The organism is Larkinella soli (genome assembly GCF_003703975.1).
Lineage (GTDB): Bacteria > Bacteroidota > Bacteroidia > Cytophagales > Spirosomataceae > Larkinella > Larkinella soli.
The window spans coordinates 1-113098 of record NZ_QTJY01000017.1; the positions used below are offsets into that span (position 1 = coordinate 1).

At 52.7% G+C, this 113098-nt stretch carries 110 protein-coding genes, 1 tRNA gene and 1 pseudogene (1 of these 112 cut by a window edge); 56 read left to right on the forward strand and 56 right to left on the reverse strand.

The features are described from left to right. Nucleotides 1-301: 301 nt before the first annotated feature. From DX909_RS23795 to DX909_RS29635, 3 genes are all read left to right on the forward strand, one after another. Nucleotides 302-574, forward strand: a complete 273-nt coding sequence (locus DX909_RS23795) for a helix-turn-helix domain-containing protein (protein ID WP_128547742.1) — start codon at nucleotides 302-304, stop codon at nucleotides 572-574. Nucleotides 575-624: 50 nt separating this feature from the next. Next, entirely contained in the window at nucleotides 625-1704 is a 1080-nt protein-coding gene (locus DX909_RS23800) for a hypothetical protein (RefSeq protein WP_128547743.1), read from the forward strand. Between the two features lie 677 nt (nucleotides 1705-2381). Next, nucleotides 2382-2576: a replication/maintenance protein RepL gene (locus tag DX909_RS29635; protein ID WP_164851381.1), complete on the forward strand. Its 195-nt coding sequence runs from the start codon at nucleotides 2382-2384 to the stop codon at nucleotides 2574-2576. A gap of 88 nt (nucleotides 2577-2664) precedes the next feature. Here DX909_RS29635 and DX909_RS23810 read toward each other — a convergent pair whose 3' ends face one another. Both DX909_RS23810 and DX909_RS23815 read right to left on the reverse strand, forming a co-directional pair. Then, entirely contained in the window at nucleotides 2665-3174 is a 510-nt protein-coding gene (locus DX909_RS23810; protein WP_128547745.1) for an ankyrin repeat domain-containing protein, read from the reverse strand. 586 nt (nucleotides 3175-3760) lie between these two features. Then, a complete protein-coding gene (locus DX909_RS23815; protein ID WP_128547746.1) occupies nucleotides 3761-4591 on the reverse strand; it encodes a response regulator in 831 nt (276 codons plus the stop codon). Nucleotides 4592-5063: 472 nt separating this feature from the next. Here DX909_RS23815 and DX909_RS23820 point away from each other — a divergent pair, with 472 nt between their 5' ends. Beyond that, entirely contained in the window at nucleotides 5064-5759 is a 696-nt protein-coding gene (locus DX909_RS23820; protein WP_128547747.1) for a hypothetical protein, read from the forward strand. A gap of 38 nt (nucleotides 5760-5797) precedes the next feature. Here the strand turns inward: DX909_RS23820 and DX909_RS23825 are convergent, their stop codons facing one another. Continuing rightward, the gene (locus tag DX909_RS23825) at nucleotides 5798-7165 is read right to left on the reverse strand and encodes a right-handed parallel beta-helix repeat-containing protein (protein ID WP_128547748.1); all 1368 of its coding nucleotides are present in this window, start codon (nucleotides 7163-7165) and stop codon (nucleotides 5798-5800) included. 952 nt (nucleotides 7166-8117) lie between these two features. On the opposite strand from DX909_RS23825, the gene DX909_RS23830 reads away from it, so the two are divergent. Then, nucleotides 8118-9704 carry a hypothetical protein gene (locus DX909_RS23830; protein WP_128547749.1) on the forward strand — a complete coding sequence of 529 codons (1587 nt, stop codon included), beginning with the start codon at nucleotides 8118-8120 and terminating at the stop codon, nucleotides 9702-9704. A gap of 23 nt (nucleotides 9705-9727) precedes the next feature. On the opposite strand, the gene DX909_RS23835 is transcribed toward DX909_RS23830, so the two are convergent. The 16 genes from DX909_RS23835 to DX909_RS23910 are packed head-to-tail and all read right to left on the reverse strand — an operon-like array spanning nucleotide 9728 to nucleotide 27639. Continuing rightward, the gene (locus tag DX909_RS23835) at nucleotides 9728-11191 is read right to left on the reverse strand and encodes a right-handed parallel beta-helix repeat-containing protein (protein ID WP_128547750.1); all 1464 of its coding nucleotides are present in this window, start codon (nucleotides 11189-11191) and stop codon (nucleotides 9728-9730) included. A gap of 41 nt (nucleotides 11192-11232) precedes the next feature. After that, nucleotides 11233-12714 (reverse strand): capsule assembly Wzi family protein, encoded by a 1482-nt coding sequence (locus DX909_RS23840; RefSeq protein ID WP_128547751.1) that lies wholly within the window; start codon nucleotides 12712-12714, stop codon nucleotides 11233-11235. Nucleotides 12715-12759: 45 nt separating this feature from the next. Beyond that, nucleotides 12760-13926 carry an acyltransferase family protein gene (locus tag DX909_RS23845; protein WP_128547752.1) on the reverse strand — a complete coding sequence of 389 codons (1167 nt, stop codon included), beginning with the start codon at nucleotides 13924-13926 and terminating at the stop codon, nucleotides 12760-12762. Nucleotides 13927-13940: 14 nt separating this feature from the next. Further along, nucleotides 13941-14837 carry a glycosyltransferase family protein gene (locus tag DX909_RS23850; protein ID WP_128547753.1) on the reverse strand — a complete coding sequence of 299 codons (897 nt, stop codon included), beginning with the start codon at nucleotides 14835-14837 and terminating at the stop codon, nucleotides 13941-13943. Nucleotides 14838-14839: 2 nt separating this feature from the next. Further along, nucleotides 14840-15778, reverse strand: coding sequence for a glycosyltransferase family 2 protein (locus DX909_RS23855; protein WP_128547754.1), 939 nt, complete (start codon nucleotides 15776-15778; stop codon nucleotides 14840-14842). Between the two features lie 5 nt (nucleotides 15779-15783). Beyond that, nucleotides 15784-17019, reverse strand: a complete 1236-nt coding sequence (locus tag DX909_RS23860; RefSeq protein ID WP_128547755.1) for an O-antigen ligase family protein — start codon at nucleotides 17017-17019, stop codon at nucleotides 15784-15786. Nucleotides 17020-17060: 41 nt separating this feature from the next. Beyond that, nucleotides 17061-18215 carry a glycosyltransferase family 4 protein gene (locus DX909_RS23865; RefSeq protein WP_128547756.1) on the reverse strand — a complete coding sequence of 385 codons (1155 nt, stop codon included), beginning with the start codon at nucleotides 18213-18215 and terminating at the stop codon, nucleotides 17061-17063. After that, nucleotides 18212-19345 carry a glycosyltransferase family 4 protein gene (locus tag DX909_RS23870; RefSeq protein WP_128547757.1) on the reverse strand — a complete coding sequence of 378 codons (1134 nt, stop codon included), beginning with the start codon at nucleotides 19343-19345 and terminating at the stop codon, nucleotides 18212-18214. The genes DX909_RS23865 and DX909_RS23870 overlap by 4 nt, the downstream gene beginning before the upstream one ends. Then, on the reverse strand, nucleotides 19342-20289 hold the full coding sequence (locus tag DX909_RS23875; RefSeq protein ID WP_128547758.1) for a glycosyltransferase family 2 protein: 948 nt from the start codon (nucleotides 20287-20289) through the stop codon (nucleotides 19342-19344). The genes DX909_RS23870 and DX909_RS23875 overlap by 4 nt, the downstream gene beginning before the upstream one ends. Nucleotide 20290: 1 nt before the next feature. Then, entirely contained in the window at nucleotides 20291-21649 is a 1359-nt protein-coding gene (locus DX909_RS23880) for a flippase (protein WP_128547759.1), read from the reverse strand. Nucleotides 21650-21677: 28 nt separating this feature from the next. Further along, nucleotides 21678-22022 carry a cupin domain-containing protein gene (locus DX909_RS23885; protein ID WP_128547760.1) on the reverse strand — a complete coding sequence of 115 codons (345 nt, stop codon included), beginning with the start codon at nucleotides 22020-22022 and terminating at the stop codon, nucleotides 21678-21680. Beyond that, complete coding sequence (locus tag DX909_RS23890; RefSeq protein WP_128547761.1) at nucleotides 22022-23005, reverse strand: NAD-dependent epimerase/dehydratase family protein; 984 nt, start codon at nucleotides 23003-23005, stop codon at nucleotides 22022-22024. The genes DX909_RS23885 and DX909_RS23890 overlap by 1 nt, the downstream gene beginning before the upstream one ends. Further along, a complete protein-coding gene (locus tag DX909_RS23895) occupies nucleotides 23002-23802 on the reverse strand; it encodes a WecB/TagA/CpsF family glycosyltransferase (protein ID WP_510186350.1) in 801 nt (266 codons plus the stop codon). Before DX909_RS23895 ends, DX909_RS23890 begins: the two co-directional genes overlap by 4 nt. Further along, nucleotides 23792-24460, reverse strand: a complete 669-nt coding sequence (locus tag DX909_RS23900; RefSeq protein WP_128547763.1) for a sugar transferase — start codon at nucleotides 24458-24460, stop codon at nucleotides 23792-23794. Before DX909_RS23900 ends, DX909_RS23895 begins: the two co-directional genes overlap by 11 nt. Before the next feature lie 54 nt (nucleotides 24461-24514). Continuing rightward, nucleotides 24515-26842 (reverse strand): GumC family protein, encoded by a 2328-nt coding sequence (locus tag DX909_RS23905; protein ID WP_128547764.1) that lies wholly within the window; start codon nucleotides 26840-26842, stop codon nucleotides 24515-24517. Nucleotides 26843-26856: 14 nt separating this feature from the next. Beyond that, on the reverse strand, nucleotides 26857-27639 hold the full coding sequence (locus tag DX909_RS23910) for a polysaccharide biosynthesis/export family protein (RefSeq protein ID WP_128547765.1): 783 nt from the start codon (nucleotides 27637-27639) through the stop codon (nucleotides 26857-26859). Between the two features lie 624 nt (nucleotides 27640-28263). Between DX909_RS23910 and DX909_RS23915 the strand changes: the two genes are divergently transcribed. The 10 genes from DX909_RS23915 to DX909_RS23970 all read left to right on the forward strand — a co-directional run bounded on the left by DX909_RS23915 (nucleotide 28264) and on the right by DX909_RS23970 (nucleotide 39810). Next, nucleotides 28264-29187: a glycosyltransferase family 2 protein gene (locus tag DX909_RS23915; RefSeq protein ID WP_128547766.1), complete on the forward strand. Its 924-nt coding sequence runs from the start codon at nucleotides 28264-28266 to the stop codon at nucleotides 29185-29187. A 2623-nt stretch (nucleotides 29188-31810) separates the two neighbouring features. Further along, the gene (locus DX909_RS23930) at nucleotides 31811-33073 is read left to right on the forward strand and encodes a site-specific integrase (RefSeq protein ID WP_128547768.1); all 1263 of its coding nucleotides are present in this window, start codon (nucleotides 31811-31813) and stop codon (nucleotides 33071-33073) included. A 240-nt stretch (nucleotides 33074-33313) separates the two neighbouring features. Beyond that, entirely contained in the window at nucleotides 33314-33709 is a 396-nt protein-coding gene (locus DX909_RS23935) for a helix-turn-helix domain-containing protein (RefSeq protein WP_128547769.1), read from the forward strand. Continuing rightward, nucleotides 33706-34152, forward strand: a complete 447-nt coding sequence (locus tag DX909_RS23940) for a VRR-NUC domain-containing protein (RefSeq protein WP_128547770.1) — start codon at nucleotides 33706-33708, stop codon at nucleotides 34150-34152. The genes DX909_RS23935 and DX909_RS23940 overlap by 4 nt, the downstream gene beginning before the upstream one ends. Then, the gene (locus DX909_RS23945; RefSeq protein WP_128547771.1) at nucleotides 34149-34415 is read left to right on the forward strand and encodes a hypothetical protein; all 267 of its coding nucleotides are present in this window, start codon (nucleotides 34149-34151) and stop codon (nucleotides 34413-34415) included. Before DX909_RS23940 ends, DX909_RS23945 begins: the two co-directional genes overlap by 4 nt. 51 nt (nucleotides 34416-34466) lie before the next feature. Further along, complete coding sequence (locus DX909_RS23950; protein ID WP_128547772.1) at nucleotides 34467-35708, forward strand: AAA family ATPase; 1242 nt, start codon at nucleotides 34467-34469, stop codon at nucleotides 35706-35708. A 115-nt stretch (nucleotides 35709-35823) separates the two neighbouring features. Then, the gene (locus DX909_RS23955) at nucleotides 35824-37323 is read left to right on the forward strand and encodes a DUF6965 family protein (RefSeq protein WP_128547773.1); all 1500 of its coding nucleotides are present in this window, start codon (nucleotides 35824-35826) and stop codon (nucleotides 37321-37323) included. Next, nucleotides 37320-37664, forward strand: a complete 345-nt coding sequence (locus DX909_RS23960) for a hypothetical protein (RefSeq protein WP_128547774.1) — start codon at nucleotides 37320-37322, stop codon at nucleotides 37662-37664. Before DX909_RS23955 ends, DX909_RS23960 begins: the two co-directional genes overlap by 4 nt. Before the next feature lie 66 nt (nucleotides 37665-37730). Continuing rightward, nucleotides 37731-38375, forward strand: coding sequence for a terminase small subunit (locus DX909_RS23965; protein WP_128547775.1), 645 nt, complete (start codon nucleotides 37731-37733; stop codon nucleotides 38373-38375). After that, nucleotides 38308-39810, forward strand: coding sequence for a terminase large subunit domain-containing protein (locus DX909_RS23970; protein ID WP_128547776.1), 1503 nt, complete (start codon nucleotides 38308-38310; stop codon nucleotides 39808-39810). Before DX909_RS23965 ends, DX909_RS23970 begins: the two co-directional genes overlap by 68 nt. Nucleotides 39811-39812: 2 nt before the next feature. Here DX909_RS23970 and DX909_RS23975 read toward each other — a convergent pair whose 3' ends face one another. Then, entirely contained in the window at nucleotides 39813-40268 is a 456-nt protein-coding gene (locus tag DX909_RS23975; RefSeq protein ID WP_128547777.1) for a hypothetical protein, read from the reverse strand. Between the two features lie 126 nt (nucleotides 40269-40394). Between DX909_RS23975 and DX909_RS23980 the strand changes: the two genes are divergently transcribed. The 3 genes from DX909_RS23980 to DX909_RS23990 all read left to right on the forward strand — a co-directional run bounded on the left by DX909_RS23980 (nucleotide 40395) and on the right by DX909_RS23990 (nucleotide 44662). Further along, nucleotides 40395-40619, forward strand: a complete 225-nt coding sequence (locus DX909_RS23980) for a hypothetical protein (protein ID WP_128547778.1) — start codon at nucleotides 40395-40397, stop codon at nucleotides 40617-40619. Then, nucleotides 40612-43983: a tape measure protein gene (locus DX909_RS23985; RefSeq protein ID WP_128547779.1), complete on the forward strand. Its 3372-nt coding sequence runs from the start codon at nucleotides 40612-40614 to the stop codon at nucleotides 43981-43983. The genes DX909_RS23980 and DX909_RS23985 overlap by 8 nt, the downstream gene beginning before the upstream one ends. 70 nt (nucleotides 43984-44053) lie before the next feature. Next, a complete protein-coding gene (locus tag DX909_RS23990; protein WP_128547780.1) occupies nucleotides 44054-44662 on the forward strand; it encodes a hypothetical protein in 609 nt (202 codons plus the stop codon). A gap of 173 nt (nucleotides 44663-44835) precedes the next feature. Here the strand turns inward: DX909_RS23990 and DX909_RS23995 are convergent, their stop codons facing one another. Then, entirely contained in the window at nucleotides 44836-45336 is a 501-nt protein-coding gene (locus DX909_RS23995; protein WP_206513043.1) for an SHOCT domain-containing protein, read from the reverse strand. A gap of 122 nt (nucleotides 45337-45458) precedes the next feature. On the opposite strand from DX909_RS23995, the gene DX909_RS29805 reads away from it, so the two are divergent. From DX909_RS29805 to DX909_RS24015, 5 genes are all read left to right on the forward strand, one after another. Next, nucleotides 45459-45656, forward strand: coding sequence for a hypothetical protein (locus DX909_RS29805; RefSeq protein WP_206513044.1), 198 nt, complete (start codon nucleotides 45459-45461; stop codon nucleotides 45654-45656). A 508-nt stretch (nucleotides 45657-46164) separates the two neighbouring features. Next, complete coding sequence (locus DX909_RS24000; protein ID WP_128547782.1) at nucleotides 46165-46563, forward strand: hypothetical protein; 399 nt, start codon at nucleotides 46165-46167, stop codon at nucleotides 46561-46563. A gap of 93 nt (nucleotides 46564-46656) precedes the next feature. Further along, on the forward strand, nucleotides 46657-48105 hold the full coding sequence (locus tag DX909_RS24005; protein WP_128547783.1) for a hypothetical protein: 1449 nt from the start codon (nucleotides 46657-46659) through the stop codon (nucleotides 48103-48105). 46 nt (nucleotides 48106-48151) lie between these two features. After that, nucleotides 48152-48397, forward strand: coding sequence for a hypothetical protein (locus DX909_RS24010; protein WP_206513045.1), 246 nt, complete (start codon nucleotides 48152-48154; stop codon nucleotides 48395-48397). A gap of 190 nt (nucleotides 48398-48587) precedes the next feature. Beyond that, on the forward strand, nucleotides 48588-48803 hold the full coding sequence (locus tag DX909_RS24015) for a hypothetical protein (RefSeq protein WP_128547785.1): 216 nt from the start codon (nucleotides 48588-48590) through the stop codon (nucleotides 48801-48803). A 330-nt stretch (nucleotides 48804-49133) separates the two neighbouring features. On the opposite strand, the gene DX909_RS24020 is transcribed toward DX909_RS24015, so the two are convergent. The 3 genes from DX909_RS24020 to DX909_RS24030 all read right to left on the reverse strand — a co-directional run bounded on the left by DX909_RS24020 (nucleotide 49134) and on the right by DX909_RS24030 (nucleotide 50637). Continuing rightward, nucleotides 49134-49526 (reverse strand): hypothetical protein, encoded by a 393-nt coding sequence (locus DX909_RS24020; RefSeq protein ID WP_128547786.1) that lies wholly within the window; start codon nucleotides 49524-49526, stop codon nucleotides 49134-49136. A gap of 257 nt (nucleotides 49527-49783) precedes the next feature. After that, a complete protein-coding gene (locus DX909_RS24025; RefSeq protein ID WP_310589877.1) occupies nucleotides 49784-50122 on the reverse strand; it encodes a response regulator in 339 nt (112 codons plus the stop codon). 65 nt (nucleotides 50123-50187) lie between these two features. Then, nucleotides 50188-50637 (reverse strand): response regulator, encoded by a 450-nt coding sequence (locus tag DX909_RS24030; protein ID WP_229311173.1) that lies wholly within the window; start codon nucleotides 50635-50637, stop codon nucleotides 50188-50190. 178 nt (nucleotides 50638-50815) lie between these two features. Between DX909_RS24030 and DX909_RS24035 the strand changes: the two genes are divergently transcribed. Continuing rightward, nucleotides 50816-51238: a response regulator gene (locus tag DX909_RS24035; RefSeq protein ID WP_128547789.1), complete on the forward strand. Its 423-nt coding sequence runs from the start codon at nucleotides 50816-50818 to the stop codon at nucleotides 51236-51238. Between the two features lie 67 nt (nucleotides 51239-51305). Here the strand turns inward: DX909_RS24035 and DX909_RS24040 are convergent, their stop codons facing one another. Continuing rightward, nucleotides 51306-51752 carry a response regulator gene (locus DX909_RS24040; RefSeq protein ID WP_128547790.1) on the reverse strand — a complete coding sequence of 149 codons (447 nt, stop codon included), beginning with the start codon at nucleotides 51750-51752 and terminating at the stop codon, nucleotides 51306-51308. Nucleotides 51753-52011: 259 nt separating this feature from the next. On the opposite strand from DX909_RS24040, the gene DX909_RS24045 reads away from it, so the two are divergent. Next, nucleotides 52012-52206 (forward strand): hypothetical protein, encoded by a 195-nt coding sequence (locus tag DX909_RS24045; RefSeq protein WP_128547791.1) that lies wholly within the window; start codon nucleotides 52012-52014, stop codon nucleotides 52204-52206. A gap of 247 nt (nucleotides 52207-52453) precedes the next feature. Beyond that, nucleotides 52454-52927, forward strand: a complete 474-nt coding sequence (locus tag DX909_RS24050) for a response regulator (RefSeq protein ID WP_128547792.1) — start codon at nucleotides 52454-52456, stop codon at nucleotides 52925-52927. Nucleotides 52928-53225: 298 nt separating this feature from the next. Here DX909_RS24050 and DX909_RS24055 read toward each other — a convergent pair whose 3' ends face one another. Continuing rightward, nucleotides 53226-53675, reverse strand: a complete 450-nt coding sequence (locus DX909_RS24055) for a response regulator (protein ID WP_128547793.1) — start codon at nucleotides 53673-53675, stop codon at nucleotides 53226-53228. Between the two features lie 248 nt (nucleotides 53676-53923). Here DX909_RS24055 and DX909_RS24060 point away from each other — a divergent pair, with 248 nt between their 5' ends. The 3 genes from DX909_RS24060 to DX909_RS24070 all read left to right on the forward strand — a co-directional run bounded on the left by DX909_RS24060 (nucleotide 53924) and on the right by DX909_RS24070 (nucleotide 55554). Then, nucleotides 53924-54358 (forward strand): hypothetical protein, encoded by a 435-nt coding sequence (locus tag DX909_RS24060; protein WP_128547794.1) that lies wholly within the window; start codon nucleotides 53924-53926, stop codon nucleotides 54356-54358. Between the two features lie 78 nt (nucleotides 54359-54436). Beyond that, nucleotides 54437-54910, forward strand: a complete 474-nt coding sequence (locus DX909_RS24065) for a response regulator (RefSeq protein ID WP_128547795.1) — start codon at nucleotides 54437-54439, stop codon at nucleotides 54908-54910. A 437-nt stretch (nucleotides 54911-55347) separates the two neighbouring features. Next, nucleotides 55348-55554, forward strand: coding sequence for a hypothetical protein (locus DX909_RS24070; protein WP_128547796.1), 207 nt, complete (start codon nucleotides 55348-55350; stop codon nucleotides 55552-55554). 20 nt (nucleotides 55555-55574) lie between these two features. Here DX909_RS24070 and DX909_RS24075 read toward each other — a convergent pair whose 3' ends face one another. Next, the gene (locus DX909_RS24075; RefSeq protein ID WP_128547797.1) at nucleotides 55575-55826 is read right to left on the reverse strand and encodes a hypothetical protein; all 252 of its coding nucleotides are present in this window, start codon (nucleotides 55824-55826) and stop codon (nucleotides 55575-55577) included. A 311-nt stretch (nucleotides 55827-56137) separates the two neighbouring features. Here DX909_RS24075 and DX909_RS24080 point away from each other — a divergent pair, with 311 nt between their 5' ends. Continuing rightward, on the forward strand, nucleotides 56138-56599 hold the full coding sequence (locus DX909_RS24080) for a response regulator (RefSeq protein ID WP_128547798.1): 462 nt from the start codon (nucleotides 56138-56140) through the stop codon (nucleotides 56597-56599). Between the two features lie 662 nt (nucleotides 56600-57261). Here DX909_RS24080 and DX909_RS24085 read toward each other — a convergent pair. The 3 genes from DX909_RS24085 to DX909_RS24095 form a co-directional block, all read right to left on the reverse strand. Then, entirely contained in the window at nucleotides 57262-57543 is a 282-nt protein-coding gene (locus DX909_RS24085; protein ID WP_128547799.1) for a hypothetical protein, read from the reverse strand. A 378-nt stretch (nucleotides 57544-57921) separates the two neighbouring features. Further along, nucleotides 57922-58713, reverse strand: a complete 792-nt coding sequence (locus tag DX909_RS24090; protein ID WP_128547800.1) for a class I SAM-dependent methyltransferase — start codon at nucleotides 58711-58713, stop codon at nucleotides 57922-57924. A 189-nt stretch (nucleotides 58714-58902) separates the two neighbouring features. Further along, nucleotides 58903-60111 (reverse strand): serine hydrolase domain-containing protein, encoded by a 1209-nt coding sequence (locus DX909_RS24095; protein WP_128547801.1) that lies wholly within the window; start codon nucleotides 60109-60111, stop codon nucleotides 58903-58905. A 733-nt stretch (nucleotides 60112-60844) separates the two neighbouring features. On the opposite strand from DX909_RS24095, the gene DX909_RS24100 reads away from it, so the two are divergent. The 3 genes from DX909_RS24100 (at nucleotide 60845) to DX909_RS24110 (ending at nucleotide 63865) form a co-directional block, all read left to right on the forward strand. Then, nucleotides 60845-61561: a LytR/AlgR family response regulator transcription factor gene (locus DX909_RS24100; RefSeq protein ID WP_128547802.1), complete on the forward strand. Its 717-nt coding sequence runs from the start codon at nucleotides 60845-60847 to the stop codon at nucleotides 61559-61561. A gap of 540 nt (nucleotides 61562-62101) precedes the next feature. Further along, complete coding sequence (locus DX909_RS24105; RefSeq protein ID WP_164851382.1) at nucleotides 62102-63097, forward strand: sensor histidine kinase; 996 nt, start codon at nucleotides 62102-62104, stop codon at nucleotides 63095-63097. 369 nt (nucleotides 63098-63466) lie between these two features. Then, complete coding sequence (locus DX909_RS24110; RefSeq protein WP_128547804.1) at nucleotides 63467-63865, forward strand: PDZ domain-containing protein; 399 nt, start codon at nucleotides 63467-63469, stop codon at nucleotides 63863-63865. 4 nt (nucleotides 63866-63869) lie between these two features. Here the strand turns inward: DX909_RS24110 and DX909_RS24115 are convergent, their stop codons facing one another. Continuing rightward, nucleotides 63870-65036, reverse strand: coding sequence for a helix-turn-helix transcriptional regulator (locus tag DX909_RS24115; protein ID WP_164851383.1), 1167 nt, complete (start codon nucleotides 65034-65036; stop codon nucleotides 63870-63872). Nucleotides 65037-65276: 240 nt separating this feature from the next. On the opposite strand from DX909_RS24115, the gene DX909_RS24120 reads away from it, so the two are divergent. Beyond that, a complete protein-coding gene (locus DX909_RS24120) occupies nucleotides 65277-66323 on the forward strand; it encodes an alpha/beta hydrolase (protein WP_128547806.1) in 1047 nt (348 codons plus the stop codon). Between the two features lie 192 nt (nucleotides 66324-66515). Here DX909_RS24120 and DX909_RS24125 read toward each other — a convergent pair whose 3' ends face one another. Next, nucleotides 66516-66953, reverse strand: coding sequence for a hypothetical protein (locus DX909_RS24125; protein ID WP_128547807.1), 438 nt, complete (start codon nucleotides 66951-66953; stop codon nucleotides 66516-66518). A 1078-nt stretch (nucleotides 66954-68031) separates the two neighbouring features. Here DX909_RS24125 and DX909_RS24130 point away from each other — a divergent pair. Then, nucleotides 68032-68646 (forward strand): hypothetical protein, encoded by a 615-nt coding sequence (locus DX909_RS24130; RefSeq protein WP_128547808.1) that lies wholly within the window; start codon nucleotides 68032-68034, stop codon nucleotides 68644-68646. 60 nt (nucleotides 68647-68706) lie between these two features. Further along, nucleotides 68707-69924, forward strand: a complete 1218-nt coding sequence (locus tag DX909_RS24135) for a serine hydrolase domain-containing protein (protein WP_128547809.1) — start codon at nucleotides 68707-68709, stop codon at nucleotides 69922-69924. A 411-nt stretch (nucleotides 69925-70335) separates the two neighbouring features. Here the strand turns inward: DX909_RS24135 and DX909_RS24140 are convergent, their stop codons facing one another. From DX909_RS24140 to DX909_RS24150, 3 genes are all read right to left on the reverse strand, one after another. Further along, entirely contained in the window at nucleotides 70336-71400 is a 1065-nt protein-coding gene (locus DX909_RS24140; protein WP_128547810.1) for a M23 family metallopeptidase, read from the reverse strand. 162 nt (nucleotides 71401-71562) lie between these two features. Next, on the reverse strand, nucleotides 71563-71835 hold the full coding sequence (locus tag DX909_RS24145; RefSeq protein WP_128547811.1) for a hypothetical protein: 273 nt from the start codon (nucleotides 71833-71835) through the stop codon (nucleotides 71563-71565). A 32-nt stretch (nucleotides 71836-71867) separates the two neighbouring features. Continuing rightward, on the reverse strand, nucleotides 71868-72572 hold the full coding sequence (locus DX909_RS24150) for a class I SAM-dependent methyltransferase (protein ID WP_128547812.1): 705 nt from the start codon (nucleotides 72570-72572) through the stop codon (nucleotides 71868-71870). Between the two features lie 575 nt (nucleotides 72573-73147). Here DX909_RS24150 and DX909_RS24155 point away from each other — a divergent pair. Next, nucleotides 73148-73825, forward strand: a complete 678-nt coding sequence (locus DX909_RS24155) for a hypothetical protein (RefSeq protein WP_128547813.1) — start codon at nucleotides 73148-73150, stop codon at nucleotides 73823-73825. A 342-nt stretch (nucleotides 73826-74167) separates the two neighbouring features. On the opposite strand, the gene DX909_RS24160 is transcribed toward DX909_RS24155, so the two are convergent. Then, nucleotides 74168-74689 (reverse strand): HNH endonuclease, encoded by a 522-nt coding sequence (locus DX909_RS24160; protein WP_128547814.1) that lies wholly within the window; start codon nucleotides 74687-74689, stop codon nucleotides 74168-74170. A gap of 304 nt (nucleotides 74690-74993) precedes the next feature. On the opposite strand from DX909_RS24160, the gene DX909_RS24165 reads away from it, so the two are divergent. Together DX909_RS24165 and DX909_RS24170 are read left to right on the forward strand one after the other, a co-directional pair. Then, on the forward strand, nucleotides 74994-75311 hold the full coding sequence (locus DX909_RS24165) for a hypothetical protein (protein WP_128547815.1): 318 nt from the start codon (nucleotides 74994-74996) through the stop codon (nucleotides 75309-75311). Nucleotides 75312-75437: 126 nt separating this feature from the next. Next, entirely contained in the window at nucleotides 75438-76178 is a 741-nt protein-coding gene (locus DX909_RS24170; RefSeq protein WP_128547816.1) for a hypothetical protein, read from the forward strand. A 223-nt stretch (nucleotides 76179-76401) separates the two neighbouring features. Here the strand turns inward: DX909_RS24170 and DX909_RS24175 are convergent. After that, nucleotides 76402-76474, reverse strand: a tRNA-Lys gene (locus DX909_RS24175). 232 nt (nucleotides 76475-76706) lie between these two features. Between DX909_RS24175 and DX909_RS24180 the strand changes: the two genes are divergently transcribed. Beyond that, nucleotides 76707-77843, forward strand: coding sequence for a serine hydrolase domain-containing protein (locus DX909_RS24180; RefSeq protein ID WP_128547817.1), 1137 nt, complete (start codon nucleotides 76707-76709; stop codon nucleotides 77841-77843). Nucleotides 77844-77890: 47 nt separating this feature from the next. On the opposite strand, the gene DX909_RS24185 is transcribed toward DX909_RS24180, so the two are convergent. Next, nucleotides 77891-78286: a T9SS type A sorting domain-containing protein gene (locus DX909_RS24185; protein WP_164851384.1), complete on the reverse strand. Its 396-nt coding sequence runs from the start codon at nucleotides 78284-78286 to the stop codon at nucleotides 77891-77893. Nucleotides 78287-78522: 236 nt separating this feature from the next. Between DX909_RS24185 and DX909_RS24190 the strand changes: the two genes are divergently transcribed. After that, on the forward strand, nucleotides 78523-79482 hold the full coding sequence (locus tag DX909_RS24190) for an alpha/beta fold hydrolase (RefSeq protein WP_128547819.1): 960 nt from the start codon (nucleotides 78523-78525) through the stop codon (nucleotides 79480-79482). Here DX909_RS24190 and DX909_RS24195 read toward each other — a convergent pair. Next, entirely contained in the window at nucleotides 79465-80133 is a 669-nt protein-coding gene (locus tag DX909_RS24195; RefSeq protein ID WP_128547820.1) for a phosphoribosyltransferase, read from the reverse strand. The two genes, DX909_RS24190 and DX909_RS24195, sit on opposite strands and share 18 nt — an antisense overlap. Nucleotides 80134-80225: 92 nt before the next feature. Between DX909_RS24195 and DX909_RS24200 the strand changes: the two genes are divergently transcribed. After that, a complete protein-coding gene (locus DX909_RS24200) occupies nucleotides 80226-81248 on the forward strand; it encodes an SDR family NAD(P)-dependent oxidoreductase (RefSeq protein WP_128547821.1) in 1023 nt (340 codons plus the stop codon). A gap of 41 nt (nucleotides 81249-81289) precedes the next feature. Here the strand turns inward: DX909_RS24200 and DX909_RS24205 are convergent, their stop codons facing one another. The 5 genes from DX909_RS24205 to DX909_RS24225 form a co-directional block, all read right to left on the reverse strand. Then, on the reverse strand, nucleotides 81290-81931 hold the full coding sequence (locus DX909_RS24205) for an outer membrane beta-barrel protein (RefSeq protein ID WP_128547822.1): 642 nt from the start codon (nucleotides 81929-81931) through the stop codon (nucleotides 81290-81292). 20 nt (nucleotides 81932-81951) lie between these two features. After that, on the reverse strand, nucleotides 81952-83721 hold the full coding sequence (locus tag DX909_RS24210) for a serine/threonine-protein kinase (protein ID WP_164851385.1): 1770 nt from the start codon (nucleotides 83719-83721) through the stop codon (nucleotides 81952-81954). Nucleotides 83722-83741: 20 nt separating this feature from the next. After that, on the reverse strand, nucleotides 83742-84674 hold the full coding sequence (locus tag DX909_RS24215; RefSeq protein WP_128547824.1) for a Stp1/IreP family PP2C-type Ser/Thr phosphatase: 933 nt from the start codon (nucleotides 84672-84674) through the stop codon (nucleotides 83742-83744). 23 nt (nucleotides 84675-84697) lie between these two features. Then, entirely contained in the window at nucleotides 84698-85894 is a 1197-nt protein-coding gene (locus tag DX909_RS24220) for a serine/threonine-protein kinase (RefSeq protein ID WP_128547825.1), read from the reverse strand. A 112-nt stretch (nucleotides 85895-86006) separates the two neighbouring features. Next, complete coding sequence (locus tag DX909_RS24225) at nucleotides 86007-87707, reverse strand: trypsin-like peptidase domain-containing protein (RefSeq protein ID WP_128547826.1); 1701 nt, start codon at nucleotides 87705-87707, stop codon at nucleotides 86007-86009. 212 nt (nucleotides 87708-87919) lie between these two features. Between DX909_RS24225 and DX909_RS24230 the strand changes: the two genes are divergently transcribed. Next, nucleotides 87920-89995 carry a tetratricopeptide repeat-containing sensor histidine kinase gene (locus DX909_RS24230; protein WP_128547827.1) on the forward strand — a complete coding sequence of 692 codons (2076 nt, stop codon included), beginning with the start codon at nucleotides 87920-87922 and terminating at the stop codon, nucleotides 89993-89995. Here the strand turns inward: DX909_RS24230 and DX909_RS24235 are convergent. After that, entirely contained in the window at nucleotides 89976-90626 is a 651-nt protein-coding gene (locus DX909_RS24235; RefSeq protein ID WP_128547828.1) for a response regulator, read from the reverse strand. The two genes, DX909_RS24230 and DX909_RS24235, sit on opposite strands and share 20 nt — an antisense overlap. A gap of 77 nt (nucleotides 90627-90703) precedes the next feature. Between DX909_RS24235 and DX909_RS24240 the strand changes: the two genes are divergently transcribed. Continuing rightward, nucleotides 90704-91129, forward strand: a complete 426-nt coding sequence (locus tag DX909_RS24240; RefSeq protein WP_128547829.1) for a DUF3592 domain-containing protein — start codon at nucleotides 90704-90706, stop codon at nucleotides 91127-91129. 11 nt (nucleotides 91130-91140) lie between these two features. Here the strand turns inward: DX909_RS24240 and DX909_RS24245 are convergent, their stop codons facing one another. Beyond that, nucleotides 91141-91467: a hypothetical protein gene (locus DX909_RS24245; RefSeq protein WP_128547830.1), complete on the reverse strand. Its 327-nt coding sequence runs from the start codon at nucleotides 91465-91467 to the stop codon at nucleotides 91141-91143. A gap of 56 nt (nucleotides 91468-91523) precedes the next feature. Here DX909_RS24245 and tnpA point away from each other — a divergent pair. Further along, nucleotides 91524-91988 (forward strand): annotated as a pseudogene (gene tnpA, locus DX909_RS24250) (IS200/IS605 family transposase). Nucleotides 91989-92183: 195 nt separating this feature from the next. Here tnpA and clpB read toward each other — a convergent pair. After that, complete coding sequence (clpB, locus tag DX909_RS24255) at nucleotides 92184-94814, reverse strand: ATP-dependent chaperone ClpB (RefSeq protein ID WP_128547831.1); 2631 nt, start codon at nucleotides 94812-94814, stop codon at nucleotides 92184-92186. A 284-nt stretch (nucleotides 94815-95098) separates the two neighbouring features. On the opposite strand from clpB, the gene DX909_RS24260 reads away from it, so the two are divergent. Further along, nucleotides 95099-95899 (forward strand): hypothetical protein, encoded by an 801-nt coding sequence (locus tag DX909_RS24260; protein WP_128547832.1) that lies wholly within the window; start codon nucleotides 95099-95101, stop codon nucleotides 95897-95899. 10 nt (nucleotides 95900-95909) lie between these two features. Here DX909_RS24260 and DX909_RS24265 read toward each other — a convergent pair whose 3' ends face one another. The 4 genes from DX909_RS24265 to pheS all read right to left on the reverse strand — a co-directional run bounded on the left by DX909_RS24265 (nucleotide 95910) and on the right by pheS (nucleotide 100063). Next, the gene (locus DX909_RS24265) at nucleotides 95910-96362 is read right to left on the reverse strand and encodes a hypothetical protein (protein ID WP_128547833.1); all 453 of its coding nucleotides are present in this window, start codon (nucleotides 96360-96362) and stop codon (nucleotides 95910-95912) included. Nucleotides 96363-96436: 74 nt separating this feature from the next. After that, entirely contained in the window at nucleotides 96437-97420 is a 984-nt protein-coding gene (locus DX909_RS24270) for an SDR family NAD(P)-dependent oxidoreductase (RefSeq protein ID WP_128547834.1), read from the reverse strand. 121 nt (nucleotides 97421-97541) lie between these two features. Then, a complete protein-coding gene (locus DX909_RS24275; protein WP_128547835.1) occupies nucleotides 97542-98822 on the reverse strand; it encodes a DUF937 domain-containing protein in 1281 nt (426 codons plus the stop codon). Nucleotides 98823-99025: 203 nt separating this feature from the next. Further along, nucleotides 99026-100063: a phenylalanine--tRNA ligase subunit alpha gene (gene pheS, locus DX909_RS24280; protein WP_128547836.1), complete on the reverse strand. Its 1038-nt coding sequence runs from the start codon at nucleotides 100061-100063 to the stop codon at nucleotides 99026-99028. Between the two features lie 217 nt (nucleotides 100064-100280). Here pheS and DX909_RS24285 point away from each other — a divergent pair, with 217 nt between their 5' ends. Then, complete coding sequence (locus DX909_RS24285; protein WP_128547837.1) at nucleotides 100281-100712, forward strand: LytR/AlgR family response regulator transcription factor; 432 nt, start codon at nucleotides 100281-100283, stop codon at nucleotides 100710-100712. A gap of 264 nt (nucleotides 100713-100976) precedes the next feature. Beyond that, nucleotides 100977-101390: a LytR/AlgR family response regulator transcription factor gene (locus DX909_RS24290; protein ID WP_128547838.1), complete on the forward strand. Its 414-nt coding sequence runs from the start codon at nucleotides 100977-100979 to the stop codon at nucleotides 101388-101390. A gap of 179 nt (nucleotides 101391-101569) precedes the next feature. Here the strand turns inward: DX909_RS24290 and DX909_RS24295 are convergent, their stop codons facing one another. Both DX909_RS24295 and DX909_RS24300 read right to left on the reverse strand, forming a co-directional pair. Then, on the reverse strand, nucleotides 101570-102262 hold the full coding sequence (locus tag DX909_RS24295; RefSeq protein WP_229311169.1) for an outer membrane beta-barrel protein: 693 nt from the start codon (nucleotides 102260-102262) through the stop codon (nucleotides 101570-101572). Nucleotides 102263-102468: 206 nt separating this feature from the next. Then, nucleotides 102469-103161, reverse strand: coding sequence for a porin family protein (locus DX909_RS24300; protein ID WP_128547840.1), 693 nt, complete (start codon nucleotides 103159-103161; stop codon nucleotides 102469-102471). Between the two features lie 316 nt (nucleotides 103162-103477). Here DX909_RS24300 and radA point away from each other — a divergent pair, with 316 nt between their 5' ends. Then, on the forward strand, nucleotides 103478-104851 hold the full coding sequence (gene radA, locus DX909_RS24305; protein ID WP_128547841.1) for a DNA repair protein RadA: 1374 nt from the start codon (nucleotides 103478-103480) through the stop codon (nucleotides 104849-104851). Here the strand turns inward: radA and DX909_RS24310 are convergent. Next, complete coding sequence (locus DX909_RS24310) at nucleotides 104843-105355, reverse strand: OsmC family protein (RefSeq protein WP_206513046.1); 513 nt, start codon at nucleotides 105353-105355, stop codon at nucleotides 104843-104845. The genes radA and DX909_RS24310 overlap by 9 nt on opposite strands. Nucleotides 105356-105472: 117 nt before the next feature. Here DX909_RS24310 and DX909_RS24315 point away from each other — a divergent pair, with 117 nt between their 5' ends. Genes DX909_RS24315 through DX909_RS24325 form a run of 3 tightly spaced genes read left to right on the forward strand, consistent with a single transcriptional unit; the run spans nucleotide 105473 to nucleotide 108701 of the window. Continuing rightward, nucleotides 105473-106861, forward strand: a complete 1389-nt coding sequence (locus tag DX909_RS24315; RefSeq protein ID WP_262707526.1) for a sugar porter family MFS transporter — start codon at nucleotides 105473-105475, stop codon at nucleotides 106859-106861. Further along, nucleotides 106822-107799 carry a tryptophan 2,3-dioxygenase family protein gene (locus DX909_RS24320; protein WP_229311170.1) on the forward strand — a complete coding sequence of 326 codons (978 nt, stop codon included), beginning with the start codon at nucleotides 106822-106824 and terminating at the stop codon, nucleotides 107797-107799. The genes DX909_RS24315 and DX909_RS24320 overlap by 40 nt, the downstream gene beginning before the upstream one ends. Nucleotides 107800-107849: 50 nt before the next feature. Next, a complete protein-coding gene (locus DX909_RS24325) occupies nucleotides 107850-108701 on the forward strand; it encodes a sugar phosphate isomerase/epimerase family protein (protein WP_128547843.1) in 852 nt (283 codons plus the stop codon). A gap of 70 nt (nucleotides 108702-108771) precedes the next feature. Here the strand turns inward: DX909_RS24325 and DX909_RS24330 are convergent, their stop codons facing one another. Continuing rightward, entirely contained in the window at nucleotides 108772-109158 is a 387-nt protein-coding gene (locus DX909_RS24330) for a T9SS type A sorting domain-containing protein (RefSeq protein ID WP_128547844.1), read from the reverse strand. Between the two features lie 343 nt (nucleotides 109159-109501). On the opposite strand from DX909_RS24330, the gene pgeF reads away from it, so the two are divergent. Both pgeF and DX909_RS24340 read left to right on the forward strand, forming a co-directional pair. Next, nucleotides 109502-110263, forward strand: a complete 762-nt coding sequence (gene pgeF, locus DX909_RS24335) for a peptidoglycan editing factor PgeF (RefSeq protein WP_128547845.1) — start codon at nucleotides 109502-109504, stop codon at nucleotides 110261-110263. Nucleotides 110264-110361: 98 nt separating this feature from the next. Further along, nucleotides 110362-110619, forward strand: coding sequence for a GlsB/YeaQ/YmgE family stress response membrane protein (locus DX909_RS24340; RefSeq protein ID WP_128547846.1), 258 nt, complete (start codon nucleotides 110362-110364; stop codon nucleotides 110617-110619). A 58-nt stretch (nucleotides 110620-110677) separates the two neighbouring features. Here the strand turns inward: DX909_RS24340 and DX909_RS24345 are convergent, their stop codons facing one another. Then, a complete protein-coding gene (locus DX909_RS24345; RefSeq protein WP_128547847.1) occupies nucleotides 110678-111445 on the reverse strand; it encodes a biotin--[acetyl-CoA-carboxylase] ligase in 768 nt (255 codons plus the stop codon). A gap of 103 nt (nucleotides 111446-111548) precedes the next feature. Here DX909_RS24345 and rsfS point away from each other — a divergent pair, with 103 nt between their 5' ends. Together rsfS and ftsH are read left to right on the forward strand one after the other, a co-directional pair. Then, nucleotides 111549-111932, forward strand: a complete 384-nt coding sequence (rsfS, locus tag DX909_RS24350; RefSeq protein WP_128547848.1) for a ribosome silencing factor — start codon at nucleotides 111549-111551, stop codon at nucleotides 111930-111932. Nucleotides 111933-112113: 181 nt separating this feature from the next. After that, nucleotides 112114-113098, forward strand: the 5' end (the start) of a protein-coding gene (gene ftsH, locus DX909_RS24355) for an ATP-dependent zinc metalloprotease FtsH (protein WP_128547849.1). It continues 1049 nt past the right edge of the window; 985 of the gene's 2034 nt are visible here — the first part of the coding sequence; the start codon lies at nucleotides 112114-112116; the stop codon falls past the right edge of the window.

Sequence of the window (113098 nt, forward strand, 5' to 3'; positions counted from 1 at the left end):
AAGAACTGATCACTTAGTAGGGTATAGCACATCGGCAGGCAAAGGAATCGCGCTTTATCTACAATGATCAAAGCGAAATCATCAGGTGGTTAGCTAAATGGTTCCTGATAGAAAAGGCCGGAAAAGTTGAAGCTCTTGAAGTTTCTACGCTTGAGGATTACTTCTACAAAAAGAGAAAGCCCGCAAAAAGTAAAAGAATCCCCTATAATCCATAAAAAAGTGACCCACTTATTAACCCACCTGGGTTGATAAGTGGGTTTTTTCTTTATCTGTTTTGCATCGGCTCTAAAACTATACGCCGATGCTCATTGATTTTAAACAGATCCAGGACGATTTAAATTTTATCAGAGAGACGGTCAACACGTTGACCGAACAGCTCAACCACTCTGCTCCTGCTGCTCCGGACGATAAGCCTTTGTCCGTCTCGGAAGCCGCTGACTTCTTAGGCCTGACTGAGCAAACAATTTATCAAAACGCCAAGCGTTTACCCCACCGCAAGCGTTTCGGAAGGTTGTACTTTTTCAGAAGAGAGCTGCTAGCCTTTCTGGACGGAAAGGAGGGCGATCATGCGTAACGCCGAAATACTTTCTTGGATTGGGTATTGGCCTAAACTAGTGGGGGAAGATGCCGATCTGTAACACGACGCTCACCTACTCCGGGGATCTGGCTCCAAAATTGCTGGAATCTCAATGGCTAGAGTTTGAGGAAGTAAAAGACCGCCGAAGCGACACCATCCTACGGTACCGGACCCGTCAGAAGTTCAAGGATTTTTCCTTTATGATATACCCGGGAGGTGGGAAAGTGTATATGAAAGGATCCTGGGCCAAGTTTCATAACGAGGGTCTACACAATTATAGCCGCTACACGGTGGTAGATTTCACCGAGGACATCACTAGCCTTTCCGAGGTGTTTGGTTTCGACTTCTTTCAAGGGCTGCTTCACAGCCTGGAAGCCGGGGTTAACCTGCCATTGGAGGGACTCTTACAGCCCTATTTCTCGCCGGAATATCTGTTACCCAGGATCATCTCTTATCAGGGACGCAAACTGTTTGGGCCCATGACGACGATCCGGGGCAAGGGACTAGGCATCCAGTGCGAGCTGTCTAATTATCGACTTAAAATTTATGATAAGGGACTGCAGTACCACTTACCTGAAAAACTTTTGAGAGTAGAGTATGATTGCCACTCGGTGAAAGAACTACAACCCATGGGCATTCGAACCCTGGCTGATCTGACCGATCCAGCCAAACTGCAGCAGCTTGGAAGGAAAGTTCATCGAATTCTGGCTGAGAGTATATTGATCGAGCCGGTTGATTATCCGGCCTTGTCTGCTGCCGAAAGGAAACTGTATGGAAGTGCAGAGCGTCCGCTTTTCTGGTGGGATTTAACTCCTCGGGACCGGTTTTACCATTTCGGCCGTTTCAGGTCCATGATGGAAACGTATAGCACCTACCGTTTGAAAGATACGCTCGCCGAATTGACCCGGCAGGAGTGGGATCGAATTACTCATACGGATACTTTTTTCGGAAAAGTAGCGGCCACAAGGGAAGGCGACACCCAAGCGAAGGATTGTAATAAATTCTCACTTATTAATTGTGGAAAACATTACAATTCCCTCGAGGAGAACAATCGCCTGGAAACGGTTCCTTTTCGGTCGTCGTCGTCAGTCCCTGGCAATCAAATCAGCTCGGCATTGGACAAGTAGTCCCTTTCGAGTGGCGGGCCTGGTGAGGTGTTCGGGTTACCGTAGGGAAAGCCGGCCGAAGGCCTAAAGCCCCAGCCTTATGACAGAGAGTCCGAAGAAGCGTTGCCTACCTTCCCGAACTTCAATCACCGTACCTAACCAGGAAACATAACCAGAATCATCATTTAGAGAATAATCTAATGGCACATCGATCAAAAAAAGTGAAAAGTAGCGGGCTCAGCCTCTCGGCCAAAAGGTAAAATAGGCGATCTGTAACCCTCTTCTGTCTTGAGGATGTTCATTTGACTTAGTACTTAATGAGAAACCTTGTTTTGAAAAAGTGGTTGCCGCCAGGTGACTGAAGAAAAGAATTCTTTTTCGATCTGGATTCTTCCAATGGCGGGGGGGCTATATAAAAAACGGGGCGGAGGGGGTAGGGGCATAGGCTACAGTCTCCGACGTCGCTTTTGAGCCGAATTGTTAAAGCAATTGGCAGCGTTTTTTGTTAAGTTATTGAAAGAAAGTACTTTACTTGAATCTGACTTGACCCAATGGCAGCGAACGTTCTTCAAAATCACAACCTTAACCCTTACCAAACGGCTAAAAGTGAGCAAAGAGTAGTGGTTTTCTCCCCGACGCCTTACCACTCGGGGCTACTCATGGTCATTAGCCCGATTGCCCTAAGGGTCTTGCTGGCGTTGGCGATCAATCTCAATGGGGAAGGGTATGCGATGGGTACGCTGGATGAGCTGGCCCAGTGTGTACAGACCTCCCGAAGCCACGTGAACAAGGGCCTGTTAGTCTTGGTCAAATACAACCTGATCAGCAAGAAGAAACGGGGCGAATACTGGATCAATCCCGCCTTATTCCGGCCCGCCTACATGGAAATGTAAGACCTCAACTGGGTCGACGCCAACTTCCCTCCCTTTATTGGGTCTTACGGTAAGCCTGACACTGATTGTGGAGTTAAAGATCCCGTATTTACTTTGCTCCATACTGTTTCAGTATGTGAACAATCTCCGCCATTTCTTTACCGCTATCGTCTTTCGGATGATCGGTTTCTTCTAAGAACTGGTCAAACTTGGCCCAATCAAGTAGTGATTCATGGTCTTCCTTGCTGATGCAGTTTGGGTCAGCACCAGCTTCTAATAAGAGTATGACCAGTTCGGGCCTCTGGGTCAGACCCGCATTAAAGAGGCAGTTGAAGTAGCCATTCTGCGCGTAATTGGCATTGGCTCCTAATTTCAGCAGTAGTTCAATTAAGCTTAGATCCTGCTGCGGTTGCAGGTAGGCAATGGCTTCCTGTAGGACTGAGTTGCCGGTACTACTAACGGCATTTACGTCGGCTCCCCCCTCAACCAGTCTTTGTACAGTTTGCAGGTTAGGCTGCAGAGAAGTGATCTCGTGAAATAACTTGTTGTCTAAATCAATTTTAGCTTTTTGAAAAGTCGTGGCAGGGTACAGTTCGGTTTGCCGTTGCCATCTTTTCATAGCAGTCATCTAGTGTTTAAGATACGGAAATTGTCCGACTCTTTCAAAATTTAGGACATTTATCACTATGAGACTACGCCATTAAGGACACCATTAATACGGCCTTTCGGAGAAGGGATGACCTGAATTTGATGATGAGATCTTCTCCTTTAAGTAAATGTTTGCGTACCGATTTTTGGCAAAAACGCTCCTCCCAAAAAGAAAAGATATTTGTTTTATGGGTTACATAAAACTATCATTCCCGAATATTAATTCGCCGGTGCTGACAAGCTCAAACATTAAGGGGAAGCTTCTCTAGGGAACAAGGGGTAAATGTGTTTTTCCGGCAGGATTTGACTAATCCCACAACAGCGTCAAGAACGCCGTTCAGCCAGCCCTGGAATAAACTTCAAAAACAAGGCCCGGATCAAATGGCCGGGCCTGTTGGTATTACCTCTGTCATTAATAAAATTTGCTATATCTGCTTCGGAGGAAAAAACTGGAATAGACATACTGTCCAGCCTCAATGCGGATACTGAGGTTTATAGTGAACAAGAAATAAAAGGTTAGAATCTGGATTTGAGAAATAACACAGGTCTATTATTCATCAGAAACCTTTTGCTTGTTCCGGGCATTCCCAATATTTGCTGAGTCCGTTAAATACATCTTGCCATTCCTCCCCGAAGGTAGGTTTGAACAGATAATCACTGGCTCCCCAGAAATAGGACTCTTCCACATCTTTTGGATCACGAGAATAGCTCATGATGATCAGCGGGACGTCTTTCAGGTAGGATTGAGTCTTCAGTTTACGTAGCAATTGCCAGCCGTCCTCCCGTTTAGGCAGATACAGGTCCAGAATAATCATCTGGGGAAGGGGCTTCTGGCTGATCTGGCAGTCGAGAAGATAGTTCAGCGCTTCCGTGGCCGTCACCACGGCATAGGGCCAGGACGAAAACTGTTTCTGAAGCGCATATTGCATGATGAGCTGCTGATCCGGATTATCCTCCACAAGCAGTATTTTAATCTGCTCCGCCTGAGGATCCGCCGGTTCGGTCAGTTTATCGGCCAGTTGGAGCCGGACTACCTGCCAACGACGGCGTGAGACGAAAAAAGACGCTCCGGTGGAAAGGAAAATTTTATATCCCTCCTGGAATCGTTCCACCCGTTCAATATACTGACGGTTTACGATGATGGTCCGGTTTAGCCGGACAAACTGTACGCCCGTCAGCCGGGTCTGGTGGTATTTGAGGGTCCGCGACGTCAGAGTCCGTGTGCCGTCTGCATTGTACAGCCAGCAATAACTCGCATCCGCTTCCAGGTAGATTATTGTTGGATCATTGGATGGTTGCTTTTCCTGTAATGGGTCGGAACCGGCCGGAGAGGAGGCCTGTCCTGTTTCGGCAACTATTCGATTGTGGATAGGACGTAAATAGGTCATAGCAAATATAAATTTTTTAATAAACCCTTAGATGTTAATATCATAATATTAGGTGGCTGCTTAACGTTCTGTTTATTCCTTGGCCTAATTTATCATAAAAATTATTTAAGAAATTCTCTTTTTAGCCTATAAAATTGCCCACATCGAAGAGTTTTGTGAGTGGCTTGCTCCCAAACATCCAATTAGACTATTTAATTACCAGACGAAGTTGTTGGCTTTTTTTATTGGCAGAAATAGTACTTGAGTAAGACAAAGGAAGTAAAGTCTAATTTTCCGACTGCTGACGGTGTATTGAATGCCGGAAGGACATTCGGATTCCAGAGGGCTTCGGTAAAGAAGTTATCAGAAATCGAGGCTTTCCCGGATTAAGGTGAGAATGCAAAATCCATTAACTAAATAGAGAATAAGGACTTTATGCAAATCCGAATGAAAGGCCCCTATTTTGGATAGCTTTGAATAGAAAAGTTTTATCATGGCGGCAACTTACGACCAGGCTTTCCCAGACCCGGCTTCCGGCAGTCAACGGCCGCCCAGAAGCACACGGCCGGAAAATGATCCGGCAGGGATTCAGGTAACCCCGCTCCTGTTTCTGGATGAGGTCCAGATCCGGTTCCCGGAAATTCGCTTGGGCGAAGAAGCTTTTCAGGTCGTTACCATATCGCAGATCGGCATACAGTCCGGCCTGACGCTTCGGACTGACTGGCCCGACTGCTTCCAGTTCGCCACCGATGAGCACCCCGACTTCAGCCCTTACCTGACCATTGAGCCGCCTTTTCGGCAGGTGATCGTCCATGTCCGTTTTACGCCGGGTAAAGCCGGCCGTATTCAGGGCTTTCTTACTGTTTTAACTCCCTACTGCACGAAATGTATCTCCCTGAAAGGACGGTGCCGCCTGCGGCTCTCCCAGACCTGGTGGTTTCGGGGTCTGGTGATGGTTCTGATCACCGGACTGTGCATCGCCGGTTATCTGGAGCGAAACCGGCTGATGACCTGGGCTTCGGGGAAAGAGGCCATCGTTTCGGAAACGGGCGACGAGACTGCAGCCGGACGGCCATCGCCGTCGGAGCTCACCCGGAAAAACGTTGCCCTGCGATATGAAATGTCCCGAAAGAAGCCACCTCTGCCAAAGGCAAACCGGAGCAGGAAGGGTAAAAAAACAAAAAAGTGACCGGGTTTCGATCCGGTCACTTTTGAGGGCACGGCTGCTCAGCGGGCGGTCCAAACGAGCCTTACGTTATTCGACCCGGAGGGAGGAGCCGTCGTATAGTGGACGATGATGTTGGTTTCATCGGCCGTCAGATACAGATTATCGGCGGCATCCGGACTGGTCGGGTCTACGGTGAAAACCTCCGGTTTCCGGCCCTGGCCGTGGGGGATTTCAAACTGGGTAAGGACCCCGTTCCCGCTGAATATGGCCTCCCTGCCCGCCGATTCGCCTGATATCCGGGCGGAAGCACCTCCGGTTTTTAGCGGGTTGCCGTTGCCGTCGTAATTGTCGTAGATCTTATTCGACCCTCCCGAATCCGTGTCAATATAGAAACCGGCGGAAGGAACCTTGTGGATGACATTGTTGATCCAGGTGTTGTTCTTAGCCTTGGAACCATAACTGCGGCAGACGCTCCAGTTCTGATTATTGGTGTTGACGTTGGCGAAATAGTTTCCGATAAACCGATTATTGGAGACGTTATCATTGATGACGGCCACCGGATCCTGTGATTCGATGTAATTCGATGTATAAAGTCCTCCGTTGGTACTGTGAACTAGTTCCAGCCGGCCGGTCATTCGGAAAATGTTATTCTCAAACAAGGCCTTGCCGCCGTTGGCAAGATAGATCGATCCCTTGCAGGTACCGATGGTCGTGTTGCTGGCGATGTGCATCCCGTCCGTTACGGACCCGCCGTTCATGCCGGCCCCATCGTTGTTTCCGGCGATCAACCGTTCGAAATTACCTCTGAACCGGTTTTTAGTTATGGAACAGTTCCGTATGGCTCCCGCAATTTCAATCCCGTACAACGAGCAGTTGATGAAATAGTTGTTATCGGTTTTGATTCCGTCCAGCGGCCCGGAGAAAGATACGCCGAACTGACAGTTATCAAACGTATTGTCAACTACCGATATATCCGATCCAGCATAAACTCCAAACTGGTCGTGGTTGATGATTTCAAATCCCATCCGAAAGCCTGAGGCATAATTATTCTCAATCTTAATGCCACGTGCGGTTTTACCGGCCTGGATTTTTATAAAGATAAAATTACAATAAGCCGCTGAATTCGAACTCCGGATTCCCTGGCAATTCCGGACTGTAAAGTTCTCCATCGAAGGCGCTTCACACATGATGGGTCCCCAGCTGCCGTTGTAGCTCTGGGTGGCTTTCACGTTAAAGTTAATTCCGTCGATCACCACGTTTTGCAGCGGAGTTCCCGGTTCACCGTTCCGCAGGGAAACATAACCACCCGGCAGGTTGATCGTTACCTTCCCTTTATGACCCCATACCGTGACGTTGCTCCGCATGGCGACGGAGGTAAGCTGCGTATACGTACCGTCTTCGATGAAAAGGTTATTGACCGTATTCATGGCCGTCTGAAGTTCAGGCCCGATGTCGTTATCGCCGGGACGGATATCGAACCACGAAGCCAGAGCCGGACCGGTGTATTCCCGTTCGTAGTGCGAACCGTCCGCACCGGCAAGTAAAAGGGCACCATATCCGGGTTCGGCAGAATCAATACTCCCTTTCTTTTTGACCCAGTCACTTCCATCATATCGGACCCGTGTTTCGCTAAGACTGGTAAATAAGACCGGACTGGAGACTTCCTTTACCCGGACCTCCTTCGAAAAACAGAAATTAAAATGGAGGATTGCAAGCACTATGCACGATAAACACTTCTTCATATTGAGCAGAAAAGATTAATAAAGTACAAGACTGCATTCAGTTAATAGGGAAATTAAATTGCCTTCTTTACACTTATGGAGTTGGCGTTCTTAATACTGCCTACTCAAAAATAGGGCCAGATATTGTTGATTCATTTTTGGAAATTTAGGATGCATTGGATGGTTAACAAGTGATTTGATCGAATACTTATCTGTTTTTTATGGAAGGTATTTTCCGGAGATAAGTGTTTTGTCCAGGGTAAAACGCACATAATTAAGTGGTTATAAAAAAATAAGTAATCATTTTCATAATTAACGTACCTCCAGCATAGAATCTTATCTTGCATTGAATGAAAGATATATTAAATATTTTTCCGTCATGTGTTTGGATTTACTACGTGGGTTTGTAAGAATTTATGATTGTGTTCATATGACATAAATTTTTTTAAAAATAAAATAAAGTCAACCAAAAATGGTATAGTTTTGGTGCTTAGCCATAAAATTGATTCAAAAGAAGTTCTTTAATTGATTCGTGTTTTTGAGTTTAATTGCAGAAGTCAATTTATATGTCGATTGGTATTCGGAAAAGGAGGGATGGGTAAACTGCATCGGCGGTGTTAACCTTCCTGTCTGATTAATTGTGACTTGTACGAAATTTATGAACCAACTCTTCCCCTGGCTCGGAACCAGCGGCTGTGTCGCTATTTTGCTGTGCCTTTCCATTGGCCCCCTTTGGGCCCAGAGCCTTCCTTCATACCGGCAGACTTTTGCGGGCGGCAGCCGGTACGATGAGATTCAGGCTGTTGCTTCACTTGCCTCCGGTGGTTTTATTGCCGCCGGCGGAACCTACTCCGCCGATGAATGGCTGCCCGATCATCACGGTATGGCCGACGTCTGGGTTTCGCGGTACGATGGAACCGGTAAAGTTCTCTGGCAGAAGACCTTCGGCGGAAGTGACGAAGATCGTGCCCGCGCCGTTGCCGTCACCGAAGACGGAGATTTTCTGATTGCCGGGTTCACTAGGTCCACGGACGGTCAGGTAACTCATTGCCACGGCCGGGCCGACTATTGGGTCATCCGGCTCGACGGCCGGGGCGAATTGCTTTGGCAGAAGACTTTCGGCGGAAGCGAGGATGATTTCGCCAGCAGCGTTGCCTCCACCCCCGACGGCGGTGTTCTCGTTGGCGGTTTCACGAACTCGCAGGATGGCATGGTCAAAGATTTTTACGGGCAGACGGACGGCTGGATTTTGAAACTGGATGGTTCCGGAAACCTCGTCCGGCAGTTGACGGTCGGCGGAAAAGGCAGTGAAACCCTGAATGCCTTGACCGTATTTCCCGACGGAAGCAGTCTGCTCGCGGGCAGTGCCGAATCAAAAAACGATTCGACTGGAAACCTCGACTTCTGGGTGGTCCGGCTGGACCCTGAGGGGCGGCTTCTCCGCCAGAAAAACCTGGGCGGCAATGGAGATGACGTGGTGACGGCCGTGGCGAAAGCCGCCGATGGGTCGGTTGCCCTGGCCGGCTACACCGCTTCGACGAACGGCCCGTTCGCAAGGAATCATGGAAGCCGGGATTTCTGGGTGCTGAATTTGGGCCCGGAAGATCAGGTACGCTGGCAGCAGCTTTTAGGAGGTAGGCAGGATGATCTTGCTACGGCCGTCGTCTCCGCGCCGGGGGAGGGGTTCCTCGTGTCTGGCTACACTTACTCCATTGGTGGTCAGGTGCTGAACCGGCAGGGCCGGGCCGACTCCTGGCTCGTTCACCTGGATGCTTCGGGAAAACTGGTTTCCTGCCTGACCCTGGGGGGCGTGATGGAAGACCGGACCAACGGAATGGCCCTCGCTGCGGACGGCACCTTACTTCTGGCCGGTGTCACCGAATCCGTCTCCCCTCAAACGGATGCCCGCCTGGGCCGAGGAGACGGTCTGATTCTGCAACTAAAACTGAATCAGCCGACCCCCGTCCCATCCGCGGAGACGGCCACCTCCTGGACGGCGGCACTGCTCGAAAATCCGGTGCGGAACGGAGAGGTGTCCGTGGCGGTCAGGGGCGCGGCCGGGCAACCTTTCCGGTTGCGGCTTCTGAATCTTCAGGGCCGGGTGATTTCCGACCGGCAGGTTCGGCCGGCTGGCGAAGCGGACCAATTTCGCCTTTCGGCCGGCGGACAGCCCGAGGGTGTCTTGATTCTGGAGGTGATCGGGGTGAACCGGACCCAAACCCTGAAAGTGCTGCTGCTACACTGACCGGTCCCGGCAGAAAAGGGGCGCTACCGGATCAGGTTGCCGTTTTCGTCAAAATTCATGGATGCCGTGTAGGTGCCGCCCAACAGGGCGTCGATATAAAAGCCGCCTTCGCCTTTGATCAGCGTATTGTTGGCGAAGTGGTTGTTTTTCGCCTTGCTGCCGTAGACCAGGATTGTGGTATGATGCTGGGGGTTGTTTTTGTTGGAGATAATGTTTCGGATAAAGACGTTATTTGGCGAGTTGTCGCAGACTACGGCCTTGTCGGACTGGCTTTCGATAATGTTATCGGTAAACCGGCCCCCGGCGGTGGCGTGCCCGACTTCCAGAAAGCCCGTCATGGTCAGGACGTTATTTGAGAAGGAGATGGTGCCGCCGTTAAACAGCTGTATGCCGCCCTGACAGAGGCCCAGCGTCAAGTTATAGCTGACGTCCATACCCCCGATTACCGTCCCGTTTCCTCCTCCGTCGTTTGACCCGGCAAAGATTTTTCCGAATATGCCTTCAAACCGGTTGTTGGTGATCCGGGCCTTCCGCGCGGCTCCGGCAATCTCAATGCCATATAGGCTACAGTCTTTCAGGTGGTTGTTGTCGACCAGAAGGTTTTCCAGCGTGCCGGACAGGGAAATGCCGAACTGACAGGACCGAAAGTAGTTGTCGGTGATGACGATGTTCCGGCCTGAATAGAGGCTGAAGTTGTCGTGGTTGATGATTTCGCAGCCCATTCGTTTGGCCTGGGCTGAATTATTCCTCACCGTGATATTATTGGCGGTTTTTCCGGACTGCACTTTCAGAAAAAACCAGTTGGTCGTCGCCCGGGCTGTCCGGTCGGTGCTGGAGCAATTCTGGACGGTCAGATTATCGACGCTCGGTCCGTCGATATGAATCCTGCCCTCGCCCAGTTTGTCCTCCTGATCCGAAACCGCCTGCCAGGCAAGACCATCGATCAGCACGTTCACCAGTGGGACGGCCGGGTCCCCGTTGCCGAGGGAAACGTACTCCTTCGGCAGGGAAATCAGCGCCCGGCCCGGATTGGCCCGGAGTTTCAGATGGCTCCTCAGGTTGACCCGGGTCAACTGGGTATAATGACCGTCAGGCACCATTACATCGTCGGCGGCATCTACGGCCGCCTGAAGTTCGGGGCCGATGTCGTCGTCCGATTCGTCCATGCCGAACCAGGCCGCGCTGGCCGATCCGGTGAACGCCCGCTTATACCGTTGGCCGCCGGCCGTCACCAGAATCAGGCCGAGGTTGTCGGAACTCCGGTTGTCGTTCGGGTCGAGCAGGAAAATACCGTTTTTTTTATGATCGGTGATATACACCCGGGTCGGCATCGCCGGACTCGTCAGTGCCCGGAGCTGCGCGATGCTCATCACCTGATTCACCAGTTCGGCGGGCTTGACGGCCTGTTCCTGTCGTCGTCCGCAGTGCATCGTCAGAAGCGTGACCAGGGCGGCACTCACCCAGGAGAATGGAACCGTTGTTTTCATTGGGCCGAAAAGAGAAGGTCTGGAAAATCAGAAATCCATGTTCACCATACTTTGCGGAGGCTGAGGCTTCCACCAACCCGGTCCGGGAGCCAGCCGCCCCTGTCCATCGCCAAACCGGCATTCAGATAGGTGTCTTTCAAACCCTTCAGGGGAAGAAGGACCTGAGCCAGTCCTGAAAACTGGCCGAAATCGGTCTGGGGCGCCGGTCGCATCGGCCGGCCCCGGTTCCAGCTCTGCGACAGCAGAACCCGGATTTGCCAGCCGGACCGGCCTTTTCCGGCCAGCCCGAGGTGAAGAACCCGGACGCGATTGTTGCTGATCATCATCCGGGTGAAGGCTCCCGGCATATTATACCATTCCGGCCGGGCATCCATCCAGCGCGTAAAGAACGGCGTTCCGATCACCCGCCCCCGCGTGGTCCAGCCGTCGATGTACTGGTAATTATTGAAGTACTCATCCGCGCCTTCGTATCGGGAATTGGGCCGAACAATGGTCGCCCCACTCTGGTTCAGGGTAGTCAGGAATTCGGCTGTTATTTGAGACAGCCGGAACGGTCCCGGCGTGTCGGCCGACCGATTCCGCCATCGGACGCCGTAGAGCCCATCCGGAAAGTTTTTGAACAGGACGCCGGATTTGTCCTCAAACGGGTGCTGGGTGTAAATCAGCCAGTCGGAAGAGCCGAACCGGGCTTCGAGGGCCAGATCGATCGAGCCCAGATGATTGCCGAGGTAGTTCAGGCTGTCGTGCCGGGAATGGGCGCTCGAACCAGCATCGGGCTGGCGGGCGGTAATCACGTACAGGTAATCCCGGAAGGAGCTCGGCATTCGGCCGTTGACCGCATGCGCACTGGAGACATAGCGGGAGGTTCCTGCCCACTGAACAAAATGATTGATGCCGGCAAAAACTTTCAGGGGTCCACGACCGAATCGGCCAAACACGGATTTATGGTGCAGGTAGGCACCCCGGACCGAGTCGGTTCGGGCCAACCAGCCGTGGGCGTAAACCGCATAAACGGCCATGAAACCCCGGCTGAAACCGAGCGGTACAAAACCGTTTGTACTCAGCTGGACCCTCGGGGTCGGCAGGGCATTGCCCGACCATGCGTAGGAGCCTCCCGATAGCAGCGTATCTACCAATCCGTAGATCTCCCGGCGACGCCCCCCGTAGAAGTTCAGCCACCGACCCCGGAGGGAAACGTAGGCTTCTGGTAGGATCACGCGCGAATGCCGGTTCAGATTGCCGACCACCTCCAGGCCATAGCCAATGTGAAGCGCCCGGGGTTTGTCCGGATTTGGGCGGTGGAGACGGCCCCTCATGCCGGCGCGGATGAAACCGGTCGGACTTTCCAGCGGAACGGTCCCGAACTGGTTGGCCCACAGCCAGAAAGGTGTCCGGGGACCGGAAGCGGTCAACCCGCCGACTTCCACGGAAAAGACGGTAGGCCGGTCGGGGTTCAGCGAATCGGACTGAGCCAGCGCAGTATGAAAACCACCCAGGAACAGAATCATCCATCGGACCATCATAATACGAATCGGGTTTGGTGAAAGAGAAGCCGGGAGCGTTTGGGGTCAAGCCGAAAGGTGGAACCATCGGGCCGTTCTACGGGAGAGCATGACGCTCGGTTTTTCAAAGACGTGGTACATGATCCGGCTCCAGACCAGCACCAGCAGGAAGATCCCGGCCGGGACCAGGGTCACGTTCCAGAGGGGCGTTTCGGGAATCAGGTCGGTATGACGATGGTGATACAGAAAGGTGTTGATGAGGGGATGATGCCATAAATAGAAAGAATAACTGCACAAACCCACCGGGATCAGCGCGGCCTCCCAGCGGGACAGCGGTGCTTTCCGTTGAATATACCGGTCGACCAGCAGCGCAGAAACCAGGGAGGCCAGGGAAAAGGAAAAGGCGTAGGCGGGTTTATAAAGGCTGGACAGAACAAAAAAGGCAATCAAGGCTGGCAGAAGAAACCGGGAAGCCCGGAAGGCGGGTTTTCCGTCGAAAAATCGTTCGGCCAGGAAGGCACCCAGAATCCAGTCGAACCACAGAATGCCGGGGAAGGTCCATTCGGCCGAGATGACGTAGGAACACTCCCGAAAGGCCAGCAGGGTCAACCGGCAGAACAGACTCAGGGCCAGAGCGGCCAGCAGCGAACCATTCAGCCCGATCTGACGACGCATGGACAGAAATAGGGGATAAAGGAGGTAAAACTGAACCTCCGTCGCTAAACTCCAGAAAGATCCGTTCACCCCAAAAAAGGTGTCTTCATGAAAATTGTGCAGAAAAAGCAGGTGGGTGACGAGCTGAATGGCCCCCTCCCTGCTCTGAATATCCAGCTTCGTGTACCAGCAGAAAAACAACAAGGCCGCCAGATAGGCCGGGTATATTTTCCAGAGCCTCCGCCAGTAAAATGAACGGAGCTGAAACCGTTCGGATTTCAGGAAGGAATAATGGATCACGAATCCACTGATGATGAAAAATAGGGAAACGCCCGACCAGCCCAGGGTGACGGGATACATGATGTAACTGGCCGGAGTCGGGGCGAAGGTGCGCCAGTTGCCCTGCCAGGCATACAAATGGTCCCAACCGGACAGAGAGCCCATGAAATGAAAGCCGAATACGGTGGCGATTGCCAGAGCGCGGAGCACGTCCAGGCGAGAAAATCGTTCTTTCGAAACACCAGTTTTTACTGAAGACTCCGGAGGATTTTCCATCCGGATGGGAAGCGTCGTTTCCATGGACAACGGCCGGTTTATCGCAAACCGGCATAGGTTTTTAGTTTGTTGAAAATTCGGACGGGTATGCTGTACCGCTTCAAGGTGAGGTCATGGTAATAGTCGGTGATACGGGCTTCCTCGGGCAGTTGAAAGCTTCGCCGGTACCCCTCGTCCAGGCGGGTTTTATACCGGTTATAGATGTCCGTGTGGGTGGCCTCCGACCCGAAGCCGATATTCCTTACCTTTGAGTTCGTCGGGTAAACGGTCAGGGCATTGTGTTTGAACCGGTTGTAGCAGAACCGGATGTCCCAAGCGTCCGCTTCGCCATCCATCTGCCGGCGCAGCATGCCGACTAGGTCGGAGCCGCCCCGCAGAAAGCCCCTCTGCTGATCCGGATCTTTCCGAAACTGCGCGTAATCGCTCATGCCCCAGTCCACGGTTTCCCACCGGTTCCGCCAGGTGGCCCAGCCCCACGGACTATGCCGGGGTACGAAATAGGCATCATACGGGTATGTTTCATTCCGTTTGAAGGGGAAGGTGTACCCCGCCACGGAAAAAACCTGCGGGTTCGATTCGTATTGCCGAAGGCACTGGTTCATGTAATCCAGGAAATTCGGACTGGTCACAATATCATCTTCTATAATGATGGCAGCCGGGTGTCGTTCGAAAACATAGGAGATACCACGGATGACCGAATCGGCACACCCGATATTGGTTTCGGAGTAAAATCGGTAGACCGTCCGAAAGCCGCTGACGTTATCCACTATACGGTGGACCTTTTCGACTTTGTAAGCGTCCTCCAACCGTTTGGGTCCATCGACGAAAACGTACAGTTCGCTTTGGGATGAAAGGTGGTTCTCCTGTAATGCCCGGAGGGCGGCTTCCAGTTCGGCCGGGCGTTTGTAGGCGAATAAGACGATAGGTGCTTCCATACTCAGGAGTGGTTCGACGAGGTCGCAAATCCATTTGCGTTGGTTTCAGCCGGTGAATTTTTCACGCGGTTCGTTCTAATTTTCCGGAGCAGAAACCCGGCGGAAATGCGGCCGAGGTCCAGCAGGAAATAGATCAGTTTCGTTTTGGAATGGGCAAGGGCGAAGTGATACCGGGTTTTCAGATTCGTCGGTGATTTGATCGAGGAGAAACTGCTGAAGAATTGTTTCCAGCTTACGCCCTGAGCGACGAACAGGCCTGTGGCCCGGACGTACTCATGAACTACGCTTTTTACGTTTACGATCAGAGGAAACCCCGCCTTTCGTGCCCGAACTGAAAACTCGATATCCGACATATAATGGATGAACCGTCGGGAATCATACAGACCGATGGTGTCGAAAACGTACAGCGGAATCAGGGTTCCCCGCCCGGGAAGGCTGTGGGATTCAAGGTGGACGGCCCTGCCCGCCAGATTACCGTAGTTCCGTTTGAACCGGTTTTTCAGGTCGATCTCCTTTGCGAAATAAAAATCATGGATCGTTCCGGCATATTCCAGCTTTTCCGGATCGTCGGCGTCGACACTGACCGAGCCGATCATGCAGGGCTTTTTCTGGTCGTAGGCATCCATTAGGGATTGTAGATAGTCCGACCCGACCCGGGTATCATCGTTCAGCGTCAATACGAAGTTCTGTTCTCCGTCCGTCCGGTTATTGAGGGCATACCGAACGCCCTCATTGGTGGCTTCGGTCCACCAGAGGTGACCGTTGCCTTTCCGGAGGACCACCTCCGGGAACGACTGCCTGACCATCTCCTGCGTGCCGTCGGTGGACCCGTCGTCCACGACCACGATCCGGAAGTTCCGGTAGCGCTGTTCCGCCAGACACTGAAGACACTGGCGGGTAAATTCTTTGCGGTTATGGACTGGGATTACAATGAAGATCATAGTCTTTATACTTGATTATCAGCGTATCTATGAGGAGTGGAAGCCGCCGGCTCCGTTACCACTACAGCCTCTTCAAAGACCAGTTCGTGGTTTAATCCATAGTACATTCCCATCCCGACGAAGGCCCAGTAGAATACCGGTAGCTGGTAGCTGATACCGTAGGCCAGACCGCCCGCAATGAAGGCAAAAAGGCCCACCTGCTCGCTCGACATTTTGTCGTTCCGGCGGTAGAGGGAATACAGCGCACTGAAGATGATCAGCAGGTTTAATCCCAGACCGGCTATTCCGTAATTGTAGAGCATATCGATGTACTGGGAGTGGATGTAAGTTCCTTTTTCGGCGAAGTTCTCCTCGACCATCACCTCGCCATGATCGTAGCCGACATACCGCCAGCCAAGCAGGGGTTTTTCCAGGATTTTAGCCCAGTAATAAATGGATTGTTCGTACCGCCAGCTGCCGGTATTGTCTTCTTTGGGAGAAATAATGCCGCTGATTTGACTGTAAAATTCGTCGAACCTAACATCGGCAAAAATGCTCATCGACAACGGGATAACGATCAGGAAGACAATGATGGCTGCGAAGATATTACTGGTTTTTATCCGTTCAGTTTTCCCCAGTATGGACAGAAAGAATACTGAAAGCGTGGCGACGACGGCGGTCGAAATCACCGAGCGATGCAGCAGAAAGAAGATTAAGCTCAGCGTAGCGATGGCCGCCAGCATATTCCGGGTGCTGTTTCTTTTCAGGTAAATATCCAGGAAATAAACCAGCGGCAATACCAGGTAAAGGGCCTCCGGAGCCGCCGTGGTCCGGGTTTCTGAGGTCAGTGCATAGGTCAGGATTTTACCCAGAACGACCTGGTTGAAAAAAAACAGGATGAAGATCACCCAGATGATTTTTTTCAATGAAAAATCGGTTGCCTTGCTGACGATGCAGTAGGCCACTATCGCCAGGCCGCAGTATGAAAACCGTTTAATAACGAAAGGCGAATACACTGATTGGTTATAGACGTGCAGCGCTTCCATTATCAATAAAAAAACGCCGATCAGGATCAACCAGGCGGCCAGCTTGTAGATGCCCGGAAAGTGGAAGTAAAGCAGCACCAGGCACGGGATGGTCATCAGGGCGACGCCGTTGGTAACCATTTCCAGCACCACACTGGTCTGGTCGCCCCCGTAGCTGATGCAGTTGACCCCAAACAGGACCAGCGTCATTAAAATCCGAAAAATCCAGGACATCATAGCTAATCGAATGGTTTACAGGCTTTGTCGGTATGATAGCATCAGGGGTTATTGAGCACCTTGTGATAAATCGACAGGGTAGTTTCGGTAATCCGATCCGGGTCAAACCGGCCTAAGGCTACTTCCCTCGCCTGGTGTGACAGTCTCTCCCGGAGCGAGTTGTCGGCCCAGAGGGTTTGGACGGCCCCGGCGATTTCCGCCGGTTGCAGGGAGGTGAGCAGCCCGGTGTTTCCTGAATCGATCAGGGACGACACCCCCCCGACATCGGTGGCCACCACGGGAAGGCCGGCCAGCTGCGCTTCACAGACGCTGTTGGGACTGTTGTCGATGTGGGAGGGATGAAGCAGGCAGAAGGATTCCTGAAAGGCTTTCCAAAGCTGGTCCGGTCCCAACATGCCCCGATGTTCCAGATGAATCTCCCCAATGTTTTTTAATGATAGGGAGGACGCCATCTTCAGCAGTTCCGACCGGGTTCCGAAGCCGGTCACCAGAAGTCGAACCGGAAGCCTGGGAACCAGCAGATCCATTGCCCGGAGGGCTTCGCAGATTCCTTTGATGTAATTGGTGCCGCCGATGAACAGGATATTGTTTTTTTGGGTGGAGGATGTCCGGTTGATGGGATGATGGAATTGCGGCCGGAGCATCTCCCAGTTGTGGTGGATGATGGCCCCCGGGTGCAGTTTTCTGATCACGGCCTGGTCCCAGTGCGTGCGGCAGATAAAATGCCGGATTGTCGGGATGTATTTCTTCTCGTAATACCCGGCCGCCAGCCAGGAAAGATGGCGGTAATCCGGTTTTTTAGGCAGGTGCCGGTAATACTCCGTCACGAACCCCTGCGCCGAAAGCACCCTCGGGAGGGTGATCCCGCTGGCCATCGCATGGTATTGCTGTTCTGCACCATGCACGTGCAGTAAGTCATACTGACCTGCCTCGCGGGACAGGTACTTTCTGACGATGCCGATTCGTCGGGTATAGCCTGAAAGCAGGTCCCACTTGTCGGGAGGAACCTTCAGAAAAACGTACCTTACTCCGTCCCTGTGCAGTTCCTCATCCTGACGGATATGCGAAGAATAGCTTACGACGGTGATGTTCGTTCGCCGGCCGGCCACCAGCTTTGCAGCCAGAGAAGTGACCCAGGGCACCGGGTGGTCAATCACCGTGGGGTGCGGAACGGCCGCTAACCAGAGGACATTCATTGGAAATGAATGGTTTCGTGATAAAAATCGATGAGTTTCCGGACGGCGACCTGGTGATCCAGATGGCCCCTGATGAAGTCAGTCTGGGCGGTGACCAGCTTTCTCCGTTCCTTTTCGTCGAAATATTTCTGAATCTGATCGGTCAGGGCAGGGACGGTTTCGCTAAGCAGCCATCCATAATCCCGGGGCAGGATTTCGGGGATTCCGCCCACCGGCAGGGCCAGCACCGGGGTTTTCACGGCCATCGCTTCGAGCAGGGCGTAGGGGCAATTATCGTTCAAGGCCGTATGGACGTACAGATGACTTCTGGCCACCAACTGCCACGGATCAACCTGCCGCCCCAGGAATTTGACCCGGTCGGTCAAGTGACTGGCCGCTGTCAGGGCCTCATACTCCTCCCGTTTCGGACCGTCTCCAATGATCCAGATCGTGAAGTTCTGAATGCCGCGCCGGGAAAGTTCCTTCCCGATTTGAATCAATAGTTTCTGGTTTTTCCGCTCCTCCACATAACCTACGTTGCTGATAATAAGATGATCCGGTGATAAGGGCGCTATTTTCGGATGAATCCGTTTCAGGTTGATGGTATTGTGGATAATGATTTTCTTACAATCGGACGGAAACAGGTGGCAGGATTTTTCGAAAACATAGTTGGATACAAACACATAATGCTTTACGAAAGAAAACAGATAACGGTACCAATTTTCCGTCTGTTTAAGCAGATGCCCGTTCAGACCGAACGACTCTTTTCTTTCTGTTACGGGATTGTCGTTAAAGTGGCAGGTCAGCACCACCGGAATGCTTTTTTTTAAGGCCAGAAAGGCGGCTACTCCCGTCACCACATCCTGCGCATGAATGAGATCGAAAGTTTCACGCCGGGCTCTCCTGACGGCCAGATAGATGGAAGTAAAGTGTGCGAACTCGTAATAAAGAAAAGTGGGAACTCTGCCGATACGAAGCATGATTCGGCGGAGTATTCCCAGGAAATACCGCCAGAAGCGCGGCATCGATCCGGAGCTAATGACCTCTACCCCAACCCCTTTATTTTTCAAATCTCGGGCCGTATTCCGGTAATAGGTCACCACCCCGGAAGGGTCGGTTTCAATTAAAAAACTTACCATCAGAACTCTCATAACTTCAATAGTTTTTTAGGTTTAGCATTGTCAAAATTGCCATACCAACCGTCCCGGTAAGCGTGGAAGTAAAATCGCATCCGTTTCATTTTATGGTCGTCAAACAAAATCACTTTGCACAGCTGTACTGAGAGTTCCTTGGAGAAGCTTAAAAAGAGGTTCAGCCGGTGGCGGGATTGAAGTTCTTTCCAGAGAGCTCGTTTCAGCCAGATATTATTCCGGATGCCGAAGAATCGGATCCAAAGCTTTTCGAGAGGGATCTGGTCCGGTTTTTTCTTCCCGTCTACCGGTTTACTGGCGGCCATCAAATGATCTATCCGGGCCTCATGAACCAGCCCGATCGGTCCGGCCTGCCGTTTTAACCGTAGACTGTATTCGACATCGTCATGATGGATAAAAAATTCCGGGCGTGGAAAGCCAACCTTCGTAACGGAACGATGGGGAAGCAACAGCCCGACGAAGGAAGCGTAGTCGATTTCCGAAATACGGGCCTGTTTCTCCGGCCGTTCGATCGGGACCTGAAGGATGGATAAATTCGGTTTATAAACCAGGTTTCCCCGGTGGAGCAACGGAATTTTACCCAGTTCATAAACGGTCGGCGCCAGGCCGGCATACTGCTCCTTATTTTCACTGCTCATCAGTAACTCCAGGCAGTTTTCAGCCGGGTAACAGTCGTCATCCATGAGCCAGTACCAGCCGAATTTCTGCCGGTAGGCTTCCTGAAGGGCAAAATGAAAACCGCCGGCTCCGCCGATATTCTGCTCGTATAAAATGCAGCCGATGTCCTGCTGGGAAAGCAGCCAGGAAGGAGTTCCGTCCGAACTTGCGTTGTCGAACACGATGATGTGCTTTAAAGGATACGATTGCAGCCTGAGACTCCGGATGCATTTCATCAATTCATCCAGCCGGTTATAGGTAACTATGACAGCAGCAACCGTTTCCATATCACTTCGTCAAATAGAGGGTTAATCGGATCTTGCCGTAATTGTATAACCGGAACAGGAGTGCCGGTTGGATCACCTGCACCCGCTGATAGACCAGAAAGAAATACATGGCGAGGGTGATGAAAATCTCCGACGCCACCCAGGCATAGGCCACGCCGGTATGCGTATACTCCCTGATAAGAATGACGTTCAGCACCAGCCCGATCAGGGAGCCGAAAACCGTTATTAAAAAAAAGGGTTTGTCCATTTTCAAGTTGAGCATGGTGTGAATCCCCAGGAGGTTGCTGATTCCGATGGTAACCGGCAGAATCGAGACCAGTCGAAGCACTGATTCTGCCTCCGAAAATTGCTTCCCATAGAACACGGTAATGAAATAGGGAGCGATGAACCAGAGACATAGCGAGATACAGATCAATACCAGCAGCAATGGAAAAAAAGCCGTACGGATAATTTTCAAACCCTTCTCGGGACTTTCCCCGAATGCCCGGGCCATGATTGGAAACAGTGCCTGGTTTAACGCGAGGCCGACGAAAGAGCGGGCAATGGCTTCGAGCCGGGTGCCGGCCGAAAAGATACCGACATGATAGGGCGTACTTAAAAGCCCCAGAAGGAACACATTCGAACTGGAATAAAGCGTGATGGTGATGGAAGAATAAAATAGGATGCTATCCTGGCTGAATCGGTCTCGTAACTCCTGAAACGATGGAAATTTAAACAAGAGATTAAATCGCCGGAAAGCACGGAAAAGCGCCAGGCCGCTTACGATCACATGGGCAATACTTAGGGATAAATTATAATAGATGTAGTCGTCAGGCTGTCGGATGATCAGGAAGACCGAGCAGGTGAAAAGAAGCTTTATACCCAGTTGAAAGAGAGCCACTCTGCCCAGGTCTTCCATGGCCTGATACAGCCAAATTGGAAAAAATACCGTACCGAAACAGCTGATGAAAGTACTGAGATGAAGAATAAAATAGCGGTTAAAATCCGCCCTGGATACGGAAATGAACGCGAAGATCAGACACGAAACCAGTAATAAAAGAGCCTTGCCGACCAGAATTTCGCTGAAGATCCGATTGACGAGTGCTTTATCCTCGCGGTGGGCGGCAACCTTCCGGACGCCCGCCATGTCGAATCCGAAATTGATCAGCAGGGTAAAATAGGCAATATAGGCCTGGGAAAATTGAAGGAGTCCAAGGCGTTCGGGTCCGATGATCCGGACTACAAACGGAACGGTGAGCAGGGGCAACAGATAATTGGCAATATGGACGCTGAAGAGGGAGGCCACATTGATCGCAAAGCGTCGCACCACCCGTTTTGAGAACGGAGAGCCGGCGGTCGTAGTCTGATTGATTGTAGTCATCGAATTTCGAATGCTATTTCGGAGGTGGTCACCCTATTGCAATGCCGAAGTAGATATATTCCAGCGGTTCCTCTCCAGTTGCGACCAGGCGGTGAGCGGCTCCTGCCGGTACCCGGACGAAAACCCCTTTTCCCAGGGGAATATGTTGTTCACCGATCTCGAAACGGCCATCGCCCTTCAGAAAGAAAAAACACTCCTCCATGGTCGGATGAACGTGCCGTTCGCAGTGGTCGGTCCGCATAAATACCCCGTAGGCGAACTGGGTCAGTCCGGACAGGGAGTCTCCGGGCCTTAAAAAGACCTGTTTGGTGCCTTGAGCGTGAGCCGTCAGCTCACGCTCAAGGTGCGATAGGGAGGCCGTGATCCTGTCCATCAGGCCGTTACGTGTTCCTGAATTTTCTCCTGAACCTGGCGGGTGATCCAGATGTAGGTTTTCGCTACCCCGGTCTGAAGCGGCAGGGTTGGTGCCCATCCCAGTTTATCCCGGATGAGCCGGTTGTCCGAGTTTCGTCCTCGCACCCCGACCGGCCCGGGAATGTTTCGGATGAATACTTTCTTGCCGGAAAGTTCAATGACCATCCGGGCAAAGTCGTTGATGGCGATCATTTCCTCGGAACCGATGTTGACAGGTCCCGAAAAGTCGGACTGCATCAGCCGTCTGATTCCCTCAATGCATTCGTCCACAAACAGAAACGAGCGGGTTTGCAGGCCATCCCCCCAGATTTCGATAAATCCCCCGTCTTCCGCCATCGCCACTTTCCGGCAGACGGCGGCCGGGGCCTTCTCGCGACCTCCGTCCCAAGTCCCTTCCGGTCCGAAGATGTTGTGAAACCGGGCAATCCGGACTTCCAGTCCGTAGTTTTTCTGGTAGGCCAGATAAAGCCGTTCAGAAAAAAGTTTCTCCCATCCGTATTCACTGTCAGGCGCAGCCGGATAGGCCGAGTTTTCCGAGCACTTCGGGTTGTCGGGGTCGAGCTGGTTATATTCCGGATACATACAGGCTGAAGACGAATAAAAAATCCGTTTTACGCCCTTTTTCCTGGCCTCTTCCAGGACATTGAGGTTGCAAAGGACGGAGTTATGCAGGATGTCGGCGTCGTTGTCGCCAGTAAAGACAAAACCGGCACCTCCCATGTCCGCGGCCAGTTGGTAGATTTCGTCTAAGTCGTCGGTGACGACGGCCCTGACCACTTCCGGCTGCCTGAGATCCCCCCGATAGAACTCATCGGCCCGATTGTTTCCGTATTCGTTCGTTTTGATGTCGACCCCCCGGACCCAGTAGCCTTCGGATTTGAGTCGATTGACCAAGTGCCCGCCAATAAAGCCCCCGGCTCCGCAAACAAGCGCCTTTTTCATGCTTTGTATGTGTGTTTAGTGATGGAAAAAAACTCTTTTAGGTTGAGAAGAATGAACAGCGGGACGATCTCCAGATAGCGACGGTAGAGCCGTTTCGGCTCCATCAGCAACCGGAATAGCCACTCCAGGGAGGCTGCCTGCATCCAGGCCGGAGCCTGCCGAACCCGGCCGGTATGAAAGTCGAAAGCAGCCCCGACGGTAATGAGAAAATTAACCTGCGTATACCGGGCCAGGCAATGGGCAAAACGCTCCTGTTTGGGGGTGCTGAGACCGATCCAGACGATTCTGGCCCCCGACTGGTCGATTCGCCTTCCCAGCTCCTGAAACTCCTCCTCCGACAGGTCGCGGAAGGGCGGACAGAAGGTGCCGACCACGTTGAAATTCGAATACCTCGTTCCGACAGCCGCTTTCAGGGCCTCGGCAACGCCCTCCTTGCCGCCACACAGGAAATGTCCGATGGCCTGGTTGGCGGAGGCTTCTATCACTCTCCGGAAAAAATCGGGGCCGTAGCACCGGGTCATGCGGGCAGCTCCCCTAAGTCGGCCGACCCAGACCCCGGGCATACCGTCCGGTAAATTCCAGTAGAAGGAATCCAGGACTGCTTTAAATCCGGGGTCTTTCCAGGCCGTTACAAGTCCATGCGCTCCGGTCGCGCTGATGCATTTGCTGGGTGGGCCAGCCGGATGAGTGCATTCCTCGATTAACTGATCCACGGCGGCAGGCAGGCCGGCATCAAAAAGGCTTGTTTTCAATACTTTAACCATCGGATTGTCAGGTTTTATTGAATTAGCAGGCATTATTGTTCTTCCTGAAAAGGGCGGCTATGGTCCACCAGCAGATCATCAGGTCTAGCCCCAGACTCTGCCGGCGGATATACCACTGGTCATAGCGCAGCCGCTGATGCATCTTGTACCATTCAGCGGTTTCTCCCCGCGCCCCACGGGCCTGGGCAAGTCCGGTAATGCCCGGCCGGACGCAGTACCGGTTTACATAGCCCGGAAGGGATTGCCAGTACTGGGCGTCGAGCTGGATGGGGTGAGGGCGCGGACCGATGATGCTCATATGCCCTGCCAGCACATTCAGGAACTGTGGCATTTCGTCCAGATTGGTCTTCCGGAGAAGGTGGCCCAGGCGCGTGATGCGGGGATCGTTCGGGGTGGCCTGCAAAAACTCTGCATTCCGTTTATACCGCATAGTCCGGAACTTCAGGCAACGAAAGGGGTGCCCATTACGTCCGGTGCGCATCTGGACGAACAGGATCGGTCCTGGGGATTCCAGCCGGATGGCAATGCCTATCAGAGGAATCAGCCAGAACAGGATGCCAGCAGTGACCAGGAAGGCAATCACGGAGTCGAACAGAAGTTTCCCCCAGCTCGTGTAATTACCCCCTGTTATGGGCATAAGTGATCTGGCCGGACGCTGGGCGGCCAGCGTCCGAGAAAGTTGATCAACCATGACGAATTAAAGTTTAGCCCTGTTTAGGAAGGGAGTGGACAGTATATTACCTGATCAGATGCGTTCAATCAATCTCCGAATTGCACTCTTCGGCTCCGGTGTATAATAGTTATTATTATAGTTATAGTAGCCTGCCTGGGTGGTTTGTACGTCGTTTAGGATAATGCCGAGCCGGGGAAATCGCTGGTCTTTGTTCAGACTGTCGAGCATCCGCAAGTGTACTTTCGGCGTCATGTCATGCCGGACCACATACAGTGTGCTGTCGGCAAAGGGCGCGATCAGCTGCGCATCGGTGACCAGGCCGATTGGGGAGGAGTCAACGATCGTGAAGGCGAATCGCTGCCGTAACTCCTCAAACAACGCCGACAGGCGGGGAGTGGACATCAGTTCCGTCGGATTTGGCGGCAGAGGGCCGCTCGTGATGATCCAGTAATTCGGAAAACCGGGCACCGGCTGGAGCACATCCTCCAGCCCGGCTTCGCCGATCAGGTAGTTGCTCAGACCAGCGGCATTTTTAATGCCCAGCAGGGAATGCAGCTTGGGTTTCCGCAGATCCATTTCCAGGATGACGGTCGTCTGGTTCACCAGCGCCAGGCTGGCGCCGAGGTTCAGCGATATGAACGATTTCCCTTCACCACTGATGCTCGACGTGAACAGAACGACCTGACTATCTCTGGGGTGGCTCCGCAGAAATTGAAGGTTCGTCCGTAGGGCGCGGATCTGTTCGGAGATGACCGAGCGGCTGGGCGTCTGAACCACCAGAGCCTGTCTGTTCTTGCTGTGCATGACCTCTCCCAGAATAGGTACGCTGGTGGCGCTTTCCACCTCCGACCGGCGATTCACCCGGTCATTCATCAGATCATATACCGACATGATGCCTACAGGAAAAAGTAACCCGAATACCCCGAAAAGCAGGTATATCATCCGTTTGACCGGTTTGACGGGTTCGTCACCGCTGCTGGCGGGGTCGACGATGCGGCTGTCCGAGACCGTAGATGCATAGGACAGGGCAGTTTCTTCCCGTTTTTCAAGCAGGTAGGTATACAGGTTATTTTTGATGTACTGCTGGCGCGTGATATCGACCAGCGCACGTTCTTTGTGGGGAAGCGTCCGGATCGTGCTTTCGAGCTCAAGGTTGGCCGACACCAGATGCTGGCGGGTCCCGGAAAGCATTTGCTTCATAGAAGAAAGGTTTTCCGAAATACTAGTCCGGGCGGCCTTGATCTGGCTCTCCAGGGTTTGTAGGAGGGGGTTCCGAATAGAAGTGGTCCGGCTGATCTCATCGTGCTGAGCTTCCAGTTCGGTCAGCCGGGTGAGCAGCCCCAGCAGGATCGGATCGTTCAGGCCCAGAGTGGCGGGCGTCACGGTTCGGGCTTCAATCTTGCTGTTGACGTAATTCTCGACATCCCTCAGGATGCCCAACTGTATATCCGTCTGGTTCAGCTGAGCGTCGTTCTGCTGCACTCGAAGCAGAAAACTCTGGGCCTGGGTGCCCAGGTCAGTGATGCCCTGCGCAGCCTTGTAGGACTCTACCCTTTTCTCGGCGGCAGCCAGTTCGCCTGAGATCAGACGAAGCCGGTTTTCGATGAAATGCAGAGTGGCGTAGGCAACCCGATTTTTGTCCACGACGGCGGCCTTGTTATAGGCCATGATGAGTTGGTTGATGATGGCCTCTCCTTTTTCCGGAACGGGGTCTTCCAGGGAGATCTGCAAAACCGTAGAGGCCTTGCTGGTCGGTTCCACCTTGAGCCGGTCGAGGTAGCCCGTAACGGCCAGGGACCTCGGATATACCCGGATCAGCATCGGTTTGGTATCATTTTTTAGCGGGTGCCGGGCAAACACCCGGATGCGTCCGTAGGGGGAATCTACACTCTGGTTGATGGGATAGGGGTGTTCGTTGATCTGGACGATCCCGTTTTTGGTAAACGACAGTTTCAGCTCGGTCTCGTAAAGGGCGGCTTTGGGGCGCTCCACCACTAGCCGGACCGGAGCCTGTTTGTATATTTCCCGCATACCCCAGGGGGTTTCACCAAAATACTGGACGTCGATTCCCAACTGCGACACGATATCGGTCATCAGGGTCCGCGACCGAAGGATCTCGATTTCGTTCTCGACTACCTTTTTAGGAGTGAAGATGGACAGTTCCTTGAGCACGCTTTCTTCCGAAAGTCCTTTCTTGTCGTCTTTGATCAGCAGACTTGCCTGAACCTTATATACCGGCTGCTGATAAAGGGTATAGATGGAAGCGCCGATGAGTGCAGCCCCGATGGAAAGGAGAAACCAAGGCCAATGGCTCAGATGGCGCATCAGAACTGCCTGGGCGGAGGCATTCTTAACCTCATGCACCCGATAGGTTGCATACGTGTATTCGTTCGTTGCCATACGTAAAGGGGAGGTTAATACCGACGGACAATGATTGCAATAAAGGATAGGGCGCTCAGGACAATAGGCAAAATTTGGGAGGAACGATCTACGGTGGCAACCCGGGCTTTGCTCGGTTCCACATAGACGATGTCGTTGGGCCGCAGATAATAATACGGCGACCGGAAGATGTCCCGTCGCGTTAGGTCGATCCGGGCGAACACCCGCTTTCCGTTGGCTTCCCGGCTGATTAGAATATTTTCACGCCGGCCATAGATGGTAACGTCTCCGGCCAGGCTCAGGGCCTCCGGAAGAGTGATCTGTTCATTGGGAATTGTAAATAACGAAGGTCGGACCACTTCTCCCATCACCGAAATCCTAAAATTCAGGTTCCTGACACTCACCGTCGGCTCTTTCAGGAAATCTTTCAACGATTCGGTGATCAGTTCGCCGACCTGGTCGGTGGTCAGACCTGCAACGACTATTTTCCCGACGAGCGGAAGTTGAATGGAACCGTCCCGGGCAACCAGGTAGCCCGGCGCTTGAGCCAGATGGGCGGTTTCGCTGGAAGCCTGTGTCTGGGCGGTAATAAATGAATACGGATTGAAGTAAGCGGAGGCTTTATTGTTTAAACTGGATATCTGAACCGACAGGACGTCCCCACTCTGGACGATCGGTATAAACGGCTTTGCCACGGTCAGGCTGTCTCCCTCCGCCGTTTCACTCTGGAAGTAGGTAAGTTTCCGGGTAGATCCGCATGCGGTCGCCAGATAAATTACCAGCATTAATGTGGAAATTTTCAGTAAAGTTTTTTTCATATAGCAGGTAGAAAATGATGTATTCCGCCCTAAAAAGCGTCTGCTTCCAAGACAAGTAAAAGTATGTAAAGGAATCCCTATATAACTTATAAAAAAATTAAAATATTAAACATTAATCATTTATAAAATTGAATTTTCTCAATTCACGACATGAGCGTCATGTCTATTAATGAAAGGCATGATGGAATGGGAGCAGGAAGGCGGAATGGGCGGGCCTTCCCGTTCGATCGGATTTTAAGGCTAAACCAGGCCGTTCGATTAATTAATACGGGCTTTTTGCCTACTTAAGTATTCCCTGAAGAGGAACCACTTTCTTCTGTAAGTAGATCCGACAGCCTGATTGTTGGAGGCAATGTCCGGTCAATCTAATTCGCCAGATGAACGATAGGGGTATTTCCATTCACAAAACATCCTGATTTGTTCAATGGAATCATAAAAAAGTTCAATCTTCATAGGTGATTCTACTTAAAGTCAAGCAAAGTATTTACTCGTTTGCTCGATAGAATTACTTAACTCCAAATTGGAAATTAGAAATCTTCCTGCCAATTTCAGGAAGAAGCTATTTCAGGTCCAACCATACAGTGGAGACTGAAAACAGGCCCGGATCACCAGAACTACACTCAAATGACTTCCACAGTAGCGGCCGTTGTAGTCACCTACAATCGTCTGGAATTGTTAAAAGTTTGTATCGAAGCTCTTCATCGGCAAACCCGCCTGCCGGAAGCGATCCTGGTGGTGAACAACGGGAGCACAGACGGCACGGAACAATGGCTGGAGAGGCAATCCGGACTGCTGGTCTTTCATCAGACCAATTCCGGTGGGGCAGGAGGCTTCCACCGGGGAATGATCGAAGCCTGCAAGCGGGGCTATGACTGGGTTTGGGTTATGGATGACGACGGGTTTCCTCACCCGCAGTCCCTTGCTAAATTAATGGCGTTTCCCAGGATGGGTCCTTGCATCCTTAATTCTCTGGTCGTGGCGAAAGAGAATCCAACCCGCCTGGCCTTTTCCCTGCGGTTCAATGATCACCTGATAACGACCCTGGAAGAAATTGAAGGTCTAAACGCCGTTTTCGGATCGATCAACCCGTTTAATGGGACATTGATTGCCCGGGAGGTATTCGGAAAGATCGGCTACCCCCTGAAAGAGATGTTCATCTGGGGAGATGAGACCGAGTTCTGTCTGCGGGCGCTCCATAACGGATTCCCGCTGATCACCGTGACAGACAGTCTGTTTTCCCATCCCAGTGCCAAGGAAGTAGTCAATCAGGACTGGAATCCGGAGATTATCTGGCGGAAATATTACGGGTTCCGCAACCATTCTCTCCTTTTAAGAAGCAGTCGGACCAGGCTTTATAAGCTTCAATATACAAAGTATATGATCAATGAACTGATTCAAATCTATAAATATCAGAAGTCGATGAAGCGGGTTAAATTTCTGGTAGCCCTGGAAGCGTACCTGGACGCGCTGACAAATAACTTTAATAAAAAGCCATATCACATCAGATCAATAAGCCGGATTATTTCTTCTCGTCCTAAAATAAACTAGGCAATTTTATTCTTGACTGACCCATTTCGTGGTTGTGGTGGCGAAACCGCACGATACTGGCCCTCAGGCTGCTAAAGGTGCACACTAAACGTCAGTATGTATGAGCATTTAACTCTTCGAGCGAAGACGCAACAAAGGCTTCAAGACGCCGATGAAAATCCCGGCCATGCTGCTTAACATCTTTGAGGACAATTCCGATGTTTGACAAGTCCTTTGAACATAAGAAAACCTTCCGGTTAGTTGTTCGCAACACTAAGCTCGGAAGGTTTTCGCTTTTTTGAATCACCTTAAATTTCGGGATGACTTATGTTTATAGTCGGTTTGATAGGTATACCAACTTAGTTGCCTGACTGCATTTTTCTGGCCATCAACATGCCCCGCCTGGATGGATTGCAAACGCTGGTGCGAATCCGGACTCACCCCGCCACCCAATAGATTCCCACCTTCCTGTAGACCACCTCATCGCATGCCGCGGATCAGGAGCGGGGAAGACTGCTAGGCGCGACCTCCTTTTTTACAAAATTTCATCGACTTTACGACTACCAATTGCTGGCTCTCGCCTTCAAAGAGTTGTGGGCCGACACGTTAGGCAATCCGACCAAGTAAGTGCTTCGAAAAAGGCAAGTCTGGTCTTATGGCAAGATGATATCCTGTCAGGAGCTGGGAAAATTATTCTGCCGATCACTCAATTCCTGTTCCATTTGCTCAGGAAGTGCTCCCTTTTTCTTTCCAAACGGTTAGTAAGGGAAGTTATATACGTAATTTAGTGGCCGATGGGAAAGGGGTTGAATCTGTTGTCCTTTATTCTGATCAGTTATGTGGTTAGAGACGATCTGATTACGTGGTCGTGGTGGCAACCCTTCGTGCCTGAACCCTTGGTGGAAATCCTGGCTACCGTCACCGGATTGTTAACCGGTGGCCTGGCCACAATGGGCATTTTTAGCTGGCTGGAGAGCCGGCATCCGGTCGAGGGGGTCAACCCGAAGATAATTATCCAGTCAGCAATGCCCTGGCGCAGGTCGAAGAATTGGGATAATAATTCTAAATTGTTTTAGCGATCATGAGGAGGGAAGTGGTTTTTACTCCACCTGATGAATTTAAAATGAAACAGCCCGGCCATATGGGACCGGGTTTTGTTTTACAGGAAGGCAAAGCGGTGGGAAAAGCAGGTAGATTTCCTTACCACTCAATAAAGGGAACTACCCATAGGCTCGAAGAATAGTCCGAAAGAAAAAGGGGGTAGTTACATCCCTATCATCTCCAACAAGGGTTTGAAAATTCCCGATCAACCTGAAAAGCCGGACTCAGTTGAGCCCCGGCTTTTTCTTTGAATGGACTATAGATGCAGTTTACCTAACCTTTTTTCTGGCCATGCTTTCAGATGAATAATAGGTATCTAGATTTGTGAAACTTCCTTCCATCCCCTCCTTTGTGCCTATCCGGGAGATTCTGTGGGTGGCGGGCCGGGGCAACTACTGTTGCTTTCATCTGGTGGATGGAGAGCGGGTACTTACGGCGCGTCCTTCGATGGCAGGGCCATCTGACCTCATTTGTGCGGATCAGCAAGAAAGCCTTAATTAACCCCAACCACCATTCACGGCTAGAAAGGGAAAAATGTAGAAGTAAAGTTGTCCGGAGACTTGTTGCTGGCGGTTTCCCGTCGGAGAATTCCAGCGGTCATTCTGGCCTTACAGCCCCAAAAAACAGACTCAGTAGAATAAAAACAACCCAGCCTCAGGGCAACCGGGTTGTCAGTGATCACAAAAAATAAGGTTATTATGCCTAGGAGGTTAGAGCATATCCTATGCCAATACAATAACTTGGTCCGAAACGGCCAATCTGGAATTCCTCTTTTTAACCTTGTAGGATAGACAGGTCAGGTCAATCGGGCCACGGGCTCCTCATTTCTTGACAGTCTGATCGGTTTTCCTATTTTTATATGCTTCCCAGAAATTAAGACAGTGTAGGATTAGCCTCGAAAAGGTCTAATTTTAAATGTCACAGGAAAATGAAAGCGTTCACCGAGAATCAGATTGTGGCCATCCTTAATCGGACCAATTTCTATAATCTAAACAATAGGGGGAGACAAATTTTTGTCATAATTACGGTCCTGCCGAACGCAAGCAAACATCCGTAAGACCAACTTGTTGCGAACATTATTGAGCACCAGCATGCGGTTCTTACCTTCACCTACCTTGCGCTCATAATAAGCTTTTAAGTGAGCACAGTGCTGGACAGCTGACATTGCTCAAAAGTGCAATAGGACTTGACCTTTTTGTTAGCTAAGTGAATGACCTGGGGTCGGCCTCTTTAAATAAAACCATATTAGCAAATTTTGAAATTTGTGGTGTCCCTTGTGGTGACCCTAATAAGAAAAGCCACTCAAGGTGCACCTTAAGTATTTGATTTTCAAGTGACCCCGGACAGGTTCGAACTGTCGGCCCACTGATTAAGAGTCAGTATTACATCAGTTACCACCCTTTACCTCTTTTTACTAATAATTCACCAAATAGCTAAAAATAAGAGCTTTCTATCCTTATCTTTACTTTGTCTATTACTACTGTTTGGGAGGTTTTACTAAATTCGTGTATCAAATTGTGTAGCAAGGTCTGATACACCCTGAATGAAACTACCCTCCGCCACTGCCGCCGTCGTCCTGGATACCCGCCGTGAAAAAGCCGATGGCTCCTACCCTCTCAAGCTTCGGATCACCTACCAGCGCCTGCGCAAATATTACAGTATCGGCATGGACCTAACCGAGGCTACCTGGAAAGACGTCGAGGACAAAGCCAAAACCCGCCGTGACCTTCGGGAAATCAGAGAACGCATCACCGATTTTGAAAAGCGGGCTGAAAAAGTAATCAAGGGCATGGAAGTCTTTTCTTTCGATGGCTTTGAGAGTCTATACTTTAGAAGTGAAACCGAAGACGCCAGACAGGCGGCCCTTCGCAATGACCTTGCCCATGCATTTACCACCCACATTAAGAGCCTGGACGCCGAAGGCCGGCGGGCAACGGCCGAGTCTTACGGCAATGCTCTTTCCTCGCTGACCTCCTACCGTAAGCGCCTGAAGCTTCCGGACATCACGGTCGACTTTCTGAAGGGCTACGAAAAGTACATGATTCTGGAAGGCCGGTCGGCAACCACCATCGGCATTTACCTCCGTGCTTTAAGGGCCATCATCAACCAGGCCATTGACCAAGGTGTTCTAACTCCAAAACAGTACCCTTTTGGCAAGAATAGGTACCAGATTCCCGGAGGCCGAAACATCAAAAAGGCATTAACCCTGACCGAGGTGGAGAGACTGTTCCACTACCCTGCCCTTCCCGGTAGCCCGGAAGACAAGGCCCGGGACTTCTGGGTATTTTCCTACCTGTGCAACGGCATCAACTTAAAAGACATCTGCCGGCTCAAATGGAAAGACATTGACGGGGACCGGATCGTATTTATCCGGGCCAAAACGGCTCGCAGTACCAAGGGCAAACAAAAGGCGGTAGTGGCCATTTTGACCGATCCAGCGAAAGAGATTATTGAGAAGTGGGGCAACACCGAGAAACGCCCTGAAAGCTATGTATTCCCCATCCTTTCCCCAGGAATAACCCCAAAGCGGGAAAGAGAGTTGATTCAGTACATGAATAAGTATCTGAATAAGTACATGAAGCGTATTGCCTCCTCGCTGGGCATTGAGAAGCCGGTGACGACGTATTATGCCCGGCATAGCTTCGCCACCGTCATGAAGCGTTCAGGGGCTCCTATTGAGTTCATTTCCGAGAGTCTTGGACACAATGACCTAAAGACGACTGACAACTACCTCGATAGCTTTGAGGATGATGTCAAACGGGAGTACACGAAGGCACTACTCAATTTTGGAAAAAAGGAAAAGTAAAAATTTCTTGCTTTAACTAATTAAAAATACTATTATTGCATTAGGCACATATGTGGTAGACAGACAATATAGTCTATTTAGCAGCCTGAAAGCATTAGTTATCAAACATTTCGGCTAAGGGGCAGTCGGATGGGTGATTCAACTTAGGTTGATCTCCTGTCGGCTGCTCCTTAGCTTTTTTGGCTTACAGGCAGGGTACAACCAGCTTTCCAAATCATTTTTCATTTAATCCATTCTTCAATGGAAGCTAAAACGAAAAATGGGTCGGAACAGCCGCCCGTCTCCTGGGATCTCATCCCAACCATCATTTACAAGCAGAGTCAACAAATCTCCGCTCTGACTGAAGAAATCACCTCCCTAAAAGAGCTGATTCAATCTCCCACTAAGCCCCATAAGCAGGATATAGGAGGTGTGGAGATTTTCTGCGAAGTGACCGGCCTCGCCAGGCAGACCGCCTACAATCTTACCGCAAAAGGCAGGGTTCCCCACAGTAAGGTCGCTGGTCGCCTATGGTTTTCCCGAACCGAATTGATCCAATGGCTTCAATCGGGAAAACAAAAAACTAGTGCTGAAATTGGGGACGAAGTTGACAGCTACTTAGGTTCCCGGCGCAGAGGAGGGCGCAAAGCAGCATGACCTCCCACTATTATCCTTCCCCCGAAAAACAATTGGCTGACCGGCTGTGGCAGCAAAAGCGGGAGCGATTCCCCAGCCTTCCGGATTACGGCATCCCCCGACCTATCATTAAGACCAACACCACCAATGGGCTGACCAGGGCTATCCTTCAGACCTTCGAGGCATTTGGCTTCTACGTGACACGGGTCCAATCACAGGGCCAATATGATCCCAGGACCAAACGGTTCCGGGCAGGGCAGACCAAACGGGGCACCGCAGACCTCCATGGGGTTATTAACGGCCAGCATGTCAGTATCGAGATCAAATTTGGTAAGGACCGGATGAGCGATGCCCAGCGGAAGACGCAGCAGCAGATCGAGCAATCCGGCGGGATCTATTACGTGGCTCGTGACTTCGCCAGTTTCTGGACCTGGTTTCACTCCTTATTGCCTTCCCATCCATGATCATCGACCATCCAACCCCGCAAGAAGTAGCTCTGATTCAGCAGGCGCAGCAGAGACGATGGGCGATCCTCAATGCAAAGCCCTATTGGTCCGAGGACGATTTTGAGGAAGCCCTCCACTGCCACAATACCTGGCTTCCGGAAGCAAAGTCCTGGAACTTCTCCCTTCAGACCCTGGAGATGCTGGCTTTTGACCCAAGGACCCCCGACTCGAAGGCTCACACGCTTCAGCAGCTAATCACTCAGTTTCGTCAGCCATCATGAAACAGGGCGCCATGCACCACCATGAACGCCCTGCGTTAAAATCCCGCAATAATGTCTGAATATCACAAAGATACGCAGGAACCGCCCATTTTCGGCATGTCCGACGAAGATTTAGGAGATATTCCCAACTTCGAATTCACCAGCGAGGGATGGAAACAAAACGGCAAGGAGAAAGCTGGTCAGAGTATCGACTACGAAGCTCTTAAAAAAGCGTTTCGAGTCTTACCCGACGAGGATTTGCCCCCAGATCAGGTGTGCCTCAGCATCCAGCACAACGACCAGACCAGCACCTTTGGGACATTGGGCAACTTCTCGGCCGTAATTGGAAAGCCCAAGGCAAAAAAGACATTTTCAATCACGGCGGCGGTAGCCGCTGCTCTAAGCAGTGAAAAGATCCTACGTTTCACCGGCTCTCTACCACCTGAAAAAAGGGTTGTTATTCATCTGGACATGGAACAGTCCCGCTTTCACGTTTTGCGAGTGGTTAAACGGATCTGCCGGCTGGCCGGTCAGGAAATGCCGGAAAACCTCCACGTTTATTCCCTCCGTTCGCTTAGTACCGAACAACGTCTGGCACTGACCAAATGGCTGATCTATAACACGCCTAATCTTGGCCTCGTCGTCATCGACGGCATCCGGGATCTGGTCGTCGACATCAATGATAATGCAGAATCTACCGCCCGAGTCGATGACCTGCTTCGGTGGACCTATGATCTGAACATTCATCTCATGGTCATCATTCACCAGAATAAGGGAAATGACATGATTCGGGGGGTTCTCGGAACTGAGATTCAAAACAAATCCGAAACAGTCGTGTCCGTCGCCCTCGATCCCAATGACAAATCCATTTCCATCGTGAAGCCAGAATATTGCCGGGATAAGGAATTTGAAGAGTTTGCATTTCAAATCGATGAATATGGTTTACCAAAACTGGTAAGTGATTGGGAGCCGGAACAGAAAGGTTCAGGCAAGAAAAACGGAAGAAGCGATGAGGAACCCAAAGCTCCGAGGTCCTTTGGTCCTTCCAACTTGGAGAGCCCTATTCATCAGCTGATCGTCTGGAGGGCTTTTCAAAACGTAGAACCTGGCAAACACGCAGCTACCAAGTTTCGCATCAAAGAGGCTGCGGCCTACTATGGGTATTCTTTCGGGGACAACAAGGCCGTCGAGTTTTTGACCTACTACCTCGACTGCGGGCTGATCCGTAAGGAAGGCCAGACCTACCACCTCAACCTACCTCCGCAAGGTGATCAGGTTGATCCAATTATCCCCACTGAAAGTACATTACTTTAACTGCTTTAACACCCCCCTTATAGGGGGGGGTGATTAAAGTATTAAAGTACTTTAAAGTGGGGCCGTCTAAAGTACTTTAAAGTAATTCACTTCACTTAAAGCACTTGCCAGAACTATGGAGGCTAACACCCCTCTGCTGGACCTGCCAATCAGCTTTTTCGAGTTCGACCACCAGCGCAACACCTTTGCCAATGTGCCGGCTCAGCAGACCACCCTTCGGCGGATCGTGACTACCCGCTACTACCGCTCGACCATCGAAGCCATCCGGGCGGAGGTGGACCCGGCGAGACAGGATGAGATGAAGAAGCAGCTTCCGGCCATCTCCCCGGTGGCGCTGCTGAACCACCGCAAGCGGGACACCACCTTTGCCGAGAAGATCATCCGGCAGCACCCGCTGCTAATGGGCGATATCGACGTGAAGGACAATCCGGGCGTCGACATGGCCCGGCTAAAGTACCACCTCTGCCGGCTGCCCTATCTACTTCTCTGCGCCTACTCGGTCCGCGGAGGGCTGTGGTTTGTCGTGCGGCTGCCAGAACATCAAACACCGGACACACTGGCGGCTCACTTCCGCTACTTACAGAAGCTGTTTGGGGAGCGGTTTGGCATTCACCTCGACCCGACCAAAGGTGGCAACCCGACCCACCTGCGCTTTGTCTCCTACGATGGAGAGCCGTATTGGAACGAGTGTCCGGCGGTGATGTCGGGAACCTTTACCCCTCCCCCGCCTAAGCCGGTCTATACCCGAACAGCCAGGCAAACCGACGACAGCCAGATTCTAAGCTGGGTGATCCGCCTGGTGCAGAACGCCGGACCCGGGGACCGCCATACCTCGCTGCTGAAAGCGTCTCGGCTGGCTGGAGGCTACATCGGCGCTGGCAGACTGGACGAGGAGACGGCCATCTACCGACTGGCAACCATCGCCAGCGAGTGGCCCATGTTTGCCAAGTCGCAGAAGACCATCCGTGACGGCATTCGTTTCGGCATGGCAGCGCCGATCTACGCCGAAACCTACGAGCGGCCTATTGAAGTCAAGACGAGGCCCGAACCCGTTAAGGTGGTTCGGCCCCAGGTGCAGCCGGATCATAGAGCCGCTGAGGTTGAATCTCCTTCCCCCGATGCGCAGCCTACCGAGAACCCACGAGAAGATCATTTAAAGGCCCTGGAAAACCTGAAGCAAGCCCTTGGTCTGGAAGTGATCTCGGTCAAGCCCCTTGTGGAGGAGAAGCCCCTGCAGGAAGGCGAGCTTTGGAATGTCATCGAGCTAGAGGAGTTCTTTGCCGCCACGCCCCTGCACGAAGGCCCAGTTTACCTCAACGGGCACAGTGTTATTACCGACCTTGGGCAGTTCGTCGACGCGCACCTGCGCTACGTAAGAGCCAACAACGGCCGCAAAGCCTTCCGGCCTTACTACGAACGCCTGCAGCTGGTCAAAACCATATTGGAAAAGGAGCCCAACGGCTACCCGAAGGAGTGGGATTCCCTACCGGAAGAAGCCCCCGCCCACCGGATGGTGGAGAGCCCCAGCCGCCCGACCTTCTCAACAATTCTAAACGTGCCGGCCCAGGATATTCCGCTATTCACTTTTCAACCCCACCATTCCTACATCGTATGACCACCGATATCACCATGCCCTGGCAGACCCCTTCCTACGACCTCCTCCGCCCGCTGGCCGAAGCCCTGAGCTTTAGTTGCCTACAGCGCGAACAATCCTCCTTCAACGCCCAGGTCGTGCTGTTTCGCGGCAGCGCCGAAGCAGACCACTTCATCCTGGTCACCCCTACCCGCGAAGACAGGCTGGAGGTGCTCATTTACCGCTACGACAAGCGGCTCTGCCCCCAGCCCACCAGTGAAGGACCGGACAGTCTCAAACGGCAGTGTCTATTCTATGGCAAGGTGCATTCTCACGACGAAGCGGGCATGAAAGCCATCCTGGAGGGCACAGTAGAACAATAATGTAAAGTTGCGTATTTTAACATTGATTAAGGCATTACACCAAAAGTAAAGCAAAAATTGTACACTATGGAAGAACAACGGAATGAGGAGCTGGCTGGAGAAGAGCTGGATGGGGCGGCCGGACAGTGGTCCGATCCGCTCACCGACAAGCAGCGGCGCTTCGTCGAAGAGTACTGCGTCGACTTCAACGGCACCCAGGCGGCCATCCGTGCCGGCTACAGTGATCACGAACCCTCGGCGGCCACCATCGGCTGGCGGCTGCTGAGAAACGCGATCATCAAAGCGGCCATCGAAGCCCGGCTGGCCCGGCTGACCATGTCGACCGAAGAGGCCGCCGTGCGGCTGACCCGCTACGGCCGCGGCACGCTCGAGCCCTTCCTCAACGATGCCGGGCTCATCGACCTGCGCAGCGAAGCCGCCCGCCGGGCCCGGGGGCTTCTAAAGAAGGTGAAGCAGACAGTGCGTGTGGAGCGGAACGACGGAGAAGCCGCGGCCGAGGTGATCAGCACCGAAATCGAGCTGGTCGACCCCAAGGACGCCATCGACAAGATGCTGCAGTACCACGGCAAATACATCAAGAAAGTCGAACTGGCCGGCCCCGACGGCGGGGCCATCCCCCTGGAAGACGTCACCCAACTATCCGATGAAGAACTCCGACGACGCATTGGCGAGCTGGAAGCTCGAGTTATACCGCCGGCAGCTGGCGCGTAACCACCTTCGTGACTTTATGCCTTACATCCGCCCCGGCTACCAGCCCCAGTGGTTTCACGGCGTCATCGCCGACCACCTGGAAAAGGTCTACACCCGCCAGATTCAGCGGCTGATGCTTTTTGTGCCGCCCCAGCACGGCAAGAGTGAGCTATCCACCCGCAGCTTCCCGGCCTGGGTGCTGGGGGAAGACCCCGACACCAAACTGGTAGTGTGTTCGTATTCGGCCACGCTGGCCGGCTCGTTTAACCGGGACATCCAGCGCCGCATGGATCAGCCCCGCTATCAGAACCTGTTTCCCCTCACCCGGCTGGGCGGTGGCCCGGGCAGTGCGGCCCTGCGCAACAGTGAAATCTTCGAGGTGGTGGGTCGGCAGGGCTTTGTTAAGACCGTGGGGGTGGGCGGGAGCCTGACAGGAACGCCCGTCGACATCGGCATCATTGACGATCCGATCAAGGACCGCCAGGAGGCCTACTCACTGACGGTGCGGGAGAGCGTGTGGAACTGGTATACGGACGTGTTTGAGACGCGCCTGCACAACAACTCGGCCCAGGTGCTGATTATGACCCGCTGGCACGAGGATGATCCGGGCGGCCGGCTGCTGGCCCGCGACGGGGTCTGGAGCCCCGAAAACCCCACGGGCTGGGTGGTCGTCTCCTTTCCGGCCCTGAAAACAGCGGATGAAAATGCCTTTGACCCCCGTAAGGTAGGCGAGGCCCTGTGGCCGCAGCGGCACAGCCAGGCCAAGATCGAAAAGATCCGTCAGGAGAACCCCATCACCTTCAACAGCCTCTACCAGCAGGACCCCAAGCCCTCCACCGAAGCGCTGATCTTCGGAGACTGGGTGGAAGTCGAGCAGTTTCCCTCTCACCTGGAGCAGGTGGCTTTCTTCGGTGGTGATTTCGGCTTTACTAACGACCCCACGGTATTGGTGAAGATCGCCCGGGAGGGTCGGGACCTGTACGTCGATGAGCTCTTCTACGCCCGGGGTATGACCAACCCGGATATTCTTCAGGCCTACCACGCCCTGAAGCTGCCCGCCGGAAGAGAAAGCTGGTGGGATGGGGCTGAGCCTAAAAGCATTGCGGAGCTAAGAACCGGCGCTTTGGTCGAAGGCAAGGGCGGGACTGTTCGGCTATCGGGCATCAACGCCATCGGTATCCGCAAGGGCCCGGGCAGCATCGAGGCGGGCATCAACAAGCTCAAGGAGTTCCGGGTCCACTACACCCGGCGCAGTCTGAACCTCAAACGGGAGAAGAACCACTACCAGTGGGTGATGTTCAACGGCGTGTCGACCAACGTGCCCATCGAAGGCAACGACCACGCCATGGACGCCATCCGCGGGGCGGTCTTCTCCAAGTTCGGCAGTCCTTCGGGCGGGGTGAAAAAGTCTGATCCACACTGGGTCGATCCACGGCGGCAGCGGATAGCCCGGTAGGCTCAGGCTTCTTCGGGCAGCGGCTTGAGCCGAACGGGGGTGAAAAAGCGGTCGACCTTCTCGTCATTGAGCGAAAAGGGACCCAGGTTCTCCAGGTAGAGGGGGGCGACCCACGCCTGACGGAGGTCCCACTCCATGGGCGGGGTGTCTTCAGTGAACGGGTAGCCGCACAGGCGCCGGTCGGGAATCATCTCACCGGTGCGCCCCTGGTCGGCCACCCGGATGACGGCGTACTGCCGGAGGTAGTCATTGCCGTGTACCACCGGGCGGAAGCGGATGGCAATGTCGATGAGAAAGGCCGAGCACCCGCCGGCCGCATCGTTGAAGAGCTCGACATCCTCGTAGAGGTGAATCAGCCCCTGCTCGTTGGCAAAGATGCCTCGCTGCATAATGGCTTCGGCCTCCTCGGCCGCCACCAGATAGGTAAGAAATTCGTAAGAGGGCGCTGGGGTATCCATAGGTGAAATTCGGGGATGAATTGACTCTAAAAAGATACGAAAAAAGGGCGAATAATTCGCCTAAAAAGTGGGCCGTTTCCAAGGTTAAACCATTAATAATCAGTATATTTAAATCAAAGGAATACCATGAGCGAAGAAGAAAAACTCCAGACCTTAGCGCAGCTGAATCCCGCCGATATGGAGGCCGAGCGCGCCCGGCTGATCCAAATGATTGACGATGCCCTGGGCGAGGATGCCGACATTCCACCTTCCGATGACTGGGACGGGCTGATCATCCTGGAAGATGACGTGATCAACACGGCCATTCTCAAAGCGAACCAGAACGCCACCAACGATAACCGCCATGCCTAATCCCATCCGGCCCGAAGAGGTCATTGACATTCCCGGCCTCAAGGCCGGACTTTCCGACTTGCAGCAGCAGATGGCAGGTTGGCTGACCGAATCCAAACGACTGTTTGGTGAACTGGTAGCGACCTCGAAAGACCTTCAGGGGGAGCTGGGCCGCACCCGGGTCTCGCTGGCCTCCGAGGGCGACCTTCGCAAACTGGCCGAATACGACCAGCGCGTCGACCAGCTCTCGGCCCGGTTGCGTGAAAACCAGAAAGCGGCCAAAGCCGTCGAGGCCGCCGAGCATCAGCTCCAGACCGTGCAGCAGTCGCTCACCCAGCGGACCGAGGAACTCATGAAGCGGTATGCCGAGCTGAACGGAACCTCGGCCAAAGTGGTGGCGGAGAAAAAGCGGATTGCCAAAGAACTGGTATCGCTGACGGCCAACTTCGAGCAGTTGGGCCGGGCGGTGAACACCTCGAAAGGGTCAGTCAGTGAAACGGCCAACACCTATTCGGCGCTCTCCCGAAGGCTGGCCGAGATGCGCAGCCAGCTCCGCAGTCTTGACGGGGCGTTTGATGCCAATACGGGCAAATTGAACCAGAACAACCGGGCGGCCGTCCAACTGGCCGCCAGCATTCAGCGGACCGATACGGCGCTGAAGCGCATGGACGCCACGATGGGCGTTCACGGCCGCCAGGTGGGCAGCTACCAGCAGACCATCGCCGGGGCCTACCTGGGCTTTACCCGCTTTGCCGGCAGCATCATTACGCTTCAGGCCATTCTGGGCGAGGGCAAAGCCATTGTGGGGGCGGCCATTCAGATGGAGTCGCTGAACGCGGCCCTGAAGGCGGTGCATACCTCAGCGGAGGAAGCGGCCATTTCCGAGCGGTTCATCAAGGAGGAAGCCAGCCGCCTGGGGGCGGAGTTGGGCTCAACCGCCGATGCCTTTATCACCCTGGCCGGCGCCACGCGGGGAACCACGCTGGAGGGGGCCGAGACGCGCCGGATCTGGGATTCGATCATTGTGGCCGGCCGGGGGCTGAACCGCACCAACGAGCAGATTCAGCGGGCCATCATCGCCACCGGGCAGGTCTTCAGCAAGCAGAAGGTGCAGGCTGAGGATCTGGTGGGCCAGCTGGCCGAAGCCATGCCGGGCGCCTTGCAGATTCTGGCCAAAGAGCTGGGGGTCACGGTATCGCAGATGCTGGAGATGGGCCAGAAAGGCCAGCTGCTGGCCGACGAGGTGCTGCCCAAACTGGCGGACGGTTTTCAGAAGACCTTCGGCGATAAGGTAGCCGAGAACTCGGACCGGACGGCCTCGAACCTCAATCGGATGCGAAACGCGCTGACCGAGCTGCGGGCGACGGTCTTCAACGACACCGACGCCAACAGCTGGTTCTCGCGGCTGTTGAAGGCCGAGACCGAAGAGATGAAGGACTGGATCTACATTTTCCAGAACTGGAGCAAGCTCAGCGTGCTCCGGGGGGATCTGGGGGGCGACAACGTCCGCCGGCTGCGGCAGGCCGAGGCCGCCAAACGTAAACCCATCGACGACTTCCGCAAGATGAACGCTGAGCAGCGCAACCAGGCGATCCTGAAGGCGTCAAGCAGCTCCCTGACTCTGGGCAATCAGTTCGACGCGGCATCGGGCGATCAGAAGAAGATCATTGGTCAGCGGATGGCCGACGCCCAGCGGCTGGTGGATGAGATGGTGAAGATCGACCTGAAGATGCTGGGCGAGGAAAAGGAGCGGGCGGAGGAAGTGGCCAAAAAGCGGGCGGCGATGCAAGCCGAGCAGCGGGAGAAAGACCAGAAGAAGCAGGCCGTCAAGGACCGGCAGGCATTGGCCGAACGGGAGCGCAAGCTCAGAGACGCCCTGCAAAAGATCGAGGCCGGCAATGATCTGGATGAATCCCGACTGCGGGCCAACTTCGAGGCCGGGCTGATGACAGAAGCCGAGTACATCGATAAGCGGTATGAGATGCAGGTGGAAGGCGCCCGAAAGGAACTGCGGCTGCTGGTTGAGTCGGGCAAGGCCAACACCGATGAATACAACAAGGCCCAGAAGAAAGTCACCGACGCGCTGGCCAATGCCCAGAAAGACCGCAAACAGATGGAAGACAAGGCCTGGCGCAAGGCAGTGGAAGCGGTGCGGGACGGGCTGCGGGTGATCGATGACCAGACGCAAACGGGGCTGACCAAACGGCTGGCCGATCTGGAAAAGGCGTATGTCAAGGCGGAGCAGAACATCGAGCGGCAGGTAGCCCAGCGGCAGATGACTGAAGAGGCCGGACAAAAAGCCGTGTTTGACCTGCGGAACAAATACCTCGATGACATCGCCAAAGCGACCAGCGAGGCCTACGACGAAGACGAGAAGCGCAGCACCGAACTGCTGGACAAGCTGGCGGCCTCGGCGAAGGGAGAAACCCAGATCAAGGAAGCGGCCGCCCTGAAAGCCGAGGAAATCGAGAAGAACCAGCTGGACAAGCAGAAGGATGCCGCCGACGCCTCGGTAAAGATTACCGAAGATGCCGAGAAGCAGAAAACCAAGATTACCAAAGACGAGGCCGAGAAGCGGCAAGCGCTGGAGGAGATGGCCTGGCAGCTGGCCAGTCAGGCAGTGACCTCGTATCTGGAGATCACCGGTGCTAACCGGCAGCAGGACATCGAGCGGCTGGAAAAGCAGAAGGACTACGAGTTGTCCCTGGTGCAGGACAACGAAGAAGCCAAAACCCAGATCGAGCAGCGGTACAATGAGCGGCTCCGGGTGCTGCGCCGCCGGCAGGCCGAGGCGGATAAAGCCCAAGCGGCTTTTGAGATCATTCTCAACACGGCGGTAGGAGCGACCAACGCAGCCTCGAAGGCGGTCACCTTACCGCTGGTCCCCTTCATTATTGCGCTGGGGGCATTGCAGCTCGGGACGGTGCTGGCCAAACCAATTCCGGAGTTTTTCAAGGGCAAAAAGGACGGCTACGAGGGGCCGGGGTATGTTGGGGATCGGGGCTTTGAGATCGTCGAGCGCCGAGATTCAAACGGCGGACACCTGACCTACCAACTGGCGCCGACCCGGCAGCTAACCTACCTCCACCGGCACGACAAGGTATATACCCACGAAGAGTCAAAGCGAATGATTCAGGTTAACCGGGAGATTGCCGACAACATCCGGCAGAGCGCCCCGCTGCCCTGGGAGTCCTCTACGGATCGGCGATACACCTCGGCAGATATGGCTCAGGCGGTCGAGTCCGGAATGCGGAAGGCGATGAAAGATCAGCCGGTGCAGGAAAACCACTGGGATGATCTGGGGTACCGGCGCTACCTGCGGGATAAAAACCAGCGGACTCAGTGGCTCAACAATTGGTTTTCCTTCCCCAAGTCCAAGCATTAACGCTCACCTATAGCTGCTTGCTTGCATATAGGGCGACAAGTCAGTATGATTGTCCGACCAAAGAAAACGAATGGCTACATCGTCCGACTCTCGCGGCTGTCTTCCCTGGATTGCGTTGGTTATTGGGGTAATAAGCATTTTTTACATTGTTCGCGGCTGCGCGGACCTCACACGGTCAGATGACGACTTTGGTTTACGGGAGCCTGTGGCCAGGGCGGAACGGCCCATTTCCCCAAAAAAGAAATCGGTTCGCCTTTCCGTTTTTAAGGATGTTGAAGCCCTGAAAGGGAAGCTGGAAAAGGTCGGGGTAGGTAAATTGAGAACCTGGCGCTATGATGGTATGGGGTGGATGTCTGCGACGGATTTCTATAACATTGGCCCAACCGGCACCAGCGGCCTGGCTAACAACCTGGCAATCTATCTTGAGTCTGAATCCGAGGACTACGTAAGAACGGTTAAGCTCAACCTGAACGATTACGACAATTTGGGCTACCCCGTGATGCCAGCAAAGGCAAAAAGGCTGTTTCAGGCTATTGGACTTCCGGTACCTGACGGTTTATTGGCGGCCCTACGAAGAGGGGAGGATTTCAGCTACCTCGGCGACCATTACAAGGTTGAAACCCGGCTCACCAACAACAGCAAAGGCGGGTACTACCGATTGATTATTACCAGCAATTAACCAGCTGGTTCACCTTCAAGTTTAGGAGAGAGGCGACGGCCTAAAAGCCACCTTGCCTTTCGAAAAAAAGAAAGGTCATTTTTAGCCCCGTAGAGACACGATCTCCTCGGGGCTTATTCTTATCCAAAAATCAGAAGATCGGCCAACATTTGGCACTTTTGGCGACATTGTGGCTATTGGTTGCCTAAAAGCTTCTTTTTTTGCTTATCGTACTCTTCCTGAGTGATCGCTCCAGAGTCAAGCAGTTGCTTGAACTTCAACAGTTCATCGGCTACTGATCTGGAAGCGGTCGGCTTTACGGGCAGGCTGTTGATTCGGCTGATCTCCCCCGCATCGATGGCCTGAACCAAATCAACCAGATGGTTGAAGCCGCCTGGGTTGATAAGGGCAAAGTATTGCTCACCACGCTTCTTATTTCCGTACAAGTCGACCCGTTTGATGACAAAGAACCTGCGGCCGTTGGAACTGTGCAGGGGGGTCAGGGCCATCGATAAAAGGTTGGGTTTCGCCATGATGTACTTAAAATCGCCGTTGGGCATCGTACCGGAGACCAGGTGTAGCGTATCGCCGGCTTTGATGGTGAAGCCGTTGGAGAGCGTAACCGGACCTTCAATGGTTTTTTGTCCGAAAGCTACCAGAGGAAAAAACAGGAGCAAGCAAAGGTAATTTTTCATGGTGTTGGATTTAGAACAACAATGATACCTAATCTGGAAATAGGTTGAGATTAATAATCCATGTATGGCAAAGTGTTGCATTGCATTGGCCAATATTCTATTTTAGGTAAAAACTTTCAGGAATGGCAAAACAAACTACATCTGTCCGCTTGCCGGCATCATCGCTTAAGCAAATCCAAGACCTTTCTGAGCTTTTTCAGGAGAGCAACAGTAAGATAGTGGAAAGGGCGGTCAGTATGCTTTATGAGAATCGGGAATCCGCTCTACGTCAATACGTTGAGGAGCGGCTGAAGAAATTCGAGGAAAGCAAGAACAAGTAAGGGGAGTCTTTGCCAGACGTCCGGACAAATAACTTTGTCCAAAAAAAGCAACACAAAGTATTGCTTTTAGTCTAACGGTATAGTATATTCGCTTATTCTAATTGAGGACGGGCCAAAGGTTGCATAGTACCGAAGAGGTTGCCCGACACAATAACCCCGAAATCAATTAGGCCACAAAAACAGAAAACCCGTGTCGCAACTTGCTTGGCGGCGGAGCGGCACGGGTCCAGTATCAACCTTAAACTTTCGTTTAACGATGACGGAGCAAAGTAACGCACCGGTAAGGGATTCTGCAACCCTTTCGGGGACAAATGAGCAAACGGCAGGACAAACGGCTGTAGAAACTTCTGGCAGCCCGGCCCCTGCCTCCACAGAGAAGGCCGCTGATCCTCAGCCCACTTTCCGCAACGACCGCGAGAAGGAAGAGTACGCCAAGAACAACCTTCCGGAAGATTCCTTCATCGTTGGCCCGGTCGAGGATCACCCCATCATTATCAACTCGGCTACCATGTTCTTTGCGATGCTGACCAATGACGCCACGCTGGCCCGGTTGATGGAGTGCGTGTCGACCTGGTACGCCTGCTATGCGGCTTCGGATGATTGGGAGTCCTACGGCCTTCAGAAGGATGAGTCGGCCCGGCAGTTTGCTTACCTGATAGAGTTTTTGGCCCAGATGAGCGTTGAGGTAGCCCGGAAGAAAAAGCTGCTTGCGACGCAGAAGGCTGAGGAGAAGGTGACCTTCTACAAGGACATGATCGGCCGATGGTCGGGTGTCGTTGACACCTACAAAGAGACGCTCGACGACTACAAGCAGATGAATGAAGCTCTGATTACTCAGCTGAAGCAAATGCGGGATCTGTACGACCCCCAGGCGCCTTCGGACTCAGGCGATAGCACTCCGGCCTGACCCGTTCACGGGTAAGCCGCCTCGGCTCTAACGGGCTGAGGCGGCTCCTGCCTACCAATCCCTTCTCCCACATCTTCCTAACATCGAAGCATTATGCAACTTCCCGCATACATCCTGACCAGCGGCAACACGGCCGCCGTTGACCTTCGGCCCCTCTACGAACGCATGGGCCTCAGCTCTCGCCACTTTGCCGAGTGGTTCCGCACCTATGAGAGCCGGCTCAAGCCCGGCACCGACTATGCACCCTACTATCAAGGGCGGCACTTTCACTGTATGGCCAGCCTGCCGGCGACCTTCGCCCTGCTGAACGCGGTGACGATCATTCGTAACCCCGGTATCTGGCCGGAGCTGAAGGCCGTCGAGGCCCAGCTGATCGCTCAGGGCTTTCAGCTGGAAGGCGTTGACCTGGCCGGACTCTCAAGAGCCAGAAAGGCCGATTTTAGCCCCACCCTGGCCCCGGATTCGGGCAGTTCAGACAATGTGCCGTCAAATGAAGAAGACCCCGCTCAAAGCCCGGATTCCGCTGGCAAGGTGATAACCTCGGGACCACTGCCGATCTATGTGATTGGAGGGAGGGCGGCCGTCAAAGCCGAAGACCTGTATGCACGGCTTTCCCGGCCCGGCGCTAACGATGTGCTGCACTGGACCAGCTACCGTATTAAGCAGCTGGGCCTGATCAAGGGCAAGCACTTCCTGGATTACAAAGAGGGGCGGCATGTGCATTACCTGCTCAGCCTGGAAGCGGCCATTGAGATCACCCGATTCAAACCGAAAGCCCGGGCGAAGGAGATTGAAAGCTACCTTTCGGACTTCAAGCGGTTTCTCAAAGCGCAGAAGCTGCCCGCCACGGCTAAGCTCTCCGACTTCCTTCACTTGAAACCCGGCGAGGTAGTCACCGGACAACCCGAAGTCACGCAGGCCACTCTGTTCGATCAGCAGCCGCCCCTGATCCGGCCTGAAGCCCCTCAGACGGCTCTGGCTTCACCCTCTCCGGCAGAAACCACACCAGAGACCGAAAACAGCCCCGCAGAGCCGTCATCGATCGCAGCGGAGGAAGATAGTCAGCCGGAGAAGAAAACGCCGACAGCGGCTGAATTGCTGGTGCAGATGGCCCAGATGGTGCTTCAGTCCGCGCAGCTGCTGGCTGATCTGGAACGGCGCCAGCAGTTCACCGAAACGACTACCCGCCAGATGGTAGCGATTGGTCAGCAGGCGGCCCTGCAAACGCTCGGCCTGCACAAAGGGGATGCCCAGCCACCGGCCAACACGCTTCGGGATCAGATCCGCCACCGGGTCAACCAGCGCGCCCGCGCTACCCGGGAGACGCACGAGGACATTTTCAAGGAAATCTACAGCCAGCTCTTCTACACCTACGGCATCAGCATTTCAGACCATACCCGGCTGAAAGACGAGACGCATCTGGGCTGCTGCGAACGGCTGGGCTTTCTGGATAAGGCCTGGGCCATCGTCGACAGCAAAGCCTTCAACGCCTACCGGGAGAAACTTGCACCTATGCAGGAAGGAGGGCCGGTCAATGGATAACCGCTGGAATACCGCAGATCTCTGCCAGTTCTCCCCCTCGGCCGATATGGCCAGCACCTTCCATTATGGCGAGGTAATCACCGGCAGCGAGGTGGCGCCCGACTATTGGGACACCACTGAGGGCAACGTAGCCATCGAAACCGGCCACAGCCTGACTATGGGACGGATCGTAGCGGTAACGGCATCCGCGGTCATTGTGGGCTTCGATCACCCGCAGAAGCCCGCTGAGCGTATCGACCGAAGCCAGATCCGGGCCATCTACTCGCTGTGGGTCTTCCGCAAATCTTCCTGATTCGTTACGGTGGGTTGTAAGCAAAGGGCCGGGCTACTGGTCCGGCTCCTTTCTCTCTCTGCCGAAGACTTCCGCTGACCATGAACGAAAACGACACTCTGAGCCGGTTTGCCCGATGGGTCGACCGTCACGACTCTCTGGCCCTGATGGCCGCCCTGCTGCTGTTTCTGCTGACCATTACCCTCGCGCCATGAAGCAGCTGCCTTACTTCGACTTTCAGATCTACGGCTACCTCGGCCCGTTCTGCCTGACGCTGTTAATGCTGACTACCGACCACACCGCGGGTGGCTGGTATGCCGAGAACCGCGCCCTGAAACCGAACCTCGAACTGTTGGGGGCTAGGTACTCCGGCAACAATCAGCTGCTCGCCTGGCTGTTTCGAGGCCATTACCTGTTGAAGTACTAGTTGTACGAAGAGGACGATAACTCCGACCGCTGGCATTGCATTGACCTGCTGTTCTACCGGCTATACTTGCCGGCCACGAAAGGGTGTCACGATTTGTGACACCCACACAAAACCGAAGGGTCGTAAAACTCCCGACCCCCTTTGCCATCAAGGAAAGGGAAATGACAACTCATCACCCCCTTCCAGCTTCATTCCAACAACCAATGAAAGAAATCCAGCCGGGGCATTTGTGAGAAAAGAAAACCTATCGGGCAAAACCAGTCAATACCGTTCAATTCACTACGTAAACCTGGGACTCGGGTGTTCAAGCTGATTCCTGCCATACTAAATTCAAGTTACGATCCGATTGGTCTGCCGATAGGCCATGATGGACCAAACGACAAGCACCAGCGAAAGTAAAACCTGCCCCCATCCGGTTGCTTTTTCAACGCCGTTCAATACTGCCATCGTGTGAATTATGATCAGGGCCAGGTTGGACAAAAACACGGACAAAAGCATGACCCTGCCGCCTAAAGAGGAGCCATCATTGCGGACAAACCAACACGCTAGGGCATACGCAATCAATTGAGTACCGTAAGATTGTGCTACCAATTTCGTAGAGTCATTCATCAATGAGGGATTGGTAAGATATTGCCCAGCCATAAACTCAGGGGCGAAAGTAAGCCCTAGCCCAAAGAGTGAAACAATGATCGCTACGAACGTAAATAGATTTTTGGTATTCATGGAAAGAGAAGTTTAAGAGTTGCGAATCACAGCTGTTTTAATCTGCCTACGTGGTATCGATGAGATGGAGAGAATTCATTTTTATCCCAAGCTGTTCACCAAAAAATTGTTGTGGGCAACATCATTAAAATCATATAAACTAAGCAATGAGAAGTAGAGAGTTTAGTCAATGAAGGATCAATGGCCGGTATAGCTGAATAATAGATGAACTTGAGGCAATAACAATAACAAAAATCTCAATATTAGCCGCCAATTTATTAAACGGACGTAGGGAAAGATTTCTTAATAAACGGCTTTGAATCTTCGGGAATGGCCTGTATGGGGACCTGATTCCCGCAACAATGGCGAAGCTGCTCCAGAATGACCCGGCCCCTTCCATCGGGCAGCGTCAGATCCGTCACGATCAGAGCGGGTTGATGAGTGGCCAGCAGGGTTTCGGCCATGCGAAGCGTACCGGCCAGCCGCACCTGGTGGCCGGCGCGTTCCAGATAGATCTTCAGCATCTTCTGTTGAATGGAGTCATCTTCTACTAAGAGAACGTCGTGTTGAATACAAGTATTAGGGACGGAGAACCCCTGATCTGACGCAAAAATGATGCAACCTTCGTTTCAGCAGACAAGCTGTGATTATGCGATTCCTGGTCGCTGGAACGGCTTCCCGGTTAGGCTTGTCCGTCCTGGCCGGGACTGGCATAATCCGTTCTCCGTCCTCCCGGGCTTTCCAGCCATTGAAGACGAATCGATTTCAGCAAGGTCTTGTAGTCCTTCAACCGGTTCGGCTTGGGCAGATAAGCTGCGGCTCCCGCCTGCAGATAGGCGCTGACGTTGATATCGGCTTCATAGCCCGTCAAAATCAATACCGGGATGGGCCGGAACCGGCTCTCGGCCTTCAGGCGGACCAGCAACTCCAACGAGGTTTCTTCCTGCAGGTTCACATCCAGGATGATCAGCAGCGGCCTGGAATCGGCTGCCTCCAGAAAATTCCAAGCGGCCGCCACCTGCTCCTGACAATGCACGTCAAAGTCTGGCCATTCCAGGCGGGCAATGGCACCTAACAATTCGCACTCTTCGGGATCATCATCGACCAGCAATACATACTTTTTTGGTTCCATCGATGCCACAAGGATTGGTTTTGAGCGATTGGGGGCCAAAAATAAGAAGCAGCAAAAATAATTACCGAAATCTTACGGAATGGTAAGCCGACGTATACTCTTGCCATGCTTTCTATAAGCCTTATCTTTGCAGGTTACTTTCTCTCCACCCCCACTGGTCGTCTCCCTATCTGAAACTATGAAGAAAACCGTGTACATCATCGAGAAGGACCCGGTCCTGGGCGAGCAGGTACAACGCTGTCTGGAGGAAGACTTTGACCTGGAAAAGGTCATCCGGTTCGACGATTTAGCGGCACTGGAGGCGCACCTTACTGAATCTGAATCCTGGCCCTCGCTGGTGCTGGTGGATCTGGATCCCCAACCTCAGGCCGTCGTGTCGGCGGTGGCTCAGCTGAAAGCCCATCCGCTGTGGAAGAAGGTGGTCGTGCTGGGTTGGGGTGAGAAGCTATCGGCCGAGCAGATTCACCAGGCGTATCTGGCCGGCTTCGGCTCGACCCATGACAAACCGGTGGACGGTGGCCAGAGGATTAGGATGATCCAACAAATGGCCCAGTACTGGCTGCACACCTCTTCCCTGCCCCATGGCCTAACCGGGCCTTAATCACAGCGGCCACCATCGGCCGCTGTTTACAAATTTGGAAACATAGTTGATGCCCTTGCCTTAGGACTTAACGGGTTTTGGAAGGCTCCCGGCCGAAAGCCGCGCTAATGCCTCCATGACGCGACAGCCAATAGGTATGAACGGTATGGGTGATCCGGTCCAGGCCTGGAACCGAACTGGGCTTGACAAAGTAGGTCGTCACGCCTAACTGATGACTTTGCAGTATGTGATCCGGAAGGCTCGAATCAGTCATCACAAAGATCGGGACAGTCTGGGTTTTGGCATGAGCGCGTAGCACCTCCATCGCTTCCAGGCCCGTCATGCGAGGCATATTCAGATCCAGAAAAATCATATCCGGCTTTAGGGAAGTCTGCTCGAGGCAGTCCATCAGGTCCTGCCCATTGGCAAACACGCGGATGGCACTGGCCGGAAATCGTCGGTGGAGGCTGCTTTGCAGCAAGAGGACATCGTCCTCATCATCTTCTACCAGACAGATCAGTGCCGGGTCATTCATGGGAATGGTGTTTTAGAAGGAACCGAGTGCTAAATAGACAATTATTATTCCATTCATCCTAACCGGCATAAATACTTTCCTATTTTTTGAAAAAATAGTTTTCCCTTACCAAACCGTAAGTAGTCGGAATTTGGTCTCCATTCGTAAGTCAGCCCGATAGCAAGAGTACCAGTCGGTGACCAAAGTCTAAAATTTCGGACAACCGGCAGAAATATTTTACAAGTTTTTGCTTATTTACGGCACCATGTTTCGACTGTCCATGAAAAAGCAAACTAAAACGAAAGAACAATTGCAGCGCCAGATCGAAGAGGCCAAAGCCGCCGAGAAGCAGGCTCAGGAGCAGATCCGGCACTGGAAAAAGGAAGAGAACAAAAACAAGGTCGAGCGCCTGCAGCGAGAAGCGGAGCTGAATGAATTAAACGATCCTGACCTGGAAGCCGGGGCGGAACCGTAGACAGAAGACCTAACGGGAGAGATTCGATACGGACCCAGTCCGAATGCCTTCCAATTCATTCGGGAGAAAAAAGCACCAGCCCGGCTCTTTGAGCCGGGCTTTGTTTTACCGCCCTCATCGACCAACCGGGCCTGTCCTAGTGGAATTGAGCTTGTGACTCAAAAAATGCTTCATAGAACTTAAACATAAGGAAAGGGCGTAAACAAACGCCAGTTTTCCTATCTTAGCACCTCTTCTGGCCTTTACCATGAACCCTCCGTCAAAACGAGCCGCCAAGGCTGAACCCAGGTTGTTGGTGCTAATCATTGAAGACAACCAGGACCATTGGTTATTAATGGAAACGGCACTCATTGCCTCCTATCCCCGGCTTACGCTGTCCCGGGTCGCTTCTAAAGCCGAGGCAGTGGCTTACCTCAACCAGCGGCAGGTCTCCGGCTTTCTGCCCGACCTGATCTTATTGGATCTCTATTTGCCCGACCGTCAGGAAGGTCTGAGTATGCTGGAGACGATACGATCCATGCCCTCCCCGATTCAAGTGTTACCGGTAGTGATCTTCAGTGCTTCGGCACGAGAAGAGGACATTAAGGAATGTTATCAACAGGGAGCCAACTCGTATATCATCAAACCCCATCAGGCGAAAGAATGGCCGGAGTTTATGGCCATTCTGCTGGATTTCTGGGGCAGAACTGCCACTTTAGTTCAAACCGATTTCATAGATTGAGGCGGCTTTCTCTAAATAGGTGGGCCAATCAATTGCTGCCATGGCGTTTGCAGTTGATGAAAGGAGAAAGCAAAGGGCTGGCCATCGAAAACGTCCGGTGGTAGATCCATGTAATATTCCTGATCTTTATACTACACCCTCGGCTCTGGAGTACGGGCAGCGCTATGGTTGGGAGGTAGACGATACTACCAAAACAAAGGTCGGATGCCAGACCTGGAACTATTAAACGCAATACACGACAGAGATAGAGTATGGGCCCGGCTGCATTGCGCCGGGTTTGGTTTTTATGAATCCTAGTCTAAACCGCTCCATCCCCTTCTGACGGATGAGGGGCTAGGGAGGCACCAGATCCAACCTCCAGCCACTGCGTCCGAATGGCCATCAGCAGCGTTTTATATTCTTTGAGTTGAGCCGGCTTATGCAGGTAGGCATTGGCCCCCGCCTGCAGAAAAAGCTCCACATACCTCTGGTTGTCTGAGCCCGTCAGAACCAGCACCGGCACTTTTTTAAAGCGTGGATCGGCTTTCATTCGGCCCAGCAGTTCCAGGCTGGTTTCCCCTTGCAAGTTGACATCCATTAATATCAACGCGGGCAGGAGCTTGGCCTTCTCCAGAAAGTCCCAGACCTGCTGCGAGGTCTCCAAACACAAAAGCTCATAGTCGGGCCACTGAGACTTCAGGATCAATAAAAGCAGTTCACATTCTTCCGGGTCATCATCGATGAGCAGGATCTCTTTGTTCTTTTCCATCCCCTTCAATTCCTTGCCTTGTTTTTGCCGTATTAATCATATGAGAAAGGAAAGGTTTTCGGGTCTCGGAGAAACCTACTGACTGGCCTCGACAACGTATACTATTGACAATAAGCCGCTGGGGCCTATCTTTGCCGGTCCTTCCCAGCCGCCGGGGGCCATCGTTTTGGGCCAACGGCAGTGCTCCTCTAGGCAGGAACACTTCGGCAGGGTGTTAGCCAGTTAACCTGTACGATTCTTTTGGAGCCATGCCCCATCGTCTGTATATCATCGAACCGGATCCGGCTCTGGGGTCTACTCTCAACCAGAGTCTGCCGGCCGAGTACCCCGCCGTGGAAGTAGCGGTCTTCGACGAGCTGCGGAAAATGGTCGATTGGGTCATCCTGACCGACCACTTTCCCTCCCTGCTGCTGGTGCATCTGCAGCCGCACCCTGAACGGCAAATGGCCGGCGTCAGCCGGCTGAAAAACGATCCGCTGTGGAAGCCTTGTATCTTCATTGGCTGGGCCGGGTCGCTCTCGTGGACCCAGGTCAGTCGGGCGTATCATTCCGGCTTTCATTCGGTCCACCAGCTGGACACGGCCCTGCCCCAGGGCCTCAAGCCCATCCTCGACTACTGGTTGACGCTGCCTCATCTGCCGCTGCTGAACCAGGCTCATGGACCGAGTTGGTCCAAAGATTAACGATCCATTAAAAATCAGGAAGTTACAGTAAGAGGGCAGGAATTTGTCTACCTTTGGGCGTCCCTTACCGTAACGACCATGAACCGCCGGCTAGAACACTCCAATACTGCCGGCATAAAACTGGCGTTGCTGATCATTGAGGACAATGAGGAGCAGTGGCTGCTGATGCAGGCGGCCCTGAAAAACGCCTCTCCTGAGCTGACCCTAACCTGGGCCGCCAGTCAGGCCCAGGCCCTGACTTACCTCCAGCAGCAGCAGGCACTGGGCTACCTGCCTGATCTGATCCTACTGGATCTCTACCTGCCCGAGCGTCAGACGGGCCTGGATCTGCTTCAAACGATTAAAAGCAGTTCCTATCCCCTGCCCCTGTTACCGGTGATTGTCTTTAGCCAGTCGGCCCAAAAGCAGGACATCCAGGCATGTTACTGGCAGGGGGCCAACTCCTATATTACCAAACCGCTACGAGCTCAGGAGTGGGCAGACTGCCTGACGATTCTCCTGGAGTTCTGGGGCCGGACCGCCTCGAGAGTGCCTACCCGCTATCTGAATTGACCGGCCCGCCTTCTAAGGGTTCGGACGAATCAGCAGCGGCCACCGGCTCTGCAGGGGCTGCTTTTGCTAGAGGTGCACGCTGGCGAGTATCAACCCGTTTTTCATCTACCCATAGAGCAGGTCACCGGCCAATTCCACCGAGTCGAAGGAAAGCGTCAGGTTCAACCAGGGCAAAGGCACCTCACCGCGCCATCCGTTGATTGTCAGGATCATGAGAAATCTACTTAGGGGGACACTGGAAAATCCTTCAAGGGAAACCTAAGTAGGACAGCAAGCAGCTTTATCACCGTTACGCACCTATTTTCATCAAATCATTTCCTGCCGCGAGGATCAGCGCCCGGTATCCGTGGAAAAAAAGAACAAAAGTTGGTAACAGGGGGTTGACTTGCAGAAATATTTTACAGAAATTTTGCAAGCACAATCAATCACCGCTGGTCATGGAAACGCACGGCAAGAAGGAAGAGGAAATATTAAAGCAGATCGAAGAGTCCAAAGCCGCCGAAGAGCAGGCCCAGGAACAAATCCGCCACTGGAAGAAGGAAGAAAACAAAAACAAGGTCGAACGCCTGCAGCGAGAGGCCGAATTAGAAGGAATAAGATACCCAACTCCTGAAAGAGATCCGAATTCAGAGGGAAACCACTAATTTTCCTGTGTCCGGCTCCGTTAGGCCTTTTCAAGGATCTGTCGCCAGTGCTGCTGAAGCCGCAGCATGGGTTCCTCGAAGGGTTGCCCGTCGAAGATTTCCGGGGGCAAATCCAAACATAGGCCCCGATCCTGTACCTGCACCCCGGTAAGTACTAGTCCGGTCCGGACTAACCGGTTGACAAAATCACAGCCGCGTTCGATTTCGTCAGTAGCATGGATAAGATTGCAATACACCAACCCTTCTTTGGTGCCGTTGATAATCACAATCATAAGGTTGGATAGGATAACTTTAAGCCTGACTAGGATAGCTATACGTCTGTTCGCTAATTTTTTGTATTGGGTCCACAAAGGCAAGTAAAAATTATTTTGTAACCCTTTTGATTGGCTTCTCCCCTTCAAATATTGTTCCAAACAACGGCTATTCTTTCCAGGGGGTTGGTTACGTATAATCTTGACACTAAATATGAAGTCTTTACCTTTGAAGCAGTAAACGGGACGCTTGAAGGGGCCCAGATTCTGCCTTGTCAGGTTGCGGCTCACTCTCCGGCTGGTTCATACCTACCTTTTTAATTCCTTAACTCATGAAGAAGACGGGATTCTTACCGGCGGTACTGATCATTGAGGATGACGCGGATCACCGGAAGATCATCCAATCGATGCTCGAGCAGAGCCACCCAACGCTTCAACTGGTTTTTGCCTCCTCGGATGGAGAAGCCCTTTCGCTGTTGGAGCACTGGCGATCGGCTGGCACCTTCCCTCAACTTATTCTGCTGGATCTGTACCTTCCGGAGCGGGAAACGGGCTTTCAGCTGCTGCAGACGTTCAAGACGCTGCCACTGCCGGTCAAATCGGTGCCTGTGGTGGTCTTAAGCCATTCGAATGATGCGCAGGAAATCTGGCGGGCTTATCACCTGGGAGCCAACTCTTTTCTGGTCAAACCTCTTCAGTTCCATGACTGGCAGCAGAACCTGCAGCTGCTGGTGGAATACTGGTTACAAACGGTCGCCGTAGTGGATCCCAGTCAATCGTTTGAGGGGTGGTAGTCACGCCATTTTGTTCCCGAAGGGGAAGTCCTTACTGTAGAATCTATTGTAAGCTATAGTCAAATTAGGCCCGGCAATTAACCGGGCTTTGTCTATTGTGACTATACGGCGGAAGTATCGTCAAAAGGAAAATGTTGCGGTTTGGCATCAACAATACCAGCAAGATATCGAACTGGATTAGCCGGGGCGTCATCCCTCCGGAGAACGTCTTAGAACTGCCGGAGCTAAACGGGATCCGCCTTATCAAGGCCATACCCTACCGGCCGTAGGTCCTTATTTGGGTTAGTTGAGCGACGACAGCCTGGTTGCATCTGCGGCCGGGCTGTTTTGTTGGCCCTACACTGATCCTCAACGTTTCGACATGGGTGTCGACAAGCCCGGGCATTTGTCCAAATTTGGACGGACGTTACCCCGGGGTATTTTTCACGAGGATTCCTGAAAAATCAGAGCAGGGGCCGAAATCCGGATTTCTGCATAGCCACTCGACATATATGTCGAGTGCTGACAATCAAGTCGATACCAATGGAGTAATCTTCTTATACCCCGCGTGGCAAGAGTTCAAAGTCCGATTTTCGGACCCTGCTTACCCAAAGGGTGTCCACTGATCTGGACACCCCTGCACCTATGAGGAATGGGCTTCCCCGAAGGTAGTCAGGTAGTCGTCAATGGCTGTCAGCAACGCCGGATCGGATAGGTCGGACTCGCTGTTGCAAAAAAACTGCCAGCCCTCCCGGCAAGGCATTAAGGAGAGATACGCCCCCCCAGGTTGACAAGGTAAGCTGAAAACAGTCCTTCCCTATTTCGAAGCTGCCGCGTTCAAAGCCCAGCCGGACAGCCAGATCTTGCGCCTGGGCATTGGTAATCTTTCTAAAAATCATTGATTGATGAAGAGGGTGTCCACGAAATTGGACACCCTTTGTTCTGGCGAAGGTATAACGATTCATTACAGGTTGGCAAAGGGGTGGGGAGTTTCATCATCCTTAAAGATGGGCATAATGTTTTCGTCGAGTACCGAAAAGGCCGCAGCTTCAAGATTTCGCCATGGTTCACTTAAAGCCGATATATCTTGCCGCAATTTTTTCAGACGATCCTGAGCCACGACCAGTAACTTACTTTTTGTCTCCTGATTTAAGCGAGCAATTCCTGGTTTGATTTGGTGTACTACCTATTAATTAATAAAAATCAGCAAAGTGAACTTAGGGACAAAGCAGACCCCTTATGTGCTTTTTTTTAACTTATTATAAGGACTTTTTTTGTCTAACAAAACTATCAGCATTATCAATACCACAATCCACAACCCAAACAACAAATGATGTGCAACGCTAAGAGGTTTGATTAGCCATTTCATACTTTTGAGCATTAAAGTATAAGTCCAGTGCGTCTGCCGTCGCATTGGTGAAGTGGAAGTCAGTGTGGCGGATATGCGAAGCTAATCCAAAGCGTTTGGCTACTCTGTTCCGGTTCCAGCGGTTGAGGAACTCGTACGGCCAGCGAAGCGTCCAGCTTGGTAGTCGGTGCTGCAGGTCAAACCAGTCGTAACGTGTTAGTTGTTCAACAGTTCGCTTATTCTCTGCGTAATATGCCTTCACCCGTTCATTTCCCGTTACTCCACCGGCCTTTACTTTTACAAATGACCTTCTCAGCAAGGTCATTAACTCTTTATCCGTATACTCTCTAACGTGCCAAGGATTGCGCGTTAAAGAATGAAACCGGTTAATTGTCGTGAGCAGCAGCTTACCTCCGGGCTTAAGTACTCGGTGCATTTCCTCCACCAGCCGTTGATCCTCCCGAACGTGCTCAATTACTTGGAAGCACAATACAAAGTCATAAAAGTCAGTTGGCAACTCTGAAAGAGGAGGGATCCGCATGGTTATGAATGAACCTTGTGGATGTTCCTGTTGTAAATGGTTAATGAGTGCCTTGTTTTTATCAATGCCTGTGTAGGACTTGACTACTGGTAACAACGTTTCAATACCCCGCCCCCAACCGCATCCCACCTCTAATACGTCCCCACCGATGCAAGAAGCTGCATGTACATATGGAAAGAGAAGCTGCTGATGTAGCGGGTTATCAGATGGAATGGTAGCGGAGGTGATTTCAGTGGAATTGTACATGATATAATTTTGAGGTAAGCCTTAAGTAGCGTACAAGGCATCTGCTTCAAACAATTGAAGTATCTGAACCGGGCTGGCAAACCAAGTCCTCTATTTGGCGCCTCTGCCCGAATGAGGAGAAATGGTAAAAAGGCCTCCCTCGATAGGTATTAACTATTGGGATGGCCTTCTCTAAGCCTTAAGGAATCACTACAAAGATTTTATAAGCCGGGTGAACCGGTTTTCTGCAGCGGCTCGGTTTTTGGCCTCAGGATCTACGTTTTGGAAGCTGACAATAACATAGCCTGTCTCGGGGTTAACAAAGAATACAGCACTATAGCCAAAAATACCTCCAGTGTGCCCGCTTAAATTAATTCCATTAAATTGGATCGTTTCAGACCCTAGGCCCCGTTTATGACCCTCCCGGACAGGTGCATCCTCATACTGGAATGTTCCATCTGGGTTCAAAATAGGCTCCTGCTCTGCTAAGATTGGATCCAATAATAAACGGGTATGTTTATCATCGAGAAGTTGTCTGGATACGATTGCATGGGTAAATTTAAACATATCCTCAACGGTTCCCCAGGCTCCCCCCGCCGCTGTACCCTTTTGGTCTCCTACCCGGTCTGAAGTTTCAATTTTTTTTGTTGGCGCGAAGATTTTGTCTAACATGTAGCCTTTCGCCATGTCCGGATAATTGTCTTTCTTCTGGTAGTACCCCGTATTAGTCATTCTTAAGGGACTTAGGATTAATTCATTGATGTATTCATAGAAGTCCCTTCCAGTTACTTTTTCTATTACGGCGCCTAATGTTACAAACCCCGTATTGGAATAGGCATAGGCTTTCCCAGGGTTATATAGCAAAGGCTTATTTTTTAATATGGAAAATTGTTGTTGATGGTTTAGAGTTTTGCCTTTTAAGTCCGGGTCATCCAAGGCATTCCCCATGCCTGCCGTATGGGTCAGCAGTTGACTGATGGTAATTGTTTTCGTTTTTTCATTAGTTATGTCTGGGAAAAATTTTCCGAGGTTATCAGTTAACGTCAATTTTCCCTCCTGAACCAGACGCATGATTCCCACTGCGGTAAACATTTTTCCGACTGAGGCCAGGTTAAACCGGGTAGTCAGTGTATTTAAGGTTTTAGCTTCATCATCAGCATAACCATAGGCTTTCTTAAAACTAATTACCCCATCCTTTCCCACAAGGACTACCCCTGAAAATGCATAAGGTGAAGATTGGCTGAGCGAATCCATATACTTCTCAAAACTTCCACCTGCTAAAAAATAAGGGTGGATTGAAGTTAGAGGGGGCTGCTGATGATCGCGGCAACTGGTGGCTGATAAAATCATGAAAAACAAAAGTAGAGAGGACCACCAAGTTGGTAATTGAGCTGTGACTTTTTTCGAATTAAGGTTCATACTTTTCAATAAGTAAGTGTTGATCTTAAAATCGAAAGTACATGTTGCCTTAAGTTCTAAGTTTTATTTTCGACTAAAGCCACCATTTGCCCCATAGATCCGTCTTTGGTGCCCATAAATAGATTCTCTTCATACTTGCTCGGAATTGTTAGAGATATTATCACAGGATAATACTGGCCTGCATAGTTTGATTGTTTGTGAATCGTCTAATCGTTTCCTTGACTTCGCATAAGGGAATTATTAATGTCTCCTTGAATCAGCGACGGCCAAAAGCCTGAAGATCGCTTACCTACAGCGATTGAGAAAAGGCCGCGACACAAAACAAAGTATGTGATTGACAGGTAACTAGCGCCAATCGATTCCTGCAATAGTCCGAATAGGCAGCGTGTCGATTCACGAATTTGGGTTAAACAACAAGCATCCCCCTGAGAGCAGCTGTCATCTAGCGGATGAATCTATTCATATACCTTATTGAAAATCACTAGTAAAAGCGTTTTATCACCTGCTGCTCAAAGCCTCTAGCTTTTCCACACCTTTGAGTTTCACCTTTTGGGACCATCGAGGTATTGTAAAAGGTTCTTTTTTTAATTGTTATGGTCGGCAAGTTTTCCACTTCACGGGCGTTTCTAACAGGCAGAGGGCCAACATTCCTCCAGCGTGTTTTTCTTTCCAGGCTATCTAAGCAGGGCATTTAGTCAGCTTGTTTTATAATCTACCTTGCCTTTACGAGAAGATGACAAAACTTTCGTGCGTGGCCATTGATGATGAAATTCTGGCCTTAGAGTCCTTAAAGCAGTATATCCAAAAGGTAGCTGATTTAGACTTGATTTGTTCCTATACCTACCCTCTTGAAGCCATTGAGCAGCTTAACAAAGAACCTGTCGACCTTTTATTCCTGGATATTGATATGCCCTCCTTAAGCGGACTGGAATTTGTCAGGTTTATCGATAGCCAAAGAACGAAAATTGTTTTTTCGACTGCCTACCAGCAATTTGCCTATGACGGTTACAAACTGAATATGCTTGGTTACCTGCTTAAGCCCTATACGTTTGGCGAATTTTTGGAAGTCGTTCAGAAAGCACGTCAACTGCAAGCCCTACCCAAGGCGCCGACCGCTGCCGATCGCTACTTTTTCATTAAAATGGAAAAGGAATTTAAAAAATTGAATTTTCAGGATATCAATTATCTGGAGGCATTCGGGGACTACGTTAAAATTCACTTGGTTAATCAGAAGAACCCCTTGCTCGCCCACGTTCGCTTAAACCGGCTCCTGGATCTGTTACCCTCTGACCAGTTTGTCCGTGTTCATCGGTCATTCGTTATTTCCATCGAGCATATCCAAGGATTTTCCAAAGAAGGGGTAGCCATGCACGCTAACCATTTTGTTCCCATCGGCTTGCATTACCGGGAAAATTTCGAGGCCTGCATCGAAACGAGAATCGTCAAATAATAGAGTTCATGGTAGCCTGAAGGGCATTTGTGGCTGGCCAGTAGCTGTTGGTCGAAAATAAACACAGAACCTTTTTTGAGTGTTTGTTTTGCCAACAGGGTACCAGACAAAAGCCTCCCTCGTCAAAGGTAATTTTTAAAATTCGACTTGTAGGCGCTACTATAGATTTCAGTTACAATTAACCTTATTTTTTACTGTTTAACAGTCGTTAACATAACTAAGGAATATCTTTGTCAATCAAAATGCCTCTTGTCGGCCAATAGTGGCAATTGGTTGCAATGAGTTAAAGCGATGGCATCCCTTATCCAGGCCGGCAGTTAAGTTGTAATCAATTTAAGCTCTTTCATTCAAATATGATGCATGTTTAACATTCAATTGTGGGGTAGAAGCAAGCTAGCTATAAGCATATTAAGCTGGCTACTGGTATTTTGTTTGCCAATCCTCTTACTGCAACTCGACTTTGAGAATCCGGTTTTTTTGACCCGACACCTTTGCAATACCTTCACTTATATAAGCCTATTTTATTTAGTTTATTATCGAGTGGCAGTATCTGTTTTTTTGCCAACTAAAGTCCGCTTTATTGGTCAATTATCAGGCTGTCTGGCCCTTTTTATTTCCTTTCAATACCTTATCGACCTATTATTCCATCAGTTAAGTACGGCAAATGGCCATAAAAATGATTTAATATTACAAAGTTTCTCCCTTTCAATGCTCGTGGATAAAACCCCACAAAGTTTACCTTTTGAGGGATTTAAACCCTATTCCTATAGCTTTTCTCAAACTTCTTTTTTATTAGGCCATTTTATAGCAGGGCCAATCTTGCTATTTTCTGTAATTGTCTGCATTGCTTTATTTAGTTATACATTCCGCCGTCACCAGGAAAAAGAGAATCAAATTGTTTTCCTTGAAAAGGAAAAACTTGAGGCTGAACTCGAGTCTTTAAAGTCTCAGATTAGTCCTCATTTTATTTTTAACCTCCTCCACAGTATCTGTTTCCTGGCCCGTCAGCAACCGGAACGGATCGAGCCCGTTTTGGTAAGCTTTTCGAAGCTGTTGCGCTTTTCGATTTATGACGCTTCTCATGCATCAATCCCTCTAACCAGAGAAGTTGCTTATATTCAAAGTTACATCAAGCTCCAGCAGCTTAGGTTTCCCAACACTGCCGTTCACTTTTACCTGGACGGGCCTTATGATCTTTTAAGCATTCAACCCATGCTCCTGATTCCGTTGGTAGAAAATGCCTTTAAGCATGGGGCTGGTGTCAGTAGAGATTCGTTTGTTGAAATTCGCTTAACGGCTCATCAGGACCGGTTACACTTCTTTGTAAAAAATCGCTATTTAGCTGATTCACACCAACGGCTTAAGCTGGTAGGGGGGATTGGTTTATTGAATGTGAAGAAGCGTTTGGACCTACTCTATCCGGACCGGCATTACCTTCATTTCAAGAAAGACCTCGACTTTTTTTTGGTTGAACTCCAACTCGCACTGCAAATTAAGGAAAGGCAATTTAACCATGGATTCGAGGACGCGAATTAGCGAAGAATGTAACAGTTCCTTTTTTAGACTTTCCCCAAAAGCTTTCAGATGAGGCTTTTAGAGTTAATACATCTAAAATTTTAACAGGCACTTCGAACTATGAATGGTCCTTACTTTTCTATTTCTAACCAGTTGCAGCCAACATCCGCCTGAGTTGCTCAGAAGGTTTTCCAATTGTTGAAGAGGTTCTTAGTTGTAGCTTGGGTTGCTATGTTATCCTGGAGTGGCATCATTGACTGTTATGGACAAGCCTCGCCCCCGAACCCCAGATTAACTAACGCCAATCTAAGCCAAATTATAACAGATAATTACCTTCCTCCAAAAGAGAAGGTGTTTTCCGCCAGACCACCGGGACCTGTCACCTTATCAATGCCTGAGGCACGAGGCGATTCAGCGGAAGCACTTATTTCGCGAGTAGCCCGCCTACGGGATCCAGCCGTCCGCCTGCTTACAGCCGACGAATTTAATCTTTTCTTCGACGAGTTTTTGGGTAAGCCTCACTTTGGAGTTGGTTTCCGTGAAGTTCTATCCATAGATATACTTTCTGATGGCTCAGTTGAATTTATAACCGCTCCAGAAGGATCTCCTGCTGATCAGGGCGGCCTCCAAGCAGTCGATCTCCTGCTTGCCATAAACCAGACCAATGTCCGGGGCCTTCCCCTTCAACAGGTGGTAAGCCTCACTCGGCTTGGCGCCGGTCAACGGGTTGGGCTTTTGATTGAACGCAATGGTCGTTCCTTAAAACGTACATTCAAAGCCCAACGGTAACCGGTTAAGACTTGAGGGAAGCAGTCTGATTTTTGAGGGTTTCTGTTGAAGGATTTTTGCGGTATTCTGAGGGGGTTTGGCCTGTTACTTTCTTGAAGACAGCATTAAAGCTGGCTTTGGAGTTGAACCCCGCGTCCAACCCAATACTTAAGATAGTTAAGTGCGATTTCCTAGGATTGGTCAGTTCCCGTTTGGCCTCTTCCACCCGGTAGTGGTTAATGAAGTCATAGAACGTTAGCCCAGACACCGTATTTAACACCTGGGAGACGTGGTAGGCTGGTGCATTCAGGTGGCTAGCTAGCTGCGTGAGGGTGATTTCCGGTTCTAAAAAAAGCTTCTGGTTCTCCATTAACTGGATTAAGGCCTGCTGATAAATGGCGGCCTGCTCCGGCGTCAGGTTAGATTTCTCATATTTAGGCGGGGTTGCCGGTAGGTCTTCCGGTTCAGTTAGCACCTGAGCGGCACCAGACGGTTGAAGGAAATGGAGGTAGGCCACCGTATAGGTATACATCATCAGCAGAACTTCCATGGCCGTGTAGAGTTTCGCTGATTGATAATACAATACCAGTGCCCACAGCACCCACAGGGCAGTAAGCCCCAGGAGAAAATTGCGTAGCCAGCGTAGACTCCGGGGATTCAAGGCTGAAAAGAAGTGCTTTAAGCGTCCGGTATGCCGCGTCAGGGCCAGGATGGCGGCTAGTAAATAAATAACCGTGTACACCGCTAGTAAAACCGCTCCCGCATCTGCAAAATAGGGATCTTCGCTGGTATACATCGCTTCAACGGCCTGGCGTTGCTGGGTTGCATCTAAAAAATAGAAAGGCAGCTGTGTCCCGGCTAACAATAGGGCCGGTAGTCCGTGCAGCCAATCTCGCTTGCGGAAGTGGAGATCAGGCTGGATCTGCAAGCGGGTATAAAAATATAAGAAGGGCGGCAATACGAAGAACAGGGGCGCAGTGAGCCCGTTTAACCAGGGGAAGGTGAGCAGCCATTTCGACTGATACGCAAAATCGCTGACATTGGCTCCGGCGAACACCCACACAAAAAGGGCCAACCACCGATTCAGCCGTCGACTTGCCACTGGCCGAAACCATAATACCGCTCCCAGCAGAATGCCCTGAACGATAATCAATAGGGCAATTATCGATAAGGCATTAAAAGAAAGGTTCATTCTCTCAAGCATAGATCCTGTAAGGCACATTCTTGCCAATAATCATGCCATTGGAACCATCTACTTGAATATAAGCAGGTTGTAACATTTAGCCTACTTTAAGATGTTCGTAAATGGACAAGTTTTGTCCTGTAACGTACACTTTGATAAGGAGAGAAAAAGGTCCACTCCGTTTGGATAAGTCGACTCTGTTGCTCTCCGGCCATTGTTTTGAGCCGAAATCAAACCACAGCAGAAACCATGAACAAACGGAATCTATTGAACTTCGTCCTACTCACCTTTTACCTCTGTGCCTGCGAAAAGCCGTCTACCTCCCCTAAGCCTTCCTATCCGGGAAAAAAAATCGACATTGGCGGATATCAGCTGCATTATATCCTGCAAAACCCCTCAGCGGATAATCGTCCGGCGGTGGTCATGGACGCTGGCTTAGGGGGCATTTCACTGGACTGGCACTTGGTGCAGCAAGCCTTAGGAACTGAGCTTACTACCTTGTCCTATGACCGCAGCGGTATGGGGTGGAGTGATGCGGGTCCTTATCCGGGCAATCTGGAACAGAACGTCCTGGAACTTCATACGTTGCTAGACCGGCTGCACCTGAAAAAACCCATTTTGTTGGTGGGTCACTCTAGTGGTGCTTTACGGGTGCTGGCTTACGCCCGTAAATATCCTGACGAGATCTATGGTGTAGTGCTGGTCGATCCTACCGTGGAAACGAATCAGGCAAAAGTAACCCAGTATTTATCCGAGTCCGAGCAGCAGGCGATTGAACGGGCCGGTGGTGTACCAACCGATCCCACGAAAGAAGAACTCAATGCATTTCGTCAGCAGGTAGCCTCACTTGACAAAATGGGGAAGCTGAAAGAAACCCTGAAGCAGCAGGAAGTGGGACGGTCTGTACGGGACTTTTTGCCTGCTGATTTAGCTAAACAGTACGAAGAGGTCAGCTATGCCGCCCGTTCGATTTACACGTTATTGGATGAACTCGAACAAACGCCAACGGCCGTTAAGCAGGTTTATGACCATCCCTTCCCCATGGGTAAGAAACCTATAGTAATCTTATCAGCTACCCAGATGCAGAATTTTGCCAGTGACGGCCCGCCGGCCGGCATTCCGACTGAGATCGTTCCCTTAATTATAAAATTAAAAAACCGGACTCAAAAGGAGCTGGTGTCCTATTCAACTCACCCGGCCAGCCAGCAGGTCATTATAGAGAATGCTGGACACTACATACAAATTGACAAGGTTGACGAAGTGGCTAAAGGTATAAAATCAATCCTTGGATTATGATTTTGGGCGTGAAAGCATAGGCGATTCAGACCTTCTATTGCTAGGTCTATTTCGTATTTACCTGACGCTATCTTCTTTTTAAACCCCTGCCCTCCAGCATGTTGAACCTTCGTTACAACATTTTTGAGGTCAGCTATTATTTCCATCATTTGAAAAGTTTTACTGATTACGTTGCCACAGAAGCAAGCCATTTCAGCGATCTGATTGATTGATTGGAGCATTTTTGGCTTTTTTCTCAAATGCGCAAATCAGGTAAGGTAGTGCTTGGATAGCAAGCCAAAAGCGCCAACCTAATCCAATCAGTAGGATGTTCCAATTAATAGTAAGATTTAACAAATATAACCCAATTAACATCAGAGGTAGTGCGGACAGATATTCAGAAACTTTTCTAGCCTTGTCCAGCGAAGACTGACCAAGTTGGTCAGCAGGAGGATGCCTTTTGAGTGCGATAAACAGCAGAAGGAAGGCAAGAGCTAGGCTTACGTCCACGATCCCTGCGGTTGGCATAACCTTTCCTGCTTGGTTAACAATTGAGCCAACAATGGGAAACAGGCAAGAAATAAGCATCAGAATTATAAAGAGAAGGGCTAGCCTGGAAAGGGAAGAGCTGAGTTGATTGATGTTGCTCATAGACGCTACGTGAAGTGCCTTTCCTCAAAGGTATGCCTAGAGGAAGTAGAACAAAACAGCATTTTACAAACGGTTGAGGCATCTCAATTTCCTTCGTTCGTTTGGGAATCGAAAACGTCTCTAAATCAAATAAGCCCAGATACGAGATCAGAATGGCAGCTTAAACCGAATCTAGCCGGCAGTTAACTCTAATTAAATATATTTAACAATGCTTAACACTGGCATAACCCATTTTTGTGGCTCGAATGAATAGTCATCAATTTTAATCACTTCAAGTATGCTCAATTTCTTAAAATTTGCTTTTGTCAATACTCTCCAATCGCATGTTTGGACGGTCTTACTTGGTCTTTCTCTTTTAAGCGGGTGTAAACAGGAATCCATAAACGACTCCAAAGTCGACCCCTTAACTGTTATACCAACCTTCAACGCGCAGGTTTCGAAGTTAAAAATTGGCACTCATTTGGTGAGTTGGCCTGTGCATGATCAGTTGACAAACTATTTGACACAGATTCAGTTTAGGCTAGGGGTTAGACATTGGCCTGCAGTTTTAATCCCTTATAAATTGAAACCAGATAACCTGTTTAGGCCAATCCAGTTAGGTAGTTTGATTCACTTCCTCTACCCGGCCGTTGCACCTGGTCTTGAAGGCCGTCTTTTGACAGCCTTCTAAACAAAGGGTCCGCAACTAGCAAGGGCGACTCTTTCCACCGGGGTTGACCGTGGAGTTATAGCTAAATGATAAAGTCGTTTTGTAAATTCAGTCCGCCGAGTACTGGATCCAGCCAGCTTTTCAGAAGGTAAGCACCTATTGGTCTAACTGCCTGTAAATTGGTTTATAATTTCATAGTGCTCCTGTCCCAATCCTCTATCAGAAAGGTCAAAATCAATTTTAAGTAGTTCGTATCTTAAATTGAGATGAATTGCTTTGGGAGTACTATATCATCAGATCAGAAAATAACCACTCATTTAAGGAATACCGAGACTGAAGTTTGCCTGATTTAATAGCATGGCTAACATCAGAGGCAACTCCTTGTTCGGTAATTACCAGCTCACTTTCTCAGATAATTAATTCTTTTTTATGAGCCTCACCATCATGTCACTAGTAGCTTTGTGTTTTTTAGACAGCTTTGCTTCTCAAGCAGATAAGCCCCTGCGGTCCTTAAAAGAATATCGTTTTTTTTCGGTTTCCACTTATAACCACACGTATAATCTGCCTATGTCAAATCCATTTGAGATGCCCTATAACCCGGGGATAGCCGCAGACTATAACTTTCCACTCCGGAAACGAGCTAAAACACTCTGGTACCAGAGCTTAGGGCTTAATTATTATCATCATAAAAGTGTGAATCAAGGCGTTCAATTGTATATGGGCTTAAACTTTCGACATGCATTTCACAATGGTTTGCAGGCTAGCCTCGGCTTAAATCTCGGTGCACTAACTACCTATGATACAAAACCAAATTACCGGATAAATTCTGAAGGAGAGGCGGAGCGCATTAAGAAAACAGGACGAAGATCGTACCAAGGTACCATTAACGTGATGCTTGGTTACAGTCTTCATAAACGGTTGAATCTACCATTCGATGTTTACTTCCGTTACGCATGGGGCTTACAAGCTCCTTTTACTAACGAGATTCCACTTATCCCCCACAACAACTTGCATGTGGGTGTCAATTATTATCCTTTCCGTTAGGACAAATCCTTTAATAATTACTTTCAAAGCTCATTGGGGCAAGTTAAAATTAGAAAATTCATGAAGAGAGCCTCTCTTGTATTTGTTTACGCATTCTTTTTGACGGGTTGTAGTGAAAATATTCCAGTTGTATCGCCGCCAAATTGTGACCCTGCCTTAATCGAGACCAGCGCCAAGCATCCAAAAAACAGTCGGTACAAGGCCGTTCTCCAGAAGTACATTAATATGGGTATACCGGGCCTTTCCGCCTTGATCTATTCTCCTTCGGAGGGTGTTTGGGTGGGAGCCGCCGGATACTCGCAGCTCGAAAGCAAAACGGCGATGCATCCCTGCAATGTCTTTATGTCCGCCAGCGTTGCTAAATTATACCATGCGGTGGCTGTTCTAAAGTTACAAGAGGCTGGGCGGCTCAATATCAATGATAAAATTGATAAATACATTCCTTCTTCCTTGTGTGATCAGGTACCGAATGGGCATGAAGTAACTATTAAAAGCTTACTAAATCATACCTCGGGCATTCCTAATCCTACCAGCCAATTGAAATTTTTAATTGATTATATACAAAACTTTAAAAAACACTACTCATCACACGAGTACATTAGCTTTATATTTAACAAAAAGCCGTTTGGCACAGTAGGTCAAACCTATCATTATTCCGACGCCAATTATATTTTAGTGGCGCTGATTCTTGATCAAGTATATGGAAGTCATGCCCAGGCCATCTCGGATTTGATTATTCGTCCGTTGGGCTTAAGAAATACCTATTATAAACAGGAGGCTAATTTCGACCACCCTGCAGGGCTTGTTAACTCCTATGCCGATTTTTACGGCGACAAAACCCTTCAGAATATGTCAGAAGAAGAGCAGATCTTCAATAAATCTAATGAAGGGCACGATGGGATGAAATTCTCGGTGCACGATAATTATTTGTTTTTAAAAGCTTTATTTATTGACCAGACCTTGTTGACTACTGCCTCTCTTCAACTCCTTCAAACTGAAGAAAAGGTAGCTGGATTAACCGGACGTCGACCTTTACTGGGTTGCTTTGTGAACAATACTTCTTCTTATACCCAAATCTATCATCCAGGTGGAACCATAGGCTCAGCGAACTATTCCGGTTATTTACCGGAGCAAAAAGCCATTATTATTATTTGCTCTAATTTTGGAGCTGCGGTTTCATCCGATTTTAGTAAAGCATTTCTAGGACCTGATCAAGGGGCTAAAAAAGGGACACCTTATCTGGTCGATGATTTAATAAAAACCTTTATGGAACCTTAGGGAAGATTTGAGGCTCTAATGATTGTAAAAACTATTCTCAAGAGTCTTAAATCGTTATCTCATAGATCAACCTCTCGTTTTCTCATAATCAACCGAGTTCATAAGACTTCTTTATAAATGCTTTTACAGTTTTCTAGCTAGTAAGACGGCAGGGATTTGGTGGTCAATGTATTTCACCACTAAGTGTACTCTAGCGGTATATCATGTAAAAACCTGTTGGGATGTGTTGATGCTTTGGCAGATCAGCTTCTCCAACTCACTGCCGACAATGGAACTGCTCGCGAAACGGTGCGCAGCCCCTCTTCAAAAATAAGCATAGGTTTAAGAACAATGATCAGGATACGCAGTCAGGCCGGTCCGGTGGGCTGCCTCCAATGGCTTTGAGGCTGGAGAATGGGTTCCTCAACCAGGTTAATTGGATTGAATATCACCGGTATCCATAAACAACTTTCGCCTTTGCAAAATAAAACTACTGGGTAGGCCTTCCGCCTGCCAGGCATGCGACGTGTTGCGTAATTCGAAGTGGAGATGAACCGCGTTGCCCGTGGATCCTGAAAAGCCCACTTGCCCCAGAATTTGTCCGGTTTTAACCAGTTGACCGGGCTTGACCGAAATCGTACCTTTGGCCAAATGAGCCAGTAAACTATATTCCCCATTTTGATGATCGATGATCAGGTAATTGCCGTTGAAGGAGGCAGGATTTTCTAACGAGAGCTGCCCTCCCTGAATGACATTGCCCTTCTTGTCGATGTAATTATCCGCCACCGAATCGACTACGGCAATGACCCACCCACTGGCTGGGGCTTTCACGGGTTTTCCGTAGGCATACCACTCCTTGATGTTGTTGCGGTTAGAAGCGTAGGGCTTCCCCTGCTGATCGACCAGAGTAAAGTCATAGGCATAACGGCTAGCATTTTGGGTTAGCCCTAAGCGCTTAGCCACTGGGTGGGTGAAGTCAATGCGTCGGTGGTGCGAATAAAAATCATGCCCGTCATATACCAACAGCCTGCCGCTTAAGGGGAGTTGAAGATGCGTTTTGGTTTCGTACAGTTTTGGCCTGATTTCACAGCGAACCAGTTCAATATGACCCGTCGAATCAGCAAAGCTGAATTCATACACCAGCCTGGTGGCCTGTTTATCCTTGGTAAGTGCATAGAACGGGTTAAAGACCAATAGAGTTGACCGTGGGCTCGCCCTTCGTTGAGGTGAGGTAGCGATGGAAGGGGCCAGCGCACTGGCATCAAGGTGTTTAATAGCGTGGCATTGATTATCAGGCCCATAAAGCCAGGCCCAGATTGCCAGTAAGTTGAACGATTTATCAGAGACATTTTCAAATAAGAAATCGCAGTGCAGCGAGAAGCCATTGATCTGTTGTGCAAGGAGGGGCGTCTTGGGTTGAAGGGTCACTTGAATATCCTGTGCCTGGACTAAATGAAGTGACAGAAAAGCAATCGATATATATAAACTTAGTTTCATAGGGAAGTCTAAGTGGTAAATTCCCACGCCAATGTATCGTTCATTTTAACTAAAATGTATATAGCTAAGAACAGTACTGATTGGAAGGACAAGGCTTTTTATTCTTGGTGTTTTGTTAAGCGCATATCTTTTCCATTTTAGTTTTAAATGTGATTAAAAACTTCAACTTTTCAGACCATTTAGTCGTTCTAATAACTCCCGCTGGATGTCTAAGACCCGTCCCTCGCTGCCAGGCAGCATCACCCGATTGAGCAATTCTTCTGCAATGCGGAGCGCCGCCCGGATTTGCTCGGGCGTAGTAGCCTGAGCGGCCGCTCGTTCCAACAAATCTACATGCTCAACTTCCCGCAGATTGCTGCGATGCACCCAGCGAAGGGCATAGTACACTCCTACCCCAGCCGGTAGCAGCAGAAGGTAAGGATAAAGGGTTTTCATGGTGTGGAGCTGGTATCGAACTTCTTAACTTGTCATTTCCTGTAAACCATCGTTATCCCCGGCTTCAACTGCCCGGGCAAAAACCGGAACAGCCAGTTGATAGCCCCTAGCTTCTCGGCCGGCTTCATGGGATGATGCCCGTCCACCGGTCGGTACCGGTAATCAAAGTAGTTCCCAAAGACCATCTCCACCACCTTCAACCCTAAATCCGATCCGATCTGACGCAGCTCGGCCGCCGTGTACTCCCGAAAGTGGCCAGGATTCACCAGCACTGTCCGGATCTGCTCATAGGGATTACGGCCGGCCACCATCTTAATCCGCTTGTGGAGAGCGACCGCATTGGGTGTTTGCACGATAAGGATCCCGCCGTCTTTCAAAAGGGATCTTAGATAATTTAGAACCAGTAACGGGGAGGTATACAGGTGCTCAATGACCTCGGCCATGATTATGGTGTCGTATTGGGGCAAATCCTTCCGCCATCGCTCCAGATATTGACTATCATTCAGATTATACCTGTAGTGAAACCCTTCCGGATACTGCCCTTCCGGTTCAAAACCCATCGTATCGACACTGCGCCCCAACCGCTCGTGAAGCAAAGTGACGAACGGCGATCGACCGATGTCGAGGATCCGGGCTTCGGGAACCGAGTGCCGGTCAATCAGTTCCAATAGGGTTTTATAACGTTGTGCGTGATAGGCAAAATAGCCGTCATGGGTGGGCGGTACAAAGGCGGACATGGGTTGGACAGGTTTAAGCCCGGAAAATACCTGGTCTAACCGGTTAGTTACTATTTCATTTGGGACATATGTTATCAGATTTGGGACACTTTTTATCCAGACTTATCTCACCTTGATTCCCCTTCACCGGGCAGGTGCCCCACTACCACTTTTGGAAAAACAATAGGTTCTTAAGGGTGTCTATATCAGTGGATACCATTCACCACATAGAAGGATATTTTACACCTCTGCAGAATGCGTAAAGATTTGGCCCTGAATCTTTACAGGTGGAAGGTGTAACAAATCGTTACAGGTTGCTGCAAAGGGGTGATGAGATTTATCATCCTTTCTGGAAGTCGGCTCTATAGCAATCCAGAAAATCGAGACTCGAAAAAGTGTAGGAAGTGTAGCTTGTGCAGTCAGGAAAACAACTTATTTTTTCGCTAACTCCTACTAATTGTCTTCCGCCTAGGCTTCAGCCGGCCTTCTTTCGGCAAATTAGAGGGCTTGTAAGAAGTTTGAAAAGAGTAAGAAGAAAAGTCCCGGCTTTATCCAAAATAGAAAGAACAGCCTATAGTGATGGTTGACATTCTGGCATGAACATTGGTACATTGTCCGGCAAATCCTTTGCCTTTCACTGTCCTATGGAGAATCAACCTTTACAGCCTGAACGCAGATTTAAATGGTGGTATCTGGTCTTGGCCGCCGTCCTTTTAAACCTCATTATTTTGTTAGTGCATCAATTGACCCGGGAAGAATACAAATCTCCTGCAAGAAGAAGTGCAAAACCTGATACGGCTACAGGCGCTAAACATCGGCTGGAAGCGGAGCGCCTGAATGGAGTTGATGTTAACGCTGTCTCCAACTGGGACTACAGCAACGATGAAGACAAGATGGGGACGCGGATTAAAACCGCTACATCAACTGCTAAGGAGGTACTGGAGTTTGATTTTCCGTACCAAGGGGGTTCAATTGCCTACTTTACCATACGCCGAAAAGGGGGGCAAACAGATATGTACCTTCGTGTCAGCAAAGGGCAGTTTATTGCCAATACATACGACGAAAGCACCTGTCGCATTCGCTTTGACCAAGGCAAACCGGTTACATTCGGCATCCTACCAGCAGCAGACTACAGCTCTGATATTATTTTCTTCGAATCTGAGCAGGCGATTTTAAAACGCATCAGAAAGGCCAAAAAGATTGTCGTTGAAGTAGAGTTTTACAAAGAGGGGAAACGGCAGATTGAATTTGACGTTAACGGGCTTAAGTGGTAATGCGAAAGCTTTGTTCGTCCAACCTTCTTAAATAAAAGTAGTAAAACTGAAGTTCTAATAATTTTGACTGAGCCATGTTTTGGAATCACCCACGCTTGCTAAACGCACGGTTTAACGTAATATCCAGGTCGTCGTATGTTCTTACTGTGCGGTAGCCACTGAAAAACGGTTGTTTAATAGCGAGACTCTTACGGATATACGTATCAAAAGCGAGGTCCCCTCTTTTTAGAGTCATCACTGAAAACACGTGCCCCAGTAACTCGAACTCAAAGAATCCGTAATCTTCCAAGAGGTATTGCTGCTTCTCATTCATCAAGATCTGAGGCGAGATGATCAGCTCATTTACAATAGGCATCGCGCTGAAATCTCTCTCAAAATGAAACAAGGGGTAATCTCCCAGATCGTATCGGGCAAACTCCCGAATAAAGTTGTAACGGTCGTCGAGTGCACCCCACGCTGGCGCTCTGTTTCCTCTAAAAAGACTTTGTACAGGCCTTGTTTGAACCGCCGGGTGAGTGTTTGCTGAAAAGAACCTAATACAAAATACTTCGCTTTTAACTTCAATTCATGCTTCTCCTTAGTGAAGTCTACGTCGAAATAGGTGGATTTGTAGCGGCCGGCCCGGTGGCCTCGGCCCACAGTTCCTACAGAATTTAAAATATGGAATCGTGAAAGGTTCAAGCCCTCTTTTAGTGCGGCCTCAATCGAAGGCTTCCCACTTGTAGCCGAACCGAAGTAGGCATTACAACCATCGCATACGTTCGTACAGATGTGGATTCCTCCCAACGATTGCGGGATGGTGTGAGCCTTTTTTAGAAATGACGTCTGTTCTTCTGTTCGCCGACACCAAATGCAGATTTTCATGTGGATGAAAAAGGTTTACCACTCTTCAGGATGCCAGATCGTTCTCCTACAGGTCATCCGCATCTCTTGGGAGGGTGGAACACAAGGCTGCGAGGTATTTTGAAGCCGTACGCATTCGACTTAGCAGCAATCTCGACGTAGCTTTTGCCCCAACCTTTCTATTCGCTGATCAGGTCGGAGGTCGCCTGGCGCTTGTTGGAAAGAGCGAAGCGGAACCTGTGTTTGAATTAAATTCTCGACAACGCCCCTTTTCAAATAATTAATGGCACTATATTGATAGCAATTCAAAATCAGCATTATTCATATGGAAGCAGAACAATTAGCGAGAGTACATAATTGGGTATGGATCTGGATTGGTGAAATGAGAGATAAAGATGCCGAAGGTAAACATCCTATGGAAGGCAGAAGACTATATGTTGAGAAAGATTTTGCCAATGAGCTAAGAATTGGAGATTATTTGGTCATTAAGGACTTTAAGCAGTTGCCGAGTTGGATTAAAGCAGTCGATGATAATAAGTTAGAAGAAATCGATGATTTAATTTTACGTATAACACAAAGAGCTTATTATGATGACCTAGTTATGCACACCAAAATTGTTGGCAAGCACAGTGAAATGCCATAAAAAAATTTAATCAAGATAAAAAGGATTGATTTATAATTTGCCTTGATACCCAAAGTATTTACCCTAAAATAGGGGAAAAATAATTTAGAATACAGTAATTATATACCCAAATTAAACATTTGCCCAATGACTAATAAAATCTTAAATCGACTTGGCCAAAGTATACCTCCTAATTTGTCAATTACCCCACACACCACTCCAGTAGCTTTCTTTGGAGATTTTGACAATGCATCTGCCTGTACCATTTCAATTAACCCAAGCCACTGCGAGTTCTACAACAAGACCACAATTTTGACTGGAGGCAAAAAACGGCTAATCTCAAGAAAAGAACTAAACAGGCATGATTCTGAGGAACTAAGTCAGGCAGAGGCCAAGCTAGTCTTTGACTTTTGCAAAAACTATTTCAAGACCAGGCCCTACAAAGGTTGGTTCAATAAATATGATGAGTTTCTTAAGCTGTTCGGGTTGTCCTACTACAATGGCTCAACAGTTCATTTAGATGTGGTACAGTGGGCAACTACTCCACTGTGGAGTTCCTTAACCGAAACTCAGCGGCAGATTTTACTAAAAAACGATTTACCGTTTTTAATCTCTTTACTTGAAAAAGACTTCAATTTAATTTTCTTAAATGGCAATACTGTTGTAAGTGCTCTACAAGACTTTTTAGGTATTCAGTTAGTAAAAAAAGTGGCTTTCTTTAAACCAAACAGTCAGAGCCATGCATTCAGATTTAACATCTATCTTGGCAATTACAATAATTCTAAGGTGATTGGCTGGTCTCCTTACCTTCAATCTAAAGCGATTCCCAGTTACGAGGACGCCAGGCAATTTGCTCAAGCCATCAAGGATGTGGTAGAAGCCTCATAGTCAGAGAGCCAAGTTTCCGGTTTCGCCACAGTTAGAACTCCGAATCTTCTTAGTTAAAAGAGAGAAGTAGTGAAGACTAATAAATATTATACATGTAACTTACTAGGTCTATAAGCCAAAAGATAGACTGCAAGCAGTGGGGGCACAAAAATTGTGTCTCAAAAGGTGTATCAAACAAAACAGCCACCTGCCATTTTAAAAGGCTAAGTGGCTGTCTTTCAAGTGACCCCGGACAGGTTCGAACTGTCGACCCACTGATTAAGAGTCAGTTGCTCTACCAACTGAGCTACGGAGTCAATATTCCCTAAACCGAAATGTGAATGTAATCGGTTTACGGCTTCCAACAAAATTTTCTCCTCCCCGGAAAGGTTCCTCCCCGTCCCTCCGTTCATTGAGTCCATCGACCACCGGTCAAAAACCCGGGGGTGAAGCCGCTTTTTAGCGGTCATTTTCCAAAATCCCTGTTCGGTATCTCCGCCGGCGAAAGCCGGATCAAGACAGCGGACAATCAGACCAACCTTCCAATGTATGTTTAAACAGCTTGTTTGCGCCTTCCTCCTGCTGGCCATCTGGGCCGGATGCCGGGAAAAAGAGACGACCCGCCCGGATGTAAAAACCGACAATCCCCTTCAGTCCGACCTCGACAGAACCGTCGATAACCGGCTCCGCCCCCTCATGAAAACGGCCGGCAGCGTCGGTGCCGTCGTGGGAATTTATCAGGACGGGAAAACCACCTTTTACGGTTACGGCGAAACGGCCCGGGGTTCCGGCCAGTTGCCCGGCCGGAACCATATCTTCGAAATCGGCTCCATCACCAAAACGTTTACGGCCGCCCTCGTGGCGACCTGGCTTCGGGAAAAAGGCCTCTCCCCCGACAGCCCAACAGCCCCGTTTCTGCCCAAAGACCTGGGCGGCGGACTAACCCGGGACGGCCGTCCCCTGACCTTCCGCCAACTGCTCGATTACTCCAGCGGCCTGCCCGAAGACCAGGACATCGGTGACCTGACTTTCGGGCCGGGCTTCGACAAAAATCAGCCCTATCGGCATTACGACAGCACCCGCATTTACAATTTCATTAAAACAAACGGTCTGAAAACCGCGCCCGGAACCACCTATATCTATTCCAACATGGCTTTCGGGCTGGCCGGACTCCTGCTGGAACGATCCACCGGGAAGCCCTTCGCGCAACTGATGACCGAAAAAATCCTGAAGCCGATGGGCCTCAACGATACGGGCGTGACCCTCTCCGCCGACCAACAGGCCCGCCGGGTGAAAGGCTATGACGAAAAGGGAAATGAAATGCCGTATTGGGACGATCTGGGCGGCTTTGACGGCGCCGGCGTCCTGACGGCTTCGCCCGATGATATGCTGAAATTTGCTCAGGCTCACCTGCGCCCCCCGCAGTCCGATCTGGAAAAGACCCTACTGCTCACGCGCCGGGAGTCGTTTCGTTCCGGCTCGACCGTCACCGGCCTGGGCTGGCAGCTGACCGACCCGGCCTATGAAGGTGTGCTGAAAACCGGCGGCACCGGCGGGTTCTCCTCCATTCTCTGTCTTTCGGAAAAAAAGAATCTGGCTGTCGTGGTGCTGTTCAACCATCATGATCCGCAGGAGAACCCTCTCACGGCCGCCGGCTATCTGATCGCCGACCTGCTCAACAAATAAAAAAGCCGGCCTGATGGCCGGCTTTTTTTTGGGTTACGGAATCCGTCTTAATTCATGCTTACCAGGCGGGTGGTTTCAACCTGCGGGGTGCTGGTCTGCACCTTGACCGTTTTTACCTCTTTCGTATGGCCGTCCGATACCTCGACCTTGTACACACCGTCTTCCAGGTGTTGCAGGTCGAATTTTACACTGTTGACCTCATCCGACTTCGGCAGCCGCTGTACCGCCATCGTCTGACCGTTCAGGTCCATGACCCGGATGACCACCCGACTGTCTTTAGGTTTGCTGACGTTGACGCTCACCTTCATAGTGTTCTTCACCGGATAAATCACGGACCGGAAAGTCGATTTGGTTTCGGCGGTCTCTTTGTTGTCGCCGGCAAAGCTGCTGGAAGAAGTACCAAGCGTCAGGGCGATCAGGGCGGAAGCGAGTAAGGTTTTCATCGTATTGTTGTTTTGTGTTGTTTGTGTGTTCGTTCGGCTGTTTCGGCTTTTTTCGTCCGATTGATGAATCAAAGGTAATAGCATTCTAAGGTACCTTGCTATACATAGTACTTTAGCGGCAAAAAACGGGGGTCGAGTGGTAAAGGGAAAGGACGGCTTCCGGTTTCTGCCGGTGCGGCCGGACAAACAACCCCTCCCGGACAGTAGTTTACAGCCTGACCGAACTCCCGACCGCCATGCGTACTCTCCTGTTTCTCCTGCTTCTTTCCTGCCTCCTGCCCTTCCGGACCCATGCTCAGGCCGGAAATGAAGTCACCTACCCATTTCCGGTTCGGTATCTGGCGTTGACCATTGAGAACAAACCAGCCCGGATGGCCTATATGGACGTCCGGCCAGAACGACCCAACGGAAGGACGGTGCTGCTTCTGCACGGCAAGAACTTCAACGGGTATTACTGGAAAGCCGTGATCCGGTGGCTGACCGACCGCGGCTTCCGGGCGGTGGTGCCCGATCAGGTCGGCTGGGGGAAATCCTCTCATCCCGACATTCACTACAGCTTTCATCGGCTGGCCTTCAACACCCGGAAACTGCTCGACACGCTCGGCATCCCGAAAGTCACGGTCCTGGCCCATTCGATGGGCGGTATGCTCGGCACCCGGTTTTCGCTTCTCTACCCGGAAACCGTCGAACAACTGATTCTGGAAAATCCCATCGGGCTGGAGGATTACAAAACGTTTGTGCCGTACCAGACCATCGAGCAGCAGTACGGGAAGGAGAAAGCCGCCACCTACGAATCCTATCTGCAATACCAGAAGACCTATTATCCGGTCTGGAAACCTGAATACGAGGACCTGGCCCGGGTGCAGGCCGCCGACCTGAAATCGCCCGACTTCGAGGCCGTCGCCTGGAGCAATGCGGTTACCTATCAGATGATTTATGAACAGCCGGTGGTGTACGAGTTCGACCGGCTCGTTCCGCCGACCGTGCTGATCATCGGCCAGGAAGACCGGACCGTCGTCGGCAAAGGACTGCTGCCGAAAGCGGAGCAGGCACGGCACGGAAACTATCCGGAACTGGGCCGGCAAACGGCGAAAAGAATAAAGTCCGCCCGGCTGATCGAACTGGAAGGCGTGGGCCATATCCCGCACATCCAGACGCCGGACCGGTTTTTCAAGGCGTTAGAAGGTGTTCTCTGAACCGGCTTCGGCCTGTTTCAACAGCGCCCGGACCTCTTCGTCGGTCGTCTGTCCGAACTGCTTATACCACATCCCCACCCCATAGAAGGGTTCGGGCGTGACCAGGCAGACGACCGCGTCGGCCAGCCGCCGGAAGTCGCGGCAGACATCCGCAGCCCCGACCGGCACCGCCACGACTACTTTGGCCGGGGCCGACTTTCGGACGGCTTCGACGGCCGCCCGCATAGTAGCCCCGGTCGCCAGCCCGTCGTCGATCAGAAGAATGGTCTTACCGGTGATCTGCACCGGCGGGCGGCCGCTCCGGTAGGCCAGCTCCCGCCGGTGCAGTTCGCGCTGTTCGTGTGCCGCAATCTGTTCGATCTGGTCCGGACGGATGTTCATCGACCGGAGTACGGAGCGGTTCAGCACCCGTACCCCACCCGTCGCGATGGCCCCCAGCGCCAGTTCTTCCTGACCCGGAACGCCCAGCTTCCTGACCAGAAAAACATCCAGCGGCACCGCCAGCCGGACCGCCACCTCATAAGCCACCGGAACTCCGCCCCGGGGCAGGGCCAGCACCCGGACTTCCGGCCCTCCGGCATAGGCGGCCAGCCGCTCCGCCAGCTGCCGGCCGGCGTCCGTTCGGTCGAAAAAATACGGCGTTCCTTTCATTCTGGGCGCTCATTGATCGCTTTATGAGCCAAAATCGACAACCTTCCGGCCCTTTGCGCAGTTAATTTTTCGTCAATCAATCATTCAACGCTATGAACAACGGAAAAACGGCTCTGATTACCGGAGCCTCAAGCGGGATCGGCCAGGAACTGGCCCAACTGTTTGCCAGAGACGGTTTCAATCTCGTTCTGGTGGCCCGAAACACGGAAGCGCTGAACCAGCTGGCCGGCCGGCTGTGGGAACAGCACCAGGTGGAATCGGTGGTGATCACGAAAGACCTCTCCGAAGAAGATGCCGCCGAAGAGGTGTATGATCAGGTAAAGGAGCGGGGCATTACGGTGGATGTGCTGGTCAACGATGCCGGTGCGGGTCTCTATGGGCATTTCGCCACGGAAACCGACTGGGAGCGCGAGAAGGCGTTGATTCACCTTAACGTACTGGCAACCACCCAAATGACGAAACTCTTTCTGAAGGACATGGTTGCCCGAAATGAAGGAAAAATTCTGAACCTGGCCTCGCTGGTTTCTATTACGCCCATGCCGCTGATGGCGGTCTATGCGGCTACCAAGGCGTACGTATACAATTTCACCCAGTCGCTGATCAACGAACTGAAGGACACGAAGGTGACGATAACGGCCCTGCTGCCGAACGCGACGGATACGCAGTTTTTCAACCGGGCCGGTGCACCGGACGTCAAGGTAACCGATCACCTCGACGACCCGGAAATGGTGGCCCGCGACGCCTATAAGGCGCTGATGAAGGGCGCCCACAAAGTCATTCCGGGCGGAATCGTCAACAAGGCGTATGAGGTGATGTCGTATGTGGCCCCGCAGGAAGCCCTGGCCGGCATGATGCGGTACAACATGACGCCCAAAAATGATCTGAAGCCCGACGGCAGCGAAAAGTCGGCGGCCTGGGCCTGGGGGCTGGGCATTGCCGCCCTGGCCCTGGCGGGCGTGGCGCTGGCGGTGGCCTACAGTGATGACAAAGTGGCCGAACGGGTGCGGAACCGCGTCCACCCCGACAACTGGCTGCCCGAACTGGAAGGAGCGATCCGGAGTGCCCGGGAACTGGTCGGTAACGGCTGGGGAAAAGCCAGAGAAGCAGTCTCCTGACCGACCGGGGCCGTCCACTTCGGGCGGCCCCTTTGTTTTTCTCAGAACAGTTCGCTCAGATTGACGATGATCCCGGCGGAAATCCGGAACGTCGACACGTCGGCTTTATCCCCCGACTCGGCCCCGTTCAGGTCGATGGCCGACTTCCCTCCCACCTGAAAAGCGCCGTTCACGGTGATCGCCACCGGCAGCGAGAGGAAATAGTTGAGCCCGGCCCCGAGGTGCGCCGACCCGCCCCGAAAAAGAATGTTGTCGTACGTGTTGCCGTTGATGACCTGATCGATCTTGCCGGTCCGCCGGGCATAGCCGGCTTCCACAAAAGGCCGAAGGGCATGGGTGGTGGCCGAAAAATTGAAGCGGACACCGCCCGTCAGGGTTGTAAACCGGAAGGACTCGGCATCCACGTTGTCGATGTTCATTTTCGTGGCGTCATACTGCGCGAAGAGTTCAAGCCGCTGGGTCAGCCCGAAGCCCGCCCGCAGTCCGCCCCCCAATCCATTGCCGGAGTTTTCATCCAGAAACTGAAAATAATCCGATGACCAGCCGAGCATATGGCCCTGAAGTCCGAGGCTGAACCCTTCGGTGGAAGAACGCTGCCGGATGGCGGTCTGGGCCGAAACCAAAGCCGGAAGGAGCAAAACAAGGTTCAGAAAAAAGGGAAGCGTAAATCGATGGAGTCGCATGGGAGAAAAGAGTTGAAGGGTTAAAACGTGATGATGCCGTCGCCGGTCCGGACTTCGAACGACTGACCGGCCCGAAACACCACCGGCTGCCCTTTGGATTCCTCGCTGATCGTGGCCGACCGCAGGGGAAGGGGCTGCCCGTTGACGGCATCGACCGTCAGAATGCGAAATTCCAGCAGGTCTTTTTTTCGGAACAGCTCATTGCCGGCCCGCCGGATCCGGGTCACTTCCCCGTAGGCGGTGGCGCCTGAGGCAATGACCACCTCTCCCCCGCTCATCACCGGCCCGGCCACCCGGAAGCGGATGGCCTGCCCTTCACGGGCGTCGGCAGACGACAGATTGTCGAGCAGGGTCAGGCTGACCGGCAGCCGCCGGACGGCCACCGACCGCCGGGATGTCTCCGGCCGCGTCGGCTCGGCCACAACGGGCTCGTTTTGAACAGGTTCAGTCGGCGAAGAAACGGGCGGTTCGAGGGGCTGCGACCCGGACTGCGGCCGCCCGGCGGAGCGAGTTCCGGAGGCCGGGCCGGGGGCCGCGGGTTTCTGTGGTACGGTTTTTTTCGTCGGCGGTTCGGCGGGCGATTCTTCCGGTACCGGACGATCATTCGGCCCGGAAGCCGGTTTTTCGGCGGGCAGAGTGGCCGTAAAAGTTGGGGTTTCGCGCTTTTCTTCGGGTTTCCGGTATTTCAAAACCGGCTGTGCAGCGGTTTTGCCCTTGTTCGAAACGGCGTCGCCTTCGGAAGTGCGGTCGGTCAATAGTAATCCGAGAAATAGCAGCGCCACGAGGGTGAGGGCGCCCGCCAGGACCAACTCCCAGCTATTCCGAAACCGGGTTCGGGCCGCTTCCATGACCTGCCGGGCCTGGGTGAGCGGGACGGCTTTTTTCCGGATCTCATCCAGTTGCCGGCGGGGTTTCATATCCAGCACCTCCGTGACCGGAACGGACGGAACGATGCGGGTCGGGTCCAGAACGGGCGCCTGCGAGTAGAACGGCTGGAGAGCCCGCTGAAACTCTTTGGCGTCGGCAAACCGCTTTTCCGGATTTTTCTCCAGCGCCTTCTGCACGATGGCCTCCAGTTCTTTCGGGACCTGTCCGTTCAGTTTCCGGAGCGGGATGGGTTTGTGCCGCAGAATGGCCTGCATCAGTTCATAGTCGGTCCGGCTGGCAAAAGGGAGTTTCCCGCAAAGGAGTTCATACAGCAGCACCCCCATGGCGTACAGATCCGAAGCCGCCGACGGTTCCTGGCCGTCGATGAGTTCGGGGGCCATGTATTCGAGCGTTCCGACGATGCGGTTGGCCTGCGTCAGCCGCTGTTCGCCCTTGACGCGGGCGATGCCGAAGTCCATCAGTTTAATCACCCCTTCGGGCGTCAGCATCAGGTTGGCAGGTTTGATATCGCGGTGCAGGATACTTTTCCGATGGGCGTGCGCCAGTCCCTCCAGCCCCTGCCGGACGATTTCGGCCGCCACCGGTGCCGGCAGCGAACCCGCCCGGCGGAGGAGCGATTCCAGACTTTCGCCTTCCACGTACTCCATCGCCATGAAGTAGTCGGAACCGTCCTGAAGGAAGTTGTAAACCACCGCGATATTGGGGTGATTGAGCCGGGCCAGAATCAGGGCTTCATTGCGGAATCGCTCCATAAACGACCCCTGGCTCACCAGGTGCGTATGCAGCATCTTAACGGCTACCGGGCGTTCGAGCAGGGTGTCGGTCGCCTGGTAGACGGTGCCCATGCCGCCCTCACCCAGCAGGGATTCAACGCGGTAATGGTGGATCAGTCGGCCCTTCATGGCTGGTTTCAGAGATTGCATCAGGGTAATTCGATATCACGGGTAAACGGAAGTTCGATTTCCCGGGTCTCGCTGGGCGGGGTGTCGTTCCCCGTTAGGGTGCGCTCGGCCACGACCACCGTAATGTTGTCATGACCGCCCCGGCTTTTGGCCGTCCTGACCAGTTCCTCGGCAGCTTCCGGCAGGCTGACCTGGCCCAGAATCCGGACCAGGTCTTCGTCACGGCAATATTCGTAGAGCCCGTCGGAGCAGAGGAGCAGGCGGTCGCCCGGATCGAAGGGCAGGACACAGCGCCCAAGGTCGATCCGGATGTCGGCTTTGGTTCCCATTGCATGGGTCAGGACGTTGCGTTCGGGATGGGTGATGGCGGCCTGTTCGGTGATCTCCCCCATCCGCAGCAGCTCCTGAACGTAGGTATGATCCTCGGTCAGCTGAACGATCTGGCCGTTCTTGAACAGGTAGGCCCGGCTGTCGCCCACGTGGGCGAAAAAGAGCTGCTGGTCCTGCACCACCACGGCGGTGCAGGTGGTGCCCATCCCGCGAAAGGTCTCGTGGGTGCGTGATTCCTCGAAAATCTGCCGGTTGGCCATCTGAAAGGCCCGCATCAGGCACTTTTCGGTCGTATCACGGTGCTGAAAATATTCCCGGCTGACGATCTCGGCAGCCATCTGGCTGGCGACCTCTCCGGCCAGGTGCCCGCCCATGCCGTCGGCCACCAGGAGCAGATAGCCCTTGAACCGGCGGAGACCCTCGTCGGCCAGCCGGACAAACAGTCCGGTATCCTCGTTGTTCCGGCGCACGTTGCCGAGGTCGGAAACCACCACCGCGTTGAGATCCGCAGCCGACGGAGAGCCCATGGTGTCGGAATCGGCCGGAAGGACCATTTCGTCTTTCGTTTCGGAAAGTCCCGCCTGGGTTCTGGCTCCGAAAAGGCGTTTTAAAAAATCTCTCATACGATTATGGGGGTCGGATCGGGCTACCGGTCGAAAAAACACTTGTATAACTGCCTGACTTCAGGATCGATGACAAACTGCTGCTCAGCTCCCCGGTGACGGATGGTAATCGGCACGGCGCGGCCGGGTATTCTCCTGACGATGAACGGTTCCCGGGTTTGCACCGAACCGTCGGGCAGGATCATCTGAAGATCAAAATCGGCATTGACCACCTCCACCTCGATTTGCTCATACCGCGTGGCCGGTCCGGTTTCCGTAGTGTTCGTCCCGTCCGGCTTTTTACCCCAGCCGATCAGGAACAGGACGGCCAACACCAGGCCCGCTCCCGCCGGCAGGTAAGAGAGCCGAACCGGAACCTGATCCAGCAACCTTCTCGCCCTCAGAACGATACCCGACTCCCGGTGGGGGGTCGTTCCGCCCGCATCCCCGCCCGAAAGCCTTTCCACGATCGCTTCGGCGGTGGGTCGGCGGGCGGGATTGTTTTGCAGGCAATCGACCATCAGCGCAGCCAGTTGCGGGGAGAGGGCCGGATTCAGAAGCCGGGGATTCGTAAACTGTCCGCGCTCGATAGACCGGCGCAGAGCGGCCGGGTGAGCCGCATCGAACGGCAGATGACCGGTAGTCATTTCATACAGCAGCACCCCCATCGACCAGACATCCGACGGCAGTCCGCCCTGATTGCGAAACTGCTCTGGCGCCATGTATTCGGAGGTTCCCACCACGTGACCGACCTGCGTCAGCCGGGGAGAATACTGGCTGCGGGCAATTCCGAAATCGAGCAGCTTCACCTGGCCGTTCGGGCGGACCCGAATGTTGGAGGGTTTCAGATCGCGGTGGACAATGCCCGACCGGTGCAGGAAGGCCACCGCCCCGGCGATCTGGCTCAGAATCTGCCGGGCATCGTTGTTGCCAAGCCGTTCCTTCCGCCGGATGAGATCGTCGAGCTGTTGTCCGTCCACCCATTCCATGACCAGCGCCGGGCGGTCGCCCGCGAGAGCGTATTCATACAGGGCGGCAATGTTCGGATGCGAAATCGATGCCTGAACATAAGCTTCATTCCGGAACCGGGCCACAAACTCCGGCCGGTACAGTACCTTGACTGCAGCCGTCCCGTTCACCGGATGCTGCGCCCGAAACACCTCTCCCATGCCCCCCGCCCCGACAAACTCGGTCAGCCGGAAGCCGGAGACGGATGTGTGGAGGAGTGGATGCGGGGCCATTGGGGGACGGGGAGTTTAGGAGTTAAGGGGTTGGGGAGTTAAGGGGTTGGGGGGTTGGGGGAGTTTCAATTTAAATCCTCCACTCCCCAACTCCTTAATTCCCAAATTGACTTCAGTCGACCACCTGCCGGCGGCCCATGAGTTCGAGGCCGTAGCGGATCGGGACCGCGAAGGTGATGCGGGTGGCGTCCTCGCGGCTGGTGCCGGCCGTGAAGATGCCGATGACGTTCCCTTCCCGGTCGAACACCGGCCCACCGCTGTTTCCGGCGCCCGTTGCATTGACCGTCAACTGGTAGTAGTCGCCGAATTCACTGTAGTAGGCGGCCGCTTTGCCGGTGGCCTGCCCGCGGAGAATTTTACCGATGTTTCCCGGAGTTACCGTTACGTCGGGTACCTTGACGACCTGCGGGTTACGGTTTCCGAAATCGGACGAGTATTCGCCCACGAACACGTCGGGGGAGATGCCGGGGTAACCCATAACCGTCACCGCCTGACCCGGAGCCACTTCCTTATCGGCGTCCTTCAGTTTAACCGGCGTCAGGGTTTCGGTCAGGTCGATGCGGAACAGGGCCACGTCATGTTTCGGCGAAACGATGGGCTTGCCCAGCGCCGGAAACCGCTGCTCGTTCTTGTTGAAAGTCACGTCGAGGTAGGTGTTGACCCCTTCGATGAGCTTACCGGACATCGGCTTTTTACCGAAGAACTGCGTTTCGGCCGGCACCCAGCGGAAGGGCTGCACCGGTGTCGGGCTGACCTCCCATCCGTTGGCTCCCTGCACGAGCAGGGCACCGGGGAAGGCATCTTCCGGAAAGGCATAGTACGAATGCCAGGCGGCCGCCACGTGCCGGTTGGTCATGATGTGGCCCTGCGAGGAGACGACGAAACCCGTCCCGCTGGCGCCGGCCATGGCAATCGGTTTCCCGACCTGCACGTCCCTTTTAAGGCCCAGAAGCGGCTCGATCCGGCCGGGTTCCGCTTCAATGTACATCGGGACGTTTTTGACCTGGCCGTTACTCTGCCGGACAGGCATATACTGGTGATAAATGTCGTCGCCCGTGGGGGTGTAGATCAGCTTGTAGCCGAACTCGATGAAAACCACCTTGCTGGTGTTGGCGGATGCGATCTGCTCGACGCTCAGGGCGTTATCGGTCTTCGTGACGGGCACGACCGGCTTGTTATTGATGATGACGGTTTTCTGTTCACCGATCTTATCCCGGAACAGATAGGCCAGGGCGGAAACGGAAACCAGCACCACGGCGGCCCCCAGCAGCAGGGAGCGGGTGGTTTTCCGCCGTTCGGTGACCATCATGCGCTCGACGGTCTGCTTTCCCAGCCCCACTTTATGCGGCAGCGCGTTCTGGTCGGCATCCTCGGATTCGGCCTGGGTTTCGGCGAGGCTGATTTCGCTGGTGGGCTTCGCCGTGATCGGCACTTCGACCACCCGCGTGCTGAGCATGAGATCGGCCGGGCGGGGGTTCAGATCGAACTGAAACACCGGTCCGCCCTGCCCCAGCTGGACCTCGTCGCCGGGTTGCAGTACCGCCGACCCGTGGACGCGGTTTTTGTTGACGAAGATGCCGTTGCGGGAGTTGTTGTCGATCACCTGGAAAACCGGCGTGCGGCCGGGTTCCTTCACAATCTTGCCGTGTTCGCGCGAAACGGTGGTGTCGCGCTCGGGGTCGAACCGGAGGTCGTTGGTGACGGCCCGCCCGAAGGTGAGTTCGGTGTATTTTTTGTAATCGAACTCTTCCACCTGGTTGGCTTTCGTGCCGGTCAGGTGACGGATTACGTAACGCTCTGTTATCGTTGCCATAAGTGAAATAGTTTTCGGGTTGGAAAGTTGTGCCCATCGGACTCTGCAAAGTTGGGAAATGGGCCGACGCCGGGGTATCGGGAAATGCCCGTATTCCTACCCTTTGAAAACCTGTATTTTCGCGCTATAGGAAAACCTGTATTTTAGAATACGGCATTGGAATTGAGGAGCTTGAATCCGTACATTAGCCTAATCACTCTGGCCGGAAAATCATGCGATACCTTTTCCTCTTTTCTCTGTTCACTTTGTCGGTTGCAGCCCAGAACCCCGTTATCGATTCGCTTCACACCCGCCTGAAGACCCTTCCGGCAGACAGCAACCGGGTCAATACCCTGCATGAACTGGCCACCAATTACTGGTGGAACGGCTTCGACTCCCTCGCCCGCGCGACGCTGTCGGAGGCCGTCCAACTGGCCGGAAAGATTCCTTTTCAGAAAGGGGACATCCGCGCCCGGCTCGCCCTGGCCCGGATCGAAGCCGATTACCTTTCCGATACCCGATCGGCCCACGCCCAGCTCGACACGGCCGAGCGCCTGGCCCGAACCATCGGGGATCTCTCGCTTCAGGGGCAGGTGTGCCTCCGCCGGGCGCAGCTTTACGAAAACATCATGGAGAAGCTCCCCGCATCCCGCGAGCTTCTGCAGCAAGCCCTCACCCTGGTCAGGAAGGCCGGTGACAAACGGTGGGAAGGGCAGGTGTACAATGAAATGGCGATCATGAAAATGGGCGAAGGGCAGTACGTCGAAGCGATCAATCTCTGGCTGCAGGCCCGGCGGCTTCAGGAGTCGATAAACGATCTGAAAAGCCTGCGGGGTACCCTGCCGAACCTGGGAGCCGCCTATCTGAAACTGAACCGGTACGACGATGCACTGGCCTGCTTTGCGGAAGCCGAAAAAGTGGCCGAAAAGCTGAACGACGCGATGGTTAAGCTGTTCATCGTGGGCCGAAAAGGGGAAATTCTGGAGAAAAAAGGCCGTTTTGCCGACGCACTGGCCCTGTATCAGCAGCAGGTAAAAGCCTATAAGGACCCCTACGTTCCGGCCAGCCTGGCCCGGGCCTACGGTGCTGTAGGACGGGTGTACATCCAGTTGAAACAATACGACAAAGCCCTCGAATTCAGCCGGCTGTCGCAGGAGACCTACCGAAAGACCGTTGAAAAAACACAGGAAGCGCTGGAACATAACGCTCAGGCCAACTTCGGCAAAATCCACCTGGCCCTGAAACAATACGACCAGGTGATTCGCTACGCCCGGGAAGGGTTGTCCTGGACGAAAGGAGTGTCCGAAATGCGGCCCGAACGGACCGAATACATCCGCCAGCTCGCCGAAGCCTATGAACACCTGCACCAGCCCGCCCGGGCGCTGTTCTATTACAAGTGGTACAAAGCCGAAGCCGACACCATGCTGAACGAACAGGCCATCCAGAAAGCAACCGTTGCCAGCATGACGTATGATTTCGAGAAAAAGCAGCAGGGGGTAAAGCTTCAGCAGGCCCGGCAGCAGGCGCTCATTCAGTCGCTGGAAAATGAAAAGCTGGAACAGTCCCGGAACTTCCTGATCGCCCTGCTGCTGCTGAGTTCGGCCACGCTCGGTTACGTTTTCTGGAGCAACCGGCGGCTGCGGCTCAACAACGAAGAACTCTTCCGGAAGAATGCGGAAATCGAAGCGGCCCTCTTCCGGGGTCAGACCATTGAACGCAAGCGGGTCGCAACGGAACTTCACGACAGCGTGGCCGCCAAGGTATCGGCCCTGAAATGGCGGTTCGAAGCGCTGGACACCTCCCGGTTCGACCAGGAACTTCAGCGGGAACACGCCCGCCTGCTGGATCACATGGGCGAGGTGTACGACGACATCCGGGCCATCTCGCACAACCTCATGCCGGAAATTCTGGAAAAACAGGGGCTTCAGGCGGCCCTCATCAAGCTAACGGATACCCTGAACGTTCAGAACCGGACGCAGTTTCTGCTCGAAGTGGAGGAGTCGGGGGAGGACGTCCGGGGCCGAACGGCTTATGAACTCTACGCCATCACGCTGGAACTGGTCAACAACATCCTGAAGCACGCCAATGCCCGGCAGGCCGGCATTGCGCTCCAGCGTTCGAACGGGTTTCTGACCCTGACCGTGCAGGACAACGGCCGGGGCATGTCCGAACCCAGGGCAGACCCGGGCATCGGGCTTCAGAACCTGCAGGCGCGTCTGGACCGCCTGGGCGGCACTTTCTTCATCTCCACCCCTGAACCGGGCGGAACGCGCATCAACGTCCGGGTGCCTATAGCAGCCCGTGCCTGACGGCGTATTTGATGATGCCGATGGAGTTTTTCACCCCCAGCTTGCGGAGAATATTGTGCCGGTGGGTTTCGACGGTGCCGGGGCTGATGAACAGCTTGTCGGCAATGGCGTTGGTCGATAATTCCTGAGCAATCAGGCGGATGATCTCGATCTCGCGGTCGGTGAGCGGAGCCAGCGGGGCAGGTGCCTCGTCCGACGCCCGAACGGCGGTCATGGGAAGGGCCACCAACTGGGTCATGACGGATTCGGAGAAGTATTTCTCCCCCCGGGCGATGGTTTTAATGGCTTTTTCCAGCTCGTTCTTGCCGGCTTTTTTCATGACGTAGCCGGAAATGCCGGCCCGGAAGGCTTCCCGGATATTGTCGGCGTCCTCCGAGACGGTCAGCATCAGCACTTTGACCATCGGAAACTGCTGCCGGATTTTGAGGGTGAGGTTGATCCCGTCGAGGTCGGGCATATTCATATCGGAAAGAACGATATCGACTTCGTTATTCTTCAGAAACTCCAGCACTTTCCGGCTGTCGTTCAGGGTACCGACCACCTCCACACTCTCGATGCGGCTTAGAAGCAGGGACAGGCTATCCAGAATAATTTCGTGATCGTCGGTGATCAGGACACGAATGGGTGACATAGAAATCAGGTTCGGAGGGTAGGCAAGAATCAAATATAAAAATTCTCCTTTATTTTTGTCCTGTCACCGTAAAAAGCATGAAATCGATTGTTCCTGAGTTAATTATGCTGGTCTTCCTGACCGCCGGTCTGGTGCTCTCCGCAGCCGCACTTCATACGTATCTGGAGAAAAAGAAATTAATCGAGGAAGGCGTTGCTACTCAGGGTATTGTGATTGCGCTGAACAGGACGTCCTCCAAATCCTATACCCGGGCGCCCTCCATTCAATACCGTACGCAGGACGGGCGTGTGCTGGTTCACCACAGCAGCGAAGGCCGGAACCCGCCGGCATATCAGGTCGGGGAAGTAGTCACGGTGTATTATCATCCGGACCGGCCCGAGGATGTACACCTGGAAGGTAACTACCTGATGGTATATGTTTTGGGGGCGTTTGGGGGCGGCTTCCTCCTCCTTTCCATCTGGAGTCTGCCGGCCATCGTCCGGGCGCTGATCTCCCTGTTCTGAATGCCGGCCTATCAATACCGCAGCACCCAGGCCTTCAGGTCCGGCAGAAAGCCGGTATAGGTATCGGTGCCGCAGGCCGCACGCCCGGTTTGGGCCGCCAGATCCAGGGTCAGGGTGCAGGAAACCCGGCCGGGGTACTTTCGCACCTGCATCTCCACCACCGAGTCGGAATGCCAGACGATCCGGTCGGCACTCCAGACATCACCCTTCAGGTCAAACAGCAAGGCCCCGTCGGCTACGCGGTAAATGCTGGGTTCCTCGATCCAGTGACTCATCCGGACTTCAAAAACATCGAACACGATCCGGTAGGTACAGGCCGGGGAAAGATTCTCTTCCATGTGAAAAATGTATAGCTTTCGGATTGATTAACCTTCCCATTACCTGTAACTTACAAATGCCAAACAGTTACGCCCAACTTTACATTCATCTGGTTTTTGCAGTCAAATACCGTTCCGGTCTGATTCGGCCCGCCTGGAAGGAGGACCTGTACCGGTATATCACCGGCATCATCCGAAACCAGGGCCACCAGCTGATTGCCATCAACGGCATGCCCGATCATCTGCATATCCTGATCGGTCTGAATCCCCGACAATCCCTTTCCGATCCGATGCAGGGCATCAAAGGCGATTCCTCGCGCTGGATCAATCAGAACCGGTTCACCCCCGGCCGATTTGAATGGCAGCAGGGCTACGGCGCCTTTTCCTACAGTCGCTCCCAGATCGATACGGTCGTCAAATATATTGAACGGTAGGAAGCGCACCATCGCAAAACTACGTTTCTGGAGGAATACACCGCGTTTTTGACTCGTTTCGGGATCGATTTCGATGAACGGTATTTATTTCAACCGCCGGCGGAGTAACCGGATTCGGGTAAGTCGCTAAAGCGACTAATTCGGAAGCATATGGTTGCAGGCATCTACAGACATTAGGTCGCATAGCGACCCAATGCTTGTAGAATACCAGGACTTTGGTTACCCGCCCCAGTCGCTAAAGCGACTTACCCCTCTGGGAACAAAAAAGGCGGGGTTTCAACCCCGCCTTTCAATTGATTTCGATTACTGAATTTCCACCGGCCCGACGTTGTAGAAGAGGATTTCTTCCTGTCCGTCCTCGTTTTCGTTCATCATCATGCCGACCACCGCATTTTTCTGAATCCGCCCGGCCAGAATTTCCTTGGACAGAGCGTTCAGGATGCGCCGTTGCAGCACCCGCTTCAGCGGCCTAGCCCCAAACTGCGGGTCGAACCCTTCTTCGCCCAGCCTGTCGAGCACCTCCTTGTCGGCTTCGAGGGTAATGCCCTGCTCGGCCAGCCGGTCCTGAATCTGTTTAAACTGGATACCGACGATCTTGCGGAGTTCACGCCTGGTCAGCGGCTGGAACATCACGATCTCGTCGATACGGTTCAGGAACTCGGGGCGCACGGTCTGTTTCAGCAATTCGAACACCTCCTCTTTCGCATCTTCGATGACCTTCTCCCGGTTCCAGTCTTCCATAGCGGCAAACCGCTCCCGGATGATCTGCGACCCGATGTTGGAAGTCATGATGATGATCGTATTCTTGAAGTTGGCAACCCGGCCCTTGTTATCGGTCAGGCGGCCGTCGTCCAGCACCTGGAGCAGGATGTTGAACACGTCGGGGTGCGCCTTTTCGATCTCATCGAGCAGGATCACGCTGTACGGCTTCCGGCGGACGGCCTCCGTCAACTGCCCTCCTTCGTCGTAGCCTACATAGCCCGGAGGAGCCCCGATCAGACGGCTGACGGCGTGGCGCTCCTGGTATTCGGACATATCGATCCGGACCATGGCGTTGTCGTCATTGAACAGGTACTCGGCGAGCGCCTTGGCCAGTTCGGTTTTCCCGACGCCCGTGGTGCCCAGGAAGATAAACGAACCGATCGGCCGTTTGGGATCCTGCATTCCGGCCCGGCTCCGGCGGACGGCGTCGGCCACCACCTGAATGGCTTCCTCCTGCCCGGCTACCCGCTTGGCCAGTTCGTCTTCGAGGTGCAGGAGTTTTTCCCGTTCCGACTGCATCATCCGGCTGACCGGGATGCCCGTCCATTTGGCGACTACTTCGGCGATGTCGTCGGCGGTCACTTCTTCCTGAAGCATGGCCTTTCCGCCCTGCATCTCTTTACTTTGTTCCTGAAACTCCTTCAGCTTGTTCTGACTTTCCAGAATCTTGCCGTAGCGGAGTTCGGCCACCCGGCCGTAGTCACCGGCCCGTTCGGCCTGCTCGGCTTCGAGTTTATACTGGTCGATTTTTTCCTTTTCCTGCCGGATGGCGTCGAGCGTCGATTTTTCGTTCTGCCACTTGGCTTTCAGGTCGTCGCGTTTCTCGTTGAGGTCGGCGATTTCCCGGCTCAGAACGGATTCCTTGTCGCGATTTTCTTCCCGGCGGATGGCCTCCCGCTCGATCTCCAGTTGCATGATCCGGCGATTCAGTTCGTCAAGTTCTTCCGGGACCGAGTCGATTTCCAGACGGAGTTTGGCGGCCGCTTCGTCCATCAGGTCGATGGCTTTGTCGGGCAGGAAGCGGTCGGAAATATACCGGTTTGAGAGTTCGACGGCCGAGATGACGGCGTCGTCCTGGATGCGGACCCCGTGGTGCAGTTCGTATTTTTCCTTGATGCCCCGCAGGATCGAGATGGCGTCCGGCACATCCGGCTCATCCACCAGCACCGACTGGAACCGGCGTTCGAGCGCTTTATCCTTCTCGATGTATTTCTGGTATTCCTTCAGCGTGGTGGCTCCGATGGCGTGGAGTTCACCCCGGGCCAGCGCCGGTTTCAGCAGGTTGGCCGCATCCATAGCGCCTTCTCCCCCGCCCGCACCCGCGCCGATGAGCGTATGGATTTCGTCGATGAACAGGACGATTTCGCCTTCCGAGTCGGTCACTTCCTTGATGACGGCTTTCAGACGCTCTTCAAATTCACCTTTATATTTCGCCCCGGCTACGAGCAGCCCCATGTCCAGCGACACGATGGTCTTGGATTTCAGATTTTCGGGAACGTCGCCCTGCACGATCCGCTGGGCGAGTCCTTCCACAATGGCGGTTTTCCCGACGCCCGGTTCACCGAGCAGAATCGGGTTGTTTTTCGTCCGGCGGCTCAGGATCTGAAGCACGCGCCGGATTTCCTCATCCCGGCCGATGACGGGGTCGATTTTCCCTGCCCTGGCCAGTTCGTTCAGGTTTTTGCTGTACCGTTCGAGCGAGCGGTATTTTGCTTCGGCATTCTGATCTTTCACGCTCTCGTTTCCTCTCAATTCGCGGATGGCGGTTTTCAGCAACTTTTCGCTGAAACCGAGGTCTTTCAACAAGGTCGCCACGGCGTCTTTGCCGGCCAGAAGCCCCAGCAGCATCAGTTCGACGCTGACGAACTCGTCGTTAAATTCTTTCAGAAAGCCGCCGGCCTTTTGCAGGGCCGCGGCCAGTTCGTTGCTCAGGTACGGTGAGCCGCCGGATACTTTCGGGTATCCGTTGACGATGGTGTCGAGCCGGCTGGTCAGTTGCTGCCGGTTTACGTTGAGTTTCTTCAGCAGAAAGTTGGCCGTATTGGGGTCCTCATCCAGGATGGCCTTCAGAGCGTGGCCGGTTTCGATGGCCTGCTGGCCGTTGCCGAGGGCAATCATCGAAGCCTGCTGGATCACTTCCTGCGCCTTAATGGTGTAATTATTAAAGTTCATGGCTTTAGGTTCGTTTTCGGTCCGTCGCCGGGTGGTGCCGCAGCAACGGCCTCTTCCTTTTTCAGACTTGTTGTTCCTGTTCTACGCCGGATATTTAACAAATGCCGGGCCATAGGGTTTATTCGGCCATTTTGTCGCAAATACTTGCAGAAATGGCAATTTTCTTGCCAATTTGACACATGCAGCTTCGTCAGCCGGCCGCCTGATTTTCCTGATGCCGGTCGTTATGAATTGACGAAATTCTTGGCGAATTTTACATACCACGAACCTTTGACTTTTAGAATATGTCGATAAAATCCTTCCTATCCGTGAGTGTCACCGCCTTCCTGCTGCTTTGCTGCGGAAAAGAGAACGGTGGCCCGGACCCAATACCCGGTCCGGCCTGTGTGGTCAATGAGTTCCCGGACACCTATTTCGACTCAGGTTCCTACACCGTTACGTATGACGAGAATGGGCGGGTGGCCGCCATCAAACAGTTTTCGTTCAATCTGTTTACGTTCACCTACGACGCCAACGGGCGAGTCAGCAAATTCAAAGCCGGGGTTTCTCAACTGGAGGGACTTGGCGGTGAGGAACATACCGTCACCTATGATGCCTCCGGCCGGATCGCCACCATCGAGGCTTCCACGGAAGACGGCCTGAACGGAACCTACAAGATCACCGCCACGCCGACCTACGATGCCCAGAACCGGGTGACGAAAATGACCGTAACCGACCCCAAAGGCACCGTATATGATTATACCAAACGCATGGAATACGACAATGCCGGCAACGTAACGAAGGTGTATCTGGCCCGGGAAGGCGAGGCTGAAAAGCTGGTTGCCGAATATACCTACGACGCCAAAAAATCGCCTTTCGCCGAGCAGAAGGCTTTTCAGTTCATTCCGCTGATCTCCTCGCAGGCCGATAAGAGCCACTACCTGAGTCCTAACAATCCGGCCGTCTTCACCGGAACGAGTTACAACTATTCGGCTTCGTACCAGTATACGAACGACCTGCCGGCCCAGATGACGCTCGCCCTGAAAAAAACCGGCGATCCGGCTCCGACGAGCAAACAGAAGGAATATAAGTACACCTGCAAATAGAACCGGAGTATTAAAGCGAGGTGTAGGAATACGTTTCCCGGTCCTCGTTCCGACCCTCGTTCTCCCACCAGGGCAGCGCTTCCTCCTCGTCATATTCAAGATCGGCCACCTCCGTCGGAAGCGGCCTGAACCGAACCTCCCAAACCCACCGGGCGGCCACCGCAGCGGCAGCGATCGCCAGCGCCCCGGTAAGGGCGGTATTTTTGCCGTACTGCCGGGTGGCGATACCGGCAAATCCGGCCACGAACGGCAGCAGAAAATAAGGGCCGTTCGCAAAAGTCCAGCCGGCCGGAACGATGGGATTCTGATCGAACGTCTCTTTATATTCAGGCAGGAGGTCGTCGTATTCGTCAGCCGGAATACTCGGCGAGTCCGACCGGCGCCGGCCGGCGCGCATGGTATAAAGGATGCTTCCAACAACCAGAACCGCAGTTCCGATTCGCCAAAACGAAGTCTTCTTCATGGAAGGATGACGTATTAATCCGAATGAACCGCAAAAGCCGCCCGAATGGGCGGCTTTTGTCGGACAACAATCAGTTAATTCAGGGACAGGGAATCGAAGAGGGAATCTTTGGCGGCCCTGGCTTTGCGGCTGAGGTTCCAGCCGTCATACCAGTTGCCCCGGTCTCCGCCGAAGGCCCACAGCAGCGCCGTAGCCGCCACTACGCCGACCGCCACGGCCGTGATCAGCAGCGCCTGATCCTGTTTCTCCTGCTCCGCTTCGTTCGGGCGTTCGAGCAGCTTCCGCATATTTCCGGAGACGGCCTGATCCGGCAGCACGTGCGACATGGCCACCTGGGCTTTGTTCATCATTCCGGAAACGACCTTGTCCTTGCCTTTCATCAGGGCATCGTACCCGTCTTTGGCCACTTTGGCCGGATCGCCGGTTTCCTGGGCCAGTTTGTGTGCGCGGGTGCCTTCGGCCCCGGCCTTGTGGAAGAAGTCGGTATTGGTGGCACCCGGCATCAGGGCCGTTACCGTAATGTTGGTGTCCTTCAATTCATTGCGGAGCGCTTCCGTAAATGACAGAATGAACGATTTGGTGGCGCCGTACACGGCCATCAGCGGGTGGGGCATCACGGAGGCAATCGAACCCAGCATCAGGATTTTGCCCTCGTTCCGCTGGACCATATCCTTCAGGAAAAGCTTGCTCAGGTGAACCAGGGCGCTCACATTCAACTGGATGATGCCCAGCTCTTTATGAATGTCCGTTTCACTGGCGAACATACCGTATTCACCCATTCCGGCATTGTTGACGAGCACGTTGACCTCCATGCCGCTTCGTTTGACCTCGTCGTAGATTTCCTCCGGCGATTTGGGATCCATCAGGTCCCGGGCGATCGGGGTGGCTTTGATCCCGAACTGCTCCTCGTATTCGTGGGCAATCTGGGTCAGGCTTTCGCTGCTCCGGGCCACCAGAATCAGATTGTAGCCGTCTTTGGCAAACAGATTGGCCAGTTCGCGGCCAATACCGCTCGTTGCCCCGGTTACCAGGGCAGTTTTTCCCGTTTGTGATTCCATCGTTGCTTGTTGGTTAGCAAGTGAATAAAAGGTTCACCACTCTATCTGTCTGCTAACAAGCGGGACCGGGAGATGTTGAAAAAATCTTGTATGTGGGAAGAATGCCGGTTCAGCCCCGGCCTTATTTGATAACGACCTTTACGTCGATCTGCTTTCGGGCCGCCTGCTTCACCGCCGTGGAGTCCCCCGGTTTGAAACCGGACCCCAGCCCGACGGCATCCACGCGGATGTAATTGATGCCGGCCTGGATGAGCTGGTTTTTGATGGCCAGCACCCGCGTCACCGATAACTCCTTGTTTTTCATCGGAGCCACGGCATCGTTGGCGTACCCGACAATTCGGATTTGTACCGACGGATTGGACTTCATGATCGTGGTCAGTTCATTGACGGCGGCCGTCCCGGCAGGTTTCAGCCGCGCGGTTCCCGGCTCAAAGTCGAAGGCGGGGATCATGAAGCTCTTTCCGGCGGGCAGAGCCGGGTTGGTCAGGTACGTCTGGAGATTGGCCAGCGCCGAGCCGGCGGCCGGGGTGGTCGACTGCGGACCGGTTTTCAGGGCCGAGTCGGGTCGGGAAGGGCGGGCTGCGGTCGTCTCCCGGACATAAACCGTCGTATCCTCGAAATCGGTCGAGGTGGCGCCTTCCTCATTGGCCGAGGAATAACTCCGGGTGTTGTTCCAGATGTAGTAACCTCCGCCGGCCAGCGCCACCAGAATCAGGGCCCCGACGCCCCATTTCACCAGCGAGCCGTTGCCTTCTTCCTCCGGCTCCGGCACGAACCGCTGCCGTTCCTGAACGCTGCGCTGCGGGCGGTCGATGGCCGCCGACCGTTTGGCCGGAGTCACACCGACTGCGAGAAGATGCTGAATATTAAGCCCTTCGGCAATTCGATCCAATAACCTTTCGGGTGTTGATTCAATCAGATGATCCCGCTGGTCGGCCAGCAGGGAAGCCAGGGCGTCGGCGTCGAGCTTTTTTTCCAGCACCAGCTGGTTCAGCGTACCGAGTACCATGGGAGTGACCAGTCCCAAAAGGGTAATAGCCGCCGAGTTCTTAATATTGGCATACCCGGAAATGGCCAGCCCGATGGAGCTTTTCATGGCCGGGAGAAGGTGGCTGATGCTGTTGCTTCCGGCTTCGGCCAGGCGGTTGATCTGTTCAGGATCACGGAGCAGGTCCGGGAAGGAAGCGACCAGTGCCCCATCGAACTTGCCTTTCTGAATTGAACTATATAGTTGATTTACCCCAATTTCGGTAGTCGTCCGCTTCATCAGTCCGGCCACAACCGTATGCACAAGCCCTTCCAGGGCCAGACGAGTCTTTTCCGGATTTTCATCGACGTAATAGGCAGCGCGGGAAACAACCGAATCGGATAAATTTTCTTTCAGTACGGTTAATAAATTCATAAACGAATATTGCAAAAGACTGACACATCACCAGAATGACCACATCCGCTCACACGAAGCCGACGAATGCAATACGAGTGATAAAGTTAGTAAGCTTTAAGTAGACAAAAAGGAATCGGGGGTAAAAGTTATGTACCAGCGAAAAATTTCGCCGGCCGGACGCTTTCCGGCCGAATGGATCGCTTTTTTCCCCGAAAGCCTCCTCAGGCTCCCTGAAACTGCCGAAGAAACCGGACGTCGTTTTCGGTATAAAGGCGAAGGTCATTCACTCCGTAGCGTAACTGGGTAATTCGTTCCACACCCATACCGAAGGCGAAACCGGTAAATTCCTCGGGGTCAATCCCGCAATTTTTCAGCACGTTAGGGTCGACCATACCGGAGCCGGCAATTTCGACCCAACCCGTATGCTTACAGATATTACAGCCTTTCCCGTGGCAGATCTGACAGGAGATGTCGATCTCGGCGCTCGGCTCGGTAAAAGGAAAATAGGACGGCCGGAAACGGATTTTTACATCTTTGGCAAACATCTCCTTCACGAAGTGGTACAGCGTGTCTTTCAGGTCCCTGAAGCCGACGTTCCGGTCGACGTACAGGCCCTCGACCTGGTGGAACATGCAGTGGGCGCGGGCGGAGATGGCTTCGTTCCGGTAGACCCGGCCGGGCATGATCGATCGGATCGGCGGCTTCCGGTGTTCCATCAGACGGATCTGAACGTTGGAAGTATGTGTCCGGAGCAGCATGTCGGAGGGCGCCCCGGCGCTTTTCTTTTCCACGAAAAACGTATCCTGCATATCCCGGGCCGGGTGGTTGTCCGGAAAATTCAGGGCACCAAAGTTATACCAGTCGGACTCGATTTCCGGCCCGTCGGCCACGCTGAAGCCGATCCGTTCGAAAACCGTAATCACCTGCCGAAGAACGATATTCAGGGGGTGAAGGGCTCCGTAGGGGCCGGGGGCGACGGGCAGCGTGAGATCAACGGCGGAAGCTTCTTCCTGACCATCGCCGTTCTCCAGCGAGGTGCTGTACTCCTTAAAACGCTGCTGGGCAAAATCCTTCAGGCTGTTGAGTTCCTGACCGACGGCCCGGCGGTCTTCCTGGGGCACCTGTTTCAGGCCCTCGAACAACTCGGCTACCACGCCCTTTCGGCCGACGTACCGAAGCCGGAACTGTTCCAGTTGTTCTCTGGACTGAACTTCAAACTGCTCAATCTCCTGATATATCTCTTTAACCTTGTCCAGCATAGTAATCCCAACGTTCCATGAAATGATGCAAAGATAACCAAATTCCCTCCGCCGTCGAACAGCGTTTATTGCCGTTCGACCTGCGTAACGGTACGGTTCTTGGGCACTGATATGGCAGTAGGTGGTATGGGGAAACACCTAAAAACCCTGCACAATAAGAGGTAAATCACTTACAATCAACGCTTAGTCATTGTTCCACTATCTTACTCGATCTACTATGGAAACACTCCTGAAAGAAAACCTTTTCGACCAAGTGTCCACAAATTTCCCCAAAAGTGTGGAAAAAAAGTCCACCTCCTCCGCCCTCCAGAAGCTGCTCATTCCCTTTTATGATCGGAAACGCACCGTATCACTCGAAGAAATCGTACGCCTTGAAGGATCGGGTAATTATACCAATTTCTTTTTGAAGGACGGCACCCGGATGCTGGTGTCGCGTACCCTGAAAGAATATGAAGAACTGCTGGACGGCCAGGCGTTCGTACGGGTTCACAAATCCTGCATCGTCAACCTGGGTTATGTTCGCCGGTTTTATGTGAAGAAAGAGGGAGAACTTGAACTGACCGACGGGCAGCAGGTGAAAATTTCACGACGCCGGGCACAGACCTTTATGGATCGAATTCGGAACTTTCTTCCCGGAAACGGCCGGTAAGATGACCGGAACTACTTAAAAGAACGTATCGGACCGTGTAGAACCCGCAACGGCCCACTGCGTAGAAATACGTAATCGGTCAAGGAGATATACGGAATGTAGGAGTAAAAAATTTAACATAAAAGCTTGACATTCAGCCTGTTACCTGAGAACACAGGCCGCTGAGTGTCAAGCTTTCTTATTTAGTGAACGGCGATTAAGCGTAGTTTTGTCATGTCAGTTAACAACAAATCGCAACATTAATCACTCTTATCGCCAGAAACTATGGAATCGCTCGTTTATCCTGCTCCCACGACTCTCCAGCCGCTGTTTCCCCGTATGTACCAGCGCAACGCCCACCGCATCGCGCTGCCGTACCTGAACCGGAATATCATGATCTCGGTAGACGACGTCGTCAGTCTGCACGGGGAGGGTAACTATACGTTTATCACCACCCGTGACAAAAAGCGCTACCTGGTTTCCAAAACCCTGAAAGCGTTCGAACAGCTTCTGGACCCGTCGATGTTCCTCCGGATTCACAAGTCCACGATCATCAACCTGGCGTATGTTCAGTTCAGCGTCTTTGCTTCCGAGCGGATCGTTCGTCTGACCGACGGCCAGGAAGTAACGATCTCACGTCGGCGGATGAAAGAGATCAGCCTGCGGCTGAATCAGTTCATGCAATCGCTCTTTAACTGAGATTGAGTTCGATTCCACAGGCTTCTCCGGTCTCTGGCCGGCAATTTTCGATCCTTCCCGGACCCTGGCGTCCGGAACAGATATAAATACGGTTTATTTTGGGTTAGTTGAGCGGAACAGCCGTTGCCGGCTCCCTGACGGGACGTGGCAACGGTTTGTTTTTTTCCGCCGAAGTGACGTTAAAACGCAAAGCCGATGGTGATCTGCCAGAGGCTGGTTTTTGTCGTGAACCGGGTATCGTTGTTTGGCGTCTTGATCCCAACCTCGTTCAGGTCCGACAGATTGCCTTCATACCGCACATCGAGGTTAATCCCCGACAGACTGATGCCGGCCCCGGCCTGATACCCGAAAACCGCCTGTTTGAAGGTATCGTCGATGGATTGGGTGGTATACTGTTTAAAGGAATCCTTCAGGTTTTTGTCTTCCGAGATCGTCAGCGACATCATCGGCCCGGCGTTCAGCCGCAGCGGCCCTAGCTTCACCCCCAGCAGTACCGGCACATCAAAAGTTGTAAATTTAACGTCGATCGACTGCGTGGCCAGCCCCGTCTGGATCAGGTCGAACTTCCCTCCTTTTGCCGACACCAGCACCTCCGGCTGAATGTACAGTTTCCGGCCGAACCGGAAAAAGGCTCCGCCGACGATCCCGGTCGTGCGGGCATCGTTGTTCCGGAAAAAGTCGTAGACGATCTGACCGCCCGAGGTGACCGGAATGCCCCCGGCCGTTAGTCGTGGAGTCTTGACTTCCAACGTTTTGAGTTGGGAGAAATTGGCGCCGACTTTCAGGCCGAACGTGAAAAATTTGCCGCCCCCGCCGAACTGGGCAAAACTGACGCCGGGCAACAGGCACAGGAGCAATAAAAATCGTTTCATTAGTAGATGCATTTAAGAATTTGAAAAAACGGACAGCAATTTAACGGAAAGCCCTGCATTTTCAGTAACCATACTGTGCAAACGGCAACAAAAAGGGAGGCAAAAAAAACAGCCCGGTCCGGAATCGGAATCCGGACCGGGCTATGGCCTTTTGTTTTGTGAAAGCTAAAAATGGAACCGGGGACGCATTCCCCTCACCGGGCGGATCAGAACAGCTTGAGTGCCAGCGTCACCTGCCAGGACTTTAGCCGCTGGCTGAACTGGGAGGAGTTGGCGTCGGTGCCCAGATTCACGGCCGTCACGTCGGAGAGGCTGCCCTCCCGCCGGACGTCGATACCGAAACGTCCCAGATCCAGGCCGACGCCCAGCTGGTAGCCGTAGGTAGCCCGGGCCAGGGCATCGTTGAGACTGCCGCTGGTGTAATCCTGGAGGGCACTGCGCAGACGCTGGTCGTCGCTGATCCGGAAGGAAACGATCGGGCCGGCCACCACCCGGATGGGTCCACCTTTCAGACCGAGCAGCACCGGGACATCGAAGTTGGTGGTTTTGATGGATACCGTTTCCGAACGGGGCTGCCCGTTGATGTCGCGCACGATCTCGAACGAACCGCCTTTGGTAGACACGAGTAATTCGGGCTGGATAAACAGATTTTTCCCAAACCGGGTATATACCCCCCAGGCCCATCCGGTCCGGCTGTCGAAACTCTCCCGCAGATTATCCCGGACGACCTGCCCGCTCACGCTCACCTGCGGAGTTCCGTTGGCGTTCAACCGGGTGGTAACAAATTCTCCCATCGTGAACCGGGACAGGTTTACCCCTCCTTTGATTCCGATCGAAAACTGGGCGAAACTCAGGGACGGCATCAGCAGGACCAGCCCGAAAAACAGGATTTTTTTCATGAGAAGCAAAGGTTGATTGTAAAGTGGCTGCATTCTTTTCTGGTTAAAATCGATCAGCCACTAAGCTATCTTAACCATTTTACCGCAATTGACACTATAACGCGAATCTCTGAAAAGGTGCTATGCGAAGTCGGCTTTTTTTAGTATATTGTACGATTCCAACTGCGTCGCAGGCTCCGTATTGCCGGATGTTCAGGCTTATGACACGCTGGACGACCTTTCCCCCTACGGCGGCCGGCTTCTTCTGATTTACCGGTGACGGGGGTGGTCCCGATTCAATACTCCGCTTAGAGAAACGACGATAACGAAAGGTTTAATGGCGAAAACGAAAACAACTTATTTCTGTCAGAACTGCGGCCAGCAGGCGCCCAAATGGCTGGGCCGGTGCCCGTCCTGCGGGGAATGGAATTCCTTTGTCGAAGAGCTGATCACCAAAGAAGAACCGGACCGCGGTAACTGGCGGCCCTCCTCCACCACCAAAGTGGCCGCCAAACCGAAAGCCATCCATGCCATCAATTATGAGGAGCAGGAACGGCTCCCCACGCCCGACGGCGAACTGAACCGCGTTCTGGGCGGGGGCATCGTTCCGGGCTCTCTGGTGCTGATCGGGGGCGAACCCGGTATCGGCAAATCGACTCTTCTCCTTCAGATCGCCCTGGGACTCAACGGCCTGCGGGTGCTGTATGTTTCCGGGGAAGAAAGCGAGCAGCAGATCAAGATGCGGGCCGAGCGGCTTCCGGTTCCGGTCAGCGACTGTTACATCATGACCGAAACCTCCACTCAGAACATTTTCCGGACCGTCGAGCATTTCGAGCCGGAGGTGCTCATCATCGACTCCATCCAGACCATGCAGTCGAGCCTGGTCGAGTCGGGGGCGGGCAGCGTCTCCCAGGTGCGGGAGTGTGCGGCCGAATTTATGAAATATGCGAAGGAAAGCGGGGTACCGGTGTTCATGATCGGCCACATCACCAAGGAAGGCTCGCTGGCCGGGCCGAAAGTGCTGGAACATATGGTCGATACGGTCCTGACCTTCGAGGGCGACCGCCACACGACCTACCGGATTCTTCGGACCACCAAAAACCGCTTCGGCAGTACCTCCGAGCTGGGCATCTATGAAATGCAGGGATCGGGTCTGCGTCAGGTCACCAACCCGTCGGAGATTCTGATCTCCCAGCGCGACGAGGCCCTCAGCGGCATTGCCATCGGCTCCATGATGGAAGGCAACCGGCCTCTTCTCATCGAAATACAATCGCTGGTGAGCGTGGCGAACTACGGCACCCCGCAGCGGAGCAGCACCGGTTTCGACAATAAGCGCCTTCAGATGCTGCTGGCGGTGCTCGAAAAGCGGGGCGGGTTCCGGCTGGGCCAGCAGGATGTGTTCCTGAACGTGGCCGGCGGCCTGAAAGTCGAAGACCCGGCCATCGACCTGGCGGTCTGCTCGGCCATCGTGTCCAGTTATGAGGACATTGCCATCCCGACCAACGTTGCCTTTGCCGCCGAGGTCGGGCTGGGCGGGGAAGTCCGGGCCGTCAACCGGATCGAGGCCCGGATCTCCGAAGCCGAAAAACTGGGTTTCAAGCAGATATTTATTTCGAAATACAATACGAAAGGGCTGGACCTGACGGGTTCCAAGATAAAAATCCGGCCGGTCGCCCGCCTGGATGAGGTGTTCCAGGGCGTATTAATGTAACTCTTTCAACCGGGTTTCGATCTGAGGAGGCATCCGGAGGGTTTGCAATACCACGCAATACCGTTCCGTCAGCTTCAGCAAGGTGGCTTTTTCGTCATCGGACGCGTCGGTATCCAGCTCGAACGTAAGCCGGATGGCCTGAAAACCGACGGGTGCCTCCTTCGAAACCCCCAGCGTTCCCCGAAAATCGAGGTCGCCCTCCGCCGAAATCCGGGCCTGCCGGAGGTGAATACCGGTAGCCGTCGCCACTGCCCGCAGCGTCACCCCGGCGCAGGCTACCAGCGCTTCCAGCAGCATATCCCCCGAACAGGCCAGAGTGCCGTCTCCGCCCGTGGCCGGATGCAGGCCCGCCGAAACCAGCCCCTTCCCCGTCTCCAGTTTACAGGAAATGCCCTCGCCCGCCATGCCCTGCGCCGAAAGTGTGATCAGGGCAGAACCGGGGTCCTGCCGGTACTGATTTTTCAGAGGTTCCTGAATGGCTTTAAGGTCTGCCGCTTCCATCATTTTCCTTCTTTCTGGTTTAAAGTTTGCCTTCGCAAAGATCCGTTACGATCGATACCTGTCTCCGTTTTCGACAAAATATTTCCAAAAAAATTATATTGCAATTCCTCAACTCCGTCGATCATGTCCAACAAAACGGTCCTCCTCTATACGATTGCCGCCGTAGCCGCCACCGGTGGTCTGTTGTTCGGCTTCGATACCGGTGTCATCAATGTGGCCCTGCCCTTCATCAAGCAGGAGTGGAACCTGTCCGAAACCGCCGAGGCCTGGTCGGTCAGCGCCGTGCTGGTGGGTGGCATGGTCGGGTCGTTGCTGAGCGGACGGCTTGCGGACGGGCTGGGGCGCAAGCGCATTAACATCCTGGCCGCCCTGGTATTTACGGCCGGGTCGGTCCTGACGGCCGTGGCCTCTTCGGAGGAGATTCTGATTGCCGGGCGGCTTTTGCTTGGTCTGGCCATCGGCGTCGTTTCGTTTTCCGTTCCCTTATATATTGCCGAGATCGCTCCGGGTGAGATCCGGGGGCGACTGGTTACTTTCTTTCAGCTGGCGATCACCATCGGCATTCTCATCTCCTATCTGGTCGGTTTTTCCTTCGCGGAGGCCGAGAACGGCTGGCGGCTTATGTTCGGGGTAGGGTTTGTGCCGGCGGCCATCCTGCTCGCCGGGATGTTTTTCGTGCCCGAAAGCCCGCGCTGGCTGGTCAGCAAAGGCCGGGATGAAGAAGCCCGGCAGGTACTGAACCGGCTCCATGAAACCGACCGCGTCGATACGGAATACCAGCAGATCAAGCGCGTCAACGACGAGGAAAAAGCCCGGAAGGTCGACTGGCGGGAGCTGTTCACGAAACGCCTTCGGATTCCGTTTCTGATCGGCATCGGCATTTTTCTGATTCAGCAGTTCAGCGGGATCAATGCGGTCATTTATTACTCGACCAAAATATTCAATATGTCCGGCTTCGGCTCCAACACGACCTCCATCATGGCGACCGTCGGCGTGGGGGTCGTCAATACGCTCAGCACCCTGGTGGCCGTGCGGTTCCTCGACCAGTGGGGCCGCAAACCGCTCCTTTTCGTTGGGCTGATCGGAACGGCCGTCTCCCTGGCGACGATCAGCTTTGCCTTTTTCTTCCGCGAATCGCTGGGGGCTGATCTGCTCCGCATTCTGTCGGTCGGTGGGGTTTATGTATACATCTTCTTTTTTGCCATCAGCCTCGGTCCGCTGGGCTGGCTGCTGATTTCCGAGGTGTATCCGCTCCGAATTCGCGGTTTTGCCACCAGCCTGGGCAGTTTTTATCACTGGTTTTTCGATTTCTGGGTTAGTTTTACCTTTCCGATCCTGGCCGCAAGCAGTCTGGGAACCAACGGCGGTATTTTCATGATTTACACGGCCGTCTGTCTGCTCGGGTTGCTGTTTGCGCGGTATATCGTCTTTGAAACGAAAGGCATGAGTCTGGAAGACATTGAGAGAAAATGGCAGAAGAACCCCGAAACCAGCGTGTCCCGAACCTGACCGATCCCCTGCCTCTTTCGCCGGAACTGATCGATAAGCTGCACCGGCTCTCGGAAAAGTATGCGGCTATGGGTCAGGACATGGGATCTTATCTGGAGGGCCTGCTTCAGGCCGATTACCTCACCTATTGGGATTATATTCATCTGGAAACCCTGTTGTCGCTCCAGAACCCGCGGACGCCCTACCTCGACGAGTTCATATTCATCACCTATCACCAGACCACCGAGCTGTATTTCAAGCTGGTGCTTCACGAAATTCGCCAGATTGCTTCCCATCCTTCCCTGACGGCGGGCTTTTTTACGGAGCGGATGGGCCGGGTGAACCGGTATTTCGGCATCCTGGAACACTCCTATCAGGTGATGGTGGAAGGCATGGACCGCGACCAGTTTCTGAGCTTCCGGATGGCCCTCCTGCCGTCGAGCGGGTTTCAGTCGGTCCAGTTCCGGGAAATCGAGATCGTCTCAACCGAGTTTTCCCGGCTCCTGCTGAACGTACCGGCGGAACTGGGTTCAGAGGCTTCTGCCGAACAGCTCTACGACTACATCTACTGGAAACAGGGCGCCACGGAACTGGCTACACAGCAGAAAACCCTAACCCTCAGGCAATTCGAGAACCGCTACAGCCAGGAACTGATCCGTCTGGCCGGGGAGTTCCGCGACCGGAACCTCTGGCGACGCTTTCTTGACGTACAAAAAACCGGAGCACCCACCGACGACCTTGTCGTTCAGCTTCGGGAGTTCGACCACCGGATCAACGTCCGGTGGAGGCTGGTTCACCTGCGGTCGGCGGTGAGGTATCTGCACAAAGACCCGGACGACATTAAAGCCACCGGCGGCACCAACTGGCAGAAATACCTGCCTCCGAGGGAACAGCAGCGCATCTTCTATCCCGACCTCTGGAGTGAATCCGAGCGGAATCAATGGGGGAAACAGGCCTGAGCCGTCCGGTTTTTGTTACCTTTATGCTCAGGTTCCAAATCCCTTTTCCCATGAAACAAGTCAAAGCCCTTCTGGTGGCGGCCGGTCTGCTGGCCACCGTATCGCTGCCCGGTTTCGCGCAACGCAGCCATCCCGAAGACAAAGCCGGCTGGAAGCTCGGCGCTCAGTCCTACTCCTTCCGCCTGTTTCCCTTCGCCGACGCCATTCGAAAAATCGACAGCTGCGGTCTGAAATACATCGAAGCCTTCCCGGGGCAGGACCTCGGGGGCGGATTGACCGGCAAGATGGATTTCAAAATGGATGCAGCCGCCCGGCAAGCCGTTAAAAAACTGGTGAAAGACCGGGGAATGACCATCGTCGCCTTCGGGGTCGTCAATGCGAAAGACGAAGCTGAGTGGAAGGCGCTGTTGGAGTTTGCGAAAGAGATGGGCATTCAGAACATCAATACCGAACCCAAAGTCGAGCAGATTCCCTACATCGCCCGCCTGGCCGACGAGTACAAAATCAACGTCGCCATGCACAACCACCCGAAGCCGTCGCATTACTGGCACCCTGATTCGGTGCTGGCGGTGATCGGAACCAGCAAATACCTGGGAGCCTGCGCCGACATCGGCCACTGGGTCCGGTCCGGGCTCGACCCGGTCGAATGTCTCAAAAAGCTTCAGGGCCACGTTCTGGGGATGCACTTCAAGGACGTCAAAAAAGATTCACCCGACGGCAAGCACCATGATGTCGTCTGGGGCAACGGCGAGAGCAAGGTGGACGCGGTCATTGCGGAAATGAAGCGGCAAAAATTTAAGGGGCCGATTTCGGTGGAGTACGAATACCACTGGGAGAACAACGGCCCGGAAATCGCCGAGAGCGTCAACTATTTCAGAAAAGCCTACAGCCGGATTCAATAGCCGGTAAAAAACGAAAGGCCTCCCGACGGGAGGCCTTTTTTCTATCTGGTGTGGAAAGAATCGTTTATGATTAGCGTACGGAGATGAAACGCTCGGGCTGTACGGGTCTCTTGGTCTGAAGATTCACTTCCTTAACCGTTTTTGAAGAACCGTCCGTGACGACGACCGTGTATTTACCATCTTCCAGTTCGCTCAGATCGAAGCGGGTGCGAACGCTGGTGTCATGCTTGGACAGCCGCTGGATGGCCAGAACCTGACCGTTTTCGCCGAGCAGCTGAACGCTGACCTGAGTACCTTTTTCTTTGGCTACCATGACGTTCAGTTTGGCGGCTTCTGAAGAAGCATACATACCAACCTGATAAGAGCCGGAAACTTTTTCACCATCGACATTGGCGAGGGCTACGGTGGAGGCGCTAACTGAGAGCGCAACGAGCAATGAAGAAATGAACGTTTTCATGATGTGTGTGAATGGATCGTTAATATTTGTTGTTTGTGTGGTCGCTCAGGACTTTTTTGCCTGATTGATGTTTCAAAGGTAGTTCACTTGGAAAAATCCCAAAAAACATAGTATGCAAGTGGTCGAAACCATTAGGCGAACGGCATGAATCCTTGACGAGCAATTAAACGGTAAATACCAGCCATATCGATCTAAAGCACACGTTTTCAACATTTTAACTTTTGTTAATATTTGGTAATTACAACTTTCTGAACCCCCTTGCAAATACCTCCTCCCTTTACCGGAAAATTTTATTGATGCAAAACCGAATAATTCAGAATTTTGAGTAACCAAATAAATATTTATGGTAGCTTCCGAGCCTCTATACCGAACCGTCACCCTGTTCAGGGCATTTCCTGATCTGGTGGCGGCCGAAAGCACCCGGCACGGCGGTGTCAGCCCGTCGCCTTTTGCTTCGCTGAATGTCGGCCTGAACACGGAAGATGATCCGGAGAACGTGGAGGAGAACCGCCGGCGGTTCTTTGCCGGCCTGGGGATCGACGGCTCCCGGGTTGCCTCCTCCCATCAGGTACACGGCGATCTGATCCTGGTGGCCGAAGAACCGGGGCGCTACAGCGGTTACGATGCCCTGATCACCAACCGACCGGAGTTGTTTCTCACCGTGACGGTGGCGGATTGCACGCCCATCCTGATCTGGGACCCCGTCCGGAAGGCGGTGGCCGCCGTTCATGCCGGCTGGCGGGGCACGGTGGCCGGACTCGTTGAGAAAACCGTCCGGGCCATGCAGGAAGTCTTCGGCACGCACCCGGCCGACTGTTACGGTTTTGTCGGCACCTGTATCGATCGGAATTCATTTGAGGTTGGGCTGGAGGTGGCGGAACAGTTCGGCCCGGCATTCAGGACATTGGACCCCGAACGCGGCCGGTTTCTGGTTGACCTGAAAGCCGCCAATGCCGCTCAGCTCACCGCAGCCGGCTTTCGCAGCGACCGGATCGAAATCTCGCCGTATTCGACCGTGGGTACTTCCCAGGATTACTTCTCCTATCGCCGGGAAAATGGCCGGACCGGCCGGATGCTGGCCCTGATCGGTTTTCGAACTCCTTAAAATATTTGGTCTCCACGAGCGGCCCTGCAAACAATCTGTTCCTTATCCGAGTTTTTATTGCATTCACACACCTGAATCGGAGGAACCGATACAAAGCAATGGGACTCTTAGTGACAATTTTAGTAGGTGCCATAGCCGGCTGGCTGGCCGACCTCGTTTTCAAACGGTTTTCGTTCTCGCTCTTTACGGAAATCCTGCTGGGTATCGCAGGAGCATTCGTGGGCGGCTGGATTTTCGGTAGCACGTTTGCCACCGGCGCCGGTGGTCTGCTGGACCGGGTTCTGACAGCCTTTGTCGGAGCCGTCATCATTCTCGGGATTGCCGCCTTGATCAAAGGCTCACGCAGAACCACATAAAGAAAGTTTTTTTGAACCAGATCGGAGGGCTGTGCGTCAGGTTGACCACAGCCTTCTTTTATTGGATCACGAACTCAACTTCCTTGAAGTCGAACAGCCGCAACCGGGTATCCACCTGAACGGCCAGCCGGCCGGCCTCATCCACGCCGACAATATACCCTTCGAACCGCTGTCCTCCGGCCTGATATTCATGTTTTTCCTGGTACCGGAACAATCGCTGTAAATACGTCGTTTTCAACAGGTCCCGTTGCCCGGCCCGGAGAGCCAGGTACCGGCGCTCGATGGCTTCCAAGAGATCAGGAAATAATTCCGGCAGAACGAAATTACCCTCATTTGGTGTTTCATTAAGGAGGGAAGTCGCCGTCGGATACTGAAACCGGGTTTGGTTGATATTCAGTCCGATTCCGACCACCGACCAGGCAATCGTATACCCCTGAAGGGTGTTCTCGATCAGAATTCCACCAATTTTGCGTTGTTCTACGTATAGGTCATTCGGCCATTTGATTGTCAGCCGGTTACCGAGATAGGTTGCGAGCCAGTCGCTGATGCCGAGCGACAGGGCGATATTGAGCCAGAACTGTTCGCCGGCCTGAAGGAACGAAGGCTGGAGAAGGATTGAAAAGGTGAGATTCCGACCGGTCTGGGCCTCCCACTGATTCCCGCGCTGGCCTCGTCCGGCCGTCTGGTGATCCGTAATCACGACGGTTCCCTCTACGGTATCCGGCTGTGAGATCAGCTCAGCCGCCACATCGTTGGTTGACTGACAACTTGGCAGGTAATTAATTTTTTGACCGAGAAATAAGGTTTTGGGTCGAAACTTGTACAAAATTTTTATACTTTTAGTTGGATGAACACCCGTATTACGGTAGAGATCACTCTCCGGAGGACCTACCCGCTGATTCCGGGCATGTGCAATTTAAACCAGTAGCATGAGAATAAACAAACCAAAGGATATATCATCCGAAGAGTTGTGCAACCTTGTCGTGAAGGGAATGCAGGAAAAGAAGGCTGTGGACATTGTGGTCATGGATCTTCGCGACGTAAAAAATGCCATCGCCGACTTCTTTGTCATCTGCTCAGGTAACTCCGATACACAGATCGACGCCATTGCCGATTCCGTTTCTGAAGAAGTCTTCAAAGACAGCCAGATCAATCCCTGGCATCAGGAAGGGAAAATGAACCGGGAATGGATTTTACTGGACTACGTGGATGTAGTCGCCCATGTTTTCAAGAAGGAACGCCGGTCCTTTTACGACCTGGAACAACTTTGGGGTGATGCGGAAATCCGGGTAGTGGAGGAAACCTTTGCCTGATTCCGGGCACCGGCCCGCCGGTTCGGTTCCGATGCCGGCCCGCGGGCCGAAGCTTATCCGCCCATATGACCACCCGACGCGATAATCCTTCCGTCTGTCGAAACAAAATTCCCGCAGAAACAATCCATTGTAAAATGGTGTTTTCCTTTTGACTTTTTAGCCGTAATTCTGTTGCAAACAAATGCCTGAAAAAAATAGAAATCCGCTTTCACCCAGAACTCCCCGTCGGCCAAACTTCCAGGGCTGGATAGTGGCGCTCCTGATTGCAGCGATCCTTGGGATAACCTTCTTCAATCGGAGCAGCGCCGTTCGTGATACCACGATCAAGCGGTTCGAGAAGATGGTTAAGGATCGGGAGGTTGCTGAGGTTGTCATTGTCAACAATGATGTGGTCGAAGTAACGCTGACTCAACAGGCGTTGCAGAGTCCTAAATACAGAAATCTTTTCCAGGACAAACCGTATTTCAACTCCGGTTCCGGTCCGCATTATACGTTCCGGGTCTCCTCGGCCGAATCGTTTAAAAAAGACCTCGACCGCATTCAGGACGGGGTTCCGGATAACGAGAAGATCGATTATAAAATTGAACAGAGGAGCGACTGGAGCGGTTTTCTACAAACCTGGGGCTTCTTTATCGTCATGATCCTGGCTATGTATTTCCTGCTCGGGCGAATGTCCGGAGGAGCCGGGCCGGGGGGTCAGATCTTCAATATCGGTAAATCCCGCGCTGCCCTCTTCGACGCCGAGAACCGCGTCAAGATCACGTTCAACGACGTAGCCGGTCTGGATGAAGCCAAAGAGGAAATCAAGGAAATCGTCGACTACCTGAAGAGTCCGACCAAGTTTACCAAACTCGGTGCCAAAATACCGAAAGGAGCATTGCTGGTCGGCCCTCCGGGTACGGGTAAAACCCTGCTGGCAAAGGCCGTTGCCGGAGAAGCCGGGGTGCCGTTCTTCTCACTTTCAGGTTCCGACTTTGTCGAAATGTTTGTCGGTGTCGGTGCCGCCCGGGTGCGTGACCTCTTCAAACAGGCCAAGGAAAAAGCGCCGTGTATCATCTTTATCGATGAAATCGATGCCGTTGGTCGTTCCCGTGGCCGGGGTTCCCTGCCGGGCGCCAACGACGAGCGCGAAAATACGCTGAACTCCCTGCTGGTGGAAATGGACG

What these genes read in the sequence shown, in the direction of transcription:
- DX909_RS24235 (WP_128547828.1), bottom strand. Translation starts at nt 90,626, where the DNA reads ATGTCACCCATTCGTGTCCTGATCACCGACGATCACGAAATTATTCTG.
- DX909_RS23835 (WP_128547750.1), bottom strand. Translation starts at nt 11,191, where the DNA reads ATGAAAACAACGGTTCCATTCTCCTGGGTGAGTGCCGCCCTGGTCACG.
- DX909_RS23900 (WP_128547763.1), bottom strand. Translation starts at nt 24,460, where the DNA reads ATGGTTGATCAACTTTCTCGGACGCTGGCCGCCCAGCGTCCGGCCAGA.
- DX909_RS23880 (WP_128547759.1), bottom strand. Translation starts at nt 21,649, where the DNA reads ATGACTACAATCAATCAGACTACGACCGCCGGCTCTCCGTTCTCAAAA.
- DX909_RS23870 (WP_128547757.1), bottom strand. Translation starts at nt 19,345, where the DNA reads ATGAGAGTTCTGATGGTAAGTTTTTTAATTGAAACCGACCCTTCCGGG.
- DX909_RS24065 (WP_128547795.1), top strand. Translation starts at nt 54,437, where the DNA reads ATGAACCGCCGGCTAGAACACTCCAATACTGCCGGCATAAAACTGGCG.
- DX909_RS24190 (WP_128547819.1), top strand. Translation starts at nt 78,523, where the DNA reads ATGCGTACTCTCCTGTTTCTCCTGCTTCTTTCCTGCCTCCTGCCCTTC.
- DX909_RS23830 (WP_128547749.1), top strand. Translation starts at nt 8,118, where the DNA reads ATGAACCAACTCTTCCCCTGGCTCGGAACCAGCGGCTGTGTCGCTATT.
- DX909_RS23800 (WP_128547743.1), top strand. Translation starts at nt 625, where the DNA reads ATGCCGATCTGTAACACGACGCTCACCTACTCCGGGGATCTGGCTCCA.
- DX909_RS23795 (WP_128547742.1), top strand. Translation starts at nt 302, where the DNA reads ATGCTCATTGATTTTAAACAGATCCAGGACGATTTAAATTTTATCAGA.
- DX909_RS24340 (WP_128547846.1), top strand. Translation starts at nt 110,362, where the DNA reads ATGGGACTCTTAGTGACAATTTTAGTAGGTGCCATAGCCGGCTGGCTG.
- DX909_RS24020 (WP_128547786.1), bottom strand. Translation starts at nt 49,526, where the DNA reads ATGAATACCAAAAATCTATTTACGTTCGTAGCGATCATTGTTTCACTC.
- DX909_RS24165 (WP_128547815.1), top strand. Translation starts at nt 74,994, where the DNA reads ATGGAAGCAGAACAATTAGCGAGAGTACATAATTGGGTATGGATCTGG.
- DX909_RS24050 (WP_128547792.1), top strand. Translation starts at nt 52,454, where the DNA reads ATGAACCCTCCGTCAAAACGAGCCGCCAAGGCTGAACCCAGGTTGTTG.
- DX909_RS24135 (WP_128547809.1), top strand. Translation starts at nt 68,707, where the DNA reads ATGAAGAGAGCCTCTCTTGTATTTGTTTACGCATTCTTTTTGACGGGT.
- DX909_RS24000 (WP_128547782.1), top strand. Translation starts at nt 46,165, where the DNA reads ATGTTCTTTGCGATGCTGACCAATGACGCCACGCTGGCCCGGTTGATG.
- DX909_RS23885 (WP_128547760.1), bottom strand. Translation starts at nt 22,022, where the DNA reads ATGGACAGGATCACGGCCTCCCTATCGCACCTTGAGCGTGAGCTGACG.
- DX909_RS24090 (WP_128547800.1), bottom strand. Translation starts at nt 58,713, where the DNA reads ATGTACAATTCCACTGAAATCACCTCCGCTACCATTCCATCTGATAAC.
- DX909_RS23865 (WP_128547756.1), bottom strand. Translation starts at nt 18,215, where the DNA reads ATGAATGTCCTCTGGTTAGCGGCCGTTCCGCACCCCACGGTGATTGAC.
- DX909_RS24160 (WP_128547814.1), bottom strand. Translation starts at nt 74,689, where the DNA reads ATGAAAATCTGCATTTGGTGTCGGCGAACAGAAGAACAGACGTCATTT.
- DX909_RS24035 (WP_128547789.1), top strand. Translation starts at nt 50,816, where the DNA reads ATGAAGAAAACCGTGTACATCATCGAGAAGGACCCGGTCCTGGGCGAG.
- DX909_RS23910 (WP_128547765.1), bottom strand. Translation starts at nt 27,639, where the DNA reads ATGAAAAAAACTTTACTGAAAATTTCCACATTAATGCTGGTAATTTAT.
- DX909_RS24130 (WP_128547808.1), top strand. Translation starts at nt 68,032, where the DNA reads ATGAGCCTCACCATCATGTCACTAGTAGCTTTGTGTTTTTTAGACAGC.
- DX909_RS23945 (WP_128547771.1), top strand. Translation starts at nt 34,149, where the DNA reads ATGATCATCGACCATCCAACCCCGCAAGAAGTAGCTCTGATTCAGCAG.
- DX909_RS23960 (WP_128547774.1), top strand. Translation starts at nt 37,320, where the DNA reads ATGACCACCGATATCACCATGCCCTGGCAGACCCCTTCCTACGACCTC.
- DX909_RS24170 (WP_128547816.1), top strand. Translation starts at nt 75,438, where the DNA reads ATGACTAATAAAATCTTAAATCGACTTGGCCAAAGTATACCTCCTAAT.
- DX909_RS24085 (WP_128547799.1), bottom strand. Translation starts at nt 57,543, where the DNA reads ATGAATCGTTATACCTTCGCCAGAACAAAGGGTGTCCAATTTCGTGGA.
- DX909_RS24095 (WP_128547801.1), bottom strand. Translation starts at nt 60,111, where the DNA reads ATGAACCTTAATTCGAAAAAAGTCACAGCTCAATTACCAACTTGGTGG.
- DX909_RS23820 (WP_128547747.1), top strand. Translation starts at nt 5,064, where the DNA reads ATGGCGGCAACTTACGACCAGGCTTTCCCAGACCCGGCTTCCGGCAGT.
- pheS (WP_128547836.1), bottom strand. Translation starts at nt 100,063, where the DNA reads ATGCTGGACAAGGTTAAAGAGATATATCAGGAGATTGAGCAGTTTGAA.
- DX909_RS23935 (WP_128547769.1), top strand. Translation starts at nt 33,314, where the DNA reads ATGGAAGCTAAAACGAAAAATGGGTCGGAACAGCCGCCCGTCTCCTGG.
- DX909_RS24070 (WP_128547796.1), top strand. Translation starts at nt 55,348, where the DNA reads ATGGAAACGCACGGCAAGAAGGAAGAGGAAATATTAAAGCAGATCGAA.
- DX909_RS24080 (WP_128547798.1), top strand. Translation starts at nt 56,138, where the DNA reads ATGAAGAAGACGGGATTCTTACCGGCGGTACTGATCATTGAGGATGAC.
- DX909_RS29805 (WP_206513044.1), top strand. Translation starts at nt 45,459, where the DNA reads ATGGCAAAACAAACTACATCTGTCCGCTTGCCGGCATCATCGCTTAAG.
- DX909_RS24045 (WP_128547791.1), top strand. Translation starts at nt 52,012, where the DNA reads ATGAAAAAGCAAACTAAAACGAAAGAACAATTGCAGCGCCAGATCGAA.
- DX909_RS23810 (WP_128547745.1), bottom strand. Translation starts at nt 3,174, where the DNA reads ATGAAAAGATGGCAACGGCAAACCGAACTGTACCCTGCCACGACTTTT.
- DX909_RS24060 (WP_128547794.1), top strand. Translation starts at nt 53,924, where the DNA reads ATGCCCCATCGTCTGTATATCATCGAACCGGATCCGGCTCTGGGGTCT.
- DX909_RS24110 (WP_128547804.1), top strand. Translation starts at nt 63,467, where the DNA reads ATGCCTGAGGCACGAGGCGATTCAGCGGAAGCACTTATTTCGCGAGTA.
- DX909_RS24240 (WP_128547829.1), top strand. Translation starts at nt 90,704, where the DNA reads ATGAAATCGATTGTTCCTGAGTTAATTATGCTGGTCTTCCTGACCGCC.
- DX909_RS24230 (WP_128547827.1), top strand. Translation starts at nt 87,920, where the DNA reads ATGCGATACCTTTTCCTCTTTTCTCTGTTCACTTTGTCGGTTGCAGCC.
- DX909_RS24150 (WP_128547812.1), bottom strand. Translation starts at nt 72,572, where the DNA reads ATGTCCGCCTTTGTACCGCCCACCCATGACGGCTATTTTGCCTATCAC.
- DX909_RS24325 (WP_128547843.1), top strand. Translation starts at nt 107,850, where the DNA reads ATGAAACAAGTCAAAGCCCTTCTGGTGGCGGCCGGTCTGCTGGCCACC.
- DX909_RS24155 (WP_128547813.1), top strand. Translation starts at nt 73,148, where the DNA reads ATGAACATTGGTACATTGTCCGGCAAATCCTTTGCCTTTCACTGTCCT.
- clpB (WP_128547831.1), bottom strand. Translation starts at nt 94,814, where the DNA reads ATGAACTTTAATAATTACACCATTAAGGCGCAGGAAGTGATCCAGCAG.
- DX909_RS24205 (WP_128547822.1), bottom strand. Translation starts at nt 81,931, where the DNA reads ATGCGACTCCATCGATTTACGCTTCCCTTTTTTCTGAACCTTGTTTTG.
- pgeF (WP_128547845.1), top strand. Translation starts at nt 109,502, where the DNA reads ATGGTAGCTTCCGAGCCTCTATACCGAACCGTCACCCTGTTCAGGGCA.
- DX909_RS23975 (WP_128547777.1), bottom strand. Translation starts at nt 40,268, where the DNA reads ATGGATACCCCAGCGCCCTCTTACGAATTTCTTACCTATCTGGTGGCG.
- DX909_RS23815 (WP_128547746.1), bottom strand. Translation starts at nt 4,591, where the DNA reads ATGACCTATTTACGTCCTATCCACAATCGAATAGTTGCCGAAACAGGA.
- DX909_RS24260 (WP_128547832.1), top strand. Translation starts at nt 95,099, where the DNA reads ATGTCGATAAAATCCTTCCTATCCGTGAGTGTCACCGCCTTCCTGCTG.
- DX909_RS24040 (WP_128547790.1), bottom strand. Translation starts at nt 51,752, where the DNA reads ATGAATGACCCGGCACTGATCTGTCTGGTAGAAGATGATGAGGACGAT.
- DX909_RS24030 (WP_229311173.1), bottom strand. Translation starts at nt 50,637, where the DNA reads ATGGAACCAAAAAAGTATGTATTGCTGGTCGATGATGATCCCGAAGAG.
- DX909_RS23990 (WP_128547780.1), top strand. Translation starts at nt 44,054, where the DNA reads ATGGCTACATCGTCCGACTCTCGCGGCTGTCTTCCCTGGATTGCGTTG.
- DX909_RS24300 (WP_128547840.1), bottom strand. Translation starts at nt 103,161, where the DNA reads ATGAAAAAAATCCTGTTTTTCGGGCTGGTCCTGCTGATGCCGTCCCTG.
- DX909_RS23970 (WP_128547776.1), top strand. Translation starts at nt 38,308, where the DNA reads ATGAAGAACTCCGACGACGCATTGGCGAGCTGGAAGCTCGAGTTATAC.
- DX909_RS23985 (WP_128547779.1), top strand. Translation starts at nt 40,612, where the DNA reads ATGCCTAATCCCATCCGGCCCGAAGAGGTCATTGACATTCCCGGCCTC.
- DX909_RS24200 (WP_128547821.1), top strand. Translation starts at nt 80,226, where the DNA reads ATGAACAACGGAAAAACGGCTCTGATTACCGGAGCCTCAAGCGGGATC.
- DX909_RS24265 (WP_128547833.1), bottom strand. Translation starts at nt 96,362, where the DNA reads ATGAAGAAGACTTCGTTTTGGCGAATCGGAACTGCGGTTCTGGTTGTT.
- DX909_RS23955 (WP_128547773.1), top strand. Translation starts at nt 35,824, where the DNA reads ATGGAGGCTAACACCCCTCTGCTGGACCTGCCAATCAGCTTTTTCGAG.
- DX909_RS23950 (WP_128547772.1), top strand. Translation starts at nt 34,467, where the DNA reads ATGTCTGAATATCACAAAGATACGCAGGAACCGCCCATTTTCGGCATG.
- DX909_RS24270 (WP_128547834.1), bottom strand. Translation starts at nt 97,420, where the DNA reads ATGGAATCACAAACGGGAAAAACTGCCCTGGTAACCGGGGCAACGAGC.
- DX909_RS24075 (WP_128547797.1), bottom strand. Translation starts at nt 55,826, where the DNA reads ATGATTGTGATTATCAACGGCACCAAAGAAGGGTTGGTGTATTGCAAT.
- DX909_RS24100 (WP_128547802.1), top strand. Translation starts at nt 60,845, where the DNA reads ATGACAAAACTTTCGTGCGTGGCCATTGATGATGAAATTCTGGCCTTA.
- DX909_RS24220 (WP_128547825.1), bottom strand. Translation starts at nt 85,894, where the DNA reads ATGGCCCCGCATCCACTCCTCCACACATCCGTCTCCGGCTTCCGGCTG.
- DX909_RS24145 (WP_128547811.1), bottom strand. Translation starts at nt 71,835, where the DNA reads ATGAAAACCCTTTATCCTTACCTTCTGCTGCTACCGGCTGGGGTAGGA.
- DX909_RS23855 (WP_128547754.1), bottom strand. Translation starts at nt 15,778, where the DNA reads ATGATCTTCATTGTAATCCCAGTCCATAACCGCAAAGAATTTACCCGC.
- DX909_RS23895 (WP_510186350.1), bottom strand. Translation starts at nt 23,802, where the DNA reads ATGCCTGCTAATTCAATAAAACCTGACAATCCGATGGTTAAAGTATTG.
- DX909_RS24295 (WP_229311169.1), bottom strand. Translation starts at nt 102,262, where the DNA reads ATGAAACGATTTTTATTGCTCCTGTGCCTGTTGCCCGGCGTCAGTTTT.
- DX909_RS24115 (WP_164851383.1), bottom strand. Translation starts at nt 65,036, where the DNA reads ATGAACCTTTCTTTTAATGCCTTATCGATAATTGCCCTATTGATTATC.
- DX909_RS24210 (WP_164851385.1), bottom strand. Translation starts at nt 83,721, where the DNA reads ATGAAGGGCCGACTGATCCACCATTACCGCGTTGAATCCCTGCTGGGT.
- DX909_RS23965 (WP_128547775.1), top strand. Translation starts at nt 37,731, where the DNA reads ATGGAAGAACAACGGAATGAGGAGCTGGCTGGAGAAGAGCTGGATGGG.
- DX909_RS23915 (WP_128547766.1), top strand. Translation starts at nt 28,264, where the DNA reads ATGACTTCCACAGTAGCGGCCGTTGTAGTCACCTACAATCGTCTGGAA.
- DX909_RS23840 (WP_128547751.1), bottom strand. Translation starts at nt 12,714, where the DNA reads ATGATGGTCCGATGGATGATTCTGTTCCTGGGTGGTTTTCATACTGCG.
- DX909_RS24330 (WP_128547844.1), bottom strand. Translation starts at nt 109,158, where the DNA reads ATGAAAACGTTCATTTCTTCATTGCTCGTTGCGCTCTCAGTTAGCGCC.
- DX909_RS23850 (WP_128547753.1), bottom strand. Translation starts at nt 14,837, where the DNA reads ATGGAAGCACCTATCGTCTTATTCGCCTACAAACGCCCGGCCGAACTG.
- DX909_RS23825 (WP_128547748.1), bottom strand. Translation starts at nt 7,165, where the DNA reads ATGAATACGGTCAATAACCTTTTCATCGAAGACGGTACGTATACGCAG.
- radA (WP_128547841.1), top strand. Translation starts at nt 103,478, where the DNA reads ATGGCGAAAACGAAAACAACTTATTTCTGTCAGAACTGCGGCCAGCAG.
- DX909_RS24215 (WP_128547824.1), bottom strand. Translation starts at nt 84,674, where the DNA reads ATGAGAGATTTTTTAAAACGCCTTTTCGGAGCCAGAACCCAGGCGGGA.
- DX909_RS24310 (WP_206513046.1), bottom strand. Translation starts at nt 105,355, where the DNA reads ATGATGGAAGCGGCAGACCTTAAAGCCATTCAGGAACCTCTGAAAAAT.
- DX909_RS23930 (WP_128547768.1), top strand. Translation starts at nt 31,811, where the DNA reads ATGAAACTACCCTCCGCCACTGCCGCCGTCGTCCTGGATACCCGCCGT.
- DX909_RS24185 (WP_164851384.1), bottom strand. Translation starts at nt 78,286, where the DNA reads ATGAAAACCTTACTCGCTTCCGCCCTGATCGCCCTGACGCTTGGTACT.
- DX909_RS24180 (WP_128547817.1), top strand. Translation starts at nt 76,707, where the DNA reads ATGTTTAAACAGCTTGTTTGCGCCTTCCTCCTGCTGGCCATCTGGGCC.
- DX909_RS24225 (WP_128547826.1), bottom strand. Translation starts at nt 87,707, where the DNA reads ATGGCAACGATAACAGAGCGTTACGTAATCCGTCACCTGACCGGCACG.
- DX909_RS24120 (WP_128547806.1), top strand. Translation starts at nt 65,277, where the DNA reads ATGAACAAACGGAATCTATTGAACTTCGTCCTACTCACCTTTTACCTC.
- DX909_RS24010 (WP_206513045.1), top strand. Translation starts at nt 48,152, where the DNA reads ATGGCCAGCACCTTCCATTATGGCGAGGTAATCACCGGCAGCGAGGTG.
- DX909_RS23940 (WP_128547770.1), top strand. Translation starts at nt 33,706, where the DNA reads ATGACCTCCCACTATTATCCTTCCCCCGAAAAACAATTGGCTGACCGG.
- DX909_RS23845 (WP_128547752.1), bottom strand. Translation starts at nt 13,926, where the DNA reads ATGGAAACGACGCTTCCCATCCGGATGGAAAATCCTCCGGAGTCTTCA.
- DX909_RS24245 (WP_128547830.1), bottom strand. Translation starts at nt 91,467, where the DNA reads ATGGAAGAGAATCTTTCCCCGGCCTGTACCTACCGGATCGTGTTCGAT.
- DX909_RS24195 (WP_128547820.1), bottom strand. Translation starts at nt 80,133, where the DNA reads ATGAAAGGAACGCCGTATTTTTTCGACCGAACGGACGCCGGCCGGCAG.
- DX909_RS24005 (WP_128547783.1), top strand. Translation starts at nt 46,657, where the DNA reads ATGCAACTTCCCGCATACATCCTGACCAGCGGCAACACGGCCGCCGTT.
- rsfS (WP_128547848.1), top strand. Translation starts at nt 111,549, where the DNA reads ATGAGAATAAACAAACCAAAGGATATATCATCCGAAGAGTTGTGCAAC.
- DX909_RS24140 (WP_128547810.1), bottom strand. Translation starts at nt 71,400, where the DNA reads ATGAAACTAAGTTTATATATATCGATTGCTTTTCTGTCACTTCATTTA.
- DX909_RS24125 (WP_128547807.1), bottom strand. Translation starts at nt 66,953, where the DNA reads ATGAGCAACATCAATCAACTCAGCTCTTCCCTTTCCAGGCTAGCCCTT.
- DX909_RS23905 (WP_128547764.1), bottom strand. Translation starts at nt 26,842, where the DNA reads ATGGCAACGAACGAATACACGTATGCAACCTATCGGGTGCATGAGGTT.
- DX909_RS23995 (WP_206513043.1), bottom strand. Translation starts at nt 45,336, where the DNA reads ATGAAAAATTACCTTTGCTTGCTCCTGTTTTTTCCTCTGGTAGCTTTC.
- DX909_RS24055 (WP_128547793.1), bottom strand. Translation starts at nt 53,675, where the DNA reads ATGGAAAAGAACAAAGAGATCCTGCTCATCGATGATGACCCGGAAGAA.
- DX909_RS23875 (WP_128547758.1), bottom strand. Translation starts at nt 20,289, where the DNA reads ATGGAAACGGTTGCTGCTGTCATAGTTACCTATAACCGGCTGGATGAA.
- DX909_RS23860 (WP_128547755.1), bottom strand. Translation starts at nt 17,019, where the DNA reads ATGATGTCCTGGATTTTTCGGATTTTAATGACGCTGGTCCTGTTTGGG.
- DX909_RS23890 (WP_128547761.1), bottom strand. Translation starts at nt 23,005, where the DNA reads ATGAAAAAGGCGCTTGTTTGCGGAGCCGGGGGCTTTATTGGCGGGCAC.
- DX909_RS24015 (WP_128547785.1), top strand. Translation starts at nt 48,588, where the DNA reads ATGAAGCAGCTGCCTTACTTCGACTTTCAGATCTACGGCTACCTCGGC.
- DX909_RS24275 (WP_128547835.1), bottom strand. Translation starts at nt 98,822, where the DNA reads ATGAATTTATTAACCGTACTGAAAGAAAATTTATCCGATTCGGTTGTT.
- DX909_RS23980 (WP_128547778.1), top strand. Translation starts at nt 40,395, where the DNA reads ATGAGCGAAGAAGAAAAACTCCAGACCTTAGCGCAGCTGAATCCCGCC.
- DX909_RS24320 (WP_229311170.1), top strand. Translation starts at nt 106,822, where the DNA reads ATGGCAGAAGAACCCCGAAACCAGCGTGTCCCGAACCTGACCGATCCC.
- DX909_RS24290 (WP_128547838.1), top strand. Translation starts at nt 100,977, where the DNA reads ATGGAATCGCTCGTTTATCCTGCTCCCACGACTCTCCAGCCGCTGTTT.
- DX909_RS24285 (WP_128547837.1), top strand. Translation starts at nt 100,281, where the DNA reads ATGGAAACACTCCTGAAAGAAAACCTTTTCGACCAAGTGTCCACAAAT.